At 65.3% G+C, this 115,343-nt stretch carries 96 protein-coding genes, 6 tRNA genes and 2 rRNA genes (1 of these 104 running past the window's edge); 44 read left to right on the forward strand and 60 right to left on the reverse strand.

Annotated features, from left to right (window positions below):
- The 10 genes from KRX52_RS00005 to KRX52_RS00050 form a co-directional block, all read right to left on the reverse strand.
- Nucleotides 1–211 (reverse strand): 23S ribosomal RNA (locus tag KRX52_RS00005); the annotation flags it as partial.
- Nucleotides 212–468: 257 nt separating this feature from the next.
- Nucleotides 469–544: transfer RNA gene (locus KRX52_RS00010), tRNA-Ala, on the reverse strand.
- A 32-nt stretch (nt 545–576) separates the two neighbouring features.
- A tRNA-Ile gene (locus KRX52_RS00015) sits at nt 577–653 on the reverse strand.
- A 66-nt stretch (nt 654–719) separates the two neighbouring features.
- Nucleotides 720–2,256, reverse strand: a 16S ribosomal RNA gene (locus KRX52_RS00020).
- A 355-nt stretch (nt 2,257–2,611) separates the two neighbouring features.
- Entirely contained in the window at nt 2,612–4,003 is a 1,392-nt protein-coding gene (gene cysG, locus KRX52_RS00025) for a siroheme synthase CysG (protein WP_217679018.1), read from the reverse strand.
- Nucleotides 4,004–4,111: 108 nt separating this feature from the next.
- Nucleotides 4,112–5,392, reverse strand: a complete 1,281-nt coding sequence (serS, locus tag KRX52_RS00030) for a serine--tRNA ligase (RefSeq protein ID WP_217679020.1) — start codon at nt 5,390–5,392, stop codon at nt 4,112–4,114.
- A 16-nt stretch (nt 5,393–5,408) separates the two neighbouring features.
- On the reverse strand, nt 5,409–5,783 hold the full coding sequence (crcB, locus tag KRX52_RS00035; RefSeq protein WP_217679022.1) for a fluoride efflux transporter CrcB: 375 nt from the start codon (nt 5,781–5,783) through the stop codon (nt 5,409–5,411).
- Nucleotides 5,780–7,105, reverse strand: coding sequence for a replication-associated recombination protein A (locus KRX52_RS00040; RefSeq protein WP_217679024.1), 1,326 nt, complete (start codon nt 7,103–7,105; stop codon nt 5,780–5,782). The genes crcB and KRX52_RS00040 overlap by 4 nt, the downstream gene beginning before the upstream one ends.
- A 20-nt stretch (nt 7,106–7,125) precedes the next feature.
- Complete coding sequence (lolA, locus tag KRX52_RS00045) at nt 7,126–7,755, reverse strand: outer membrane lipoprotein periplasmic chaperone LolA (protein WP_217679026.1); 630 nt, start codon at nt 7,753–7,755, stop codon at nt 7,126–7,128.
- Between the two features lie 10 nt (nt 7,756–7,765).
- Nucleotides 7,766–10,411 carry a DNA translocase FtsK gene (locus KRX52_RS00050; protein WP_217679028.1) on the reverse strand — a complete coding sequence of 882 codons (2,646 nt, stop codon included), beginning with the start codon at nt 10,409–10,411 and terminating at the stop codon, nt 7,766–7,768.
- A gap of 212 nt (nt 10,412–10,623) precedes the next feature.
- Between KRX52_RS00050 and trxB the strand changes: the two genes are divergently transcribed.
- The 4 genes from trxB to infA all read left to right on the forward strand — a co-directional run bounded on the left by trxB (nt 10,624) and on the right by infA (nt 13,348).
- Nucleotides 10,624–11,571 carry a thioredoxin-disulfide reductase gene (trxB, locus tag KRX52_RS00055; protein ID WP_217679030.1) on the forward strand — a complete coding sequence of 316 codons (948 nt, stop codon included), beginning with the start codon at nt 10,624–10,626 and terminating at the stop codon, nt 11,569–11,571.
- Between the two features lie 9 nt (nt 11,572–11,580).
- Complete coding sequence (gene aat / locus KRX52_RS00060; RefSeq protein ID WP_217679032.1) at nt 11,581–12,270, forward strand: leucyl/phenylalanyl-tRNA--protein transferase; 690 nt, start codon at nt 11,581–11,583, stop codon at nt 12,268–12,270.
- Between the two features lie 52 nt (nt 12,271–12,322).
- On the forward strand, nt 12,323–13,030 hold the full coding sequence (locus KRX52_RS00065; RefSeq protein ID WP_217679034.1) for an arginyltransferase: 708 nt from the start codon (nt 12,323–12,325) through the stop codon (nt 13,028–13,030).
- Nucleotides 13,031–13,129: 99 nt separating this feature from the next.
- On the forward strand, nt 13,130–13,348 hold the full coding sequence (infA, locus tag KRX52_RS00070; RefSeq protein WP_002553999.1) for a translation initiation factor IF-1: 219 nt from the start codon (nt 13,130–13,132) through the stop codon (nt 13,346–13,348).
- Nucleotides 13,349–13,419: 71 nt separating this feature from the next.
- On the opposite strand, the gene clpA is transcribed toward infA, so the two are convergent.
- Both clpA and clpS read right to left on the reverse strand, forming a co-directional pair.
- Entirely contained in the window at nt 13,420–15,693 is a 2,274-nt protein-coding gene (clpA, locus tag KRX52_RS00075; RefSeq protein WP_217679036.1) for an ATP-dependent Clp protease ATP-binding subunit ClpA, read from the reverse strand.
- 41 nt (nt 15,694–15,734) lie between these two features.
- On the reverse strand, nt 15,735–16,097 hold the full coding sequence (gene clpS / locus KRX52_RS00080) for an ATP-dependent Clp protease adapter ClpS (RefSeq protein WP_217679038.1): 363 nt from the start codon (nt 16,095–16,097) through the stop codon (nt 15,735–15,737).
- A 225-nt stretch (nt 16,098–16,322) separates the two neighbouring features.
- On the opposite strand from clpS, the gene cspD reads away from it, so the two are divergent.
- The 11 genes from cspD to KRX52_RS00135 all read left to right on the forward strand — a co-directional run bounded on the left by cspD (nt 16,323) and on the right by KRX52_RS00135 (nt 28,443).
- Nucleotides 16,323–16,559, forward strand: a complete 237-nt coding sequence (cspD, locus tag KRX52_RS00085) for a cold shock domain-containing protein CspD (protein ID WP_217679040.1) — start codon at nt 16,323–16,325, stop codon at nt 16,557–16,559.
- Between the two features lie 608 nt (nt 16,560–17,167).
- Entirely contained in the window at nt 17,168–19,396 is a 2,229-nt protein-coding gene (locus KRX52_RS00090) for an NADP-dependent isocitrate dehydrogenase (RefSeq protein ID WP_217679042.1), read from the forward strand.
- Between the two features lie 106 nt (nt 19,397–19,502).
- Nucleotides 19,503–19,952, forward strand: a complete 450-nt coding sequence (locus tag KRX52_RS00095; protein WP_217679044.1) for an NUDIX hydrolase — start codon at nt 19,503–19,505, stop codon at nt 19,950–19,952.
- Between the two features lie 66 nt (nt 19,953–20,018).
- Complete coding sequence (mnmA, locus tag KRX52_RS00100) at nt 20,019–21,137, forward strand: tRNA 2-thiouridine(34) synthase MnmA (RefSeq protein WP_217679046.1); 1,119 nt, start codon at nt 20,019–20,021, stop codon at nt 21,135–21,137.
- Entirely contained in the window at nt 21,134–21,754 is a 621-nt protein-coding gene (gene hflD, locus KRX52_RS00105; RefSeq protein WP_217679048.1) for a high frequency lysogenization protein HflD, read from the forward strand. Before mnmA ends, hflD begins: the two co-directional genes overlap by 4 nt.
- A gap of 165 nt (nt 21,755–21,919) precedes the next feature.
- Nucleotides 21,920–23,290, forward strand: a complete 1,371-nt coding sequence (gene purB / locus KRX52_RS00110) for an adenylosuccinate lyase (RefSeq protein ID WP_217679050.1) — start codon at nt 21,920–21,922, stop codon at nt 23,288–23,290.
- Nucleotides 23,291–23,382: 92 nt separating this feature from the next.
- Entirely contained in the window at nt 23,383–24,552 is a 1,170-nt protein-coding gene (locus KRX52_RS00115; RefSeq protein WP_217679052.1) for a ribosomal protein uL16 3-hydroxylase, read from the forward strand.
- Nucleotides 24,545–24,970, forward strand: coding sequence for a GNAT family N-acetyltransferase (locus tag KRX52_RS00120; protein WP_217679054.1), 426 nt, complete (start codon nt 24,545–24,547; stop codon nt 24,968–24,970). Before KRX52_RS00115 ends, KRX52_RS00120 begins: the two co-directional genes overlap by 8 nt.
- 9 nt (nt 24,971–24,979) lie before the next feature.
- Nucleotides 24,980–25,612: a DUF7931 domain-containing protein gene (locus KRX52_RS00125; protein WP_217679056.1), complete on the forward strand. Its 633-nt coding sequence runs from the start codon at nt 24,980–24,982 to the stop codon at nt 25,610–25,612.
- Complete coding sequence (locus KRX52_RS00130; RefSeq protein ID WP_217679058.1) at nt 25,609–26,421, forward strand: secretin N-terminal domain-containing protein; 813 nt, start codon at nt 25,609–25,611, stop codon at nt 26,419–26,421. Before KRX52_RS00125 ends, KRX52_RS00130 begins: the two co-directional genes overlap by 4 nt.
- Nucleotides 26,422–26,847: 426 nt before the next feature.
- On the forward strand, nt 26,848–28,443 hold the full coding sequence (locus tag KRX52_RS00135) for an isocitrate lyase (protein WP_217679059.1): 1,596 nt from the start codon (nt 26,848–26,850) through the stop codon (nt 28,441–28,443).
- Nucleotides 28,444–28,557: 114 nt separating this feature from the next.
- Here KRX52_RS00135 and KRX52_RS00140 read toward each other — a convergent pair whose 3' ends face one another.
- The 7 genes from KRX52_RS00140 to KRX52_RS00170 form a co-directional block, all read right to left on the reverse strand.
- A complete protein-coding gene (locus tag KRX52_RS00140) occupies nt 28,558–29,208 on the reverse strand; it encodes a hypothetical protein (protein WP_217679061.1) in 651 nt (216 codons plus the stop codon).
- Between the two features lie 195 nt (nt 29,209–29,403).
- The gene (nudC, locus tag KRX52_RS00145) at nt 29,404–30,240 is read right to left on the reverse strand and encodes an NAD(+) diphosphatase (RefSeq protein WP_217679063.1); all 837 of its coding nucleotides are present in this window, start codon (nt 30,238–30,240) and stop codon (nt 29,404–29,406) included.
- Nucleotides 30,240–31,928, reverse strand: a complete 1,689-nt coding sequence (locus KRX52_RS00150) for a FimL-related protein (protein WP_217679065.1) — start codon at nt 31,926–31,928, stop codon at nt 30,240–30,242. Before KRX52_RS00150 ends, nudC begins: the two co-directional genes overlap by 1 nt.
- Nucleotides 31,929–32,187: 259 nt before the next feature.
- Entirely contained in the window at nt 32,188–34,449 is a 2,262-nt protein-coding gene (locus KRX52_RS00155; protein WP_217679067.1) for an Orn/Lys/Arg family decarboxylase, read from the reverse strand.
- Between the two features lie 80 nt (nt 34,450–34,529).
- Complete coding sequence (gene dnaQ, locus KRX52_RS00160; protein ID WP_217679069.1) at nt 34,530–35,291, reverse strand: DNA polymerase III subunit epsilon; 762 nt, start codon at nt 35,289–35,291, stop codon at nt 34,530–34,532.
- 50 nt (nt 35,292–35,341) lie between these two features.
- Nucleotides 35,342–35,797 carry a ribonuclease HI gene (gene rnhA / locus KRX52_RS00165; protein WP_217679071.1) on the reverse strand — a complete coding sequence of 152 codons (456 nt, stop codon included), beginning with the start codon at nt 35,795–35,797 and terminating at the stop codon, nt 35,342–35,344.
- A complete protein-coding gene (locus KRX52_RS00170) occupies nt 35,790–36,557 on the reverse strand; it encodes a methyltransferase domain-containing protein (protein ID WP_217679073.1) in 768 nt (255 codons plus the stop codon). Before KRX52_RS00170 ends, rnhA begins: the two co-directional genes overlap by 8 nt.
- 77 nt (nt 36,558–36,634) lie before the next feature.
- On the opposite strand from KRX52_RS00170, the gene gloB reads away from it, so the two are divergent.
- From gloB to fabI, 8 genes are all read left to right on the forward strand, one after another.
- Nucleotides 36,635–37,414, forward strand: coding sequence for a hydroxyacylglutathione hydrolase (gene gloB / locus KRX52_RS00175; protein WP_217679075.1), 780 nt, complete (start codon nt 36,635–36,637; stop codon nt 37,412–37,414).
- A gap of 76 nt (nt 37,415–37,490) precedes the next feature.
- Entirely contained in the window at nt 37,491–39,065 is a 1,575-nt protein-coding gene (locus KRX52_RS00180; RefSeq protein ID WP_217679077.1) for a lytic transglycosylase, read from the forward strand.
- A gap of 103 nt (nt 39,066–39,168) precedes the next feature.
- The gene (locus tag KRX52_RS00185; protein ID WP_217679079.1) at nt 39,169–40,998 is read left to right on the forward strand and encodes an extracellular solute-binding protein; all 1,830 of its coding nucleotides are present in this window, start codon (nt 39,169–39,171) and stop codon (nt 40,996–40,998) included.
- Nucleotides 40,995–42,827: an extracellular solute-binding protein gene (locus tag KRX52_RS00190; RefSeq protein WP_217679081.1), complete on the forward strand. Its 1,833-nt coding sequence runs from the start codon at nt 40,995–40,997 to the stop codon at nt 42,825–42,827. The genes KRX52_RS00185 and KRX52_RS00190 overlap by 4 nt, the downstream gene beginning before the upstream one ends.
- Entirely contained in the window at nt 42,828–43,913 is a 1,086-nt protein-coding gene (locus KRX52_RS00195; protein WP_217679083.1) for a microcin C ABC transporter permease YejB, read from the forward strand.
- A 3-nt stretch (nt 43,914–43,916) separates the two neighbouring features.
- Entirely contained in the window at nt 43,917–44,936 is a 1,020-nt protein-coding gene (locus KRX52_RS00200) for an ABC transporter permease (protein WP_217679085.1), read from the forward strand.
- 4 nt (nt 44,937–44,940) lie between these two features.
- Entirely contained in the window at nt 44,941–46,545 is a 1,605-nt protein-coding gene (locus KRX52_RS00205) for an ABC transporter ATP-binding protein (protein WP_217679087.1), read from the forward strand.
- Between the two features lie 20 nt (nt 46,546–46,565).
- Nucleotides 46,566–47,360, forward strand: coding sequence for an enoyl-ACP reductase FabI (gene fabI, locus KRX52_RS00210; protein WP_217679089.1), 795 nt, complete (start codon nt 46,566–46,568; stop codon nt 47,358–47,360).
- Nucleotides 47,361–47,548: 188 nt separating this feature from the next.
- On the opposite strand, the gene KRX52_RS00215 is transcribed toward fabI, so the two are convergent.
- The 10 genes from KRX52_RS00215 to KRX52_RS00260 all read right to left on the reverse strand — a co-directional run bounded on the left by KRX52_RS00215 (nt 47,549) and on the right by KRX52_RS00260 (nt 56,590).
- Nucleotides 47,549–49,423: a SurA N-terminal domain-containing protein gene (locus KRX52_RS00215; protein WP_217679091.1), complete on the reverse strand. Its 1,875-nt coding sequence runs from the start codon at nt 49,421–49,423 to the stop codon at nt 47,549–47,551.
- A 101-nt stretch (nt 49,424–49,524) separates the two neighbouring features.
- A tRNA-Asp gene (locus KRX52_RS00220) sits at nt 49,525–49,601 on the reverse strand.
- Nucleotides 49,602–49,651: 50 nt separating this feature from the next.
- The gene (gene hupB / locus KRX52_RS00225) at nt 49,652–49,924 is read right to left on the reverse strand and encodes a nucleoid-associated protein HU-beta (protein WP_090215941.1); all 273 of its coding nucleotides are present in this window, start codon (nt 49,922–49,924) and stop codon (nt 49,652–49,654) included.
- Between the two features lie 136 nt (nt 49,925–50,060).
- On the reverse strand, nt 50,061–52,457 hold the full coding sequence (gene lon, locus KRX52_RS00230; protein ID WP_217679093.1) for an endopeptidase La: 2,397 nt from the start codon (nt 52,455–52,457) through the stop codon (nt 50,061–50,063).
- 143 nt (nt 52,458–52,600) lie between these two features.
- A complete protein-coding gene (gene clpX, locus KRX52_RS00235; protein WP_217679095.1) occupies nt 52,601–53,881 on the reverse strand; it encodes an ATP-dependent Clp protease ATP-binding subunit ClpX in 1,281 nt (426 codons plus the stop codon).
- A 111-nt stretch (nt 53,882–53,992) separates the two neighbouring features.
- Complete coding sequence (clpP, locus tag KRX52_RS00240) at nt 53,993–54,631, reverse strand: ATP-dependent Clp endopeptidase proteolytic subunit ClpP (RefSeq protein WP_217679097.1); 639 nt, start codon at nt 54,629–54,631, stop codon at nt 53,993–53,995.
- Between the two features lie 93 nt (nt 54,632–54,724).
- Complete coding sequence (gene tig, locus KRX52_RS00245; protein ID WP_217679099.1) at nt 54,725–56,035, reverse strand: trigger factor; 1,311 nt, start codon at nt 56,033–56,035, stop codon at nt 54,725–54,727.
- A 238-nt stretch (nt 56,036–56,273) separates the two neighbouring features.
- A tRNA-Leu gene (locus KRX52_RS00250) sits at nt 56,274–56,358 on the reverse strand.
- A 48-nt stretch (nt 56,359–56,406) separates the two neighbouring features.
- Nucleotides 56,407–56,482: transfer RNA gene (locus KRX52_RS00255), tRNA-His, on the reverse strand.
- Between the two features lie 31 nt (nt 56,483–56,513).
- A tRNA-Arg gene (locus KRX52_RS00260) sits at nt 56,514–56,590 on the reverse strand.
- Nucleotides 56,591–56,872: 282 nt separating this feature from the next.
- Here KRX52_RS00260 and folD point away from each other — a divergent pair.
- Nucleotides 56,873–57,727 (forward strand): bifunctional methylenetetrahydrofolate dehydrogenase/methenyltetrahydrofolate cyclohydrolase FolD, encoded by an 855-nt coding sequence (gene folD / locus KRX52_RS00265; RefSeq protein WP_217679101.1) that lies wholly within the window; start codon nt 56,873–56,875, stop codon nt 57,725–57,727.
- Between the two features lie 114 nt (nt 57,728–57,841).
- Here the strand turns inward: folD and KRX52_RS00270 are convergent, their stop codons facing one another.
- The 8 genes from KRX52_RS00270 to ppsA form a co-directional block, all read right to left on the reverse strand.
- Nucleotides 57,842–58,822 (reverse strand): OmpA family protein, encoded by a 981-nt coding sequence (locus KRX52_RS00270; protein WP_217679103.1) that lies wholly within the window; start codon nt 58,820–58,822, stop codon nt 57,842–57,844.
- Between the two features lie 105 nt (nt 58,823–58,927).
- Complete coding sequence (gene sigX, locus KRX52_RS00275; RefSeq protein ID WP_217679104.1) at nt 58,928–59,518, reverse strand: RNA polymerase sigma factor SigX; 591 nt, start codon at nt 59,516–59,518, stop codon at nt 58,928–58,930.
- A 99-nt stretch (nt 59,519–59,617) separates the two neighbouring features.
- Nucleotides 59,618–60,442, reverse strand: a complete 825-nt coding sequence (locus KRX52_RS00280) for a mechanosensitive ion channel family protein (protein WP_217679106.1) — start codon at nt 60,440–60,442, stop codon at nt 59,618–59,620.
- Nucleotides 60,443–60,445: 3 nt separating this feature from the next.
- Nucleotides 60,446–60,694 carry a CrfX protein gene (locus tag KRX52_RS00285; RefSeq protein ID WP_217679108.1) on the reverse strand — a complete coding sequence of 83 codons (249 nt, stop codon included), beginning with the start codon at nt 60,692–60,694 and terminating at the stop codon, nt 60,446–60,448.
- Nucleotides 60,695–60,748: 54 nt separating this feature from the next.
- On the reverse strand, nt 60,749–61,747 hold the full coding sequence (cmaX, locus tag KRX52_RS00290; RefSeq protein WP_217679110.1) for a divalent cation transporter CmaX: 999 nt from the start codon (nt 61,745–61,747) through the stop codon (nt 60,749–60,751).
- Nucleotides 61,748–61,827: 80 nt separating this feature from the next.
- Nucleotides 61,828–62,313, reverse strand: coding sequence for a ribonuclease E activity regulator RraA (gene rraA / locus KRX52_RS00295; protein WP_217679112.1), 486 nt, complete (start codon nt 62,311–62,313; stop codon nt 61,828–61,830).
- A 166-nt stretch (nt 62,314–62,479) separates the two neighbouring features.
- Complete coding sequence (locus KRX52_RS00300) at nt 62,480–63,466, reverse strand: alpha/beta fold hydrolase (RefSeq protein ID WP_217679114.1); 987 nt, start codon at nt 63,464–63,466, stop codon at nt 62,480–62,482.
- A 75-nt stretch (nt 63,467–63,541) separates the two neighbouring features.
- A complete protein-coding gene (gene ppsA, locus KRX52_RS00305) occupies nt 63,542–65,908 on the reverse strand; it encodes a phosphoenolpyruvate synthase (RefSeq protein WP_217679116.1) in 2,367 nt (788 codons plus the stop codon).
- 166 nt (nt 65,909–66,074) lie between these two features.
- Between ppsA and ppsR the strand changes: the two genes are divergently transcribed.
- The gene (gene ppsR / locus KRX52_RS00310; protein WP_217679118.1) at nt 66,075–66,893 is read left to right on the forward strand and encodes a posphoenolpyruvate synthetase regulatory kinase/phosphorylase PpsR; all 819 of its coding nucleotides are present in this window, start codon (nt 66,075–66,077) and stop codon (nt 66,891–66,893) included.
- Between the two features lie 79 nt (nt 66,894–66,972).
- On the opposite strand, the gene prpF is transcribed toward ppsR, so the two are convergent.
- The 5 genes from prpF to KRX52_RS00335 all read right to left on the reverse strand — a co-directional run bounded on the left by prpF (nt 66,973) and on the right by KRX52_RS00335 (nt 73,713).
- Nucleotides 66,973–68,151, reverse strand: a complete 1,179-nt coding sequence (gene prpF, locus KRX52_RS00315) for a 2-methylaconitate cis-trans isomerase PrpF (RefSeq protein ID WP_217679120.1) — start codon at nt 68,149–68,151, stop codon at nt 66,973–66,975.
- 113 nt (nt 68,152–68,264) lie between these two features.
- Nucleotides 68,265–70,868 carry a Fe/S-dependent 2-methylisocitrate dehydratase AcnD gene (gene acnD, locus KRX52_RS00320; protein ID WP_217679122.1) on the reverse strand — a complete coding sequence of 868 codons (2,604 nt, stop codon included), beginning with the start codon at nt 70,866–70,868 and terminating at the stop codon, nt 68,265–68,267.
- Between the two features lies 1 nt (nt 70,869).
- On the reverse strand, nt 70,870–72,033 hold the full coding sequence (gene prpC / locus KRX52_RS00325; RefSeq protein ID WP_217679124.1) for a bifunctional 2-methylcitrate synthase/citrate synthase: 1,164 nt from the start codon (nt 72,031–72,033) through the stop codon (nt 70,870–70,872).
- A gap of 79 nt (nt 72,034–72,112) precedes the next feature.
- A complete protein-coding gene (gene prpB / locus KRX52_RS00330; protein ID WP_217679126.1) occupies nt 72,113–72,997 on the reverse strand; it encodes a methylisocitrate lyase in 885 nt (294 codons plus the stop codon).
- Nucleotides 72,994–73,713, reverse strand: coding sequence for a GntR family transcriptional regulator (locus KRX52_RS00335; RefSeq protein ID WP_217679128.1), 720 nt, complete (start codon nt 73,711–73,713; stop codon nt 72,994–72,996). Before KRX52_RS00335 ends, prpB begins: the two co-directional genes overlap by 4 nt.
- Nucleotides 73,714–74,008: 295 nt before the next feature.
- Between KRX52_RS00335 and rloA the strand changes: the two genes are divergently transcribed.
- The 7 genes from rloA to KRX52_RS00370 all read left to right on the forward strand — a co-directional run bounded on the left by rloA (nt 74,009) and on the right by KRX52_RS00370 (nt 84,175).
- A complete protein-coding gene (gene rloA / locus KRX52_RS00340; RefSeq protein ID WP_217679130.1) occupies nt 74,009–74,545 on the forward strand; it encodes a retropepsin-like aspartic peptidase RloA in 537 nt (178 codons plus the stop codon).
- A gap of 5 nt (nt 74,546–74,550) precedes the next feature.
- A complete protein-coding gene (gene rloB, locus KRX52_RS00345; RefSeq protein WP_217679132.1) occupies nt 74,551–76,077 on the forward strand; it encodes an osmotic stress tolerance membrane protein RloB in 1,527 nt (508 codons plus the stop codon).
- A 4-nt stretch (nt 76,078–76,081) separates the two neighbouring features.
- Nucleotides 76,082–77,068, forward strand: coding sequence for an alpha-L-glutamate ligase-like protein (locus tag KRX52_RS00350; protein WP_217679134.1), 987 nt, complete (start codon nt 76,082–76,084; stop codon nt 77,066–77,068).
- 120 nt (nt 77,069–77,188) lie between these two features.
- Complete coding sequence (gene pabB / locus KRX52_RS00355; protein WP_217679136.1) at nt 77,189–78,538, forward strand: aminodeoxychorismate synthase component I; 1,350 nt, start codon at nt 77,189–77,191, stop codon at nt 78,536–78,538.
- Nucleotides 78,539–78,641: 103 nt separating this feature from the next.
- Complete coding sequence (locus KRX52_RS00360) at nt 78,642–82,316, forward strand: ATP-binding protein (RefSeq protein WP_217679138.1); 3,675 nt, start codon at nt 78,642–78,644, stop codon at nt 82,314–82,316.
- A complete protein-coding gene (locus tag KRX52_RS00365) occupies nt 82,317–82,958 on the forward strand; it encodes a hypothetical protein (RefSeq protein ID WP_217679140.1) in 642 nt (213 codons plus the stop codon). It abuts the gene before it with no gap.
- Nucleotides 82,955–84,175 carry a phosphoenolpyruvate carboxylase gene (locus KRX52_RS00370; protein WP_217679142.1) on the forward strand — a complete coding sequence of 407 codons (1,221 nt, stop codon included), beginning with the start codon at nt 82,955–82,957 and terminating at the stop codon, nt 84,173–84,175. Before KRX52_RS00365 ends, KRX52_RS00370 begins: the two co-directional genes overlap by 4 nt.
- Nucleotides 84,176–84,332: 157 nt before the next feature.
- Here the strand turns inward: KRX52_RS00370 and thrH are convergent, their stop codons facing one another.
- The gene (gene thrH, locus KRX52_RS00375) at nt 84,333–84,950 is read right to left on the reverse strand and encodes a bifunctional phosphoserine phosphatase/homoserine phosphotransferase ThrH (RefSeq protein WP_217679143.1); all 618 of its coding nucleotides are present in this window, start codon (nt 84,948–84,950) and stop codon (nt 84,333–84,335) included.
- 224 nt (nt 84,951–85,174) lie between these two features.
- On the opposite strand from thrH, the gene KRX52_RS00380 reads away from it, so the two are divergent.
- Nucleotides 85,175–85,909, forward strand: coding sequence for a phosphoadenylyl-sulfate reductase (locus KRX52_RS00380; RefSeq protein ID WP_217679145.1), 735 nt, complete (start codon nt 85,175–85,177; stop codon nt 85,907–85,909).
- Nucleotides 85,910–85,977: 68 nt separating this feature from the next.
- Here the strand turns inward: KRX52_RS00380 and cysB are convergent, their stop codons facing one another.
- The 3 genes from cysB to KRX52_RS00395 all read right to left on the reverse strand — a co-directional run bounded on the left by cysB (nt 85,978) and on the right by KRX52_RS00395 (nt 88,647).
- Nucleotides 85,978–86,952, reverse strand: coding sequence for an HTH-type transcriptional regulator CysB (gene cysB, locus KRX52_RS00385; RefSeq protein WP_217679147.1), 975 nt, complete (start codon nt 86,950–86,952; stop codon nt 85,978–85,980).
- A gap of 114 nt (nt 86,953–87,066) precedes the next feature.
- Nucleotides 87,067–87,564 (reverse strand): universal stress protein, encoded by a 498-nt coding sequence (locus KRX52_RS00390; RefSeq protein ID WP_217679149.1) that lies wholly within the window; start codon nt 87,562–87,564, stop codon nt 87,067–87,069.
- Nucleotides 87,565–87,693: 129 nt separating this feature from the next.
- Nucleotides 87,694–88,647: a putative 2-dehydropantoate 2-reductase gene (locus tag KRX52_RS00395; RefSeq protein WP_217679151.1), complete on the reverse strand. Its 954-nt coding sequence runs from the start codon at nt 88,645–88,647 to the stop codon at nt 87,694–87,696.
- 272 nt (nt 88,648–88,919) lie between these two features.
- On the opposite strand from KRX52_RS00395, the gene KRX52_RS00400 reads away from it, so the two are divergent.
- Nucleotides 88,920–89,996, forward strand: coding sequence for a 3-deoxy-7-phosphoheptulonate synthase (locus tag KRX52_RS00400; RefSeq protein WP_217679153.1), 1,077 nt, complete (start codon nt 88,920–88,922; stop codon nt 89,994–89,996).
- An 83-nt stretch (nt 89,997–90,079) separates the two neighbouring features.
- On the opposite strand, the gene KRX52_RS00405 is transcribed toward KRX52_RS00400, so the two are convergent.
- The gene (locus KRX52_RS00405; RefSeq protein ID WP_217679155.1) at nt 90,080–90,364 is read right to left on the reverse strand and encodes a GNAT family N-acetyltransferase; all 285 of its coding nucleotides are present in this window, start codon (nt 90,362–90,364) and stop codon (nt 90,080–90,082) included.
- A gap of 272 nt (nt 90,365–90,636) precedes the next feature.
- Between KRX52_RS00405 and KRX52_RS00410 the strand changes: the two genes are divergently transcribed.
- Complete coding sequence (locus tag KRX52_RS00410; protein ID WP_090348647.1) at nt 90,637–90,888, forward strand: Lpp/OprI family alanine-zipper lipoprotein; 252 nt, start codon at nt 90,637–90,639, stop codon at nt 90,886–90,888.
- Nucleotides 90,889–91,048: 160 nt separating this feature from the next.
- On the opposite strand, the gene KRX52_RS00415 is transcribed toward KRX52_RS00410, so the two are convergent.
- The 3 genes from KRX52_RS00415 to KRX52_RS00425 all read right to left on the reverse strand — a co-directional run bounded on the left by KRX52_RS00415 (nt 91,049) and on the right by KRX52_RS00425 (nt 93,018).
- Entirely contained in the window at nt 91,049–92,005 is a 957-nt protein-coding gene (locus KRX52_RS00415) for a L,D-transpeptidase family protein (RefSeq protein WP_437439677.1), read from the reverse strand.
- A 65-nt stretch (nt 92,006–92,070) separates the two neighbouring features.
- Nucleotides 92,071–92,352 carry a hypothetical protein gene (locus KRX52_RS00420; RefSeq protein WP_217679157.1) on the reverse strand — a complete coding sequence of 94 codons (282 nt, stop codon included), beginning with the start codon at nt 92,350–92,352 and terminating at the stop codon, nt 92,071–92,073.
- Between the two features lie 60 nt (nt 92,353–92,412).
- Complete coding sequence (locus KRX52_RS00425; RefSeq protein ID WP_217679159.1) at nt 92,413–93,018, reverse strand: arylesterase; 606 nt, start codon at nt 93,016–93,018, stop codon at nt 92,413–92,415.
- A gap of 10 nt (nt 93,019–93,028) precedes the next feature.
- Here KRX52_RS00425 and KRX52_RS00430 point away from each other — a divergent pair, with 10 nt between their 5' ends.
- From KRX52_RS00430 to greB, 3 genes are read left to right on the forward strand one after another with little or no spacing between them, the layout of a single operon-like run.
- Nucleotides 93,029–93,709 carry an ABC transporter ATP-binding protein gene (locus KRX52_RS00430; RefSeq protein WP_217679161.1) on the forward strand — a complete coding sequence of 227 codons (681 nt, stop codon included), beginning with the start codon at nt 93,029–93,031 and terminating at the stop codon, nt 93,707–93,709.
- On the forward strand, nt 93,709–96,213 hold the full coding sequence (locus KRX52_RS00435) for an ABC transporter permease (RefSeq protein WP_217679163.1): 2,505 nt from the start codon (nt 93,709–93,711) through the stop codon (nt 96,211–96,213). The genes KRX52_RS00430 and KRX52_RS00435 overlap by 1 nt, the downstream gene beginning before the upstream one ends.
- A 35-nt stretch (nt 96,214–96,248) precedes the next feature.
- The gene (gene greB / locus KRX52_RS00440; protein WP_217679165.1) at nt 96,249–96,746 is read left to right on the forward strand and encodes a transcription elongation factor GreB; all 498 of its coding nucleotides are present in this window, start codon (nt 96,249–96,251) and stop codon (nt 96,744–96,746) included.
- A gap of 114 nt (nt 96,747–96,860) precedes the next feature.
- On the opposite strand, the gene KRX52_RS00445 is transcribed toward greB, so the two are convergent.
- Nucleotides 96,861–98,243 (reverse strand): MltF family protein, encoded by a 1,383-nt coding sequence (locus KRX52_RS00445; protein ID WP_437439679.1) that lies wholly within the window; start codon nt 98,241–98,243, stop codon nt 96,861–96,863.
- Nucleotides 98,244–98,363: 120 nt separating this feature from the next.
- Between KRX52_RS00445 and KRX52_RS00450 the strand changes: the two genes are divergently transcribed.
- Nucleotides 98,364–99,170 (forward strand): TatD family hydrolase, encoded by an 807-nt coding sequence (locus KRX52_RS00450; RefSeq protein ID WP_217679169.1) that lies wholly within the window; start codon nt 98,364–98,366, stop codon nt 99,168–99,170.
- Between the two features lie 32 nt (nt 99,171–99,202).
- Here KRX52_RS00450 and KRX52_RS00455 read toward each other — a convergent pair whose 3' ends face one another.
- The 4 genes from KRX52_RS00455 to KRX52_RS00470 all read right to left on the reverse strand — a co-directional run bounded on the left by KRX52_RS00455 (nt 99,203) and on the right by KRX52_RS00470 (nt 103,955).
- Entirely contained in the window at nt 99,203–99,970 is a 768-nt protein-coding gene (locus KRX52_RS00455; protein ID WP_217679170.1) for a CHAD domain-containing protein, read from the reverse strand.
- 120 nt (nt 99,971–100,090) lie between these two features.
- Entirely contained in the window at nt 100,091–102,064 is a 1,974-nt protein-coding gene (locus tag KRX52_RS00460; protein WP_217679171.1) for a transglutaminase TgpA family protein, read from the reverse strand.
- Nucleotides 102,061–103,038 carry a DUF58 domain-containing protein gene (locus tag KRX52_RS00465; protein ID WP_217679172.1) on the reverse strand — a complete coding sequence of 326 codons (978 nt, stop codon included), beginning with the start codon at nt 103,036–103,038 and terminating at the stop codon, nt 102,061–102,063. Before KRX52_RS00465 ends, KRX52_RS00460 begins: the two co-directional genes overlap by 4 nt.
- Entirely contained in the window at nt 103,038–103,955 is a 918-nt protein-coding gene (locus KRX52_RS00470; protein ID WP_217679173.1) for an AAA family ATPase, read from the reverse strand. The genes KRX52_RS00465 and KRX52_RS00470 overlap by 1 nt, the downstream gene beginning before the upstream one ends.
- Nucleotides 103,956–104,329: 374 nt before the next feature.
- On the opposite strand from KRX52_RS00470, the gene KRX52_RS00475 reads away from it, so the two are divergent.
- Nucleotides 104,330–107,017 carry a cation-transporting P-type ATPase gene (locus KRX52_RS00475; RefSeq protein WP_217679174.1) on the forward strand — a complete coding sequence of 896 codons (2,688 nt, stop codon included), beginning with the start codon at nt 104,330–104,332 and terminating at the stop codon, nt 107,015–107,017.
- Between the two features lie 26 nt (nt 107,018–107,043).
- On the opposite strand, the gene KRX52_RS00480 is transcribed toward KRX52_RS00475, so the two are convergent.
- The 4 genes from KRX52_RS00480 to KRX52_RS00495 all read right to left on the reverse strand — a co-directional run bounded on the left by KRX52_RS00480 (nt 107,044) and on the right by KRX52_RS00495 (nt 110,853).
- On the reverse strand, nt 107,044–107,847 hold the full coding sequence (locus KRX52_RS00480; RefSeq protein WP_217679175.1) for a transglutaminase family protein: 804 nt from the start codon (nt 107,845–107,847) through the stop codon (nt 107,044–107,046).
- On the reverse strand, nt 107,844–108,788 hold the full coding sequence (locus KRX52_RS00485) for an alpha-E domain-containing protein (protein ID WP_217679177.1): 945 nt from the start codon (nt 108,786–108,788) through the stop codon (nt 107,844–107,846). Before KRX52_RS00485 ends, KRX52_RS00480 begins: the two co-directional genes overlap by 4 nt.
- A gap of 13 nt (nt 108,789–108,801) precedes the next feature.
- Entirely contained in the window at nt 108,802–110,241 is a 1,440-nt protein-coding gene (locus tag KRX52_RS00490) for a circularly permuted type 2 ATP-grasp protein (protein WP_217679179.1), read from the reverse strand.
- 273 nt (nt 110,242–110,514) lie between these two features.
- Complete coding sequence (locus tag KRX52_RS00495) at nt 110,515–110,853, reverse strand: ribonuclease E inhibitor RraB (protein WP_217679181.1); 339 nt, start codon at nt 110,851–110,853, stop codon at nt 110,515–110,517.
- Between the two features lie 804 nt (nt 110,854–111,657).
- Here KRX52_RS00495 and KRX52_RS00500 point away from each other — a divergent pair.
- The 4 genes from KRX52_RS00500 (at nt 111,658) to KRX52_RS00515 (ending at nt 114,409) form a co-directional block, all read left to right on the forward strand.
- A complete protein-coding gene (locus KRX52_RS00500; protein ID WP_217679183.1) occupies nt 111,658–112,275 on the forward strand; it encodes a DUF922 domain-containing protein in 618 nt (205 codons plus the stop codon).
- A gap of 145 nt (nt 112,276–112,420) precedes the next feature.
- The gene (locus tag KRX52_RS00505) at nt 112,421–112,903 is read left to right on the forward strand and encodes a GNAT family N-acetyltransferase (protein WP_217679486.1); all 483 of its coding nucleotides are present in this window, start codon (nt 112,421–112,423) and stop codon (nt 112,901–112,903) included.
- Between the two features lie 38 nt (nt 112,904–112,941).
- Nucleotides 112,942–114,006 carry an NAD(P)H-dependent flavin oxidoreductase gene (locus tag KRX52_RS00510; RefSeq protein WP_217679185.1) on the forward strand — a complete coding sequence of 355 codons (1,065 nt, stop codon included), beginning with the start codon at nt 112,942–112,944 and terminating at the stop codon, nt 114,004–114,006.
- A gap of 196 nt (nt 114,007–114,202) precedes the next feature.
- On the forward strand, nt 114,203–114,409 hold the full coding sequence (locus tag KRX52_RS00515) for a DUF1059 domain-containing protein (protein WP_217679187.1): 207 nt from the start codon (nt 114,203–114,205) through the stop codon (nt 114,407–114,409).
- A gap of 155 nt (nt 114,410–114,564) precedes the next feature.
- Here the strand turns inward: KRX52_RS00515 and speE are convergent, their stop codons facing one another.
- A protein-coding gene (gene speE, locus KRX52_RS00520) for a polyamine aminopropyltransferase (protein ID WP_217679189.1) crosses the window boundary here: on the reverse strand, nt 114,565–115,343 show its 3' portion. Its footprint extends 82 nt past the window's final position; 779 of the gene's 861 nt are visible here — the last part of the coding sequence; the start codon falls outside the window, past its right edge; its stop codon occupies nt 114,565–114,567.

The following is a 115,343-nucleotide window of genomic DNA, read 5'->3' on the forward strand; positions in this document are numbered from 1 at the left end:
AGGGTACTTAGATGTTTCAGTTCCCCTGGTTCGCCTCTTGCACCTATGTATTCAGTACAAGATACCTACCTTATGGTAGGTGGGTTTCCCCATTCAGAGATCTCCGGATCAAAGTCTGTTTGCCGACTCCCCGAAGCTTTTCGCAGGCTACCACGTCTTTCATCGCCTCTGACTGCCAAGGCATCCACCGTATGCGCTTATTCACTTGACCATATAACCCCAAGCAATCTGGTTATATTCGTGTAAATACGACATTCGCCGAAAACTTGCGCTTGAACTCGCAAATTTACCTTGACTTGATCGATTGCCAGTGAAAACAATCAATCAGTCTACTTCTATCACATACCCAAATTTTTAAAGAACAGTCTGATACAAAGACCAGAAATCAATGTTTCATCCTCGCCACCGCCGGACGGCAGCTGGAGGCAAACACTCATTTCTGAGCTTTCGGCGATTTTCATGGGGGAGTGGTGGAGCCAAGGAGGATCGAACTCCTGACCTCCTGCGTGCAAAGCAGGCGCTCTCCCAGCTGAGCTATGGCCCCATCAATTTGACCGGCCTGCGCACCACGACAATTGGTGGGTCTGGGCAGATTCGAACTGCCGACCTCACCCTTATCAGGGGTGCGCTCTAACCAACTGAGCTACAGACCCAATCGCCTTTCATCAGTGAATCAAGCAATTCGTGTGGGAACTTATGAGGAAGCTGAAGTCTTCGATTAAGGAGGTGATCCAGCCGCAGGTTCCCCTACGGCTACCTTGTTACGACTTCACCCCAGTCATGAATCACTCCGTGGTAACCGTCCCCCCGAAGGTTAGACTAGCTACTTCTGGAGCAACCCACTCCCATGGTGTGACGGGCGGTGTGTACAAGGCCCGGGAACGTATTCACCGTGACATTCTGATTCACGATTACTAGCGATTCCGACTTCACGCAGTCGAGTTGCAGACTGCGATCCGGACTACGATCGGTTTTGTGAGATTAGCTCCGCCTCGCGGCTTGGCAACCCTCTGTACCGACCATTGTAGCACGTGTGTAGCCCTGGCCGTAAGGGCCATGATGACTTGACGTCATCCCCACCTTCCTCCGGTTTGTCACCGGCAGTCTCCTTAGAGTGCCCACCATAACGTGCTGGTAACTAAGGACAAGGGTTGCGCTCGTTACGGGACTTAACCCAACATCTCACGACACGAGCTGACGACAGCCATGCAGCACCTGTGTCTGAGTTCCCGAAGGCACCAATCCATCTCTGGAAAGTTCTCAGCATGTCAAGGCCAGGTAAGGTTCTTCGCGTTGCTTCGAATTAAACCACATGCTCCACCGCTTGTGCGGGCCCCCGTCAATTCATTTGAGTTTTAACCTTGCGGCCGTACTCCCCAGGCGGTCAACTTATCGCGTTAGCTTCGTTACTAAGTTCTCAAGGAACCCAACAACTAGTTGACATCGTTTACGGCGTGGACTACCAGGGTATCTAATCCTGTTTGCTCCCCACGCTTTCGCACCTCAGTGTCAGTATCAGTCCAGGTGGTCGCCTTCGCCACTGGTGTTCCTTCCTATATCTACGCATTTCACCGCTACACAGGAAATTCCACCACCCTCTACCATACTCTAGCTCAGTAGTTTTGGATGCAGTTCCCAGGTTGAGCCCGGGGCTTTCACATCCAACTTGCTGAACCACCTACGCGCGCTTTACGCCCAGTAATTCCGATTAACGCTTGCACCCTTCGTATTACCGCGGCTGCTGGCACGAAGTTAGCCGGTGCTTATTCTGTCGGTAACGTCAAAACACTAACGTATTAGGTTAATGCCCTTCCTCCCAACTTAAAGTGCTTTACAATCCGAAGACCTTCTTCACACACGCGGCATGGCTGGATCAGGCTTTCGCCCATTGTCCAATATTCCCCACTGCTGCCTCCCGTAGGAGTCTGGACCGTGTCTCAGTTCCAGTGTGACTGATCATCCTCTCAGACCAGTTACGGATCGTCGCCTTGGTGAGCCTTTACCCCACCAACTAGCTAATCCGACCTAGGCTCATCTGATAGCGCAAGGCCCGAAGGTCCCCTGCTTTCTCCCGTAGGACGTATGCGGTATTAGCGTTCCTTTCGAAACGTTGTCCCCCACTACCAGGCAGATTCCTAGGCATTACTCACCCGTCCGCCGCTGAATCGGAGTGCAAGCACCCCTCATCCGCTCGACTTGCATGTGTTAGGCCTGCCGCCAGCGTTCAATCTGAGCCATGATCAAACTCTTCAGTTCACATCATTGCGGGTTTTGAGAAAACCCTAAACTTGGCTCAGCAATCGCAAATAAACTCATGAATTCACGAGACTACTTGTGACGCTGATAATCTTGCGACTGTCAGTCTTATCTCACAAGCACCCACACGAATTGCTTGATTCAACTTGTTAAAGAGCGTTTCGACCGAGTCAGTGTTTCGTCTCAACCGAGGCCGCGAATTCTACAGCAGCCTTACAACCTGTCAAGCGTTTCGTGAAAATTTCTTTTCGTTTCAACCACTTGCGCTAGCTTCAACCCGGAGGCTGCTGCAGCGAGGTGGCGAATAATACAGCCTTTAAAAACGCTGTCAACACCTTCTCGAAAACATCGACTTTCATGCTTGGCTTGCACCCTCGAACCAGGCCAGCTTGTCTCGCAACCGGACCACCTCCCCCACTATCACCAGTGTCGGTGCATGTACTTCGTGCTGAGCCACCAACTGCGGCAGATCAGCCAGGGTACCGGTGAACACTCGCTGGCTGGGCGTGGTTCCCTGCTGCACCAGGGCTGCCGGCATATCCGCCGCACAGCCGTGACGGATCAACTGCTCACAGATGAGCGGCAGGCCAACCAGCCCCATGTAGAACACCAGGGTCTGCCCCGGCGCAACAAGATCGCTCCATGGCAGATTGCAGCTATTGTCCTTCAGGTGCCCGGTAACAAAGCGCACCGATTGCGCGTAATCGCGGTGGGTCAAAGGAATGCCTGCATAGGCCGAACAACCGGAGGCAGCGGTAATACCGGGCACCACTTGGAATGGGATCCCTTCCGCAGCCAACTCCTCAATCTCCTCACCACCACGACCGAAGATGAATGGATCCCCGCCCTTCAGGCGCAGCACCCGCTTGCCCTGCTTGGCCAGCACCACCAACTGTTGGTTGATCTGCTCTTGCGGCAGAGCATGCTCGCTGCGGCGCTTGCCGACATAGATGCGCTCGGCATCGCGTCGGCACATGTCGACGATCGCCGGAGCAACCAGGCGGTCATAAAGCACCACGTCAGCCTGCTGCATCAGGCGCAGGGCTCGAAAAGTGAGCAGATCCGGATCGCCCGGACCCGCACCAACCAGATAAACCTCGCCCAGCTCGCGCTCATGACCGCCTGCCAGCTTGTCGGCCAGCAAGCGCTCAGCTTCCGCCTCGCGACCAGCCAACACTTGCTCCGCGACCGGGCCCTGGAAAACCTCTTCCCAGAACACCCGGCGTTGCTGCACATCAGCGAAGCGCTGCTTTACCGCACCACGGAACTTCTGCGCCAACCCAGCCAGGCGACCGTAAGCCGATGGAATCAACGTCTCCAGACGGGCACGCATCAGACGGGTCAACACCGGCGCATCGCCACCACTGGAAACCGCCACCATCAGCGGCGAGCGGTCGACGATGGCTGGGAAAATCACACTGCAAAGTTGCGGTGCATCCACCACATTGACCGGCAGATTGCAGGCATAGGCATCGCGGGACACCTGGGCATTGAGCTGATCATCATCGGTAGCCGCAATCACCAGCACGCAGCCGTACAGATCGGCCTCCTGATAGCCGCGCCGGATCAGCTCGCCGCCGCCCTGCTCCACCAGGCTGCGCAGGCCAGGCTCGATCCTCGGTGCCACCACGCGAAGAGTGGCCCCCGCCTCGGCCAGCAACCTCGCCTTGCGCAAAGCGATCTCACCTCCGCCGACCACCAACACCCGGCGGCCACGCAGATTGTGAAAGAGAGGAAGAAAGTCCATCGCAAGCCTCTTACAGTCGCCACGTTGTTGGTGGCAGGGTGACGGGGCAACCGTCATCGCGCGGATTGGGCTTGCCTGCGACAAGCCCTCGGTGGATTGCCGGCCCGGTCAGCCGATAATCTCGAGCCCACCCATATACGGCTTGAGCACCTCTGGCACACGAATGGAGCCATCAGCCTGCTGATAGTTTTCCAGTACTGCCACCAGAGTACGGCCGACCGCCAGGCCGGAACCGTTCAGTGTATGCACCAGCTCCGGCTTGCCAGTCTCCGGATTGCGCCAGCGCGCCTGCATGCGACGCGCCTGGAAGTCGCCGCAGTTGGAGCAGGAAGAAATCTCGCGGTACTTGTCCTGACTCGGCACCCAGACCTCTAGATCGTAAGTCTTGGTCGCACCGAACCCCATATCGCCCGTGCACAGAGCCAGCTTGCGATACGGCAGCTCGAGCAGCTGTAGCACCTTTTCGGCATGACCGGTCAGTGCCTCGAGGGCCTCGAAGGACTTCGCCGGCTCGACGATCTGTACCATTTCGACCTTGTCGAACTGGTGCTGACGAATCATGCCGCGGGTGTCACGACCAGAAGCCCCGGCTTCGCTGCGGAAACACGGGGTGTGGGCGACGAATTTCAGCGGCAGCTGCTTGGCCTCGAGGATCTCGCCGGAGACGATGTTGGTCAGCGACACTTCCGCTGTGGGAATCAGGTAGAAGTCAGCCTCGCCCTCCCGGCTGATCTTGAATAGATCTTCCTCGAACTTCGGCAGCTGACCAGTCCCCAGCAGCGCCGGCGCCTGAACCAGATAAGGCGTATAGGCCTCCTCGTAACCGTGCTCACCGACATGCAGGTTGAGCATGAACTGCGCCAGGGCGCGATGCAGGCGGGCGATCGGGCCGCGCATCAGCGCGAAACGCGCACCGGAGAGTTTGGCCGCAGTCTCGAAGTCGAGCCAGCCGTGCTGCTCGCCAAGGGCAACGTGGTCCTTGATCTCGAAGTCGAACTCGCGCGGGATTCCCCAGCGACTCACTTCGACGTTCTCCTCCTCACCGCCACCGACCGGCACCGACTCGTGCGGCAAGTTGGGGATGGTCAGCAGCAGTGCATCCAGCTCGGCCTGGATCGACTCCAGCTCCTGCTTGCCCGCTGCCAGCTCGCCGCCCATGCGCTCGACATCGGCCATCAAGGGCGCGATGTCTTCGCCACGCTGCTTGGCCTGGCCGATGCTCTTGGAGCGAGCATTACGCTCAGCCTGCAGCTGCTCGGTACGGGTCTGGGTTTCCTTGCGCCGGCTTTCCAGCGCCTCGAGACGCGCCACATCCAGTTGAAAACCGCGGGTAGCCAGACGCTGCGCCACTTCCTGCGGTTGGCCACGAACCAGTTTGGAGTCGAGCATGGATAATTCTCGTCAATCAGAGTTTGGTTAAAGACAGCCCCGCCCACGTCGCGAGCAAGCCGCCCAGCACGCTGGCAGTCGCATAAATGAGCGCCAGCGGTGCTTGGCCGCTTTCCAGCAGGCGCAGCGTGTCGAGGGAGAAAGATGAAAAGGTGGTCAGGCCACCGAGAAAGCCGACGATCAGCCCGGCGCGCAGCAACAGCGGCACTTCCGGACGGATCAAAAACATCCCGTAGAGATAACCGATCAGCAGGCAGCCGACAAGATTTACCGCCAGGGTGGCGGTGTAGAAATGCTGTGGCCAGTGGGCATTGATCCAGTTGCTGGTGACAAAGCGCAGCACGGTGCCCGCCGCCCCCCCCATGGCAACGGCGACAAACAGGGCGATCATGACTTTCTCCGCCGCCGCGCGCTGCTGCGATCGAGAGCAGCCAGATGCTCAAGCTTTTCGCGGATTTTCAGCTCCAGCCCCCGCGGCACTGGCTGATAGTAGCGCTGTGGCTCCAGCCCCTCGGGGAAGTAATCCTCGCCAGCCGCGTAGGCCTCCGGCTCATCGTGGGCATAGCGGTATTCGTCGCCGTAGCCCAGCGTCTTCATCAGCTTGGTCGGCGCATTGCGCAGGTGCAGCGGCACCTCCAGCGAGCCATGGGCCGCGGCATCGCGCATCGCCGCCTTAAAGCCCATGTACACCGCATTGCTCTTCGGCGCGCAGGCCAGATAAACGATCGCTTGAGCGATCGCCAGCTCGCCCTCCGGACTGCCGAGACGCTCCTGCACCTCCCACGCGGCCAGACACAGGTTGAGCGCCCGCGGGTCGGCATTGCCGATATCCTCGCTGGCCATGCGCACCACGCGGCGCGCGAGGTACAGCGGATCGCAGCCGCCGTCGAGCATGCGTGCGAACCAGTACAGGGCGGCATCCGGATTGGAACCACGCACCGACTTGTGCAGCGCGCTGATCTGGTCGTAGAAGGCCTCGCCACCCTTATCAAAGCGCCGTCGGCTGTCGCCCAGCAGGTTCTCCAGCAGGCTGACACCGATCTCTTCGCCGTCCTCCACCAGGTCGGCGGCATTCTCCAGGAAATTGAGCAGCCGCCGGCCATCACCGTCTGCTGCCGCCAGCAGCAGACTGCAGGCCTCCTCGCTGATGGTCAGACGACGCTTGCCGAGCCCGCGCTCCTCGCTCAGGGCTCGCGCCAGCAACTGGCGCAGCGCCGCCTCGTCGAGGCTCTTCAGCACATAGACGCGCGCCCTTGAGAGCAGCGCATTGTTCAGCTCGAAGGAGGGGTTTTCGGTGGTCGCACCGATGAAGATCAGCGTTCCGTCCTCGACATAGGGCAGGAAGGCATCCTGCTGCGCCTTGTTGAAGCGGTGCACCTCGTCGACGAACAGGATGGTGCGGCGGCCGTACTGCGCCGCCTGCTGCTTGGCCACTTCGACCGCCTGGCGAATCTCCTTGACCCCGGCCAGCACCGCGGAAATGGTCTCGAAATGGGCATCGCCGATCTCGGCCAGCAGACGCGCCAAAGTGGTCTTGCCCACCCCCGGCGGCCCCCAGAAGATCATCGAGTGCAGCGCCCCCTGCTCCAGCGCCTCGCGCAGCGGCTTGCCGTGCCCGAGCACATGCTCCTGGCCGACATAGTCATCCAGCCGGGTCGGACGCATGCGCGCGGCCAGCGGCTGGGCAACGGGTTCGCTACGGAACAGACTCATGGCGACAGGGCTCTACTCCCTCACTCCTGGATGATGTCGGCGCCTTCCGGCACCTTGAAGGTGAACTGGCTATTGTCCAGCGGCTGGTTCAGCTTCACGCCAAGGAACAGGATGTTGGTGCGCTGGCCGATGCTGTCGATCAGCTGCATGTCGTTGATCACCCCGTTACGAAACGACAGCCGCAGGGTATCGAACAGGGTGTCCTTGGCCTTGGGCTTGAGGATGAAGTCGACCACACTGCCGCCTTCCTTGTGGGTGATGGTGAAGTTCTCGCGGATCTTCGACACATCTCCGGACAGCAGCAGCGCCGGGGTATGACTCATGCGCTGATCGAGCGGCTGGATGGTGACCTGCTGCAAGTCCGGATCGTACAGCCAGACCTTCTCGCCATTGGAAACCAGCAACTGCTCCATCGGCGCATCGGTATGCCAGCGCAACAGGCCCGGCCGCTTGAGCGCCATCTCGCCACTGGCCTCCTGCAGCTGGGTGCCGGAGCCATCCAAAGTCAGCTGGGAAAAGCGCCCGCTCAGGGTCTGTGCCTTGCCCAGTAACTCGGTCAGACGCTGCACGGACTGCTCGTCCCCGGCAGCATGGGCAGCCAGCCCGGTCATGGTCAGAGCAGCCAGCAACAGCACACGAATCAGACGCATAGAACCTCGCTCAGTCTCGAACTGGCGTCGGCGCGATCACTTCGCGCGAGCCATTGGTATTCATGGAAGTAACCACGCCGGCCATTTCCATAGCCTCGATCATCCGTGCGGCACGGTTGTAGCCGATCTTCAGTTTGCGCTGCACCGCAGAGATCGATGCCCGGCGGCTTTCGGTGACGAAGCGTACCGCCTCGTCGTACAGCGGGTCTTCCTCGCTGCCTTCACCACTGTCGCCCCCGGTTGAATCGTAGGATCCGCCGCCGCCCTCATCGGCTCCGGCGAGGATGTCCTGGATGTAGTCCGGCGCGCCGCGCTGTTTCCAGGCATCCACGCTGCGGTGCACCTCGTCGTCGGAGACGAAGGCGCCGTGTACGCGAATCGGCAGGCCGCTGCCCGGCGGCAGGTAGAGCATGTCGCCGTGGCCAAGCAGCTGTTCGGCGCCACCCTGGTCGAGGATGGTGCGCGAATCGATCTTGCTCGACACCTGGAAGGCGATGCGCGTGGGGATGTTAGCCTTGATCAGGCCGGTGATCACGTCCACCGACGGGCGCTGGGTGGCGAGGATCAGGTGGATGCCCGCGGCACGCGCCTTCTGCGCGATGCGGGCGATCAGCTCCTCGACCTTCTTGCCGACGATCATGATCATGTCGGCAAATTCGTCGACCACCACCACGATGGTCGGTAGCGCCTTGAGCAGCGGCACTTCGTCGTCCGGACTCTCGCGGCGGAACAGTGGGTCGGTCAGTGGCGCCCCCGCCTCCTCAGCATCCTTGATCTTGCGATTGAAGCCAGCCAGGTTGCGCACGCCCATGGCCGCCATCAGCCGGTAGCGACGGTCCATCTCGGCCACGCTCCAGCGCAGGGCGTTGGCCGCCTCCTTCATGTCCGTCACTACCGGGCAGAGCAGATGCGGAATACCCTCGTAGATCGACAACTCGAGCATCTTCGGGTCGATCATGATCAGCCGCACCTGATCGGGCGTCGACTTGTACAGGATCGACAGCAACATCGCGTTGACGCCAACCGACTTGCCCGAGCCGGTGGTGCCCGCTACCAGCAGGTGCGGCATCTTCGCCAGATCGGCAGTCACCGGACGACCGCCGATATCGTGACCGAGCGCGATGGTCACCGGCGACTGGGCTTCCTCGTACTCAGGGGTCGACAGCACTTCGGAGAAGCGCACGATCTGGCGATTCTCGTTGGGAATCTCGATGCCCACGGTGGTCTTGCCGGGAATCACCTCGACCACCCGCACACTGATCACCGCCAGCGAGCGCGCCAGATCCTTGGCCAGATTGGTAATGCGGCTGACCTTGATACCGGCCGCCGGCTGGATCTCGAAACGGGTGATGACCGGCCCCGGATGGGCGTCGACCACCTGGACCTCGACACCGAACTCCTTGAGTTTGATCTCCAGCAGCCGGGACATGCTTTCCAGAGACTCCGGCGAGAAGCTGGTGGGCTTGACCTGCGGCGGATCGAGCAGGGACAGCGGCGGCAGGGTGCCCGCCACAGCGTCATCAATGTAGTGCACCACCGGCTTGGGCGGCTCGATCGGGCGCCGGACCTCTGCAGGCTTGACCTCGACCACCGTGCGCTGCTCTGCCCAAGGGACTGCAGGCTCGATCTCCGTGCGGACCTCCTCGCGCTCAGGACCTGGCCGTGCCGGCGTCACCGCACTCAATGCGTCCGTCACCGCCTCAGCAATGGCAGCGAGCATCGGTTTGGCCTCGACCGGCTGCGGCGGCATCGGCTCTGGCTCGTCATCAACGACCGAGAGGTCGACCACGGGCTCGATGCGCTCAGCGGCAGCCGCGGGCGGGCGCACCGATACTGACGTGACGCCTGCCAGCACTGCCCTGGCGACGGGAGCGGCCGGCGCACCGCGCGCCACCGCCGCCTTCGCAGCCGGAGCACTGACTGTGGCGCGCGGCTGTCCTGCTACAGGTTCCGCCGCGGGCTCGACCGCCTCGTCAGACTCCCGCAACTTCAGCTTCAGCTGACGATGCGTCTGGCGGCCTGCCCACCAGCGGTGGCCGGCCCCCTGGATCAGCTCGAACAGGTCAAGGGTGATCTTGCCGGTGAGGTCCATGACACGGAACCACGACAGATCGGTGAACACGGTCAGACCGAAGAGGAACAGCGCGATGAACATCAGCGTGCTGCCCTGCACATTCAAGGCATCCTCGGCCCACTCACCGAGGCTCTTGCCAAGAATCCCACCTGCCGGCGCCTGCGGATTCATTTCCAGCGCCTGGAACTGGATGGAGGCCAATGCAGCGGTCGAGATCAGCAGGAAGAACAGGCCGATGATCCGCCAGGAAAACAGCCAGCCATTCCAGCGGAACGGCTCATGGCGCGTACGGAACAGCTCGAGAACCTTGATACCCATCAGCAGCGGCAGCAGGTAGGCCGAATAGCCGAAGCCGAACAGGAAGAAACTGGCCACCCAGGCCCCTACCCGCCCGGCCGCATTCTGCACCTGGCCCGCACTGGTGGAGACATCGATGCCTGGATCCATCGGGGAGTAGCTCAACAGAGCCATCCAGAAATAGATGCACAACGCCCCCAGCGCAATCAGCGCCGCTTCCTTCAGACGGTAGTGCAGCTGCTGGCGCAAGGCATCGGCTTTGGCGGTATTGGCAGAGCTCTTCAAAACGTGTTTTTCCTGCGCTAGTCCGGCGCTCGAAATCGGTAGAGAAAAAATCAGAGACTATTGTAAGACTTTACCCAGAGGATGCCATGAAGGCCGTCAACGCCGGGTTTTGCCGCCCCAGCCAGAGGGGTGTAGCATGCTCCGCATTGACCGCATGGCAGCCCAATTGGAGCATGCATTCTCTTTCGTGACAAAGACTTATGGGGTGTTTTATGAGTGACGGCAAGCATTCGCGGCTGATCATCCTCGGTTCCGGCCCGGCCGGCTACACGGCTGCCGTCTACGCTGCGCGCGCCAACCTCAAGCCGCTGCTGATCACTGGCCTGCAGGCTGGCGGCCAGCTGACCACCACCACCGAGGTCGACAACTGGCCCGGCGACGTCGAAGGACTCACCGGACCGGCGTTGATGGAGCGCATGCGCGAGCATGCCGAACGCTTTGCCACCGAGATAGTCTTTGACCACATCCACACCGCCGAGTTGCAACAGCGCCCGTTCGTGCTCAAGGGCGACAGCGGCACCTTTACCTGCGATGCCCTGATCATCGCCACTGGCGCTTCTGCCCAGTACCTCGGCCTACCCTCCGAAGAAGCCTTCATGGGCAGGGGTGTATCCGCCTGCGCCACCTGCGATGGTTTCTTCTACCGCAACCAAGTGGTCTGCGTGATCGGCGGCGGCAACACCGCGGTCGAGGAAGCTCTGTACCTGTCCAACATCGCCCGGGAAGTCCACCTGATCCACCGCCGCGACAAGCTGCGCGCCGAAAAGATCCTCCAGGACAAGCTGCTGGAAAAGGCCGCGACCGGCAATATCCGCCTGCACTGGAACCAGGCCCTCGACGAAGTGCTCGGCGACGCCAGCGGCGTGACCGGCGTGCGCCTCAAGGACGTGAACAACGGCGCCACTCAGGAGCTGCCGCTGACCGGCGTATTCATCGCCATCGGCCACAAGCCCAACACCGAGCTGTTCACCGGCCAGCTGGCAATGCACGACGGCTACCTGAAAGTGAAGGGCGGCGGCGAAGGCAATGCCACAGCCACCAGCATCGAAGGTGTATTTGCCGCCGGCGACGTGGCCGACCACGTCTACCGCCAAGCCATCACCTCCGCCGGCGCCGGCTGCATGGCGGCACTCGACGCCGAACGCTTCCTCGAGCAGTAATCCCACAGCATGCTCAACTGGCTGGCACGCGACTCCCTGCAGTTCCCCCCACTGGAGCAGGCCCTGCGCGAGCCGGACGGTCTGCTCGCCGCAGGCGGCGATCTCAGCCCCGAGCGTCTGATCAGCGCCTACCGCCACGGCTGCTTTCCCTGGTTCCAGGAAGGGCAGCCCATCCTCTGGTGGTCGCCCAACCCACGCATGGTCCTGTTCCCGGCAGAGCTGCACGTCTCGCACAGCCTGCGCAAGCTGATGCGGCAGGGACGCTTCGAGGTCAGTTTTGATCGCGACTTTCCCGCGGTGATTCACGCCTGCGCCGCACCACGCAGCTATGCTGAAGGCACCTGGATCACTCGAGCGATGCAGGCCGCCTACCTGGAACTGCATCGCCGCGGCATCGCCCACTCGGTAGAAGTCTGGCAGGAAGGCCAGCTGGTCGGCGGCCTCTACGGACTGGCCATGGGACGCCTGTTTTTCGGCGAATCGATGTTCAGCCGCACGGACAACGCCTCGAAGATCGGCTTCGTCACGCTGGTCGAACAGCTCCGCGAATGCGGCTTCGCGCTGATCGACTGCCAGATGCACACCCAGCACCTGTCCAGCTTCGGCGCCCGCGAGATACCCCGTGCCGACTTTGCCGACCACCTCGAGCGCTATCTTGATCAGTCCGGCCCGACACCCTGGGCGAGCACCCCGGGGTGACTTACACTGATAAAGGCAATCTCGTTCGACCTGCACTACCAGGGGTTACGTCATGACCGAACTGGCCCATCTGAAGTTCTATGCGACCCAGCCGCACGACTGCAGTTACCTCTCCGGACAGCAGGCAACCACCCTGTTTCTCGATCCGCGCCACCCGTTCGATGCCGGCATGTATGCCGGCCTGTCGGAACTGGGCTTCCGGCGCAGCGGCGAACATCTGTACCGCCCCCATTGCCAGCATTGCCAGGCCTGCCTTCCGGCACGCATTCCGACCGCCAGCTTTCAGGCCAGCCAGCAGCAGAAACGCATCCTCAAGCGCAATCGGGACCTCAGCGTACACGCCGTTCGTCCGGAATTTCGCGAGGAGTATTACGACCTCTACGCACGTTATATCGAGCAGCGCCATGCAGACGGCGACATGTACCCACCCAGTCGCGAACAGTTCACCACCTTCCTGGTGAGTGACCTGCCGTTCTGCGTGTTCTTCGAGTTTCGCCTGCAGGGACGCCTGCTGGCCGTCGCCGTGACCGACGTCCTACCCAACGGCCTTTCCGCGGTCTATACCTTCTTCGACCCCCTTGAGGAACGGCGCAGCCTCGGTCGCCTGGCGATTCTCTGGCAGGTCGCCGAAGCATCCCGTCGAGCACTGCCAGCCGTCTATCTCGGCTACTGGATCCGCACCTGCCGCAAGATGAGCTACAAGAGCGAGTATCGTCCGCTAGAGCTGTACGTGAACCAGCACTGGGTGACCCTCGACTGAGGCCACTTGGCTGCGACGGGGGTTTTCGGGCACAATGCCCGGCGATTTTGCCCGAGTACATCAATCGGGCCATCCTTAGGTAATTGAGGGCTTTACTGCATGTCGAAAGAAGACAGCTTCGAAATGGAAGGCACTGTCGTCGACACCCTACCCAACACCATGTTCCGCGTGGAGTTGGAAAACGGGCACGTCGTCACCGCGCACATCTCCGGCAAGATGCGCAAGAACTACATCCGTATCCTGACCGGCGACAAGGTCCGCGTGGAACTGACGCCCTACGACCTGAGCAAGGGTCGCATCACCTACCGCGCTCGCTGAGCGACGCAAGGTCATGAAACGACAACGCCCGGCATTGCCGGGCGTTGTCGTTTTTATCGCCTTCCAAACGCTCAAGCCGGCAAGGCCACCGTCTCGTAATCGAACACCAGCTCGCCGTCCTGCACGTCGATGTGCACGGTGCCACCGTGCTCGGCCAGTTCGCCAAACAGGATCTGCTCCGCCAGCGGCCGCTTGATCTTGTCCTGAATCAGCCGCGCCATCGGCCTCGCCCCCATCTGCGCATCGTAGCCGCGCTCCGCCAGCCAGCCACGCGCCGCCTCGCTGACGTCCAGCAGCACCCGCTTATCCTCCAGCTGCGCCTGCAGTTCGGTGAGAAACTTGTCGACCACGCTCTTGATGATCGCGTGGTCAAGCCGGCCGAACTGGATGATGGTATCCAAGCGATTGCGGAATTCCGGGGTGAAGCTTTTCCTGATCACTTCCATGGCGTCACTGGAATGATCCTGCAGGGTGAAGCCGATCGACGCGCGCGCCGCCGTTTCCGCCCCCGCATTGGTGGTCATGATCAGAATCACGCTGCGAAAATCAGCCTTGCGTCCGTTATTGTCGGTCAGCGTGCCATGATCCATGACCTGCAACAGCAGGTTGAACACTTCTGGATGCGCCTTCTCGATTTCGTCCAACAGCAGCACGCAGTGCGGTGTCTTGGTGATTGCCTCGGTCAGCAGGCCACCCTGGTCGAAGCCGACGTACCCCGGCGGCGCGCCGATCAGGCGCGACACGGTGTGCCGCTCCATGTACTCGGACATGTCGAAACGCACCAGCTCCACCCCCAGCGCCTTGGCCAGCTGCCGCGCCACTTCGGTCTTGCCGACGCCCGTCGGGCCGGCAAACAGGAACGAGCCGACCGGCTTGTCCGGCGCCTTGAGGCCGGCCCGCGACAGCTTGATGGCGGTGGACAGCGCGTCGATCGCCACATCCTGGCCGAACACCGTCAGCTTGAGATCGCGCTCCAGATTGCGCAGCAGCTCCTTGTCCGAGGTGGTGACATGCTTGGGCGGAATGCGCGCAATCTTTGCCACCACATCCTCGATCTGCTGCACGTCGACGCAGGCGGCACGCCGGCTCTCCGGCTGCAGCCGCTGGTAGGCGCCAGCCTCATCGATCACGTCGATGGCCTTGTCCGGCATGTGCCGGTCGTTGATATAGCGCGCCGCGAGTTCAGCCGCGGCACGCAGCGCCTCGTCGGTGTAGCTGATCTTGTGGTGCTGCTCGAAGCGGCTCTTCAGCCCCCTGAGGATGCCGACAGTGTCCTCCACCGACGGCTCGAGCACGTCGACCTTCTGGAAGCGCCGAGCCAGGGCCCGATCCTTCTCGAAGATCCCGCGGAACTCCTGAAAGGTAGTCGAGCCGATGCAGCGCATCTCACCGGAAGACAGCAGCGGCTTGAGCAGGTTCGACGCATCCATCACCCCACCGGACGCCGCGCCGGCCCCAATGATGGTGTGAATCTCGTCAATGAACAGGATCGCATGCGGCCGCCGACGCAGCTCGTTGAGCAGCGCCTTGAAGCGCTTCTCGAAGTCGCCGCGATACTTGGTCCCCGCCAGCAAGGCGCCGAGGTCGAGTGAGTAGACCACACTGTTGGCCAGCAGGTCGGGGACCAGGCCATCGACAATGCGCTTGGCCAAACCCTCGGCAATCGCCGTCTTGCCGACACCGGCCTCGCCGACCAACAACGGATTGTTCTTGCGGCGGCGGGCGAGAATCTGCGCAACACGCTCGACCTCAGGCTCGCGACCGACCAGCGGATCGATGCGCCCCTGCCGCGCCTGCTCGTTGAGGTTGCTGGCGTAGGCATCCAGCGGATTGCCGGACACCGGGTTCTCACCACCCTCCTCGTCCTGGGATTCCTGCTCCTGCTGCTCGTGCGTCTCGCTCTCGCCCGGAACCTTGGAAATGCCATGGGCGATGTAGTTGACCACATCGATGCGCGCGACACTCTGCTGTTTGAGCAGGAATACCGCCTGACTCTCCTGCTCGCTGAAGATCGCGACCAGCACATTGGCCCCGGTCACCTCGCGCTTGCCGGAACTCTGCACATGGAATACCGCACGCTGCAACACACGCTGAAAACCCAGGGTCGGCTGGGTTTCGCGCTCATCCTCGTTCAGCGGGATCAGCGGCGTGGTCGAGTCGATGAACTCGCGCAAGTCATGCCGCAGCTTGTCCATGTTGGCGCCACAGGCACGCAGGACGGTAGCGGCGGCACCGTTATCCAGCAGGGCCAGCAAGAGGTGCTCGACGGTCATGAACTCATGACGCTTGGTCCGAGCCTCCTTGAAGGCGAGGTTGAGGGTGACTTCAAGTTCACGATTCAACATAACTTCACCTCATTCCTCAAAAGCCCAAACCATAGGCCGTGTCACTCGTCTTTCTCGATCTCGCACAACAGCGGATGCTGGCACTCGCGAGCGTACTGATTGACCTGCATCGCCTTGGTCTCGGCAACGTCCCGGGTATAGACCCCGCACACTGCCCGGCCTTCGGTATGCACCGCCAGCATAATCCGGGTCGCCGTTTCCCGATTCATCGCGAAGAAGCTCTCCAGCACCTCGACTACGAAGTCCATCGGAGTGTAATCGTCATTGAGCAGGAGGACCTTGTACATCGGCGGCGCCTTGAGCGCCGGCTTGGCCTCCTGGATTGCGACACCCGAGTCCTCTCCTCCAGACGGATCTGGCGAGTCCTGATTGAATGTTAGTCGAATCTGGCTGCTTGCATGCATGCTGGTGTGGTCACCACTGGCTGGTGAATGGAATGACTGTAACCAGTTTGCGCGATTCGGCCGGCGAATGCCGCCTCGCCTTGACTCTCGGCAAAACAGTGTTACAAACAGAAAGGCATACCCATAAAGGGTGAAGGGAATTGAAGCGCGGAGCGCCCCATCCATCCGCGTAATCCATGACGGATGATACTCCAGCGATGGAGTCCTTTGCAGAGGGAAGTCAGCATGCTGAGCGGCAAGGTCAAGTGGTTCAACAACGCCAAGGGCTATGGCTTCATCTTGGCCGAAGGCAAGGATGAAGAACTGTTCGCGCACTACTCGGCCATCCAGAGCGATGGCTACAAGACCCTCAAGGCCGGCCAAGCGGTCAACTTCGAGATTTTGCAAGGCCCCAAGGGCCTGCATGCCGTCAATATTCAGCCGCTGCCGGTGAGCAACGCACCACGCAACAGCGGGCACTGAGCCGAGGCACGCTGCACAACGCCAAACAGGCTGCCCGTGGCGCATGGCGACAAAGAGCCGGTCATCAGGGCAGCCCCTTTTCCCCATCGACATCAAACTGTCTTACATGTGGGAAATTATCGCATCACGGAGCAGCGCGTAGGACGTCAGCCGGACGTCCTCCTAGCGGCCGTTCGAAGCCATCGATATAGATCTTGGTCCAGCAGGCTTCATATGCGGTAGCGCCGCCCCGCAATGCACCTGCTCCGCGCATTCGGGCAACCATCCACCCCTCCAGGACAGGCCTGACGGCCCCACACTCGCTGCAACCCCATGCCTTCACGGGCGCACGGACAGCCGAAAGGGAGAGCGGAGACACCGACCAGCCCTCATGAAAGCAGGCGGCATATCATGATATCCTAGCGCCGCGACTGCGGTGGCACAGGGGACTGAGCCGCACTGGAGTGGGGGTTCTGCGCCTATAGTCCAGTGTGCGTGTTGGTCTACGCCACTTAATAATAGCCGCCCAAGGCCAAAAGCCGATGCGCCCGAAATCGCCTCAAGAAGCATCCTCTTGCGCGCATCAAGACTTTCTGTAACCACAGCAAAACTGAGGGTTAGATTAAAAGATGTCCACTCGCTCAAAGATCATCTACACCTTTACCGACGAAGCACCTGCCCTGGCAACCTACTCCCTGCTTCCGATCATCCAAGCTTTCACCGCCTCCTCGGGCATCGCCGTTGAAACACGGGACATCTCCCTCGCAGGCCGCATCCTCGCAAGCTTTCCCGAATACCTGAACGAAGACCAGAAAATCGGCGATCACCTCGCCGAGCTGGGCAAACTGGCCACCACGCCAGAAGCCAACATCATCAAGCTGCCGAACATCAGCGCCTCGGTGCCGCAGCTCAAGGCCGCCATCAAGGAACTGCAGCAGCAGGGCTACAAGCTGCCGGACTACCCCGAAGCCCCCGCCAACGACACCGAAAAAGACGTCCGCGGCCGCTACGACAAGATCAAGGGCAGCGCCGTGAACCCGGTCCTGCGCGAGGGCAACTCCGACCGTCGCGCCCCGCTCTCCGTCAAGAACTACGCCCGCAAGCACCCCCACAAGATGGGTGCCTGGAGTGCAGACTCCAAGACCCATGTAGCCCACATGAACAGCGGCGACTTCTACGGCACCGAAAAAGGCGCCCTGATCGAGGCCGCCGGCAGCGTCAAGATCGAACTGATCGCCGCAGACGGCAGCAGCAAGGTCCTCAAGGAAAAAACCACCGTTCTGGCCGGTGAAATCATCGACGCTTCGGTCATGAGCCAGAAGGCCCTGCGCAGCTTCGTGGCCGCCGAGATCGAAGATGCCAAGAAGCAAGGCGTCCTGCTGTCGGCCCACCTGAAGGCCACCATGATGAAGGTCTCCGACCCGATCATGTTCGGCTACATCGTCGCCGAGTACTACAAGGACGCCCTCGAGAAGCACGCCGATGTCCTCAAGGAAATCGGCTTCAACCTCAACAACGGCATCGGCGACCTGTACGCGCGCATCAAGACCCTGCCCGCCGACAAGCAGGCCGAGATCGAGGCCGACATCCAGGCTGTCTACGCCCAGCGTCCGCCGCTGGCCATGGTGAACTCCGACAAGGGCATCACCAACCTGCACGTGCCGAGCGACGTCATCGTCGACGCCTCCATGCCGGCCATGATCCGCGACTCCGGCAAGATGTGGGGCGCCGACGGCAAGCTGCACGACACCAAGGCCCTGATCCCCGACCGCTGCTACGCCGGCGTCTACCAGGTCGTCATCGACGACTGCAAGAAGCACGGCGCCTTCGACCCGGTCACCATGGGCAGCGTCCCCAACGTCGGCCTGATGGCCCAGCAAGCCGAAGAGTACGGCTCGCACGACAAGACCTTCCAGATCCCGGCCAACGGCGTGGTCCGCGTGACCGACGACAAGGGTCAGGTCCTGCTCGAGCAGGCCGTCGAGACCGGCGACATCTGGCGCATGTGCCAGGCCAAGGACGCGCCGATCCAGGACTGGGTCAAGCTGGCCGTCAACCGCGCCCGCGCCAGCAATACCCCGGCGGTGTTCTGGCTCGACCCGGCTCGCGCCCACGACGCCCTGGTCATCGAGAAGGTCCAGCAGTACCTGAAGGACCACGACACCAGCGGCCTGGACATCCGCATCATGTCGCCGGAGGAAGCCACCCAGTTCTCCATCGACCGCATCCGCGCCGGCCTGGACACCATCTCGGTGACCGGCAACGTCCTGCGCGACTACCTGACCGACCTGTTCCCGATCATGGAGCTGGGCACCAGCGCCAAGATGCTGTCGATCGTGCCGCTGATGAGCGGCGGCGGCCTGTTCGAAACCGGCGCCGGCGGTTCGGCACCCAAGCACGTCCAGCAGTTCCTGGAAGAAGGCCACCTGCGCTGGGATTCGCTCGGCGAATTCCTCGCCCTCGCCGCCTCCCTCGAGCACGTCGGCACTACCTGCGCCAACGCCAAGGCCAAGGTACTGGCCAAGACCCTGGACCAGGCCAACGGCCAGTTCCTCGACAGCGACAAGTCGCCGTCGCGCAAGGTCGGCCAGCTCGACAACCGCGGCAGCCACTTCTACCTGGCGCTGTACTGGGCCCAGGCCCTGGCCGCGCAAACCGAGGACAAAGAGCTGCAGGCGCAGTTCACCAACCTGGCCAAGGCGCTGGCCGACAACGAAGAAAAGATCGTTGCCGAGCTGAACGCTGCCCAGGGCAAGCCGGTGGACATCGGCGGTTACTACCATGCCGATCCGGAGCTGACCAGCCAGGCCATGCGCCCCAGCGCCACCTTCAATGCGGCCCTGGCCGCACTGGCGTAAGCGCGACGACTGCCTGACTGGCGACGCGAGTCGCCGTTAGCACCACAAGAACCCCGGCCCCGCGCCGGGGTTCTTGTATCCGCAAGACTGAAACCGGAGCCCCCGCATGAAGCGCTTTACCCCCCACGTCACCGTGGCCACCGTGGTCGAAGACCAGGGCCGCTTTCTCCTGGTGGAGGAGCACGCCGAAGGCCGCGCCGTACTGAACCAGCCGGCCGGCCATCTGGAGGCCAACGAGAGCCTGATCCAGGCCGCCCTGCGCGAAACCCTCGAGGAAACCGGCTGGGAGGTCGAATTGACCGGCGTGACCGGCATCTACCTGTACACCGCCCCGGCCAACGGCGTGACCTACCAGCGCGTGTGCTTCGCGGCCCGCCCGCTGCGCCACCGCCCGGAACTGCCGCTCGACACCGGCATCATCGGCCCGCGCTGGCTGACCCGCGAGGAGTTGGAAGCCCGCCGCGAGCAGTGGCGCAGTGCGCTGGTACCCCGCTGCATCGACGACTACCTGGCTGGCGGCAGCTATCCGCTGGAACTGATCCGCACGCCAGCTTGATCGCCGCCACCGGCCGCGCCTGCTAGAATCGCCGCTTTGCCTCTGTAACGGTTTTCCCGGATGACTATGCGTGACCCAGCCCGTACCCGCGTGATCGTCGGCATGTCCGGCGGCGTGGACTCCTCCGTCTCCGCCCTGCTCCTGCAGCAGCAGGGCTATCAGGTCGAAGGCCTGTTCATGAAGAACTGGGAAGAGGACGACGGCACCGAATACTGCACCGCCAAGGAAGACCTGGCCGACGCCCAGGCCGTGTGCGACAAGCTGGGCATCCAGCTGCACACCGCCAACTTCGCCGCCGAGTACTGGGACAACGTGTTCGAGCACTTCCTCGCCGAGTACAAGGCCGGCCGCACACCCAACCCGGACATCCTCTGCAACCGGGAAATCAAGTTCAAGGCGTTCCTCGACTACGCCCTGATGCTCGGCGCCGACCTGATCGCCACCGGCCACTATGTGCGCCGCCGCGACCTCGACGGCCGCAGCGAACTGCTCAAGGGCCTCGATCCGAACAAGGACCAGAGCTACTTCCTGCACGCCGTCGGCGGCGAACAGATCGGCCGGACCCTGTTCCCGGTCGGCGAGCTGGAGAAGCCGGCGGTGCGCGCCATCGCCGAACAGTACGGCCTGGCCACCGCCAAGAAGAAGGACTCCACCGGCATCTGCTTCATCGGCGAGCGGCGCTTCAGCGACTTCCTCAAGCAGTACCTGCCGGCCCAGCCGGGCGACATCGAGACCACCGACGGCCAGGTGATTGGCCGCCACCACGGCCTGATGTACCACACCATCGGCCAGCGCCAGGGCCTCGGCATCGGCGGCATGAAGGATGCCGGCGACGATGCCTGGTACGTGCTGGCCAAGGACATGGCGCGCAACGTGCTGGTGGTTGGCCAGAGCAACGAGCACCCCTGGCTGTTCTCGCGCAGCCTGGAAGCCTCGCAGATCTTCTGGGTCAACCCCGTCGACCTCGACCAGCCGCGCCAGCTCACTGCCAAGGTGCGCTACCGCCAGCAGGACCAGACCTGCACCCTGGAGCGCACCGCCAGCGGCTACCGCGCCACCTTCGACCAGCCGCAGCGCGCCGTGACGCCGGGCCAGTCGGTGGTGTTCTACGACGGCGAAATCTGCCTGGGCGGCGGCGTGATCGAAACCGCCATCCCCTGGGATGCGGAGATCCAGCGCCCATGACCCGCGAACAGGAACGCCTGATCGCCCTGGCCGGCGTGTTCGAAGCCGCCGCCCTGGTCGATCGCCTGGCCAAGACCGGCCAAGCCCAGGAAGGCCCGCTGGCCTGCATGCTCGGCAGCCTGCTGGTGCGCAACCCCAAGGACACTCTCGAGGTCTACGGCGGCGACCACCTCAACCTGCGCGACGGCCTGCGCGCCCTGGCCGGGGCGTTGGAGCGCAACCCGGGCACCCTGCCACGCGAATCGCTGCGCTATGCCCTGTCCCTGCTCAACCTGCAGCGCCAGCTGGACAAGCGCGGCGACATGCTGCAGCTGATCGGCAACCGCCTGCAGCAGATCGACAGCCAGAGCCAGATGTTCGGCATCACCCACGACAACGTGATCTCCGCCTGCGCCGCCCTGTACCAGGACACCCTCAGCACCTTCCGCCAGCGCATCCAGGTGCACGGCGAGATGCAGCACCTGCAGAACAGCCGCAATGCCGAGAAGATCCGCGCCCTGCTGCTCGCCGGCATCCGCAGCGCCATGCTCTGGCACCAGCTCGGCGGTCGCCGCTGGCAACTGCTGTTCAGCCGGCGCAAGCTGCTCGACCAGCTGTATCCGCTGCTGCGCGACTGAACCCGCCGCCCCGCCCCGCCGGCCCAGGCCGGGGTGCGGCAGCCGCCCTGGCCGCCCGCCTGATCCCCTGCAGCTGCGCCACTCAGCCTGAGCACGGTCCGGCCGCCGTCTTTCCGTGTATAATTCCGCCCCTTTCCAGTAGCCCGACTGTCCGAGAACGTCCCCATGCAGCTCTCCTCGCTCACTGCGGTATCCCCCGTTGATGGCCGCTACGGCAGCAAAACCAACGCCCTGCGCCCGATCTTCAGCGAATTCGGCCTGATCCGTTGCCGCGTGCAGGTGGAAGTGCGCTGGCTGCAGCGCCTGGCCGCCCATGCCGGCATCCCGGAAGTGGCGCCGTTCTCGGCCGAAGCCAACGCCCTGCTCAACGAGCTGGCGGAGAACTTCCAGCTCGAGCATGCCCAGCGCATCAAGGACATCGAGCGCACCACCAACCACGACGTCAAGGCCGTGGAATACCTGCTCAAGGAGCAGGCCGCCAAGCTGCCGGAACTGGCCAAGGTCAGCGAGTTCATCCACTTCGCCTGCACCAGCGAGGACATCAACAACCTGTCCCACGCGCTGATGCTGCGCGAAGGCCGCGACGACGTACTGCTGCCGCTGATGCGCCAGGTGGCCGAGTCGATCCGCACCCTCGCCGTGCAGTTCGCCGACGTGCCGATGCTGTCGCGCACCCACGGCCAGCCGGCCTCGCCGACCACCATGGGCAAGGAACTGGCCAACGTGGTCTACCGCCTCGAGCGGCAGATCGCCCAGGTCGCCGCCGTGCCGCTGCTGGGCAAGATCAACGGCGCCGTGGGCAACTACAACGCCCACCTGTCGGCCTACCCGGAAATCGACTGGGAAGCCAATGCCCGCGAATTCATCGAAGGCGACCTGGGCCTGGCGTTCAACCCCTACACCACCCAGATCGAGCCGCACGACTACATCGCCGAGCTGTTCGACGCCATCGCGCGCTTCAACACCATTCTCATCGACTTCGATCGCGACATCTGGGGCTACATCTCCCTCGGCTACTTCAAGCAGAAGACCGTGGCCGGCGAGATCGGCTCCTCGACCATGCCGCACAAGGTCAACCCGATCGACTTCGAGAACTCCGAGGGCAACCTCGGCATCGCCAACGCCCTGCTCCAGCACCTGGCCAGCAAGCTGCCAATCTCCCGCTGGCAGCGCGACCTGACCGACTCCACCGTGCTGCGCAATCTCGGTGTCGGCCTGGCGCACAGCCTGATCGCCTACGAGGCCAGCCTCAAGGGCATCGGCAAGCTGGAGCTGAACGCCCAGCGCCTGGCCGCCGATCTCGACGCCTGCTGGGAAGTGCTGGCCGAGCCGATCCAGACCGTGATGCGCCGCTACGCCGTGGAAAACGCCTACGAGAAGCTCAAGGAGCTGACCCGCGGCAAGGGCATCAGCGCCGAGGCGCTGCGCGAGTTCATCGACGGCCTGGAAATTCCGGAACAGGCCAAGGCCGAGCTACGCACCCTGACCCCCGCCAGCTACATCGGCAACGCGGTGGCCCAGGCCAAACGCATCTGATCCCAGCCTGAACGGCCCTTCGCCCGACCGTCCAGACTGGCAGCCACCAAGCCGGTCTCGAGGTCGGGCGTTTTCATATTGAAGAGTTGGATATGGCACCCGATACCCCGCTGCAACTGTTGGGCGGCCTCACGCCCCGCGAATTCCTCCGCGATTACTGGCAGCAGAAACCGCTGCTGATCCGTCAGGCCATCTCCGGCTACCAGAGCCCGATCAGCCCCGACGAGCTGGCCGGCCTGTCGCTGGAGGAAGAAGTCGAGTCGCGCATCGTCCTCGAGCACGGCGACAGCCCTTGGGAGCTGCGCCGTGGCCCGTTCGCCGAGGACGCCTACCAGCACCTGCCGGAGCGCGACTGGACCTTGCTGGTGCAGGCCGTCGACCAGTTCGTCCCCGACATGCGCGAACTCATGGACCAGTTCCTGTTCCTGCCCAGCTGGCGCATCGACGACCTGATGATCAGCTATGCCGCCCCGGGCGGCGGCGTCGGCCCGCACTTCGACAACTACGACGTGTTCCTGCTGCAAGCCCACGGCCGGCGCCGCTGGAAGCTCGGCCAGATGTGCGACAGCGACAGCCCGTTGCTGGATCACCCTGACCTGCGCATCCTCGCCGGCTTCGAGCAGAGCGACGAATGGGTGCTGGAGCCCGGCGACATGCTCTACCTGCCGCCGCGCCTGGCCCACTACGGCATCGCCGAGGACGAATGCATGACCTTCTCGGTCGGGTTCCGCGCGCCCAGCGCCAGTGAAGTACTCACCCACTTCACCGATTTTCTCGGCCAATTCCTCCCCGACGAGGAACGCTACAGCGACGCCGGCTGCCAGCCCGCCAGCGACCCGAACCAGATCCAGCGCGACGCCCTCGAGCGTCTGCGCAGCCTGATCGATCGCCACATGAACGACGAGAAGCTGCTGCTGACCTGGTTCGGCCAGTTCATGACCGAGCCGCGCTACCCGGAAATGGTGGCCGGCGACGAGATCGACGAGGCCGAGTTCTTCGCCGCCCTCGGCGATGGCGCCGTGCTGGTGCGCAACCCCAGCGCCCGTCTGGCCTGGAGCGAGATTGACGACTACCTGGTGCTGTTCGCCAGCGGCAGCAGCCGGCGCATCGACGTCGCGCTGCGCGAACTGCTCAAGCTGGTGTGCAGCGCCGACGCCCTGCACCTGGAGAACCTCGAGCCTTGGCTGGAGAGCGACGAGGCGCTAACGCTGATCCACGAGCTGGTGAAGCAGGGCAGCCTGGAGTTTGCCGCCGATGAATAAGCTCACCGTACGGGTTGCCGACTGGCACGCCGACAACGCCGACCTGCGCCGCATCCGCGAAGCGGTGTTCATTGTCGAGCAGGGCGTACCGCCGGAGCTGGAATGGGATGCCGACGACGTCGATGCCGTGCACTTCCTGGCCTTCGAGGGTGACTTCGCCGTCGGTGCCAGCCGACTGCTGCCGGACGGCCAGATCGGCCGGGTGTCGGTGCTCAAGGACTGGCGCGGCCTGCACATCGGCGAGCTGCTGATGCAGGCCACCATCGCCGAAGCCGAGCGCCGCGACCTCAAGCAACAGAAGCTGACCGCTCAGGCCCACGCCGTGCGCTTCTACGAGCGACTAGGCTTCCGGGTAGCCAGCGAGGAGTTCCTCGAGGCCGGCATCCCCCACGTCGAAATGGTGCGCGACAGCGCCTGAGAGGCACCCATGAGCAACGCCCCGGAGCAAGACAACGATGACGCCAGCGAACTGCCCGCTGTCGAATTCCACTCTCCGGGGCGTTTTGCCATCCACAACCCGCCATCGGCGACGCGCGAAGACACCGGCCACCTGGAGCCGGCGCCCTTCCTCCTCGGCGCCCATGCGCCGGTGGAAACCTGTACGGCACGCGAGCAACTGCGCAGCCATGCCCTCGCCCTGCTCGGCCAGGCACGCCGCGACCTGTGCCTGTACACGCCGGATCTCGAACCCTGGCTGTACGATCATCCCGCCATCGCCGAAGTCTGCAGCCACTTCCTGCGCAGCCATCCGCGCAACCGCCTGCGCATCCTGCTGCGCGACAGCAGCCTGGCCGTGCGCAACGGCCATCACCTGCTCAGACTCGCCCGCCAGCTGTCGAGCAACTGCCAGATCCGCAAGCTGCACCCCGACTACCCCGCCGAAGACCTCGCCTACCTGCTGGTCGACGACTGCGGCCTGCTGATGCGAGCGGCACCGCTGCTGCCCGCCGGCCAGGCCCACTACCAGGCCGCGGCGCGGGTGCTCCAGCTGCGACACCAATTCGACCAGGCCTGGAATACCAGCCTCGGTGATCCCAACCTGCGGAGCCTGCTGTTATGAACCTGCGACCATGGCTGGCGCTCCTCGGGCTTGCCTGCAGTCTCGCCCTGCAGGCCGCACCGCGCACCGAAATCCTGCCGCTGCAGTACCGCACAGCCGAAGAGCTCCTGCCGCTGGTGCAATCCGTACTTGGCCACGAGGGCCGCGTCAGCGCCTATGGCAACCAGCTGATCGTCAATGCCGAGCCAGCCAAGCTCGCCGAACTGCAGGAACTGCTGCAGCAACTGGATACCCGCCCGCGCCGCCTGCTGATCAGCGTAGACAGCCAGCAGGACAGCAGCAGCAACCGCCAGGGCTACCGGGTCGACGGCAGTATCGATGCCGGCAACGTCGAGATCAGCGGCGGGCGTGGCGAACGGCACGGCCGCGATGAGCTCCGCATCATCAACCGCAGCAGCCGTGGCAGCAGCGGCTCGCTGCAACAGGTCCAAGCCACCGAAGGCTATCCGGCCCTGATCCAGGCCGGCCAGAGCGTGCCGCTGACCCGTATCCAGCGCGATGCCTACGGCTATCCCCGCGAATACACCGAATACCGCGACCTCAACCGGGGCTTCGAGGTAGTGGCCAGCGTGCACGGCGAGATGGTCCAGCTCAGCATCCGCAGCCAGCAGGATCGCCTGGACAGCCGGTCCGGCGTGATCGACACCCAGGACACCGATACCCGCGTCAACGGCCGCCTCGGCGAGTGGATCGAGTTCGGCGGGGTCAGCGAAAGCGCCTCCGGCAACCGCTCCGGCATCCTCTCGCGGGACTCCCGCAACGCCCTGCAGAATCAGACGCTGCGCCTCAAAGTCGAGCTTCTCGACTGATCTAGAACTTTTGTAGTAGCTCCAAAAAAAAACTACAAAACCCATTGACGCCCCGCCGCGCTCCTAGCATCATGACCTCGCTCCCGCTGACCAGAGGCCCGAAACGGCTTCCGGATCGCAGTCCAGACCATCCCTGGAATCGGTTCGTGTCAGTACCACCCACACGGCGGTGCGACAAGGTTGCGACTGGAACGAAGTTGTCCCGAGGGACGGGGAAGCAAAGTTTCAACCGGCATGACGAAGACAACCGAACCGGCTGTTGTAGTCACCCCACCGGTCGTCACTACATCCCCCCTCAACGGCCTCCTGCCGTACCAGTCTCCACCTCGACGCTCTGCGGTGAGCTCTTGCAACACTACCGTCAACACCCCGGTGTTGAATGGGAATGTCGGTGCTCAACGAAACACTCTCTCTGAAGGATTGACCATGTCCGCTTATCAAAACGACATCAAGGCCATTGCCGCCCTGAAAGAACAATTTGGCAGCAGCTGGAGCGCGATCAACCCTGAGTCCGTCGCTCGCATGCGCGCTCAGAACCGCTTCAAGACCGGCCTGGAAATCGCCCAGTACACCGCCGACATCATGCGCAAGGACATGGCCGAGTACGACGCCGACTCGTCCGTCTACACCCAGTCGCTGGGTTGCTGGCATGGCTTCATCGGTCAGCAGAAGCTGATCTCGATCAAGAAGCACCTGAAGACCACCAACAAGCGCTACCTGTACCTGTCCGGCTGGATGGTTGCTGCCCTGCGTTCTGAGTTCGGCCCGCTGCCGGACCAGTCGATGCACGAGAAGACTGCCGTTTCCAACCTGATCGAAGAGCTGTACACCTTCCTGCGTCAGGCCGACTCCCGCGAGCTGGACCTGCTGTTCACCGCCCTGGACGCCGCCCGCGAAGCTGGCGACACCGCCAAGGCCGCTGACATCCAGTCGCAGATCGACAACTACGAAACCCACATCGTCCCGATCATCGCCGACATCGACGCTGGCTTCGGTAACCCGGAAGCCACCTACCTGCTGGCCAAGCGCATGATCGAAGCAGGCGCTTGCTGCATCCAGATCGAAAACCAGGTTTCCGACGAGAAGCAGTGCGGCCACCAAGACGGCAAAGTGACCGTTCCGCACGCTGACTTCCTGGCCAAGGTTGCTGCCGTTCGTTACGCCTTCCTCGAGCTGGGCATCGACAACGGCGTGATCGTTGCTCGTACCGACTCCCTGGGTGCCGGCCTGACCAAGCAGATCGCCGTGACCAAAGAGCCGGGCGACCTGGGCGACCAGTACAACTCCTTCCTGGATTGCGAAGAAATCACCGAAGCCGAACTGGGCAACGGCGACGTCGTGATCAAGCGTGAAGGCAAGCTGCTGCGTCCGAAGCGTCTGCCGAGCAACCTGTTCCAGTTCCGCAAGGGCACTGGCGAAGCTCGCTGCGTCCTGGACAGCATCACCTCGCTGCAGAACGGCGCCGACCTGCTGTGGATCGAAACCGAGAAGCCGCACGTTGGTCAGATCGCTGCGATGATGGACGAAGTTCGCAAGGTGATCCCGAACGCCAAGCTGGTGTACAACAACAGCCCGTCTTTCAACTGGACCCTGAACTTCCGTCAGCAGGTGTTCGACGCCATGGCCGCCGAAGGCAAGGACGTTTCCGCCTACGACCGCGCCAAGCTGATGAGCGTCGAGTACGACGAAACCGAACTGGCTCAGATCGCTGACGAGAAGATCCGTACCTTCCAGCGCGACGGTTCCGCTCATGCCGGCATCTTCCACCACCTGATCACCCTGCCGACCTACCACACCGCCGCGCTGTCCACCGACAACCTGGCCAAGGGCTACTTCGCCGAAGAAGGCATGCTGGCCTACGTGAAGGGTGTTCAGCGTCAGGAACTGCGTCAGGGCATCGCCTGCGTCAAGCACCAGAACATGGCTGGCTCCGACATCGGCGACAACCACAAAGAGTACTTCGCTGGCGAAGCTGCTCTGAAGGCCAGCGGTAAAGACAACACCATGAACCAGTTCTCCTAAGGAACTGGCTCACTCGGCCCCTCGGGGCCGAGACTGCTAAAAAGAAAACCCCCGGTCATTTTGACCGGGGGTTTTCTTTATTGGGGCGAGAAAAACAGCCGTACCGCGCAACTACTACCGGGGCAACAGCGCAGCCCGAGCAGCCTGAGTCTGCGGCTCGACCACCAGGCCAGATGAACCCAAGATGACCGAATAGACCGCACCGTCAGCCATCGGCAGGAAAGTCACGCGCGCCCCGCGGGCATCGAACAGAGACAGGTCATGACGACCTTCGCGCAGCCAGCGCCACAAGTCGATACCGTAAGGGCTGGACGCCAGCGCGATGCGACTCGGCTCGGCAGCGGCCTGCTGCTCCGTGGACAGGTAACGCCCGGCCAGCAGCTCCAGCCGATAACCCGGCTGCAGACCGATCAGGCTCGCCAGCCCTTTCCAGTCGAACACTCGCGCATCCAGCTGCCAGAGATCACCGGACAGGATCACGCTACGCTCGCGCCCACCTTCGCGTACCGTGGCACGATAGCGCTGAGTGCCCTCGGCCTGAAAACTCAGGGTCAGCAACGGCTGCCCCTGCCGCGGCAAAGGCGCATAGCTGTGCAGATCGTAAGCCACCGCGCCGACCAGCAGGGCCAAGGCCAGCAAGGCCAGTCCGCAGGTACCGCGCAACCAGCCGAAAAACCAGCTGCGATTGCGCAAAATGCGTCCGGCTATCGCCAGCACCATCAGTGCCGCCAGGGCGGTCGCCCAGGCCAGTCCGTTGTATTGCATGACAGGAATTCTCCGACGGAAGATGCCGGCATTATGCGGACGCGCCTCCACGGGCGGCCAGCGCGAGCAGCGCACAATCGCTAACAGATCAAGATTTGCTCTGCGCCAGAACGGCTGAAACGCGACGAAAAGCCACGCTCAAGAACGCCAATGGCAAGGATGGAGAGCTGGATGAAGCGGGTAACTGGCCGAGCGCTAGCCTGGCAGCAGCGGCTCGGCCGCGCCTAAACGACGCGCCAGGTACAGTTCGATCAGGTAGCGGGAAATGGTGCCGTGTGGCGGCAACTGCGGCAGATCGTCGACTAGGAACCAGCGCGCATCCTCGATTTCCTCCGGCTGGGGGACGATCTCGCCGCCGGCGTAATCGGCATGGAAGCCCAACATCAGCGAATGGGGAAACGGCCAGTTCTGGCTGGCAATGTAGCGCAGGTTGTCGACCTCCAGCGCCACCTCTTCGCGCACCTCGCGGCGCACGCATTCCTCGATCGATTCCCCCGGCTCGACGAAGCCGGCCAATGTGCTGTAGAAGCCGGCGGCAAAGCGCGACGAACGGGCCAGCAGGAGCTCCTCGCCGCGACTGATCAACACGATGATGCTCGGCGACAGCCGGGGATACAGATGCAGCTCGCAGGCCGAGCAGCACATCGCCCGCTCGCCGGGCAGCGGCTGCAACGGCCCGCCGCAACTGCCGCAGAAACGATGCTGCCGGGCCCAGGTGCCGATCTGCGCGGCGTAGCCCAGCATGCGATAGGTAGAATCGCCCTCGAGCAGGAACTGGCGCAGCCCCTTCCACTGGCCGCCGGGCAGCAGGCCGTCGACAGGCTCCGTCAACTCCAGGACGAACACCGGACGTCCCTGGAAATGGCCGATACCGTGCTCGGCCAGGGCAGCCGGCAAGCGGGCTTTCAGCCACTCACGCGGAAACAGCACGCCATTGCTGTCGCACAGAAAGCGCTGGCGGCAATGCGCCACGGCCCAACCTCCGGCCTGCGCGGGGTCGATGACCGCCGGCTGCCAGAGGTCGCTGCCCATCAGGCGGCGACCTGCATACCCAGTGCGCGGACGCTGTCCGCCGCGAGATCGAGCACATCCTGCTGACCTTCAGGTCGCAGGTTGGCGCCGCCCTCGAGGAAGAACTCCAGACTGGTCAGCGCATCGGCCAGGGTTTCCAGCATCTGCTCGGACGGCATCTGGGTGATTTCGATCATGTGCTTCTGGATGTAGTCGGCACACGCCCCCACCAGCTCGGCGGCGCGCGCCAGACCGAGGAACCACAGGCCACCACGCACCGCCTGCAGACTGGTCGGCACGTTGGCCAAGTTGAGCTTGTCGCCATTGGACTCCAGGTAGGCGGTGATGGCTCGCTTGGCCAGGGCCAAGCCGGCCTGGGCCTCGTCCATGACCACGACATGCGCCTCGAACAGCTGGTGAGTGGCGAACGACTCGCCATCGCCCTGCCCGTTCGCCTGCGCCGCGCTCACCTGGCGCTGGCGCTGATCGCCCTGATCCAGGGTCGCCACCATGCTTTCCACATAGAGCAGGGCATCGGCCAGACGCAGCAGCTCGGCAGCCGCCGGATTGTCGCTGCGCTCGATCCAGGAACCGACCGTCGCCACCTGCGCCTGCAGGGCGTTGGCCGCCGAACTCAGGCCAATCATGCCGAGCGTCTTGGCCAGCTTGCCGATCTGCGCATGCAGCTCGACCTTGCTCTCCACCTGCGCCGCACCACGCTCGATCAGGTCGAGGATATCCTTGACCGCCACCAGCTCCTCGCGGATCGCCAGCGACAGCGAGCGCATGACCTCCTGACCGGGGCCGCTCAGGCGCCTGGACTCCTCGTCCAGCAGGTGGTCGGTAAACGGCAGCGACGCCAGCCCGAACACGCGGCGCATCTCGCTGGCGCGCTCGCCCTGGGTGCCGGCCAGCGCCACCAGATACAACAACTCCTTGAGCAGGCTGCGCGGCGCCTCGAACTGCGGATTGGACAACAGCTGGCGCAGATCGCGGTCGATACGCGCCAGCAGCTGCTTGCGCGTCTTGGTCGGGCGCAGCTGCGCCTCGGCCATGGCCTCCAGCGCCGCAGCACCGATCCAGCACAACCGCGAACGCTCGCGGGCACCCAGCAGATCATCCAGACGGCTCAGCGCGCGCGACATCAGCTTCAGCGCCGCGCCCAGATTCTGCTCGCGCAATACGTTCATCAGGCCCAGCTGGTACATCTGGCGCAGTCGGGTACCGTCGCGGTTGGCCACGCCGGGCTGGATCTCCACATTGCGCCGCGCCGGGCGCGGCTGATCCAGGCGGATGCTGAAGAAATAGCTTTCCGGCAGATTCGGCTGCCCGGTGGACTGGCGCAGCTCGTTGATCATCGGCAGCAGCAATTCGGGGATTTCCTGGCGATGATTGTCCAGCCCCTCGAGGTAGCGGCGCAGTACGAACAGCGCCTTGCCCAGCGCAGACAACTGACCGTCGCGCTCCTGGCCCGCACCAGCCGGGATATCGGTGGCCAGCAGGAGAACCTCCTGCGCCAGGAGTTCTGCACCGACCAGTTCGATCAGTTTGAGAATGCCGCGAATCTGCTGCAGGTACTCGACCGCCTGTTGCAGCAGGCTGACGTTGTGCCGCTCGGCGATGAACTGCTCGAGACTCTGTTCCGCCTGCTCGATGGTGGCGAACAGCTCGCTGCGCACCAGCCCCAGGGACGTGGCTCCACTTACCATGCGCCTTGTGCGCCTCCCACGCGATAGGAATCCATCAGTCTGATAACACCCCAAGCCTGTTCATCACCATGCTGGCAACTTCCTTCCCTGCCCATGCCAGGCATGCCCGTCTCGATCCATCGCGACATAGTTTAGGCTCCTGGCGGTTGTTCGACTGAGTGCAGCTGATGGTGCTGCCCTTCTTTTAATCGCTGCACTATATCAAGCATCCCTTAAAAGTCGAATCGACCATAGTGACCCAAGTCACGGCCACCGCCCCTTAGCTGCGAAGGCAATCCACCGTATGCCCTTTGCCCTGCGCTCCGCCGCGACGCTGCAAGCCATGCACATCGGCAGCAAAGCCGGGAAACTGTCGCTCGAAGCGACCGGTGAATATCAGGTAGTCGATCAGCGGCCGGCAGTCCTCGGTGAACCGCTCGCCTGGCATGATCAGCGGGATGCCCGGAGGATAGGGCACCAGCATCACCGCCGCGATGCGCCCCTCCAGGGCATCCAGCGGCACCGCCTCGACCGCACCGCGCACCAGCTGATCGTAGGCGTCGGCCGGCTTCAGCACCGCCTCCGGCAGACGGGTATACATCCGTCGCAAGGCCAGCGGCACCGCGTTGTCACGGTAGCAGGCGTGCAGTTGCTGGCACAGGTCGCGCAAGCCCATGCCGGCATAGCGCGCAGGCTCGGCCCGGGCAATCGAGGGCAGCGCCTCGCTCAGCGGCGCATTGCCGTCGTAGAGGCGCTTGAACTCCAGCAACTCGGTGAGCAGCGTGCTCCACTTGCCCTTGGTGATGCTCAGGGAGAACAGCACCAGCAGCGAGTACAGCCCGGTCTTCTCCACCACCACCCCACGCTCCCAGAGGAACTTGCCGACTACCGCCGCGGGAATACCCTCCCCGTCCAACCGGCCGTCGGCGAATAGTCCGGGCATGACCAGGGTGACCTTGACCGGATCGAGCAACACGTAATCCTCGGCTACCTCGCCGAATCCGTGCCAGGGCGCCTGCGGCGCCAGCAGCCAGTCACTGGTCTGCACCTGCAGCGCCGCCTCACCCCTCTCCGGCTGCCAGATGTCGAACCACCAGTCCTGTGCCGGCAGGTTGCGCCGCAGGTTGGCCATGGCCCGACGGAAGGCCAGCGCCTCGTCGAAGGTTTCCTGGATCAGCGAGCGCCCGGCGGCACCTTCCATCATCGCCGAGGCCACATCCAGCGAGGCGAGGATGCCGTACTGCGGCGAGGTCGAGGTGTGCATCATGAACGCTTCGTTGAAGCGCGCCACGTCCAGCTGGCGCTGGCCGCCATCCTGCACATGGATCATCGAGGCCTGACTGAAGGCGGCCAGCAACTTGTGGGTGGAGTGCGTGCTGAACACCAGCGGCTCGCGCCCGCCATCCTCGCGCGAGGTGCCCATGGCGTAGCGCCCGGCGTAAAACTCGTGGAAGGCGGCGTAGGCATACCAGGCCTCGTCGAAGTGCAGCACCTCGACGCTGTCGCCCAGAGCCCGCTTGATCAGCTCGGCGTTGTAGCAAAGGCCGTCGTATGTCGAGTTGGTCACCACCGCCAGCTTTACCTTCGCCTCGCACCCCGCCGCCAGCGGGCAGGCGGCGATCTTCGCGGCGATCGACTCGCGACTGAACTCCTCGAGGGGAATCGGCCCGATGATACCCAGTTCGTTGCGCGCCGGATTGAGGTACAGCGGGATGGCGCCGGTGATGATCAGCGCATGCACCACCGACTTGTGGCAGTTGCGATCGACCAGCACCAGGTCGTCGCGACCGACCATCGCCTGCCAGACGATCTTGTTCGCCGTCGAGGTGCCGTTGATCACGAAGAAGGTGTGGTCGGCGCCGAAATTGCGCGCGGCGCGGCGCTCGGCCTCGGCCAGCGGACCGGTGTGATCGAGCAGCGAGCCCAGCTCCGGCACCGACACCGACAGATCGGAACGCAGGGTGTTCTCGCCGAAGAACTGGTGGAAGGCCTGTCCCACCGGACTCTTGCGATGGGCCACGCCGCCACCGTGGCCCGGCGTATGCCAAGAGTAGTTGGACTCGGCGGTGTGCTGAACCAGCGCCCGGAAGAACGGTGGCAGCAAGCCGTCCAGGTAGTTGTGCGCCGCGCGCGCCACCTGGCGAGCGAGAAACGGCACGGTGTCCTCGAACAGGTAAAGGATGCCGCGCAGCTGGTTGAGCTCGGCCATCGCCTCCGGCGGCGCGTTCTCGATGGTGATCTGCTCGCCGAGGGCGAAGATCGGCAGCTGCGGCGCGCGCACCCGCGCCGCACGGATCAGTTCAACCACATCCTGCAGCAGCCGGGGATTGTCGCCCGCGCCTTCGGCGGCGACCAGGATGCAGGCCAGCCCGTGCTGCGAGGAAGCGACGATGCGCCCTTCGCGGGAGCTGGCCGTCGACAGGATGGTAAAGCCGTCCTGCTCCAGTTCATGGATGATGCCGCGCACCCGCTCACCGGCCACGCTGTCGGCCTTGATGTCGCGGTGGACGATGAGTACCGGAAAGCGCAGATCCTTGTACATGCTCCAGCCCCCGAAACAGACAGGTTCCACCTGTCGACACCTTCAGGGTAGTAGCTGCGCCTGCCGGGCGAAACCTGCCGTCAATGCAGGGTCGGCGCTGCGTCCTCGGCGGCCTGCTCCAGCTGTTGCCAGAGCGCCGGCCCGCCGGCGGCCTTGGCTACCGCGGCCAGACGCGCGGCGTGCAGCGCCAGCTCCGCTTCGCTGGCGCGGATCACCCGGGTCAGCGGCCGATCGGCCGGCAGACGGCGAATCTCCGCAACCTGCGGCCCGTTGCCACCTTCGCCTTCGCCATTCTGCCCGGCCAGCGACAGGCTGGTCTGGCCGCCGGTCATCGCCAGGTAGACGTCGGCGAGAATCTCGGCGTCGAGCAGTGCGCCGTGCAACTCGCGCCCCGAGTTGTCGACGCCATAGCGCTTGCACAGGGCATCGAGACTGTTGCGCTGGCCGGGATGACGCTCGCGCGCCATCAGCAGGGTGTCGAGCACGCTGCAATGGTCGAGCACCTCACCCAGCTGCGGCCGGTCCTTCAGGCGGGCGAACTCGTGATTGATGAAGCCGATGTCGAACGCCGCGTTGTGGATGATCAGCTCGGCGCCCTTGATGAACTCGAAGAACTCCTCGACCACGTCGCGAAAGAGCGGCTTGTCGGCGAGGAACTCGTTGCTGATGCCGTGGACCGCCAGCGCCCCCTCGTCGACCTCGCGCTCGGGATTGATGTAGACATGGAAATGCCGCCCGGTCAGCCGCCGGCCGATCACCTCGACGCAACCGATCTCGATGATGCGGTGCCCTTCGCGGGCCTCAAGGCCGGTGGTCTCGGTGTCGAGAACGACGTAGCGCATGGGAGATGACCTGTTCGAAAGTGGATCGGTAGGGAAGGACGCGACAGCGCTCACACGGACTGGCGGGAACCATTGACCTCGCCGACGCCGCGATTGGCCAACTGGTCGGCACGCTCGTTGCCAGGATGGCCATTGTGCCCGCGCACCCAGTGCCAGTGCACCTCGTGACGATTGACCTGCTCGTCCAGCGCCTGCCACAGGTCGGCGTTCTTCACCGGCTGGCGCGCGGCAGTCTTCCAGCCGCGCTTCTTCCAGTTCGGCAGCCACTCCTTGATGCCCTTCATGACATATTCGGAGTCGGTGGTCAGCTGCACCCGGCAATGCCGGTTGAGGGTTTCCAGGGCACGGATGGCCGCGGTCAGCTCCATGCGGTTGTTGGTGGTGGGCGACTCGCCCCCCCACAGCTCGCGTTCGACGCCTTTGTAGATGAGCAAGGCCCCCCAGCCACCGGGGCCGGGATTGCCCTTGCAGGCGCCATCGGTATAGATCTCGACGCTGTCAGTCATGACTCTTCTTGCCTGGATGACGGCCGACCTTGGCCACGGGAACCGGACGCAGCAGCGCGACGGCGGCACGGCGGGGCTGCGGCAGCGGGCGCAGGCCGGCGACCAGCTTGCGCGCCGCCAGCAGGTAGAAGCCGCCGCCGGGTAGCTGCAGGCGCTCGGCCCACGGTGCGAGGGCACCCAGCCGCGCCTGCCAGCGCTGCGAGGAAAGCGGCGGACAATAGCATCCGAACCGGCGTTTCTCCAGCGCAAAGCCGAGCAGGTGCAACCAGTCCGCCAGCCGGGCCGGCGAGATACAACGCGCCTGCGCCAGGGCATCGCTGGCCAGCAGATGCCGCGCCCCCCACAGGCTCCAGGGATGAATTCCGACGATCAGCAGATGCCCGCCCGGGCGCACGCAACGCGCCGCCTCGCGCAGCAACTGGTGCGGCGAGGCGGAGAAATCCAGGGCATTCTGCAGCACGACCAGATCCGCGGCATGCTCGAGTACCGGCCAGGCCCACTCCTCGCAGACGATCTCGACCCCCGGCAGCGGTGGACCGAGGCGGACGTAGTGGGTGATCTGGCGTTGCGCCGGCAAATCACCGCCAGGGAAACCGTAGTGCAGCAGAAAGCTGCCGAAATGGCTGCCCAGCTGCTGCTCCAGCAGGGTCTGCTGACTGTCCAGCAGCAGGCGGCCAAGCGGTCCGGCGAACCAGTTGTGGGCTTCGCGCTGCAGGGCCAGCCAGTCGCTGGCGGCGTTGCCGCACGACTGCTCGTTCATGACTCCTCCCGTCTGGCGCCAGATGCGCCTGCCGACCTAAGATGCCGGATCGACTCAGCATAATGGCACGCCCACCGATGATACAGATCACCGCCCTGCCCGCCTTCAGCGACAACTATATCTGGCTGTTACAGGATGCCGCACAGCGGCGCTGTGCCGTGGTCGACCCCGGCGACAGCGCGCCGGTACTGGCCTGGCTGGCGAGCCATGCGGACTGGCAATTGACCGACATCCTGGTCACCCATCACCACCACGACCATACCGGCGGCATCCTCGCGCTCAAGGAGCACACCGGCGCGCGGGTACTCGGCCCGGCACTGGAGGCGATTCCCGGCCGCGATGTCGCCCTTGAGGACAACCAGCACTTCCGCCTCCTCGACCGCGACTGGCAGGTGCTGCACGTGCCCGGACACACCGCCGGGCACATCGCCCTGTTCGGTGGCGACGACGAGCAGCCGCTGCTGTTCTGCGGCGACACGCTGTTCTCCGCAGGCTGCGGCCGCCTGTTCGAAGGCACCGCCACGCAAATGCACGCATCCCTGCAACGTCTGGCCGCTCTGCCGGCACAGACCCGCGTGTACTGCACCCACGAGTACACCTTGAGCAACTTGCGCTTCGCCCTGGCGGTGGAACCCGACAATCCGGCCCTGCACCAACGCGCCGCCGAAGCCGCCAGCCTGCGCGAGCAGGGCCTGCCCACCCTGCCCTCGACACTGGCCATCGAGCGGGCGACCAACCCCTTCCTGCGGGTCGACGAAGCCGCCGTGCGCCAGCAAGGCGAACAGCGGGCCGGGCATCCCCTGGACTCCCCCAGTGCCGTTTTTGCCGAGCTGCGCGGCTGGAAGGATAATTTTTAGTAACTGGTGAAAACTTGACCACTTCCGGGGCGGTTTCTAGAATCCCCCGACTTTTTACCCGGAAAATCGCCAGCCGATGTCACCGCCAACGCCCCCGAGCTCCGCTCAAACCGCCGCTTTCCGGGCCCTCCAGTTGTTGCTGGTGGGCTTGCTGGTGGTCCTGGCCGGCTGCCAGAGCCGCGGCGGTGCCGAGCCCGCGAGCAGCGTCAGTGCCGGCCGGCAGATCGAGTGGAGCAAGACGCCAGCCCCCCAGGAAGAGCAGCACGGCGACATCTGGGAGCGCATCCGCGCAGGCTACAAGCTGCAGGACCAGATCGGCACCAACCCGCGCGTCGAGCGCCAGCGCTTCGGCTTCGCCAGCCACCCGGCGTCGATCCAGCGCACCGCCGAGCGCAGCAGCCCCTACATCCACTACATCGTCGAGCGTCTGGAAGAGAACGACATGCCGCTGGAGCTGGCGCTGCTGCCGATGATCGAGAGCTCCTACAACCCCATGGCCTACTCGCCGGCCCACGCCGCCGGCCTCTGGCAATTCATCCCCTCCACCGGCCGCCACTACAACCTGCGCCAGACCAACTGGTACGACGGCCGCCGCGACATCACGGCCTCGACCAACGCCGCGATCAGCTACCTCAAGCGCCTGCACGACATGTTCAACGGCGACTGGCTGCTCGCCCTGGCCGCCTACAATGCCGGCGAAGGCACGGTCAGCCGCGCCATCGAGCGCAATCAGCAGCGCAACCTGCCGACCGACTACTGGAACCTGCCGCTGCCGCGGGAAACCCAGGACTACGTGCCCAAGCTGCTGGCCGTGTCACAGATCATCCAGACCCCGACCAGCTACGGGGTGGCGCTCGCTCCCATCGCCAACGCGCCCTACTTCGAGCAGGTTGCCATCCGCCACCAGCTCGACCTGACGCGGGTCGCCGCCATGGCGGATGTCGACAAGGACGAGCTGCTCCAGCTCAATCCGGCCTTCAAGCAGGGCATCACCCTCGATGGTCCACGCCACTTGCTGGTGCCGGTGGCCAAGGCCGACGGACTGAGCGAAAGCCTCGCCCGCCTGCAGCCAGACAGCCTGATGCAGTGGCAGCGCTATCAGGTGCGCCGCGGCGACAGCCTGGACAGCATCGCCAAGCGCCATGGCGTCGCCACCAGCACCCTGCGCGACCTCAACCAGCTGCCCGACAGGCGGGTACGCACTGGGCAGGCGCTGCTGATTCCGCAGGTGCCCGGCACCCCCATGCAGGAAGAGCGCAGCGAGCCGGCGGTAGCCGCCAGCAGCGAGACGGCCAAACCGGCACTGCGCCGCTACCGGGTGCGCAAGGGCGATACGCTGTGGAGCGTGGCCAAGCAGCACAACGTCGCGGTGGCCGATCTGCAGCGCTGGAGCAAGCTCAAGGGCAAATCCATCCACGCTGGACAGGTGCTGACCCTGCGCGAAGACAGCCCCCGCCCAGCTGCGACCGTCAAGACCGGGGGCGACTCGCGCCAGTCGGTGACCTACTACAAGGTGCGCCATGGCGACTCGCTGTCCGACATCGCCGAGCGCTTCGCGGTCGGCACCCATCACCTGAAACAGTGGAACCCCTCCCTCGGCCACACCCCCAAGCCCGGGCAGACCCTGACCCTCTACCTCGGGCGGCGCTGAGCCAGCGGCCGGTCCTCCCTGGCCCACTCTTTTTCCAGCCGATACAAGCTGTTACTGTAGCTTTCTCAACCTACAAGATTGCCACGGACCGGACCCTCGCCTGATGAGTCGTCTCCTCGCCCTGCTGCTCGGTCTGGCGGCCTGTCTGCCGGCCAGTGCTGCCGTCACTGAACGGCACGGCTACGCCCAGTTCGGCTCGCTCAAGTACCCGGCCAACTTCAGCCATTTCGACTGGGTCAATCCGGACGCACCCAAGGGCGGCACGGTACGTCTGATGGCCTCCGGCACCTTCGACACCCTCAATCCGTACACCCTCAAGGGCACCAGCCCGGCAAGCACCGGCAACTTCCTGCAGTACGGCGTCTCCGAGCTGAATGCCCCGCTGATGGCTGGCACTGGCGCCTATGATCCGTCGGGTGACGAGCCAACCTCCAGCTACGGCCTGATCGCCTCCTCGGTGGAATACAGCAAGGACCGCAGCTGGGTGGTGTTCAACCTGCGCCCCGAGGCACGCTTCCACGACGACAAGCCGATCACCGCCTACGACGTGGCCTTCTCCTACCGCCTGCTCAGCCGCGACGGCCATCCGCAATACCGCACCGCCCTCCAGGAAGTCCAGCGGGTCGACATCCTCAACCGCCACCGGGTGCGCTTCGTGTTCAAGCGCAGCGGCAATCCGCTGCTGATTCTGCGCCTCGGCGAGCTGCCGGTGCTGCCGCAGCACTACTGGAGCAAGCGCGACTTCAAGGCCACCAGCTACGAGCCGCCGCTGGGCAGCGGCCCCTACCGCATCGCCCAGGTGGTACCTGGCCGGCGCGTGGTGTTCGAGCGGGTGAAGGACTGGTGGGGCAAGGACCTGCCGGTCAACCGCGGCAAGTACAACTTCGACCGTGTCGAGGTGGAGTTCTACCGCGACAACCATGTCGCCTTCGAGGCCTTCAAGGCCGGCGAATTCGACTTCTACATCGAGAACCAGGCGAAGAACTGGGCCAACGGCTACGACATCCCCGCGGTGGCGCGCGGCGATATCGTCAAGGCGGAGATCCCCCACCAGATCCCGACGCAGACCCAGGCGCTGTTCATGAACACCCGCCGCGCCCATTTCGCCGACGCCCGGGTACGCGAGGCCATGGGCCTGCTGTTCGATTTCGAGTGGAGCAACCGCACGCTGTTCAACAACGCCTACAGCCGGGCGACCAGCTACTACCCCAACAGCGAGTTCTCCGCCCGCGGCATCCCGCAGGGCGAGGAATGGCTGCTGCTCTCACCGTTCCGCGAGCGGCTGCCGACCGAACTGTTCAGCGCCGCGCCGCAGATCCCACAGACTGACGGCAGCGGCCTGCCGCGCGAGACGCTGCGTCGCGCCCTCGACCTGCTGACCCAGGCCGGCTGGAAATCCTCCGGCGGTCGCCTGCTCGACAGTCGCGGCCAGCCGCTGCGCTTCGAGATCCTGCTGGTCAACCCGAGCCTGGAGCGCATCCTCCAGCCGTACCGCGACAACCTCGCGCGCATCGGCGTCGAGGCCAGCCTGCGCACCGTCGATCGCGCCCAGTACAAGCAGCGCATCGACGGCTTCGACTACGACATGGTGCTGATGACCCTGCCGCAGACGCTGAGCCCCGGCCTCGAGCAGTGGCAATACTTCCACTCCAGCCAGGTCCAGGTGCGCGGCAGCAAGAACTACGCCGGGATCAACCACCCGGTGGTCGACGCGCTGCTCGACAAGCTGCTCGCCGCGCAGACCCGCGACCAGCAGGTCGCTGCTGCCCGCGCGCTCGATCGAGTGCTGCTGTCCCAGCACTACAGCATTCCCAACTGGTACAGCGACCACCACCGGCTCGCCTGGCGCAACCGTTTCGACCACGTCAGCACGCCGCCCTACACCCTCGGCCTGCGCGCCTGGTGGCTCAAAACCCCGGAGGCTTCCCGATGACCCTCTTCCAGCGCTGCACCCGCCTGCTCGCCGGCGGTGTCCTGCTGCTCGGCGTGGCGGTTAATGCCGCGGCGGCCGCTCGCCATGCCCTGACCCTGTACGACGAGCCGCCGAAGTACCCGGCCAACTTCCAGCATTTCGCCTACGTCAACCCCGACGCGCCCAAGGGTGGGACCCTACGCCAAGCAGGGGACGGCGGCTTCGACAGCCTCAACCCGTTCATCAACAAGGGCGTCGCCGCCGACGAGATCGGCCTAGTCTACGATACCCTGACCCGGCGTAGCCTGGACGAACCCTTCACCGAGTACGGCCTGCTCGCCGAGAAAATCGAAAAAGCCGCGGACAATGGCTGGGTGCGCTTTACCCTGCGCCCCCAGGCACGCTTCCACGACGGCAAGCCGGTGACTGCCGCCGACGTGGTGTTCACCTTCGAGACCCTGATGAAGGACGGTGCGCCGCAGTACCGCGCCTACTACGCCGACGTGGAGAAGGCGGTGGCCGAGGGCGAACGCACGGTGCGCTTCGTATTCCGCCACAAGGGCAATCGCGAGTTGCCGCTGATCGTCGGTCAGCTGCCGGTATTCCCCAAGCACGCCTGGGCAGGCCGCGAGTTCAACCGTACCAGCCTGGAGCCGCCGCTGGGCAGCGGTCCCTACCGAATCGCCGAGGTCCAGGCCGGGCGCAGCATCCGCTACGAGCGGGTCAAAGACTGGTGGGCCAAGGACCTGCCGGTCAACCGCGGCCAGTACAACTTCGACAGCCTGACGGTCGACTACTACCGCGACAACATCGTGGCCCTCGAAGCCCTCAAGGCCGGGCAGTTCGACTTCTGGGTGGAAAAAAGCGCGAAGAACTGGGCCACCGCCTATGACAGCCCGGCCATTCATGACGGCCGACTGATCAAGGAGGAGATCGTCAACCACAATCCCACCGGCATGCAGGCCTTCGTCTTCAACCTGCGCCGCCCGCAGTTCCAGGATGCCCGCGTGCGCGAGGCGCTGGGCCTGCTGTTCGACTTCGAATGGACCAACCGCCAGCTGTTCCACAGCTCCTACGTACGCACCCGCAGCTACTTCGAGAACTCCGAACTGGCCGCCAGCGGGCTGCCCTCGCCCGCCGAGCTGAAGCTGCTCGAGCCGTGGCGCAACCGGCTGCCGCCGCAGGTGTTCAGCGCGGAATACCAGCCGCCGCACAGCGACGGCAGCGGCGTGCTCCGCGACCAGCGCCGCCGCGCCTTCCAGTTGCTGCAGGAGGCCGGCTGGCGCCTCGAGAAGGACCGCATGGTCGACACAAGCGGCAAGCCGGTGACCATCGAGGCCATGCTCGCCCAGATCGATTTCGAGCGCGTGCTGTTGCCGTACAAGCGCAATCTGGCCAGCCTCGGCATCGAACTGCAGATCCGCCGAGTCGACGTCTCGCAGTACACGAACCGCCTGCGCTCGCGCGATTTCGACCTGATCGTCAACAACTTCGCTCAGTCCAGCTCGCCGGGCAACGAGCAGCGCGAATACTGGCACTCCAGCAGCGCTGACGACCCGGGCAGCCGCAACTTCATCGGCCTCAAGGACCCGGCCATCGATGCCCTGGTCGAGGGCCTGATCAACGCCGACAGCCGGCAGAGCCTGATCGACCACACCCGTGCCCTTGATCGCGTGCTGCAATGGGGGTTCTACGTGATCCCCAACTGGCATATCAAGACCTGGCGGGTGGCGCACTGGAACCGCTTCGAGCGACCGGCTGTCGCCCCCCTGTACGACATCGGCCTGTACACCTGGTGGGCCAAGCCGGGCGAGCCGAGCGCGCCAGTCGCCGCCGGGGAGTCACGCTGAATGCTGGCCTACATCTTCCGCCGCCTGCTGCTGATCGTGCCGACCCTGTTCGGCATCCTCTTGATCAACTTCATCATCATCCAGGCCGCCCCCGGCGGTCCGGTGGAGCAGATGATCGCCAAGCTGGAGGGCTTCGACGCCGCCGCCGGCGGCGCCACCGGGCGCATTGCCGGCGGCGGTGCCGAGGTCGCCGCGGCCGGCAACACCTATCGCGGCGCCCAGGGCCTGGACCCGGAACTGGTCAAGGAGATCGAGCGCATGTACGGCTTCGACAAGCCGGCCAGCGAGCGCTTCTGGATCATGATCAAGAACTACCTGCACTTCGACTTCGGGCAGAGCTTCTTCCGCGACGCCACGGTCACCGAGCTGATCATCGAGAAGATGCCGGTGTCCATCTCGCTGGGGCTGTGGAGCACGCTGATCATGTACCTGGTGTCGATCCCGCTGGGCATCGCCAAGGCCATGCGCCACGGCAGCGCCTTCGACGTGTGGACCAGTACCGCGATCATCGTCGGCTACGCCATTCCCGCATTCCTGTTCGCCATCCTGCTGATCGTGGTGTTCGCCGGCGGCAGCTACTTCGACTGGTTCCCGCTGCGCGGCCTGACCTCGAACAACTTCGACGAACTCAGCCTGTGGGGCAAGCTCACCGACTACTTCTGGCACCTGGCCCTGCCGGTGACCGCGCTGGTGATCGGCAACTTCGCCACCCTGACCCTGCTGACCAAGAACAGCTTCCTCGACGAGATCGGCAAACAGTACGTGACCACCGCCCGCGCCAAGGGCCTGTCGGAAAGACGCGTGCTCTACGGCCACGTGTTCCGCAACGCCATGCTGATCATCATCGCCGGCTTTCCCTCGGCGTTTATTGGCATCTTCTTCACCGGATCCTTGCTGATCGAGGTGATCTTCTCCCTCGACGGCTTGGGGCTGATGAGCTTCGAGTCGGCGATCAACCGCGACTATCCGGTGGTGTTTGGCACCCTGTTCATCTTCACCCTGCTGGGACTGATCGTGAAACTGATCGGCGACCTGACCTACACCCTGGTCGATCCGCGTATCGACTTTGAAAGCCGGGAGAACTGAGCCATGGCCCTCTCCCCCATCAACCAGCGCCGCTTTGCGCTGTTCAAGGCGCACAAGCGCGGCTGGTACAGCCTGTGGCTGTTCCTCGGCCTGTTCGTCCTCAGCCTCGGCGCCGAGCTGATCGCCAACGACAAGCCGCTGCTGGTCAAGCATGACGGCGCCTGGTACCTGCCGGTGTTCAAGCGCTACCCGGAAACTGCCTTCGGCGGCGAGTTCCCGCTGGAGGCCGACTACAAGAGTCCGTACATGCGCGAGCTGATCGAGGCCAAGGGCGGCTGGATGCTCTGGCCGCCGATTCCCTACAGCCACGAGAGCATCAACTTCGAGCTCAAGGTGCCGGCACCCGCGCCGCCCTCGGCGGACAACTGGCTGGGCACCGACGACCAGGGCCGCGACGTGCTGGCACGGGTGATCTACGGCTTTCGCATCTCGGTGCTGTTCGCCCTGACCCTGACCCTGCTCAGCTCGGTCATCGGCGTCGCCGCCGGCGCCCTGCAGGGCTTCTACGGCGGCTGGGTCGACCTGGTCGGCCAGCGCTTCCTGGAGATCTGGTCGGGCCTGCCGGTGCTCTACCTGCTGATCATTCTCGCCAGCTTCGTCGAGCCGAACTTCTGGTGGCTGCTGGGCATCATGTTGCTGTTCTCCTGGATGAGCCTGGTCGACGTGGTGCGCGCCGAGTTCCTGCGCGGGCGCAACCTCGAGTACGTGCGCGCCGCCCGCGCCCTCGGCATGGGCAACGGCGCCATCATGTACCGCCACATCCTGCCCAATGCCATGGTTTCGACCATGACCTTCATGCCGTTCATCCTCACCGGAGCCATCGGCACCCTGACCGCCCTGGACTTCCTCGGTTTCGGCCTGCCGCCCGGCTCGCCGTCGCTGGGCGAGCTGGTCGCCCAGGGCAAGTCCAACCTGCAGGCGCCATGGCTGGGCATCAGCGCCTTCGCCGTGCTGGCGCTGATGCTGACCCTGCTGGTGTTCATCGGCGAGGCCGCGCGCGATGCCTTCGACCCGAGGAAGTGAGGCGATGAACGAATCCCTGATCGAGATCCGCGACCTGCAGGTGGCCTTCAGCCAGGGCGGCGCACCGCAGACCGTGGTGCATGGCGTCAGCTTCGACATCCGCCGCGGCGAGACCCTGGCGCTGGTCGGCGAGAGCGGCTCGGGCAAGTCGGTGACCGCGCATTCCATCCTGCGCCTGCTGCCGCGCAGCAGCAGCCATCCGAGCGGCAGCATCCGCTACGGCGGCGAGGATCTGCTGCAGCTACCGGAACGGCGCCTGCGCGGCATCCGCGGCAACCGCATCGCCATGGTGTTCCAGGAGCCGATGACCTCGCTCAACCCGCTGCACACGGTGGAGAAGCAGATCGCCGAGGTGCTGGCCCTGCACAAGGGCCTGAGCGGTGCCGCGGCGCGGAGCCGGGTGCTGGAGCTGCTGGAACTGGTCGGCATCCCCGAGCCGGCCAAGCGCCTAAAGGCCTACCCGCACGAGCTGTCCGGTGGCCAGCGCCAGCGGGTGATGATCGCCATGGCCCTGGCCAACGAGCCGGAGATCCTCATCGCCGACGAGCCGACCACCGCGCTGGACGTCACCGTGCAGCTGAAGATCCTCGAGCTGCTCAAGGAGCTGCAGGCGCGCCTGGGCATGGCCCTGCTGCTGATCACCCACGACCTCAACCTGGTACGGCGCATCGCCCATCGCGTCTGTGTCATGCAGCGCGGACGCATCGTCGAACAGGCCGAATGCGCACAGCTGTTCCACGCACCGCAGCATCCATACACCCAGGAGCTGCTGAGTGCCGATCCCAGCGGCGGCCCGGCGGACAACCCGCCCGGCAAGCCGCTGCTGGCGGTCGACGACCTGCGCGTGTGGTTCCCGATCCGCAAGGGCCTGCTGCGCCGCACGGTCGACCACGTCAAGGCCGTCGACGGGGTCAACTTCAGCCTGCCACAGGGACAGACCCTCGGCATCGTCGGCGAGAGCGGCTCGGGCAAGTCGACCCTCGGCCTGGCCATCCTGCGCCTGATCGGCAGCCGAGGGGCGATCCGCTTCGCCGGGCAGAACCTCGACGGGCTCGACCAGCAGCAGGTACGTCCGCTGCGCCGGCAGATGCAGGTGGTGTTCCAGGATCCGTTCGGCAGCCTGAGTCCGCGCATGTCGGTGGGCCAGATCATCGGCGAGGGGCTGGAGATCCACGGCATCGGCACCCCGGCCGAGCGCGAACAGGCCATCATCGCGGCATTGGTTGAAGTGGGGCTGGATCCGGCGAGCCGGCACCGCTACCCTCACGAGTTTTCCGGCGGCCAGCGCCAACGCATCGCCATCGCCCGCGCGCTGGTGCTCAAGCCGCAGCTGATCCTGCTCGACGAGCCGACCTCGGCGCTCGACCGTACGGTGCAGCGCCAGGTGGTTGAGCTGCTGCGCAGCCTGCAGCACAAGTACAATCTGACCTACCTGTTCATCAGCCATGACCTGGCGGTGGTCCGGGCCCTGAGCCACCAGTTGATGGTGGTGCGGCACGGCAAGGTGGTCGAACAGGGTGAGGCCCGCGCGATTTTCCACGCGCCGCAGCACCCCTACACCCAGCAGCTGCTCGAGGCCGCCTTCATGGCGCCGGGCACTGCCGATTAACCAGCAAGAGGAAGTACACAATGGGTTTCATGACCGGCAAGCGCGTGCTGATCGTCGGCGTCGCCAGCAAGCTGTCCATCGCCTCCGGCATCGCCGCCGCGATGCACCGCGAAGGTGCGGAACTGGCCTTCACCTACCAGAACGACAAGCTCAAGGGCCGCGTCGAGGAATTCGCCGCCGGCTGGGGCTCCAGCGCCGAGATGTGCTTCCCCTGCGACGTGGCCAACGATGACGACATCGTCCGCGTGTTCGAGGAACTGGGCAAGAAGTGGGACGGCCTGGACTGCATCGTCCACTCGGTCGGCTTCGCCCCGGGCGACCAGCTCAACGGCGACTTCACCGAAGTCACCACCCGCGAAGGATTCAAGATCGCCCACGACATCAGCGCCTACAGCTTCGTCGCCCTGGCCAAGGCCGGCCGCGAGATGATGAAGGGCCGCAACGGCAGCCTGCTGACCCTGTCCTACCTGGGTGCCGAGCGCACCATGCCCAACTACAACGTCATGGGTATGGCCAAGGCCAGCCTGGAAGCCGGCGTGCGTTACCTGGCCGGCAGCCTCGGCCCGGAAGGCACCCGCGTCAACTGCGTCTCCGCCGGCCCGATCCGCACCCTGGCCGCCTCCGGCATCGCCAGCTTCCGCAAGATGCTGGCCGCCAACGAGCGCCAGACCCCGCTGCGCCGCAACGTGACCATCGACGAAGTCGGCAACGCCGCCGCCTTCCTGTGCTCCGACCTGGCCTCGGGCGTCAGCGGCGAGATCATGTACGTCGACGGCGGCTTCAACACCACCGCCATGGGCCAGCTGGACGAGTAAGCTGTCCCCCACCGACCCGCTCCATGCGGGTCGGTTTCCCGCCTTGCGCCGCCAGTCGGCACTCAGTAGTTCCCTTCCCCCTTTCCACCTCTCGCGCAGCGTGGTTGCCTTACGGCAGTCTGCCTAAGTCAGAAAGCACAACGCCCCCTTGCGGAGGCGTTGCGGTAGCGGCTTGCGCGGCGAATCGGTCAGAAGCGCTCGACCTTGGCCTCGGTTTCCAGTTGGCGGCGGAACGCCTGGAAGTCCTGCTGGCCACTGCGCGAGGTGAGGAAGCGACGGTACATCGCCAACTCTTCGTCCGACAGCTGGACCTCGGCATTACTCACGCCATCCAGACGGATCACCAGATAGTCGCCATTGCCCAGCGCCAGACCGGCAAAACCCGGCTTGTCGGCGGCTGCCGGCCTGGGCATGCGGAACAGCGCCTGCAGCACTTGCGGCTGGACGTTTTCCTGGTTGCGTTTGGCCGCTTCGATCACCTGCCAGGATTCGCCCGACTTGGCCTGGATCACTGGGGTCTTGCCGGCACGCAGATCGACCAGCAGCGCTTCGCCACGCTCCTGGGCAGCCTTGCCCGCCAGTTCCTTGCGGATGCGTTGGCGCAGGCTGTCCGCCAGTTGCGCCAGTGGTTGCTGCTCGGACTTGTGGTGCTCCTTGACGCGCAGGACTACTACGGTGTCAGGATCCAGCTCCAGCGCACTGCTGTTGGCCCCTTCGGTCAGCACTTCCGGGCTGAAGGCGGCCTGGACCACCTGACGGTTGGCCGCAATGCCAGCGCCGCCTTCGCGGCCGAACGGTTCCGCCTGCTTGACCGCGAGGCCGAGTTCCTGGGCCGGCTGGGCCAGATCGGCAGACTCGAACGCCGCGTCCTCCAGTTCCTTGGTCTTCTCGACAAAGCGCTGCTCGACCTGCTGGGCCTTGAGGTCGCGCTCGAGCTGTGGCCTGAGGCTTTCCAGGGTCGGTACCTGCGGCGCCTGCACCTGATCGAGTCGAATCAGGTGCCAGCCGAACTCGCTTTTCACCGGGGCAGACAGCTCGCCAACCTTGAGGGCAAACAGCGCGTTCTCGAACGCCGCATCGTAGACGCCCTTGCCGGCGAAGCCGAGGTCGCCGCCATTGGCCGCCGACCCCGGATCGCGGGAGAACTCCTTGGCCAGCTTGGCGAAGTCCTCGCCTTGCTCGATGCGCTTGCGCAGCTCCTCGAGCTTGGCCTTGGCCTGTTCGTCGTTCAGCTTGGCGTCGGTTTCCAGCAGGATGTGCGAGGCCTTGCGCTGCTCACCGAGGTTGGCGACTTCCTTCTCGTACAGCGCCTGGATGTCCTCGTTGGACACCTTCACTTGATCGAAGAAGGCATCCTTCTTCAGCTCGATGTACTCGACCAGCACCTGTTCGGGGGTCATGAACTCGCTAGCGTGCTGCTCGTAGTACGCCTTGAGCTCTTCTTCGGAGACCTGAATCTGCTCCGGACGCGCCTGAATGGCCAGCGTGGCGAAGTCGCGGGTCTGCTGCTCGAGGGCGGCAAAGGCGCGCAGCTCCTGGTCGGTGACGAAGCCGCTGCCGGCCAGACCAGCGCGCAGCTGGCCGATGAGCATTTCCTGCTCCAGCAGCTCGCGGAACTGCAGGCGGCTGTAGCCCATCTGGCGAATGACCTGATCGAAGCGATCGGCGCTGAACTTGCCATCCTGCTGGAACTCGGGGGTCAGCAGGATCAGCTGGTCGAGGGCCTGCTGGGAGAAGCCGAAACCGGCATCCGCGGCGCCCTGCAGCAGCAGCTTGCGCTCGATCAGCGCCTTAAGCGCCCCCTCGCGCAGGCGCTTGTCGTCCAGCATGGCCGGATCGAACTGCCCGCCCAACTGCTGGAGCAACTGGCGGCGCTGCATATCCACGGCACGAGTCAGCTCGTCGGTACTGATGCTTTCGCCATTCACTTCGGCGGCATCCTTGCTGTGGTTCGCCGCATTCATGATCGCATCGAAGCCGGTCAACGCCATGAGCACGACGATCACGCCAACGATGGTCTTGGCGATCCAGCCCTGAGAGTTGTCCCTGATATTTTGCAGCATGCTGCCCCCAAACACGGCCCTCCCCCGGCCGGGCAGGATTCCGGCAGAGGGCGTGGCGAATAAAAGAAAGGCGCATCCTAGGATGCGCCTTCTCGATTTAGTGGCGGAGCGGACGGGACTCGAACCCGCGACCCCCGGCGTGACAGGCCGGTATTCTAACCGACTGAACTACCGCTCCGCAGCCGGACCGACAACGCCGGTCCGGGATGACGCAAGCCAGAAAGACGCTTAGTTGACAGCATCCTTGAGGGCTTTACCGGCCTTGAAGCCCGGAATCTTGGCCGCTTCGATCTCGATCGGCTTGCCGGTCTGCGGATTGCGGCCAGTACGGGCAGCACGCTCTTTCACCGCGAAGGTGCCGAAGCCTACCAGCACGACGGAGTCGCCTTCCTTCAGGGCACCGGTGATAGAGTCGATCACGGCATCCAGCGCGCGGCCGGCAACAGCTTTCGGGATATCAGCAGATGCAGCGATGGCATCGATCAGTTCCGACTTGTTCACTCTAAGTCCCCTTGATTCCTGTTGAGTTCGTATCTAGATCTGGTGGTGCAAATAAAAGTGTCTTTAGAGGCCAGCCGACACATGAAGAGGCGCTTTATATCAAGCGCCTGAAAAGAGTGTCAAGGAAGCCTCACACCTAGTGCGTGCTGATTCGCTTCTGGGCGTCCGCTTCACACTTGTCATCCTGTGCGACCGGCTCGGGAGCCGCGTCAGCCAAGGGTTCTGGCTTGTATTGCAACGCAATCTGCAGGACCTCGTCAATCCACTTCACCGGTTTGATTTGCAGATCCTGTTTGATGTTTTCCGGAATCTCCTTGAGATCACGCACATTTTCCTCGGGAATGATCACGGTGGTAATACCGCCGCGGTGTGCTGCCAGAAGTTTCTCCTTGAGGCCACCAATAGCCAGCACCTGGCCGCGCAGCGTGATCTCCCCGGTCATGGCCACATCGGCACGCACTGGAATCCCGGTGACTGCAGAGACCAGCGCAGTGCACATCCCGATACCCGCGCTGGGGCCGTCCTTGGGCGTGGCGCCTTCCGGCACATGGATGTGAATGTCGCGCTTTTCGTGGAAGTCCGGCGCTATTCCCAGACTCTTTGCCCGGCTGCGCACCACGGTCAAGGCTGCGGTAATCGACTCGCCCATGACGTCGCCGAGCGACCCGGTCTTGATCAGCAGCCCCTTGCCGGGCACCACCACAGCCTCGATGGTCAGCAGTTCACCGCCCACCTGCGTCCACGCCAGACCGGTCACCTGCCCGACCTGATCCTGCAGCTCGGCCTGGCCGTAGCGGAATTTCTTCACGCCCAGGTAATGCTCGAGACTATCGCTGGTCACCATGACCTGGACGCGTTTTTCCTTGGTATTTTCCTTGACCACCTTGCGACACACCTTGGCGATCTGCCGCTCGAGGCTGCGCACACCGGCCTCGCGGGTGTAGACACGGATGATGTCGCGCAGAGCCTCTTCCTCGAAGCTCAGCTCGCCTTTCTTCAGGCCATTGGCCTCGGCTTGCTTGGGCACCAGGTACTTGATGGCGATGCGCACCTTCTCGGCCTCGGTGTAGCCCGGCAGACGGATCACCTCCATGCGATCGAGCAATGGCGCCGGGATGTTCATCGAGTTGGCGGTGCACAGGAACATCACGTTGGAGAGGTCGTAGTCGACTTCCAAGTAGTGATCGTTGAAGTTGTGGTTCTGCTCCGGATCCAGCACCTCGAGGAGTGCCGACGCCGGATCGCCGCGCATGTCGCTGCCCAGCTTGTCGATCTCGTCGAGCAGGAACAGCGGGTTGCGCACGCCGACCTTGGTCATCTTCTGGATCAACCGGCCGGGCATGGAGCCGATGTAGGTACGACGGTGACCGCGAATCTCGGCCTCGTCACGCACACCGCCGAGAGCCATGCGCACGTATTTGCGGTTGGTCGCGCGGGCGATCGACTCGGCCAGCGAGGTCTTGCCCACCCCCGGCGGGCCAACCAGACAGAGCACCGGCCCCTTGAGCTTCTTCACCCGCTTCTGCACGGCGAGGAACTCAAGGATGCGCTCCTTGACCTCTTCCAGACCATAATGGTCGGCATCAAGGATCTCTTCGGCACGCTTGAGATCCAGGCGCACCTTGCTCTCGGCCTGCCACGGCACGTTGGTCAGCCACTCAATATAGGAGCGCACCACGGTGGCCTCGGCCGACATGGGCGACATCTGCTTGAGCTTGTTCAGCTCGGCGTTGGCCTTCTGCAGCGCCTCCTTGGTCATGCCGGCGTTGTCGATACGCTTCTTCAGCTCGTCGACCTCGCTGCCGCCCTCCTCGCCCTCGCCCAGCTCCTTCTGGATGGCCTTCATCTGCTCGTTGAGGTAGTACTCGCGCTGACTGCGCTCCATCTGCTTCTTGACCCGCCCGCGGATGCGCTTCTCGACCTGCAGCAGGTCGATCTCGGCGTCCAGCAGGCCGAGCACATGCTCAATCCGCGCGACCAGATCGGTGATCTCGAGGATCTCCTGCTTTTGCTCGATGCGCAGGGCCATGTGCGCCGCCATGGTGTCCACCAGGCGCGCTGGATCATCGATGCCGTTCAGCGAGGTCAGCACCTCGGCCGGGACCTTCTTGCCCAGCTGCACGTACTGCTCGAACTGGCTCAGCAGGCTGCGACCGAACACTTCCGACTCGCGCTCGGCAAGGCTGCCCTCCTCGACCAGATGCACCTCGGCACGCGCATGGGTGTCGGCATCGATGAACCGCTCGACCGCGCCGCGCTGGCTGCCTTCGACCAGCACCTTGACCGTACCGTCCGGCAGCTTGAGCAGTTGCAGGACACTGGCCACGGTCCCCATCTGGTACAGGGCGTCCGGCGCCGGATCATCGTCTGCCGGATTCTTCTGGGCCAGCAGCAGGATGCGCTTATCCGCGCTCATGGCCGACTCAAGCGCCTCGATCGACTTTTCGCGCCCGACGAAAAGCGGAATGACCATGTGCGGATAGACCACCACATCGCGCAGCGGCAAAAGGGGCAATTCGATGATCGTCTTCATGCTTTCAACTCTGATGAGCCCGCCAGGAGGAGACACACGGGCATTGAACATGGGTTCAAGATGGGGGCCTGGTCGGGAAAAAACAAGCGTTCGCGTAACGCGAAAATGACAAAGGGGCCCGTAGGCCCCTTTTTCTGGACGGCTTACGCCTCAGGCGCAGCCTTGGCCGGTGGCTCGCTGTTCTCGTAGATGAGCAGCGGCTTCGAGGTGCCTTCGATCACACTCTCGTCGATCACCACCTTGCTGACGTCCTTGGCCGAGGGAATCTCGTACATGGTGTCGAGCAGGATCCCCTCGAGGATCGAGCGCAGACCACGGGCACCGGTCTTGCGCTCCAGCGCCTTGCGCGCCACGGCATGCAGGGCATCGCTACGGAACTCGAGGTCGACGCCTTCCATCTCGAACAGGCGAGCATACTGCTTGGTCAGCGCATTCTTCGGCTCGGTGAGAATCTGCATCAGCGCAGTCTCGTCCAGCTCTTCAAGGGTAGCGATGACCGGCAGGCGACCGACGAACTCGGGAATCAGGCCGAACTTGACCAGATCGTCCGGCTCGACCTCGCGCAGCGATTCGCCAACCTTCTTGCCGGCCTCCTTGCTGCGCACCTCGGCATTGAAGCCGATGCCACCCTTGGTCGAACGGTTCTGGATGACCTTTTCCAGACCCGAGAAGGCGCCGCCGCAGATGAACAGGATGTTACGCGTATCGACCTGCAGGAACTCCTGCTGCGGATGCTTGCGCCCACCCTGCGGCGGTACCGAGGCGACCGTGCCCTCGATCAGCTTGAGCAGGGCCTGCTGCACACCCTCACCCGATACATCGCGGGTAATCGAGGGGTTGTCCGACTTGCGCGAGATCTTGTCGATCTCGTCGATGTAGACGATGCCCATCTGGGCCTTCTCGACATCGTAGTCGCACTTCTGCAGCAGCTTCTGAATGATGTTCTCCACGTCCTCGCCGACATAGCCGGCCTCGGTCAGCGTGGTGGCATCGGCAATGGTGAAGGGTACGTTGAGCAGGCGCGCAAGGGTCTCGGCGAGCAGGGTCTTGCCCGAGCCGGTCGGCCCGATCAGCAGGATGTTGCTCTTGCCCAGCTCGACATCCTCCTTCTTCTCGCGCTGGCTGAGGCGCTTGTAGTGGTTGTACACCGCTACCGCCAGCACTTTCTTCGCACGCTCCTGGCCGATCACGTACTGATCGAGGATGGCGCTGATTTCCTTGGGCGCGGGCAATTTGTTGGCGTTACTCTCGGCCTGGGCCTCCTGCACCTCCTCGCGGATGATGTCGTTGCACAGGTCGACGCACTCGTCACAGATGAAGACCGAGGGGCCGGCAATCAACTTGCGCACTTCATGCTGGCTCTTGCCGCAGAAGGAGCAGTAAAGCAGTTTGCCGGAATCCTCGCCGTTGCGGGTGTCAGTCATTCGATCAATCCAATCCGGTAGGCTTGAACACAAGATGGAGGCAATCGCGGGCTTTTTCAAGCCCGCGAAATGGCCGGTTACAGAGCCCGACCGAGATCACGCGGGGAATACTCAGACAGGCAGCTGACGCTTGCTCAGCACCTGGTCGATGAGACGGTAGTTGACCGCTTCCTCGGCACTCATGAAGTTGTCACGGTCGGTATCGCGGGCGATCACGTCGATCGGCTGGCCAGTGTGCCCGGCCAGGATACGATTCAGACGCTCGCGAATGGTCAGAATCTCACGGGCGTGAATCTCGATGTCCGACGCCTGCCCCTGGAAACCGCCCAGCGGTTGATGGATCATCATCCGCGAGTGCGGCAGGGCGTAGCGCTTGCCGGCGGCACCGCCAGCAAGCAGCAGCGCTCCCATGCTGCAGGCCTGGCCGATGCAGATGGTCGACACGTCCGACTTGATGAACTGCATGGTGTCGTAGATCGACATGCCCGCAGTCACCGAGCCACCCGGCGAGTTGATATAGAGATGGATGTCCTTGTCCGGGTTCTCCGCCTCGAGGAACAGCAGCTGAGCCACCACCAGGTTGGCCATGTAGTCCTCGACCTGGCCGACCAGAAAGATCACCCGCTCCTTGAGCAAGCGCGAGTAGATGTCGTAGGCACGCTCGCCGCGCGCCGACTGCTCGATCACCATGGGCACCAGACCGCCGGCGGCCTGCACGTCGAACTGCGACTCAAAAGAATTGCGGAACATTTCCTGGCTCACTCCCTAATCAATAGTGTCCTAGAGACGCATAAGCCAGCACTGAGGCTGGCTTATGGAGGACTCTAACAAGTGCAGAGGGCTTTACTCGGCTTTCGGAGCTTCCGCCGGCTTGACCGCTTCCTCGTAGGAGACCTGCTTGTCGGTGACATTGGCCTTTTGCAGGACAGTATCCACGACTTGTTCTTCCAGAACAACCGAGCGAACCTCGTCCAGCTGCTGCGGATTCTTGTAGTACCAGGCCACGACCTGCTCCGGCTCCTGGTAGGCCGAAGCCATCTCCTCGATCAGCTCGCGCACGCGGGCCTCGTCCGGCTTGATCTCGGACTGCTTGACCACTTCAGCCACCACCAGACCGAGCAGCACGCGACGCTTGGCCTGCTCCTCGAACAATTCGGCCGGCAGTTGCTCGGGCTTGATGTTGCCACCGAACTGCTGCACCGCCTGCACGCGCAGACGGTTCACTTCGTTACCCAGCAGAGCCTTCGGCGCCTCGATCGGATTGGCCGCCAGCAGGCCTTCCATCACCTGGTTCTTGACCTTGGTCTTGATGGCCTGGCGCAGCTCGCGCTCCATGTTCTTGCGCACTTCGGCGCGGAAGCCGTCGATACCGCCATCCTTGACACCGAACAGCGCGAAGAACTCTTCGTTCAGCTCCGGCAGCTTGGCCTCGGCAACCGCATTGACGGTCACGGCGAACTCGGCAGCCTTACCTGCCAGGTCCAGGTTCTGGTAGTCCTCGGGGAAAGTCACGTTCAGCACGCGCTCTTCGCCAGCCTTGGCACCGACCAGGCCGTCTTCAAAGCCCGGAATCATGCGGCCGGAGCCCAGCACCAGCAGGGTGCCCTTGGCGCTGCCGCCAGCGAAGGCTTCGCCGTCGACCTTGCCGACGAAATCGATGTTCAGCTGGTCGCCGTTCTGCGCTTCGCGCTCGACGGCGTCGAAGCGGGTGTTCTGCTTGCGCAGGATCTCGAGCATGTTGTCGACATCGGCATCGGAAACTTCAGCCTGCAGACGCTCAACGGCGATGGACTCGAAGCCAGCCACCTGGAACTCGGGGAATACTTCGAAGGTGGCGACGTACTCGAGCGCCTGGCCCTTTTCGAACACTTTCGGCTCGACGGACGGGGCACCGGCAGGATTCAGCTTCTCCTGCATCACGGCCTCGTAGAAAGTGGCCTGAATCAGGTCACCCAGCGCTTCCTGGCGAGCGGAGTCTTCGTAGCGCTGACGGATGATGCTCATCGGCACCTTGCCAGGACGGAAGCCGGGGATCTTGGCGCGAAGGGCAGTCTGCTTCAGACGCTTATTGACTTCAGTCTCGATGCGCTCGGCGGGAACGCCAACGGTCATGCGGCGCTCAAGAGCGGAGGTGGTTTCAACAGAAACTTGCATGGATAATCCTCGTTGCACAGACGAAGCCGGCCCTGCCGGCCCACAAAATAGGGCATGGATTCTAGTTGGTGCCCCCGAAGAAGTCACCCCGCCCGGCAGCAGAAAAGCAAAATCCGCACTACGCGTGCGAGCAAGCCGCAGCACGCTCTCGCCATGTCGACAATCCAGCGCGCGCAAGAGCAGATATAAGAGCTATAAGGGGGGGGGGCATGGAGGCCGAAGGCCCCGTAGAATCTGATGGTGCGGACGGCGAGACTCGAACTCGCACACCTTGCGGCACTGGAACCTAAATCCAGCGTGTCTACCAATTCCACCACGTCCGCGTAGTACAGAAACAAAAACGCCAGGCTAGGCCTGGCGTTTTCGGAATATGGGGTGGACGATGGGAATCGAACCCACGACACCAGGAGCCACAATCCTGTGCTCTACCAACTGAGCTACGCCCACCATATTGCTTTGCTTGAGCCAAGCGCCTTATTGGCGCGCCCGGCAGGACTCGAACCTGCGACCATCCGCTTAGAAGGCGGATGCTCTATCCAGCTGAGCTACGGGCGCGTTTGTGGCTGCAACCCTCGAGCCGGATTCGGAGAAATTCTTTCGAACTCTCTCGAGTGGCTGACCTTCAAGCTAACTTCTCACCGTCTTTCGTAAGAGGCTTTGCCTGTCAAGCGGGGCACATGTTATCCATGCCCCCGACACCCGTCAAGTTTTTTTATGAAAAATTTCAAACACATAGCTGGGCCCGCGGGTTTTGCTCGCCAGCCGCCTTTGCCCCACCGCCGCCCCGTGCGAGAATGCCCCACCTTTTTAACTGACTCTCACGGTTCTCCAAGCGTCATGACCGCACAACTGATCGACGGTAAAGCCATCGCCGCCCGCCTTCGCCAACAGATTGCCCAGCGCGTGGCCGAGCGCCGCCAGCAAGACCAGCGCATTCCCGGCCTGGCCGTCATCCTGGTCGGCAGCGACCCCGCCTCCGAGGTTTACGTCGCCCACAAGCGCAAGGACTGCCAGGAAGTGGGCTTCATTTCCCGCGCCTACGACCTTGATGCGACGACCTCCCAGGAAGAGCTGCTGAGCCTGATCGACAGCCTCAACCAGGATCCCGCGGTCGACGGCATCCTGGTCCAGCTGCCGCTGCCGCGTCACCTGGACGCTTCGCAGCTGCTCGAGCGCATCAGCCCGGACAAGGATGTGGATGGATTCCATCCGTTCAATATCGGCCGCCTGGCCCAGCGCATGCCGGTCCTGCAACCCTGCACACCGAAAGGCATCATGACCCTGCTCAAGAGCACCGGCGTGGACTTGCACGGCCTGCACGCCGTCGTCGTCGGCGCCTCGAACATCGTTGGCCGCCCGATGGCGCTGGAGCTGCTGCTGGCAGGCTGCACCACCACCGTGACCCACCGTTTCACCCGCGACCTGGCCAGCCACGTGCAACAGGCCGACATCGTGGTCGTGGCCGTCGGCAAGCCGGGCCTGGTCAAGGGCGAATGGATCAAGAAAGGCGCCATCGTCATCGACGTCGGCATCAACCGCCAGGCCGACGGCAAGCTGGTCGGCGACGTCGACTTCGAAGCCGCCGCCGAGCGCGCCAGCTGGATCACCCCGGTACCCGGTGGCGTCGGCCCGATGACCCGCGCCTGCCTCCTGGAAAACACCCTGTACGCCGCAGAAACGCTGCACGACTGAACACAAGTCTGACGGCTTGAGCCACTCAAGACCGTCGGACGGCAGACAGCAAAACGCAGAAAAAGAAAAACCCGGCCAAGGCCGGGTTTTTCTTTAAGCGCAGTTCAGGGCAACTTACTTGGCCTGAGCTTCCACTTCGGCTTCCACGCGACGGTTCACAGCACGACCGGCTTCGGTAGCGTTGTCAGCAACCGGACGGGACTCGCCGTAACCAACCGAGCTCACGCGGTCAGCGCCAACACCGTACTGCTGAACCAGTACGTTGCGCACGGCAGCAGCACGACGCTCGGACAGCTTCTGGTTGTAGGCATCGGTACCTACGGAGTCGGTGTGACCTTCAACGGTGGTGGAGGTCTGCGGGTACTGATTCATGAAATCAGCCAGGCTCTGGATGTCGGCGTAGCTCTCGGACTTCACCTGAGCCTTGTCGAAATCGAACTTCACGTCCAGCTCAACACGCACCACTTCCGGGACCGGCTCGGCAACCGGAGCCGGAGCTTCAGCAACCGGGGCCGGCTCGGCAACCGGGGCCGGCGCGGTGCCGCCACCGAAGTTCAGGCCAACACCTACACCAGCCATCCACTCGGAATCACCCTGATCGATGTTGTACATGCCATCGACGCTAGCCTTGGCGAAGACGTTCTCGGTGAAGTAGTACTTCAGGCCGGTACCGACGTTGGCGAAGGTGCTGTGGTTGCGACCACCGCGATCAGGCTGACCGATGCTCTGGTGAGCTACGCCACCGGAAACATAGGGACGCAGGCCAACACCCGGAGTACCGAAGTGGTAGAGCGCGTCGAGAGAAGTCAGGCTGCCCTTGATGTCCTTTTTGCCGCCACCGGCGACCGGGTCGTCGGAGGTCACGTCGCTGTAGACACCGTGCGACAGGTTGAGGGAAACGTCATCGGTCAGGAAGTAACCGATACCGGCACCGTAGAGCTCGCCCTCGTCTTCGAAGCCGCGCTGGCTGTCGCTCAGATAGTGCTTGCCGAATGCTTCCACTTCAACAGCGCCCTGGCCTTGTGCCAGCACAGTGAAGGAAGAGGCCGCGACGAGCGAACCAATGACAACGCCCAAGGTGTTTTTCAGTTTCATCCGTTAAATCCCCAGCAAGGTAATTTTTTAGCTGCTTGCATTCGACTCACAGCCAGACAAAAAGTTTAACACGGCGCAGGGCCCACCGAAAAACTTCTACGCGAATCACTCCACATTTGTATCCGCGAATTTCTCGCGCAGACGGTCAAGTGCGCGCTTGTAGCGCATCTTGGTGGCACTTAGCCCCATATGCATTATGTCGGCAATCTCCTGAAACTCCAATTCAGCGACAAAGCGCAGCACCAGAATCTCCCGATCGATCGGATTGACATGCACCAGCCAGCGATCCAGCCCGCCACGCTCCTCAACCTTGGGCGCCTTCTCCTCGGAAGCCTCCTCGAGAGGATCGAGACTCAGCGCATCCATGAGCCGGCGTTTGCGCCGCTCCTTGCGGTACTGGGTAATGCACTCGTTGTAGGTGATGCTGTATAGCCAGGTTTTGAACTTCGACTTGCCCTCGAAGCCCTTCAACCCGTAGAGCACCTTGAGCATGACTTCCTGGCAGACATCGTCCGCATCCCGATCGTTGCCCAGGTAGCGCGCGCAAACATTGAACAAGGTCCGCTGATAGCGGCGCATCAGCTCCTCGTAGGCCCGCGTGACATGGAACAACTCCCCATGCGCACGCTGCACCAACTCCTCATCAGTGAGTTCGTGCGGATCGTAGCGCTGGGACAAAGAGTGGGACTTGTTCAAACGGGGCAGACCGGCTGCGGATCGGGAAAGGCGCCTGTGCAGGCGCAGACGCCGGAATGACCGCTGAATTTAGCAGAAAAGGGCAGCGAATGTCCCGTCTCAGCGGCTGCTGACCCGCCGAGACAGGAGCAGACGGTTGCACAGGGTGACCAGCTCACCCGAGTCGGTCAGCAGGATGGTCTTGACTGTACCAATCTCCTCGATCACCCCCTCGACCTCGCCGACCCGGATCTGCTGGCCGACTTCATACAGCTCGCGCAGGTAGATACCGGCAATGATCTGCCCGACCACCTCGCGACTACCCAGCCCCAGCGCCAGGGCCAGGGCCAGGCCGACCGAAGCCAGCACGATGGCGATCACGATATTGAGCAGGTCGGTCTTGATTTCCAGCTGACCGATGGCCACCGAAATACTGATGACGATCACCAGAGCCTGGGCGATCCGGCCGAGACTGTTGCCATACTCGAGCCCCACCCCGTCGGCCGCACCACGCACCAGACGACCGGAGAGCTGCGCCAGCAACACCCCCGCCAGCAGCACCAGTGCGGCACCGAACACCTTGGGCAGATACAGCGCAAACAGATCGAGCGTCGCCGACACGCGCTGCAGGCCGAGCGATTCGGCAGCCGAGACCAGAAACACCAGCAGCACGAACCAGTAAATGATCTTGCCGACCAGCGTGGACACGGGCGCGTGGACACCGCCACGCTCGAGCAGCTTGGTCAGCCCGGCCCCCGCCATCAGCCGGTCCAGGCCCAACTTGGCCAGCAGCTTGGAGAACAGCGCATCGAGCAGCTTGGCGACGATGAAGCCGAGCAGCGCAACCACCAGTGCACCAAGCAGATTGGGGATGAAACCGGCCAGTTTGCTCCACAGGGTGTTCATGGCACTCAGCAGGCTTTGGGTCCAGATATCGAATTCCATGCTTCACTCAGCCTTATGCGCCTGGCGCGCAGCGGGATTTAGCCGACGGGTAGCCGGCACCTTGCGCGCCGCACCGCGATCGAGACCGATCATCAGGGCTTCGAACCAGTGGCCGAGCAGATTGAACAGATCGCCGGCACCGACTTGGCGGTTGGCGGCCTTTAGAACGCGATCCAGTCGGGCACTGTCGGCCGATTCGGCCGGAGCGCCCCTGAGCAGATCGCGCAGGGATTCCTCGAAGGGATCGTGCATGCTCACCCCCGGTGTGTGTCTGCTGGAGACGCCGGCCAGACACGCCGAGTCACGTCAGAGCCAGCGCATCCGCCGGTACAACCACCACTGAAATGCGGCAATGCCGCCGATCGCCGCACAGACCGCGACAAAGCCATAGGGATGGCTGGCGCCGGGGATCCCGCCGACGTTGATGCCGAGCAGGCCGGTAACAAAGGTGATGGGCATGAAAAAACCGGTGACGATGCCGAGAAGATACATGGTCCGGTTCATCCGCTCGGTCACCCGGCGATGCTCGGCCTCCTGTAGCAGACTGACCCGCTCGCGCGCCAGCTCCAGTTCTTCGAGATTACGGGTGAGGCGATTGTGCAGCTCGTTCCAATACGCGGTGTCGTCGGCGACGAACCAGGGCAAGGGCGCGCGCACCAGCTGGGCGTAGATTTCCCGCTGCGGCGCCAGATACCGGCGCAAGCCGGCCGCCCGCCGGCGCAGCGCCAGCAGCAGATGGCGATCGGGCGTCTTCCGCTCATTCTGCTCGAGCGCCTCCTCCAGTTCGTCAAGCTGCTCGGCGACGGTCGAGACCAGGGTATCCACCCCATCGGTCAGGGCATGAGCGAGAAACAGCATGACTTGCGAGGCGGTCTTCGGCCCCTCGTTGTGCTCGAAAGCTTCACACAGCGCCCCCGCCGCCCTGACTGGACGCATGCGCAGGGAAATGACCTGACGGGCATCGGCGTAGACGCGCAGAGACACCATGTCCTCTGGCGCCGCCCCGGGATTCAGATTGACCCCGCGCAGGAACAACAGCAGACGCTCCCTGCCTAGCGGCACCAGCCGCGGCCGGGTCGCCTCCTCCAGCAACAGGTCACAGGCAAAGTCGTTGAGGCCGCTGGCCTCGCGCAGCCAGTGGCGCGCCGGTGCTGCGCTGCGGTCCCAGTGCAGCCAGAGACTCTCCTGCGGGCGCAGGTCGAGCACCGCCAATTCGTTGCGCTGGATCCGCCGCGCACCACCCTCGCCGTTCAGCACAAAGCCGTAGACCAGACCGCGCTCGTCGTCACCTTCGTAAGAATGCATCCCTTCTCCAGTGCCACTGCCCCGCCGCGAATGTGCTCGCAGGCCGGGCCAGACGCCCGACCTGCAGGAGCCTCACCCGCTTATTCGGGCATCTTCAGCTCTTCGCGGGACACGATCACGCCGTTGTTGTCGGCGTAGATGTACTCGCCCGGCGTGAAGGTCACGCCGCCGAAAGTGACCGGCACGTTCAGGTCACCGATTCCGCGCTTCTCGGTCTTCATCGGATGGGAGGCCAGCGCCTGCACGCCCAGGTCGGTCTGCGCGAGCACATCGACGTCGCGGACACAGCCGTACACCACGATGCCTTCCCAGCCGTTCTTCGCCGCCTTTTCGGCCAGCATATCGCCGAGCAGGGCGCGGCGCAGCGAACCGCCGCCGTCGACCACCAGCACCTTGCCCTTGCCATTCAGGTCGACCTGCTCCTTGACCAGCGAGTTATCCTCGTAGCACTTGATGGTGACGATCTGGCCACCGAAGGAATCACGACCACCGAAGTTGCTGAACATCGGATCGACAACTTCGACATAGGGGTAGGCATCGCACAGATCGGGGGTCACGTATTGCATGTCAGGTTCCTTGCGGTTAGAGATCGACGCCGATACGGTCGCCGTCGTGGACCGGCGACAACCGCAACAGCGGCGAACAGACAGCATTGATGGCACGACCGCTCGCCAGATCGAGCGACCGGGCCATCCTGCTGACGATCCTAGCCACAACGCCCCGCCAAGGGAACTAGGCAAACGTAGCGGACGCTTCTCCCGGCACCGCCGGCAGGTGCTGATGGCTCAGCCAGTGCAGCAGCAGCGGCCAGACTTCGCGCTGGGCGCCCCTGCTCGTCAGCAGAGCAGCATGCCCGTAATCCTCGGCAAAGCCCTGGGCGCGCCCCAGACAGAGGAACTCGCGCGCCGGCGAAGCGAAACGCTCCAGCAACTGACGGCAGGCCGCTGATGCAGCCGCCTGCTCACCTGCCCCGGCCAATGCCAGTACCGGCACCGTCACGTCCGCCAAGCCCGCCGCCCAATCCTCCTTGCCCTCGCCAAAGCGACCGAACAGACCGAACCAGCGCAGCCCCTCGCGCACCACGCCCGCCGGCTCGTCCTCCGGCCCCTGCCCCAGCCAGCCGGCGGCCACCTGCTCGCGACGGCGCAGCAACAGGCGTGCGCCCCAGTTCAGCGGCGGCAACTTCAGCGACCAGTGCAGACGGCTGATCTGGCAACCACACAGGGTCAGCGAGGCCACCTGGGCCGCGGCGAGATGCCCGCCGCCCAGCGCCGCAGCCAGGGTCAGCCCGCCCAGCGAATGCCCCAGCCAGTGCGCCGGCTTGCCGCACTGCTCGGCAATGAAGGCGGCAATGGCCGGCAGGTCATAGCGGGCGTAGTCGGCCACCCGGTTATGGCGATAGCCCAGGTTGCGCGGGGACAGGCCGTGGCCGCGCATCTCCGCCAGCCATACATCGAAGCCGGCGCGCGCCAGCCAGGCACCCAGGCCGTGGCCATTGGGCGTATGCCAGAAGCGCCGATTGGCGAAGCTGCCATGCAGCAACACCAGCGGTACGCCCCGCGCGTTGACGGCATCGGCTCGCCCAAGGCGAGTCAGCGCCAACTCGACACTGGGATCCGGGCTGTTGTTGGGCTTGAGGAGGTAGACGTCTTCGGTCAGATCGCCGCGCAGCTCGGCACTGGCCAAGGCGACGGGAAAGAGTTTGCTGCTGCTTCGCATGCTGTTCTTTTTCGCTTGCACAAAAAAGGGCGGGATTGCCCCGCCCTCTCTGTTGTTACCTACTACGAATCAGACTCAGGCCTGACCTTCCGCGAGGAAGAACCAGGTGTCGAGCACCGAGTCCGGGTTCAGCGACACGCTGTCGATGCCCTGTTCCATCAGCCACTTGGCCAGGTCCGGATGGTCGGAGGGACCCTGACCGCAGATGCCGATGTACTTGTCGGCCTTGCGGCAGGCCTGGATCGCGCTCGACAGCAGCTTCTTCACCGCCGGATTCCGCTCGTCGAACAGATGGGCGATGATCCCGGAGTCGCGATCCAGCCCAAGGGTCAGCTGGGTCAGGTCGTTGGAGCCGATCGAGAAGCCGTCGAAGAATTCGAGGAACTCCTCGGCCAGCAGCGCGTTGGACGGCAGCTCGCACATCATGATCACACGCAGACCGTTTTCGCCGCGCTTGAGACCGTGGCTGGCCAGCAGGTCCATGACCTGCGAGGCCTCGCCCAGGGTGCGCACGAACGGGATCATGATCTCGACGTTGGTCAGGCCCATTTCGTTGCGGACCTTCTTCATCGCCCGGCACTCGAGCTCGAAGCAGTCGCGGAACGATTCGCTGATGTAGCGCGAAGCGCCACGGAAGCCGAGCATCGGGTTTTCTTCTTCCGGCTCGTACAGCTTGCCGCCGATCAGGTTGGCGTACTCGTTGGACTTGAAGTCCGACATGCGCACGATGACCTTCTTCGGCCAGAAGGCCGCAGCCAGGGTACTGATGCCCTCGACCAGCTTCTCGACGTAGAAGTTGACCGGATCGTCGTAGCCGGCGATGCGCTTCTCGACGCTGTCCTTGAGCTCCGCCGGCAGGCTGGCGAAGTTCAGCAGCGCCTTGGGGTGCACGCCGATCATGCGGTTGATGATGAATTCCAGGCGGGCCAGGCCGACACCCGCGTTGGGCAGCTGGGCGAAGTCGAAGGCGCGGTCTGGGTTGCCGACGTTCATCATGATCTTGAACGGCAGCTCCGGCATGGCGTCCACCGAGTTCTGGCGCACGTCGAAGCCCAGCGCGCCTTCGTAGATCAGGCCGGTGTCGCCTTCGGCGCAGGACACGGTCACTTCCTGGCCATCCTTGAGCACGCTGGTGGCGTTGCCGCAGCCGACCACCGCCGGGATGCCCAGCTCGCGGGCGATGATCGCCGCGTGACAGGTACGCCCACCGCGGTTGGTGACGATCGCGCTGGCGCGCTTCATGATCGGCTCCCAGTCCGGGTCGGTCATGTCGGAGACCAGCACGTCGCCCGGACGCACCTTGTCCATCTCGGCGATGTCGTGGATCACCACCACCTTGCCGGAGCCGATGCGCTGACCGATGGCACGGCCTTCCACCAGCACCTTGCCCTTTTCCTTGAGCAGGTAGCGCTCCATGACATTGCCGGTGCGGCTCTTCACGGTTTCCGGACGGGCCTGGACGATGTACAGCTGGCCATCGTCGCCATCCTTCGCCCACTCGATGTCCATCGGGCGGCCGTAGTGTTTTTCGATGATCAGCGCCTGCTTGGCCAGCTCGGTGACCTCGGCGTCGCTCAGGGCGAAACGGGCACGGTCGGCGCGGTCGACATCGACCACCTTCACCGAACGCCCGGCCTTGGCCTCGTCACCGTAGACCATCTTGATCGCCTTGCTGCCCAGGTTGCGGCGCAGGATGGCGGGACGACCGGCTTCGAGAGTCGGCTTGTGCACATAGAACTCGTCGGGGTTCACCGCGCCCTGCACCACGGTCTCGCCGAGGCCGTAGGCGCCGGTGATGAACACCACGTCACGGAAGCCCGATTCGGTATCCAGGGTGAACATCACGCCGGCAGTACCGGTTTCCGAGCGCACCATGCGCTGCACGCCGGCAGACAGGGCGACCAGCTTGTGGTCGAAGCCCTGGTGCACGCGGTAGGCGATGGCCCGATCGTTGAACAGGGAGGCGAATACTTCCTTGGCCGCGCGGATCACGTTGTCCACGCCGCGGATGTTGAGGAAGGTTTCCTGCTGGCCGGCGAAGGAGGCGTCCGGCAGGTCCTCGGCGGTGGCGGAGGAGCGCACGGCCACGGCCATGTGCTCGTTGCCCTTGGACATCTCGGCAAAGGCCGTGCGGATGTCGGCATCCAGCTGCGCCGGGAACTCGGCCTCCATCACCCACTGACGGATCTGCGCGCCGGTCTTGGCCAGGGCGTTGACGTCGTCCACGTCCAGCGCGTCGAGCGCGGCATGGATGCGGTCGTTCAGGCCGCTCTGATCGAGGAAGTCACGGTAGGCCTGGGCCGTAGTGGCGAAACCGCCAGGTACGGAAACACCCGCGCCAGCGAGGTTGCTGATCATCTCGCCCAGCGAGGCATTCTTGCCCCCTACGTGCTCGACGTCATGATTGCCGAGCTTATCGAGGGAAACTACGTACTCTGCCAAGGTGACTTCTCCCCTAAGGTGTGTGCAGAAACCGCTTTTCATTCGAACCCATGCTTGTGGCCGGGCTCGGGAAAATAAGTAAAAATGCCGTCAAGACGGCGGAGGGCCAAGTACAGCCACTCCATAATTGTCGGGAATGATTCCCATCTTTTAGACCAGAGCGCCCATGAAACGCACCGCTTTCTTCATTTCCGACGGCACCGGCATCACTGCCGAGACGCTTGGCCAGAGTCTGCTGGCGCAGTTTGAAAACATCAACTTCCACAAACTGACCCGACCGTACATCGATACTGCGGAAAAAGCGCAGGCAATGGTACAACAAATCAATGCAGCTGCCGAGGCTGACGGGGTGCGTCCGATCATCTTCGACACCATCGTCAACAGCGACATTCGCGAGGTGCTCTCGCACTGCAACGGCTTCATGGTGGACATCTTTTCCACCTTCCTGTCGCCGCTGGAGCAGGAGCTGACCGCACGCTCGTCCTACTCGGTGGGCAAGTCGCACTCGATCGCCCACAACCCCAACTACATGGAGCGCATCGACTCCGTGCACTTCGCCCTCGACAACGACGACGGCGCACGCACCCACTACTACGGCAAGGCCGACCTGATCCTGGTCGGCGTGTCGCGCTGCGGCAAGACTCCGACCTGCCTGTACATGGCCCTGCAGTACGGTATCCGCGCCGCCAACTACCCGCTGACCGAAGACGACATGGAACGCCTGCAACTGTCTGCCGTGCTCAAGGAGCACAAGGGCAAGCTGTTCGGCCTCACCATCGACCCCGACCGCCTGGCCGCGATCCGCAACGAGCGCAAGCCCAACAGCCGCTACGCCAGCTACGCCCAGTGCGAGTTCGAGGTGCGCGAGGTGGAAAACCTGTTCCGCCGCGAGAACATCCCCTTCATCAACTCCACGCACTTCTCCGTGGAAGAGATCGCCGCCAAGATCCTGGTGGAAAAAGGCGTCGAGCGACGTCTCAAGTAAGTCGCACGAATACTCCCCGCAGAAAGCAAAGGCCCGAAAACTTTCGGGCCTTTGCATTTGGCACAGACGTCAGCACCGCTTAGAAAGCATCGCCCGGCACGCGAACGAAGCCTTCCATCAGCACACGCGCACTGCGGCTCATCACCGCCTTGGTGGCCGTCCACTCGCCGTCGACGATCTCGGCCGCCGCACCGACGCGCAGGGTGCCGGACGGATGACCGAAGGTAACCGCATCGCGCTGGCCACCACCGGCCGCCAGGTTGACCAGGGTGCCCGGTACCGCGGCAGCCGTGGCGATGGCCACCGAGGCGGTGCCCATCATCGCGTGGTGCAGCTTGCCCATCGACAGCGCGCGCACGCAGACGTCGATGTCGCCGGCCGCCACGGCCTTGCCGCTGGACGCCACGTAGTCGGTGGCCGGCGCGACGAAGGCGATCTTCGGCGTGTGCTGGCGGGCCGCCGCTTCGGCGATGTCGGCGATCAGGCCCATCTTCAGCGCACCGTAGGCGCGCATGGTCTCGAAACGGGCCAGCGCCTCGGCGTCGCTGTTGATGTCCTTCTGCAGCTCGGTACCGGTATAGCCGATATCGGCGGCATTGACGAAGATGGTCGGAATGCCGGAGTTGATCATGGTGGCCTTGAAGGTGCCGACGCCCGGCACTTCCAGCTCGTCCACCAGATTGCCGGTGGGGAACATCGAGCCTTCGCCGTCGGCCGGATCCATGAACTCGATGACCACCTCGGCGGCCGGGAAGGTCACCCCGTCCAGCTCGAAGTCACCGGTTTCCTGCACTTCACCGTTGGTGATCGGCACATGGGCGATGATGGTCTTGCCGATGTTCTTCTGCCAGATACGCACGGTGCAGATGCCGTTGTGCGGGATGCGCGCGGCATCGACCAGACCACCGGAGATGGCGAAGGCACCGACCGCCGCGGTCAGGTTGCCGCAGTTGCCCGACCAGTCGACGAACGCCTTGTTGATCGCTACCTGACCGAACAGGTAGTCGACATCGTGATCCGGCTGCTCGCTCTTGGCGACGATCACGGTCTTGGAGGTGCTGGAGGTGGCGCCGCCCATGCCGTCGATCTGCTGGCCGTACGGGTCGGGGCTGCCGATCACGCGCAGCAGCAGCGCATCGCGCGCCGCGCCGGGCACCTGGCAGCGCTCGGGCAGGTCCTGCAGGCGGAAGAACACACCCTTGCTGGTGCCGCCACGGATGTAGGTGGCGGGAACCTTGATCTGGGGTACAGAAGCCATGGGAATCTTGTCCTCATGAAACCGTGCTGCCGGACGGCAGCACGGGAAAGAAAATGCGCGGGACTGCCCGCCGCGCCCTGCCCTATGGCACAGAGCGGCGGACAGACACCGGATCAGGCCTGGCCGAGGAAGTCCTTGGCGAAGCGCTGCAGCACACCACCGGCCGCGTAGACCGAGACCTCTTCGGCGGTGTCGAGACGGCAGGTGACCGGCACTTCGACGCTTTCGCCGTTCTTGCGCTGGATGACCAGGGTCAGGTCGCAGCGCGGCGAGATGTCGCCCTTGACGTCGAAGGTTTCGGTGCCGTCGATGTTCAGGGTCAGGCGGTTGACGCCGGCCTTGAACTCCAGCGGCAGCACGCCCATGCCGACCAGGTTGGTGCGGTGGATGCGCTCGAAGCCTTCGGCGACGATGGCCTCGACGCCGGCCAGACGCACGCCCTTGGCGGCCCAGTCACGCGAGGAGCCCTGACCGTAGTCGGCACCGGCGATGATGATCAGCGGCTGCTTGCGCTCCATGTAGGTTTCGATGGCTTCCCACATGCGCACGACCTTGCCTTCCGGCTCGATGCGCGCCAGCGAACCCTTCTTGACCTTGCCGTCGACCACGGCCATTTCGTTGACCAGCTGCGGGTTGGCGAAGGTGGCACGCTGGGCGGTCAGGTGGTCGCCGCGGTGGGTGGCGTAGGAGTTGAAGTCCTCCTCCGGCAGGCCCATCTTGGCCAGGTACTCGCCAGCGGCGCTGTCGAGCAGGATGGCGTTGGACGGCGACAGGTGGTCGGTGGTGATGTTGTCCGGTAGCACGGCCAGCGGACGCATGCCCTTGAGGGTCCGCTCACCGGCCAGCGCGCCTTCCCAGTACGGCGGACGGCGGATGTAGGTGGACATCGGACGCCAGTCGTACAGCGGGCTCTTGGCCTCTTCCACGGTGCCCAGATCGAACATCGGGATGTAGACCTGCTTGAACTGCTCCGGCTTCACCGAGGCAGCGACGATGGCGTCGATTTCCTCGTCGCTCGGCCACAGGTCCTTCAGGGTGATCGGGTTGCCGTTCTTGTCGGTGCCCAGCGCGTCCTTCTCGATGTCGAAGCGCACGGTGCCGGCGATGGCGTAGGCGACCACCAGCGGCGGCGAGGCGAGGAAGGCCTGCTTGGCGTACGGGTGGATACGGCCGTCGAAGTTGCGGTTACCGGACAGTACGGCCGTGGCGTACAGGTCGCGGTCGATGATTTCCTGCTGGATCTGCGGATCCAGGGCGCCGGACATGCCGTTGCAGGTGGTGCAGGCATAGCCGACGATGCCGAAGCCGAGCTTTTCCAGTTCAGGCAGCAGGCCGGCATCTTCCAGGTACAGCTTGGCGACCTTGGAGCCTGGGGCGAAGGAGGTCTTCACCCACGGCTTGCGCACCAGGCCCAGCTCGTTGGCCTTCTTGGCCAGCAGACCGGCGGCGACCACGTTGCGCGGGTTGGAGGTGTTGGTGCAGCTGGTGATGGCGGCGATGATCACCGCGCCGTCCGGCAGCAGGCCTTCGGCTTCTTCGGCACGGGCGGCCGCCAGCTTGCCTTCGTCGGCAATCCCGCGCTCGTGCAGGGCCGAGGTCGGCAGGCGACGGTGCGGGTTGGACGGGCCAGCCATGTTGCGCACCACGGTGGACAGATCGAACTCGAGCACGCGCTCGTAGTCGGCGCCGACCAGCGCATCGGCCCACAGGCCGGTGGTCTTGGCGTAGTTCTCGACCAGGGCCACCTGCTCGGGCTCGCGACCGGTCAGCTTGAGGTAGTCGATGGTCTGCTGGTCGATGTAGAACATCGCCGCGGTGGCGCCGTATTCCGGGCACATGTTGGAGATGGTCGCGCGGTCGCCGATCGACAGGCTGGCGGCACCTTCACCGAAGAACTCGACGTAGGCACCGACCACGCGCTCCTTGCGCAGGAACTCGGTCAGCGCCAGCACGATGTCGGTGCAGGTGATGCCGGGTTGGTGCTTGCCGCTCAGCTTGACGCCGACGATGTCGGGCAGGCGCATCATCGAGGCGCGGCCGAGCATCACGGTTTCCGCTTCCAGACCACCGACGCCGATGGCGATCACACCGAGAGCGTCGACGTGCGGGGTGTGGCTGTCGGTGCCGACGCAGGTATCCGGGAAGGCGACGCCTTCGCGGGCCTGGATCACCGGCGACATCTTCTCCAGGTTGATCTGGTGCATGATGCCGTTGCCGGCCGGGATCACGTCGACGTTCTTGAACGCGGTCTTGGTCCACTCGATGAAGTGGAAGCGGTCCTCGTTGCGACGGTCTTCGATGGCGCGGTTCTTGGCGAAGGCATCCGGGTCGAAGCCCGGGGCTTCCACGGCCAGCGAGTGGTCGACGATCAGCTGGGTCGGCACCACCGGGTTGACCTTGGCCGGGTCACCGCCCTGCTCGGCAATCGCATCGCGCAGGCCGGCCAGGTCGACCAGCGCGGTCTGGCCGAGGATGTCGTGGCAGACCACGCGGGCCGGGTACCACGGGAAGTCCAGGTCACGCTTGCGCTCGATCAGCTGCTTGAGCGAGTCGGTCAGGATGGCCGGATCGCAGCGGCGCACCAGCTGCTCGGCCAGCACGCGGGAGGTGTACGGCAGCTTGGCGTAGGCGCCCGGGGCGATGGCATCCACCGCCTCGCGCACGTCGAAGTAGTCCAGCTGAGTGCCGGCCAGGGGTTTGCGGTATTGGGTGTTCATCTTATTTGCGGTCCTTGAGCGGCACGAACTTCAGGTCCTCGGGACCGACGTAGTTGGCGCTCGGGCGAATGATCTTGCCGTCGATACGCTGCTCGATGACATGGGACGACCAGCCGGAGGTGCGCGCGATCACGAACAGCGGAGTGAACATGGCGGTGGGCACGCCCATCATGTGGTAGCTGACGGCGCTGAACCAATCCAGGTTGGGGAACATCTTCTTGATTTCCCACATCACGCTTTCGAGGCGCTCGGCGATGTCGAACATCTTGGTGCTGCCCTGCTCGGCGCTGAGCTCGCGAGCGACTTCCTTGATCACCTTGTTGCGCGGGTCGGCGACGGTGTAGACCGGGTGACCGAAGCCGATGACGACCTCCTTCCTCTCGACGCGGGCACGGATGTCGGCCTCGGCCTCGTCCGGATTGTCGTAGCGCTTCTGGATCTCGAAGGCCACTTCATTGGCGCCGCCATGCTTGGGCCCGCGCAGTGCACCGATGGCGCCGGTGATGCAGGAGAACATGTCGGAGCCGGTGCCGGCGATCACCCGCGAGGTGAAGGTGGAGGCGTTGAATTCGTGCTCGGCGTACAGGTTCAGCGAGGTGTGCATGGCGCGCACCCAGGAGTCGCGCGGCTTCACGCCGTGCAGCAGGTGCAGGAAGTGGCCGCCGATGGAATCGTCGTCGGTTTCCACCTCGATGCGCTTGCCGTTGTGGCTGAAGTGGTACCAGTACAGCAGCATGGAACCCAGCGATGCCATCAGCTTGTCGGCGATGTCACGAGCGCCCGGGTGGTTGTGATCGTCCTTCTCCGGCGACAGGCAGCCGAGCACCGAGGTACCGGTGCGCATCACGTCCATCGGGTGGGCGGAGGGCGGCAGCTGCTCGAGGGCGGCTTTCACGCCAGCCGGCAGGCCGCGCAGGGACTTCAGCTTGGTCTTGTAGCTGGCCAGTTCGGCGACGTTGGGCAGCTTGCCATGCACCAGCAGGTGGGCGATCTCCTCGAACTCGCAGGTGGAGGCGACGTCGAGGATGTCATAGCCGCGGTAGTGCAGATCGTTGCCGCTGCGACCCACGGTGCACAGGGCGGTATTGCCGGCAGTGGTGCCGCTCAGGGCGACGGATTTCTTCGGCTTGAAGCCAACGGTGGTGGTTTCTACGGTAGCGGTCATCGCTGGTATCTCCTAATCCGGTTGGATATTGCTCTTGTTTTCTTCCCCTGGCCGGCCGGCAGGCCGGCCAGGGTGCCGGTCACTTCTTGGCGGCGAACAGCGCGTCGAGCTTCTGCTCGAAGGCGTGGTAGCCGATGCGATCGTACAGCTCGACGCGGGTCTGCATCAGCTCGATCACGTCCTTCTGGTGGCCGTTTTGGCGGATCGAGGTGTAGACGGCCTCAGCGGCCTTGTTGGCGGCGCGGAAGGCGGACAGCGGATACAGCTGGATGGCCACGCCGACCGAGGCCAGCTCGTCGCGCGAGAACAGCGGGGTGGCGCCGAACTCGGTGATGTTGGCGAGGATCGGCACGTTCAGTGCGTCGACGAAGCGCTTGTAGGTCGGCAGGTCGTAGGCGGCCTCGGCGAAGATGGCGTCGGCGCCAGCCTCGACGTAGCGCTGGCAACGCTCGATGGCGGCGTCCACGCCCTCGGCCTGGATGGCGTCGGTACGCGCGATCAGGAAGAAGTTCGGATCGGTCTTGGCATCGGCAGCGGCCTTGACGCGGTCGGCCATCTCCTCGGTGGAAACGATTTCCTTGCCCGGACGGTGGCCGCAACGCTTGGCGCCGACCTGGTCCTCGATGTGCGCGGCGGCGGCGCCGGCCTTGATCAGACTCTTGACGGTGCGCTCGATGTTGAAGGCGCTCGGACCGAAGCCGGTGTCGATGTCCACCAGCAGCGGCAGGTCGCAGACGTCAGTGATACGGCGCACGTCGGTGAGCACGTCATCCAGGGTGTTGATGCCCAGGTCCGGCAGGCCCAGCGAGCCGGCGGCCACGCCGCCACCGGACAGGTAGATCGCCTTGAAGCCTGCGCGTTTGGCCAGCAGCGCGTGGTTGGCGTTGATCGCGCCGATCACTTGCAGCGGATGCTCGTTGGCGATGGCTTCGCGGAACAGCTGACCGGGAGTCTTGTTACTCATGACTTACCTCGTTGCGTGACGTGCTTGTGGGTAGCGCCCTGGTAGTGACGCGCAATGTTTTTCTTCGATGCGGCGATATGACGGCGCATCAGCAACTCGGCCAGTTCGCCGTCACGGGCGGCGATGGCATCGAGAATGCGGTGGTGCTCGGTAAAGGCCTGCTGCGGACGGTTCGGCGTGGCGGAGAACTGGATGCGATACATGCGCACCAGCTGATACAGCTCGTTGCACAGCAGGTTGCTCAGGGTGCGGTTGCCGCTGCCCTGGATGATCCGGTAATGGAAGTCGAAATCGCCTTCCTGCTGGTAGTAGCCGCGCCCGGCCCGGAAGGCCTCGTCGCTCTGGTGGGTTTCCAGCACATGGCGCAGGTCGTCGATCTCTGCTTGACTCATGCGCTCGGCGGCCAGGCGACAGGCCATGCCCTCCAGCGACTCGCGGATCTCGTACAGTTCGACCAGTTCGGCCTGGGTCAGCGACACCACCCGCGCCCCGACATGTGGCACCCGCACCAGCAGGCGCTGCCCTTCCAGGCGGCGGATGGCCTCGCGCAGCGGACCACGACTGATGCCATAGGCACGCGCCAGCTCGGGTTCGGATATCTTGCTACCGGGAGCGATATCGCCACGCACGATGGCCGACTGGATACGCTGGAACACATGATCCGAGAGCGTACCAACCTCTTCGTCCACAATCTGGGGTTCTGCAGCAGCCATCATATTGTCGACACATTGATTGATCGGATGACCAAAAACTACGACCAGCCTCCGCAAATGTCAAACCCCCTTAGACGATTGTCGACAATCGGCCGGAAAGCGCCAACCCTGCCACACCCCATGCACGCCCCTGCATATAAGCCGCACCCGGCGCCCGCAAGCGCGCCCCCGACTGTCGCCGGACCACTGGTCGCATGCTAGAATCCGAGCCGCCCAGCGGTTGCCGAGCCCGCGATAACGCTCCGTGCGCTATCCCCCCGCTTGCTGCGCCCCCATCACGCCTTAACGAACGGGACCCATGAGACTCAAGCCACTCGTCCTGCTACTCAGCCTGCTGTTGCCCTGCGGCCTTGGCTTCGCGGCGGAAAAAACCGTTTACGGCCTGCACGAATATGCTCGCCTGCAGGAACTCGGCACGGTTCTGGCTGCCAAACTCGACACCGGCGCCAAGACCGCCTCGCTCAGCGCCCACAACATCAAGCGCTTCAAGCGCAATGGCGAGCCTTGGGTGCGTTTCACCCCCGGCAGCGATGACAACGACAACACGGTGATCGAGAAACCGCTGGCGCGCATCAGCAAGATCAAGCGCCGGGCCGGCGACTTCGATCCCGACGAAGGCAAGACCTACACCGCAAGACCCGTAATCGAACTGGATGTCTGCATGGGCACTGCGCTACGCACCATCGAAGTCAACCTCACCGACCGCAGCTCCTTCGAATACCCGCTCCTGATCGGCTCCGACGCCCTCAAGCGATTCGGGGCCCTGGTCGACCCCAGCCTCAAGTACGCCGCCGGCCAACCCGGCTGCCCCAACGTTGCACCCTCCGACGAGTAAAGTTGATGCGCTCTCTGACACTGCACCTCAAAGTCCTCATCGCCATACTGGTGAGCCTGGGCGTGGCGATCACTGCCTACCAGATTTTCGTCCTCGGCATCCCGGTCACCGAGGCGGAAACGGATAACGTCTGGAACATCGATGCCAAGATCGAGTTCCAGGCCAATCCGCGCAACCCCATCAAGGTGCAGATGTTCGTGCCGCCGCTGGGCCAGGACTTCGTCAGCCTCAACGAGAGCTTCATCTCCAACAACTACGGCGTCAGTGTCAACAATGTCGACGGCAACCGCCGGGTGACCTGGTCGGCCCGCCGCGCCAACGGCCCGCAGACCCTCTACTACCGCATGGCGCTGACCCAGCGCTTCACGGCGGAAAAGCCCAAGGAAGAAGGCCCGATCTACCGTGAAGGCCTGCCGCTGGCCGGCCCCGAGCAGATCGCTGCCGAAGCCCTGCTGGCCCCCATCCGCCAGCACTCGGCTGACGTGGAAACCTTCATCAGCGAGACCATCAAGCGGGTCAACAACCTCAACGACGACAACGTCAAGCTGCTGCTGGCCGGCGACACCTCGGTCGAGAAGCGCGCACGCGTGATCGACCTGCTGCTGTCCATCGGCCACGTGCCGCTGGAGCAGGTCCACACCATCCGCCTGATCGAGAACCAGCCGCAGACGCCCGAACTCTGGCTGCGCAGCTTCAACGGCGCGAACTGGCTGTACTTCAACCCGGACAACGGCCAGCAAGGCCTGCCGCGCGACCGCCTGATTTGGTGGCTGGGCGACGCCCCGCTGCTCAGCGTCGACGGCGGCAAGCAGGCCCAGGTCAACTTCACCCTCAACACCAGCGAGCTGAACGCCATCCGCCTGGCCAAGCAGTCCGACGCCTCGGTCGATTCCGGCTTCCTCGAATACTCGCTGTACGGCCTGCCGCTGCAGACCCAGCAGACCTACCAGATCATGATCATGATCCCGATCGGCGTACTGGTGATCCTCATCCTGCGCAACCTCGGCGGCCTGCAGACTCTCGGCACCTTCACCCCGGTGCTGATCGCCCTCGCCTTCCGCGAGACCCAGCTGGGCTTCGGCATCGCGCTGTTCACCATCATCACCGCGCTGGGCCTGTCGCTGCGCTCCTACCTCGAACACCTCAAGCTGCAGATGCTGCCGCGCCTGTCGGTGGTACTGACCTTCGTGGTGGTGCTGATCGCGGTGATCAGCCTGTTCAGCCACAAGCTCGGCCTCGAGCGCGGCCTGTCGGTGGCGCTGTTCCCGATGGTGATCCTGACCATGACCATCGAGCGCCTGTCGATCACCTGGGAAGAGCGCGGCGGCAGCCATGCCTTCAAGGTCGCCGTCGGCACCCTGATCGCCGCCACCCTGGCCTACCTGCTGATGACCATTCCGGAACTGACCTACTTCATCTTCACCTTCCCGGCGGTGCTGCTGATCCTGGTGGGCTTCATGCTGGCGATGGGTCGCTACCGCGGCTACCGCCTGACCGAGCTGTTCCGCTTCAAAGCCTTCCTCAAGGACTGATGCCATGTTCGGTCTGATCAAGAGATGGAAGGCCCTGAGTGCCAAGGGCATCATGGGCATCAACCGGCGCAACGCGGACTACGTGCTGAAGTACAACAAGCGCAGCCTGTACCCGGTGGTGGACGACAAGATCCTCACCAAGGAACGCGCCATCAAGGCCGGCATCCACGTGCCGGAGATGTACGGGATCATCTCCACCGAGAAGGAGATCGAGAACCTCGACAAGATCATCGGCGAGCACAACGACTTCGTGATCAAGCCGGCGCAGGGCGCCGGCGGCGACGGCATCCTGGTGATCGCCGACCGCTTCGAGGGGCGCTTCAAGACCGTCTCCGGCAAGATCGTCAGCCGTGACGAGATCGAGCAGCAGCTGTCCAGCATCCTCTCCGGCCTCTATTCGCTGGGCGGTGGCCGCGACCGTGCGCTGATCGAATACCGGGTGACCCCGGACCCGATCTTCAAGAGCATCAGCTACGAGGGCGTGCCGGACATCCGCATCATCGTGCTGATGGGCTACCCGGTGATGGCCATGCTGCGCCTGCCGACCCGCCAGTCGGGCGGCAAGGCCAACCTGCACCAGGGCGCCATCGGTGTCGGTGTCGACCTGGCCACCGGCCTCACCCTGCGCGGCACCTGGTTGAACAACAAGATCACCAAGCACCCGGACACCACCAACGCGGTGGACGGCGTGCAGCTGCCGAACTGGGACGGCTTCATGAAGCTGGCCGCCGGTTGCTACGAACTGTGCGGACTGGGCTACATCGGCGTCGACATGGTGCTGGACGTGGAAAAGGGCCCGCTGATCCTCGAGCTCAACGCCCGCCCGGGCCTGAACATCCAGATCGCCAACGACTGCGGCCTGACCCACCGAGCCCATGCGGTGGAAACCCGTCTGGAAGAGCTGAAGGCCAAGGGCATCCAGGAAACTCCGGAGCAGCGCGTGCGCTTCTCCCAGGAGCTGTTCGGCCACATCAAGCCGGTCGAGCTGTGACCACCCGAGCGGGCGCCGGCCGGCGCCCGCTTTCCCCTCCCCGACCAGCCGCACCAGTCGCTCTAGGCCCAAACTTTGCAGCGCACTAGAATCCCCGCTAGCACTCGTTCGAGCCAAGCCATGCCCATCTGCCGCGTTCACCCCCTGCCCTACCATGCCGACCCGCGCGTGCGCTTCGCCCGTGTGCGCGCAGCGCCCGGCGCCTGCCTGCTGGACGGCGGTCAACCGGCAGCCGAACGGGGCCGCTACGACCTGTTCAGTGCCTGGCCCGAACGGCACCTGCAAGCGCAGGCCGGCGAGGACGGCCGCCAGTATCTCGCCCGCTGTCGCGCCGCGCTGGCCGAGCTGGGCCGCGCCGAAGCACCGGACGACTGCGAACTGCCGTTCACCGGCGGCCTGCTTGGCTACCTCGGCTACGACTTCGGCCGCCGCCTGGAGCGCCTGCCGCAGCACGCCGCCGCCGACCTGGCGCTGCCGGATGCCGACTTCGGCGTCTACGCCTGGGCGCTGGTCAGCGACCACCAGCGCCAGACCTCGCAGCTGGTGTTCCACCCGAGCCTGGCGGAGCAGCGCCGGCAGGAGCTGATCGAGCTGTTCACCGGCGCGAATCCTGCTGCCGCGCCCGGGCCATTCCGCCTGCAACACCCTTTCCGTCCCGACCTCAGCGCCGCGCAGTATCGCCAGGCGATCGAGAAGATCCAGGCCTACATCCGTGCCGGCGACTGCTACCAGGTCAACTTCGCCCAGCGCTTCCAGGCGCCCTGGCAGGGCGATCCGTGGCGCGCCTACCTGGCCCTGCGCGACGCCTGTCCGACGCCCTTCGCCGGCTACCTGCGGCTCGACCAGGGCGCCCTGCTCAGCCTGTCGCCCGAGCGCTTCATCCGCGTCAGCCGGGGGCAGGTCGAAACCCGGCCGATCAAGGGCACCCGGCCGCGCGGCCAGAATAGCGAGCAGGACCGGGCGCTGGCCGAGGAGCTGCTGGACAGCCGCAAGGACCGCGCGGAAAACCTGATGATCGTCGACCTGTTGCGCAACGACCTCGGCCGCAGCTGCCGCACCGGCTCGGTGCGCGTGCCAGAGCTGTTCGCCCTGGAGAGCTACCCCAACGTGCACCATCTGGTCAGCGCGGTGACCGGCGAGCTGGCGCCTGGCCTGGACACCTTCGACCTGCTGGCCGGCAGCTTCCCCGGCGGCTCGATCACCGGCGCACCGAAGATCCGCGCCATGCAGATCATCGACGAACTGGAGCCGACCCGCCGCTCGATCTACTGCGGCTCGCTGCTGTACATCGACAGCCGCGGCGAGATGGACAGCTCCATCTGCATCCGCACCCTGCTGATGCAGGACGGCCAGGCCAGTTGCTGGGGCGGCGGCGGCATCGTCATGGACTCCGAGTGGCAGGCGGAATACCAGGAATCCCTCACCAAGGTGAAAGTGCTGCTGGAAACCCTGGAGACCAGCCTCGACTGACGCCCGCGCGCTGCCCGGAAAGGTGAAATCCGCGTCGGAAGCCTCGCGCCGCCTTGCGTAAACTTCGCGCCTGCCTCGTCTCCCTGTACTCCAGAGGACCCCAATGCCCAGCCTGAACCGCATCATCCTGATCAACACCCACCTGGCGGGTGTAGTGGAACTGGTCGTCGATGACCACACCAACATCTGCGGCACCAACGCCTCCGGCAAGACCACCCTGCAGCGTCTGGTGCCGGTGTTCTACGGCGAATACCCGAGCCGCGTGGTACCGGCCACCCGCGACAGCTTCGAGCGCTGGTACCTGCCCAGCGAACAGAGCTTCATCGTCTACGAGTACCGGCGCATGGACGGTGCGCTGTGCCAGGCGGTGCTGGCCGCCGCCAGCGACGGCAAGGGCGTCGCCTACCGCCTGGTGCACAAGGCCTTCGAACTGGACGACTACATCAAGAGCCGCCAGGGCGATGCGATCACCTGCCTGAACATGGCCGAACTGGGCCGCCAGCTGAAACAGGCCGGCGTGCCGGTCAGCCCCCTGCTCAATACCCGCCAGTTCCGAGCCATCATCCAGAACGACCGCAGCCTGCTCGCCGCCGACGGCCAGCGCGCCGAGCTGCGCAGCTGGGCGCGGCAGTTCTCGCTGTGCGACGCCGAGCACTCGCTGCGCCATATCGAGAAGCTGGCGCGGGCCGTGCACTCGCGCGAGGGCAAGATGGAGACCGTCAAGTCGATGGTCGCCGCGATCCTCGAGGAGGACGGCGTCAGCCCACCCGCCACCCATCTCAACCTGCAGCGCGTCGAGGACTGGATCCGCGACAGCCGTCTGATCCAGGGCTTCAACGCCATCCGCCCGGAATTCGACAAGCTGGAGCGCGAATACCAGGACCTGCTCGCCTGCGAGGCACGCCTGGGCGGCCTGCTGCTGGGCTACCGCGCCGACGAGCCGCGGCTGTACCAGCGCCAGGAGGAAACCGCCGCAGTCATCGAGCAGACCGGCTTGCGCCTCGGCCAGCTGGAGGAGCGCTGGAAGGAACAGCGCGACACGCTCAACCAGGACCTGTCGGCGGCCAGGGGCGACATCGGCCGCATCGGCGACGAACTGGACCAGATCGAAAACCAGTACCAGGCCTTCCTCGACGCCGACATCGAGCAGGCCAAGGCCGATCTTGAGCAGCTCGGCGCCTGGGGCGACGACCTGGGCAACCTGCAGGCCCGCCACCGCCTGTTGACCGAGCAGCATCAGGACGTGGAGCGTGCCTACCTGGAGCGCCAGCAGGCGATCAAGGACCAGCGCGAAGCGGCGCTGGAACAGCTGCGTGCCCAGGAAGATGCGTTGCGCGAGGAGCGCGACACCCAGAAGGCGCAGCAGGACGACGGGCTGGGCGCCCTCGAGAAGGCCTTCGCCGCCCGCCGCCAGCAGGGTCAGGAGGACTTCACCCAGCGCGAATATGCTCTGAAACTGGAGCGGGGGCGCCTGGAGCAGCAGATCGCCAGCGTCGGCTACAGCGAGGCGGAAAATCTCGCCCTGGCGATTCTCGACCGCCGCCTCGAAGAGGCCGACGAGAAGGGCGAGGCGGCCGAGGCCAGGGTCCGCCAGCTGGAAGGCCAGGAGCGCCAGCTGCGCGGCCGCCGCGACGAGGCCAACACGGCGTTCGCGCTGGCCGCCCGGCGGGCGGCCGAGCGCCAGGAGCAGCTGGAGGATCTCGAGCGCGCGCTCTACCCGGGCCAGCACACGCTGCTGGAGTTCCTGCGCCGCGAGCAGCCCGGCTGGGAAGCGCGGCTCGGCAAGGTGATCCACCCGGCGCTGCTGCAACGCAGCGATCTCAAGCCGGCTGTGGTCGATGCCGATCCGGACAGCCTGTTCGGTCTGCACCTGGACCTGACTAGCCTCGACATCCCCGAGCATGCGGCCAGCGAGCCGGAGCTGCGCCAGCGCCTTCAGCTGGCCAAGGACGCCCTGCAGGACGCCCGCAACCAGCAGCAGGAGGCGGAGAGCGGGCTGGTCGAAGCCAGCGCAGCCCTCGACGAACTGCAGCGTCAGCTGGTGGTGGCGCGCAGCGAGGCACAGAACCGCCGCGACGACCGCCAGCGCCTCAAGGAGGAGCGTCGCAGCCAGAAGGACAAGCTGGATGCTGCCGTCGCCGAGCGCCGCTCCCAGGCGCGCAAGCAGCTGGTCGAGCTCGACAACGCCCTCAAGCAGCTCGCCAGCGCGCGCGACGGCTGGCTGAGCGAGCTGAAGACGCAACACAGCGAGGAGCGCCTGGAGACCTCCGCCCACTGGCAGCAGGTGATCGGCAGTCTCGACAGCCAGATCCGCCAGCTGCGCACCGCCGCCGACGAGCGCCGGGCCAATGCCCAGGCCGAACTGGCCCAGTGCGAGCACTGGTACCAGGCCGAGCTGAAGTCCCGCGGTGTGGACGAAACCGTCATCGTCGAACTGAAACGGCAGATCAAGGGCCTCATCGACAAGATCGCCCGCAGTGAACAGCGCCGCGCCGAGGTACTGCGCTACGACGACTGGTATCGCCACAGCTGGCTGCAGCGCAAGCCCAAGCTGCAGGCCCAACTGGGCGAAAGTCGTACCCGCGCCGCCACCCTGGAGCAGCAGTTGAAGACCGCCTCGGCCGAGTACAAGGCCGAACGCAGCCAGCTGGAAGCAACCCGCCAGCAGGCCCTGCAGCAGAAAGGCACCCTCGACGACGCCCTGGCCCGCCTGAAGACCCTGCTGCGCCGCTTCGGCGAGATGAAACTGCCGCGCGACGGCGAGATCGCCGAGGGCGAACTGGACGAGCGCCTGCGCCTGGGCGAGGAGCTGCTGCACGGCCGCGAGCAGATGCTGGCCGCCATCAAGGCCCACGTGGAGCACTTCGACAGCCTGATCGTCGGCCAGTCCGGCTCCAGCCTGGCGGAAACCTGGGAGCGCAGCCGCGAGGAATGCACCCTGGCCAACGAGCGCGGCATCCCCAGCCTCGACTATCGCCGCCTGGTGCCACACCTGGCGCAGCTGCTCAACGTGATGGTGCCGCAGAAACTCACCGGCCTGCGCGAACAGGGCAAGATCTTCGGCCTCGACCTGCACGGCTACTACGAGGTGCTGGCCGACATCGACCGGCGCATCGCCACGCAGAGCGCACGGATCACCCGCGAGGTCAGCGAGGAACTGTTCCTCGATGGTGTTTCCGAGTCGGCGGTGCGCATCCGCTCGCGGATCAGCGAGCTGGAGTTCTGGCCGGAGCTGAAAGCCTTCATCAAGGCGTTCCGCGCCTGGCGGGAAGCCGGCTTCAGCGAGCTGCCCGGCGAGGAGTACACCACCAGCATGCGCCGCGCGCTGGACATCATCGGCCGCTCGGCGCTCAACGGCGGCATCGCTGCCCTGCTGGAAATCGAGCTGCGCCTGCGCGAGGGCAACAGCGACCTGGTGATCCGCACCGACCGCCAGCTCAACGAATCCTCCAGCCACGGCATGGCCTACCTGATCCTCTGCAAGTTCCTGCTGGCCTTCACCCGCCTGCTGCGCGGCAACGCGCCGGTCACCATCCACTGGCCGATCGACGAGCTGGGCACCCTGCACCACAACAACGTGAAGAAGATCTTCGACGCCTGCAGCAGCAACAACATCCGCATCCTCGGCGCCTTCCCCAACCCGGATTCCGAGGTGCTGTCGCTGTTCGCCAACCGCTACATCGTCAACAAGCAGACCCGCCAGCTGCAGGTGGTCAAGCCGCAGCTGGACGTCATCGCCGAAAAACTCAAAGGGCTGAAAACCGGGGAGGTCGCCTAAATGCTCTCGACGAAGGGACAGGTCATCGAGCGTCTGCTCAAGGGCGACTTCATCTGCCGCACCACCGACGAGGACGGCTGGCGCTTCCTGAAGACCCCCGCCAACCGCGAGCAGGTCGACGACTACCTGGCCACGCTCAACCGCATGGTGGCCACGGTCGGCAGCGGCACCGACAGCGACGTGTTCTTCTGCGCCTACCACCAGCTCGGCGAGGACGAGCGCAAGGTCGTCGGCCAGCAGTTCCGCGATGCCTGCAATGCCCTGACGCCGCTGGTGGAATGGCTGGTGCTGGTCCAGGAAGCCGGCGCCCAGGACGCGCCGCTCACCGAAGGTTCGGCGCTGCGCCTCAACGAGCTGCAGAGCATTGTCGAGGACACCCCGGCGTTCCGCGAGCAGCTGGCGCGGGTCAGCCACTACCGGCTGTTCGGCTCCACCAGCGTCACGGTCGACGGCCAGATCAAGCAGGTGTTCAAGCGCCTGTGCGAGCTGGGCTATCTGGTGCGCCCCAACCCGGACAAGCAGATCTACCTCGGCACCGGCAAGCTGGACTACCTGTACGAGGTGATCCGCTTCATCGACGAGACCGAGAGCCTGGATCTGGAAGAGCGGGCGGAAAGCGCCAGCCAGGGCAGCCTGCTATGAGCAGCAACCTGCATCAGGCCGGAGTGCGCTTCCTGCGCCAGCTCGGCCGGCATGCCGAGCCGATCATGGACGCCTACCTGGCAGGCTCCTTGCGCGACCAGGCGCTGGAGCCGGCGGTGCAGGAGCGCCTGGTCAAGGACGGCATCCTCTACCGCCCCGAGCCCGGCGCCGACCTGCACCTGCGCCGGGTGGTGCGCGCGCTGCTGGAAGAGGCCCTGCGCGACGACCGCAACCGGCAGATCGACGCCAACACCGGCAGCGCGCTGGCCACCTTCAAGACCCTCGCCGCCCACTACAAGGAAGCCCGCCACCAGGGCGACTACGCCGCGGCCGACGCCTACCTGGCGGACCTCAAGGAGCACGTCTACGCCTTCGGCGAAACCCTCAGCCACGGCATTCGCGTGCTGTGGAGCCGGATCAACAACGAGTTCGGCTACGTCGGCACCCTCACCGCCAAGATCCGCGAGAACGAACTGGCCCAGGCGCAGGTCAGCGAACTGCTCGCCGGGCTGGAAATGATCAGCTTCGAGGAGCTGGCCGACACCGCCGGCGATCTACGCGAACTGCGTCGCCTGCTGGTCACCAGCCTGCAGCGCACGGTCAGCGCCTGCTCCCAGGAGCTGAGCATCGTCCAGGGGCGCCTGCTGGAGCTGCTCGGTCGCTTCCGGCAGATCCGCGGCCGTACCCGCCTGCTCAAGGGCTGGCTGCTGCACATGGAGCAGCAAGCGGACTACCAGGTGGGTAACCATGCCGCCCACCAGAACGTGCCGCAACTGTTCAACCAGGCCGCGGCGATACTCGCGCCGGCCGCCGTGGACATCCACAACCCGCAGCACGAAGGCGATCTGTTCGCGCTGCTGGCCCAGATCCGCGCCCTGCAGCCGGCGGACCGCTTCGCTCCCGCGCAGACCGAGGCCGGCGAGTTCGTGCTCGGCGAGGTGGAAGCCTTCGAGATCGAACACAACCCGATCCGCGAGGCGGTATCGGCCTACTTCTGCCAGGTGATCGACAGCGGCCAGCCAATCTCGGCGCTGGCCTGGCGGGCGCAGCACGAGCTGCCCTGGGATGCGGAAAGCTGGCTGTACCAGGTGATCGGCGGCTACGAGGGGCTGCCGGAGGAGCAGAAGCGCCACTTCGAGCTGGATCCCATCGGCGAAGCGCATCCGTTGTACTCCGGCAACTTCATCGTGCGCGACGTGCGGTTATGGCTGGCTTGAGTGCGCGCCACAGGGATGGCAGCGCGTGCAGCAGCATATGCTGGCCCAGGGCGTGCGACTGAGGATGGTGCCGCGCCACCCCCGGTGATTTCTCACTCCCATAAACACCGAGGCCCGCACAATGGCGGGCCTCGGTCTTGCTACGGCAGCGCTACCTTTACAGGCTGAGGTCGCGCACCGACGCCTTGAGGAACTCCTGCTTGAGGTCCTCGTAGGTGTGCACCGCCGGGAACTGCGGGAACTCGCGGATCACGTTTTCCGGCGCGTGGAACAGGATGCCGGAGTGGGCCTCGCCGAGCATGGTGGTGTCGTTGTACGAGTCGCCGGCGGCGATCACCCGGTAGTACAGGCTCTTCAGCGCAATCACCGACTGACGCTTGGGGTCCTTCTGGCGCAGCTGGTAGTCCACTACGCGGTCGGTCTCGTCGGTGATCAGCTTGTGGCACAGCAGGGTCGGGAAGCCGAGCTGGCGCATCAGCGGCTGGGAGAACTCGTAGAAGGTGTCGGAGAGGATCACCACCTGGAAGCGCTCGCGCAGCCAGTCGACGAACTCCACCGCGCCGTCCAGCGGCTTGAGGGTGGCGATCACTTCCTGGATGTCGCGCAGCTTCAGGCCGTGCTCGTCGAGGATGCGCAGACGCTGCTTCATCAGCACGTCGTAGTCAGGAATGTCGCGGGTGGTCGCCTTGAGCGCGTCGATTCCGGTTTTCTCGGCAAAGGCGATCCAGATTTCCGGGACCAGCACACCCTCGAGATCAAGACAGGCGATTTCCACAGGGCACTCCTCGATTTAACAGGCAGAAATTGAGGCGGCACTCTAGCGAGTTGACCGCCCAGGCGCAACGCGGCGCTCGTCGGGCAGCGGAAAATCCAGCGGATAGCGCCTGCTGCATATACCTGGCAGTTAGCACTACAGCTAGATTTGGTTATTTCAGCGTATAAACGCCTTGCTGTTACCATCTGAGCCACGCATCAGCCACGAATCTACCGGACACCCCGATGAGCCAGACCTTCGATGTCGCCACCCTGGCGGCCACCTACGCCGACAAATCCCCGCAGGAAGTGCTCAAGCTCGCCTTCGAGCATTTCGGCGACGAGCTGTGGATCTCCTTCAGCGGCGCCGAGGACGTGGTGCTGGTGGACATGGCCTGGAAGCTGAACAAGAACGTCAAGGTGTTCAGCCTCGACACCGGCCGCCTGCACGCGCAGACCTACCGCTTCATCGAGCAGGTACGCGAACACTACGGCATCCAGATCGAGGTGCTCTCCCCGGACGCGCGCCTGCTCGAGCCGCTGGTGCGCGAGAAGGGCCTGTTCAGCTTCTACAAGGACGGCCATGGCGAGTGCTGCGGCATCCGCAAGATCGAGCCGCTCAAGCGCAAGCTGGCCACCGTGAAGGCCTGGGCCACCGGCCAGCGCCGCGACCAGAGCCCCGGCACCCGCAGCCAGGTGGCCGTGCTCGAGCTGGACGGTGCCTTCTCCACCGCCGACAAACCGCTGTACAAGTTCAACCCGCTGGCCAACATGAGCAGCGAGGAAGTGTGGGGCTACATCCGCATGCTGGAGGTCCCCTACAACCCGCTGCACGAGCAGGGCTTCATCAGCATCGGCTGCGAGCCCTGCACCCGCCCGGTGCTGCCCAACCAGCACGAGCGCGAGGGACGCTGGTGGTGGGAGGAAGCTACCCACAAGGAATGCGGCCTGCACGCCGGCAACCTGATCGCCAAGAACTGACGGCGAGCCCCTGAAAGCGAAAAGCCCGACTCAGCGAGTCGGGCTTTTTCATTCCAGGCTGGAAAACCTCAGTGGACGGGCAGCACAATATCGGCAAACAGCTCTTCCAGCTCGGCCTTGTTGCGGCACTGCACCGCCTCGGTGACCCGCTCGCGAGTCAGGTGCGGCGCGAAGCGCTCGATGAAGTCGAGCATGAAGCCGCGCAGGAAGGTGCCGCGGCGGAAGCCGATCTTGGTCACGCTGGACTCGAACAGCTCGCTGGCATCCAACACCACCAGATCCTTGTCCTGCTCCGGATCGACCGCCATCCCGGCGACGATGCCGACGCCCAGGCCCAGGCGGACGTAGGTCTTGATCACGTCAGCATCGGCCGCCGTGAACACCACCTTGGGCTCCAGGCCGCGATGGCTGAACGCCTCGTCCAGCTTGGAGCGCCCGGTGAAACCGAACACGTAGGTGACGATCGGCTGCTCGGCCAGCGCCTCGAGGGTCAGCTTGGGCAGGCGGGTCAGCGGGTGCCCCTGCGGCACGATCACGCAGCGGTTCCAGCGATAGCAGGGCATCATCACCAGATCGCCGAACTGCTCCAGCGCCTCGGTGGCGATGGCGAAATCCACGGTGCCGTCGGCCGCCATTTCGGCGATTTGCGCCGGCGAGCCCTGGTGCATGTGCAGGGCCACCTCGGGATACTGCTTGATGAAGGCGCTGATCACTTCCGGCAGGGCATAGCGCGCCTGGGTGTGGGTGGTGGCGATCGACAGGGTGCCCTTCTTCTCGTTGGAGAACTCCTGGGCAATCTGCTTGATGCTCTCCACCTTGCGCAGGATCTCGCCGGCTGTGGTGATGATCCGTTCCCCGGCCGGGGTAACGCGGGTCAGGTGCTTGCCGCTGCGGGCGAACACCTCGACGCCCAGCTCATCCTCGAGCAGGCGGATCTGCTTGCTGATCCCTGGCTGCGAGGTGTAGAGGCTCTGCGCCGTGGCCGAAACGTTCAGGTCATGATGCGCCACTTCCCAGATGTAACGCAGTTGCTGAAGCTTCATGAGTGATCCTCAAAGCAGAAATTGGCCGGACGGCTGCCGGTAGCGGCCGCCTCTTATAACCACAATAGACTATATTTTTTCATATTAGACGAAAAATGTTGTTTTGTGCGTGCGTCAATGCTCGGCGGGCTCTTCCGGCAGGATGGGCACCAGATAGACAGGCACGCGCCCCTGCTGCAGCAGCCGCAGGCAGGTACGCCCCAGTGCCGAACAGGCGGGCATGCTCTGGCTGTGCGAGCCGATCACGATGAGGTCGACCGCCAGATCCTGTGCCTCCTGCAGGATCACCTGCGGCGGGTCGCCGAGCTGCACCCGCACCGCACGGATCGGCACGCTTTCCCCGTCGCTTTCCCGCAATTCGTCGCAGAAGCCTTCGAACACCCGCTGCTCGATGCCCGCCATCACGCTGTCCACCCCGCGCAGGCGCAGATCGTTGTAGCTGGCGGCATCCAGATAGGTCTGCAGTACCGATTCGGCGAACAGGCCGAGCGGCTCGACCACATGCAGGACATAGAGATCGGCGCGATGGGTACGCGCCAGCAACAGGGCGTGCTGCAGCACGTAGGGGGCAAACAGTCCGAGGTCGGTGGCGTAGAGGATGGAACGGATCATCACGCCTCCGCTGGCGAGGTTTTTGCAATTCCTCCTCAGCGTAGCAGGCGTTTATTCGCGCACCCGCTGGCCACGCCGTGCGGTACATGGCTACCGGGAACAGTGGCCCACCTGATATCGGATGCCGTCCTATTGCTGCGCCGTAGCCTGCAGGAAAGCCAGTGCCTGATAGAGCATGCGCACCCGCGGCATGTCGACACCCGCCGCCGCTGCGGCAGCCAGTGGCGCGGCATACAGCGCCGGCAGCTCGGCCTCCCGACGCTGCGCGAAGTCGTGGTACATGCTCGGCAGGTAGTCGGGCATGCGGTCGGTGTAGGCCAGCAGCTTCTGCGCATAGTTGTCCGGCAGGCTGTAGCCGCAGGCCAAGGCGGCATCCACCACCTCCTGCATCAGCGCCTGCAGCAGCGCGCGACTGTCCGGGTTGGCCATCAGCGGCCGGGTGGAGCTGTGCAGCAGCACCGACAGGCCGTTGTACGGCACGTTCCACACCAGTTTCTGCCAGCGGGCCTGGATCAGATCGGCGATCACGCTGGACTCGATGCCCGCCTCGCGCAGCCAGGTCACGCCCTGCTCGAGCAGCGCCTGGCGCTCCTCTGCAGTCGCCGGGCCGCTGTGATAGCCGAGATTGCACACGCCCTGGGACTGATGCACCACCAGCCCCGGCGCCTCGCGATGGGCGCAGATGAAGCACAAGCCGCCGAGCAGGTGCAGCGACGCCGGCAGCAGTGGACGCAGCGCGTCCTCCACCCCCAGGCCGTTCTGCAGCAGCACCACCTTCGCCCCCGGCGCCGCCACCTGCGCGATGAGGGGCGCCAGCTCGCGGTTGCTGGTGGTCTTGGCGCCAACCAGCAGCCAATCGCAGGGTGGCATCGCGGCCGCCTCGCGCCAGGCATTGACCTGCGGCAGATGCAACTCGCCGAGCTGAGCATGACGCACGCGCAGACCGTCGCGGGCGACCGCCGCGTATTCGCTGCGCAGCAGGAAATGCACCTCGAAACCGGCACGCGCCAGCATCAGGCCGTAGTAACCACCGATGGCACCGGTACCGATGATGCCGATGCGCGGACGAGCGGATTCGCTCATGGCAATGCTCCTCAACAAGGGGATCGCGCACTATCCATGGCCGGCGCCAGCGCAGGCAAGACGCCCGCAGAGAAAATCACCGCTGATCGCACACTGATGTGGCGCCACGAAGCTGCCGAACGGCTGCTTCAAGCCCGGAAAAACTGCAAGTCTTTATTGTGAAGCGGCGGCCGAAAGCGTTAAGGTTCTGGCATCCCGTTGCCCCTATTTGCTGCGCTCCGCCACGGGCCTGGCTGGCGGACGGCATCCGTGACCTGACGAGTAGTAACACGATGGCTGATTTACCGATCGACGACCTTAACATCGCCTCCAACGAGGCGCTGATCACCCCCGACCAGCTCAAGCAAGAACTCCCCCTCACCGATACCGCCCGCCACACCGTGAGCCATGGCCGCCAGGTGGTCCGCGACATTCTCGACGGCAAGGATCACCGCCTGTTCGTGGTGGTCGGCCCCTGCTCGATCCACGACATCAAGGCCGCGCACGAATATGCCGAGCGTCTCAAGGGGCTGGCTGCCGAGGTCTCCGACACCCTGTACCTGATCATGCGCGTGTACTTCGAGAAGCCGCGCACCACCGTCGGCTGGAAGGGCCTGATCAACGACCCGTACCTCGACGACTCGTTCAAGATCCAGGACGGCCTGCACATCGGCCGCAAACTGCTCTGCGACCTGGCCGAGATGGGCCTGCCGACCGCCACCGAAGCCCTCGACCCGATCTCCCCGCAGTACCTGCAGGACCTGATCAGCTGGTCGGCCATCGGCGCGCGCACCACCGAATCGCAGACCCACCGCGAAATGGCCTCCGGCCTGTCCTCGGCAGTCGGCTTCAAGAACGGCACCGACGGCGGCCTGACCGTGGCGATCAACGCCCTGCAGTCTGTTTCCAGCCCGCACCGCTTCCTCGGCCTCAACCAGCAAGGCCAGGTATCGATCGTCACCACCAAGGGTAACCGCTACGGCCACGTGGTCCTGCGCGGCGGCAGTGGCAAGCCGAACTACGATTCGGTCAGCGTCGCCCTGTGCGAGCAGGAACTGACCAAGGCCGGCATTCGCCCGAACATCATGGTCGACTGCAGCCACGCCAACTCCAACAAGGACCCGGCCCTGCAGCCGCTGGTGATGGAAAACGTCGCCAACCAGATCCTCGAGGGCAACAACTCGATCATCGGCCTGATGGTGGAAAGCAACCTGGGCTGGGGCAACCAGTCGATTCCGAAGAATCTCTGCGAACTCAAGTACGGCGTGTCCGTCACCGATGCCTGCATCGACTGGGACAGCACGGAAAAGACCCTGCGCAGCATGCATGCCAAGCTCAAGGACGTTCTGCCCAAGCGCCAGCGCGGCTGATCGGGCGACAGCCACCCAACAGCCGGGCGCGTGACCTTATGCCAGTCAGTCATACTGACTGGCATTTTCTTTGCCCCCGCCCCTCACCCCTGGCGCTCGCCCTTGCGCTGGCGGCGCTCCAGGTAGCGCTCCACGTAGGAGCAGGATGGAATGACCGTATAGCCACGGCCTTCGGCGAACTGCAGCGCCTGCTCAGTCAGCGCTGCCGCCACCCCGTGCCCGCGCAGAGCATCGGGGACGAAGGTACGGTAGATATCGATGGTCTGCTTGCCCAGATCCATATAGGACAAGTAGGCACGGTGACCATCCACCGTCACCTCGAATTGCTTGCCTGCCAGATCATGCTGAATGGACAGTGGCTCGCTCATCACAACTCTCTCCTTACGCTGCACATCGGTCGCAGGCTGCCTCGCGCAGTTGGACAACCGGACCCCGGGCAAGTGCCATGGGCCAATCGGGACAGCTGGCACATGATTATTTTTTAAACAATATCAATGTACTAAATGCGGACAAAGACAAAAATTTCGGCTTGCCTTGCCTTCGAAACGTTTACTTACTAGAACTAATGCGTACTATATAACCCAGCAGATTTCCCCGTGAGGGAAATTGCATCACGGAAATCCACCCAAAGGGGAACACTATGAACAACGTTCTGAAAATTTCCGCTCTGACCCTGGCCGCCATCCTGGCTACCGGTTGCAGCAGCATGTCCAAAGAAACCGAAGCTCGTCTGACCGCTACCGAAGACGCCGCTGCCCGCGCTCAAGCTCGTGCCGACGAAGCCTACCGCAAGGCTGACGAAGCTCTGGCCGCCGCTCAGAAGGCTCAGCAGACCGCTGACGAAGCCAACGAGCGCGCTCTGCGCATGCTGGAAAAAGCCAGCCGCAAGTAATAGGTCTTCCGACCTGCTATTTGCAGAAGCCGACCCGCGAGGGTCGGCTTTTTTATTGCCCGCCGAAACGACCAGCAGTATGTACTCCACTGCAATAATCTGGCGGCAATAAAAAGCCCGCGGCAGCAAAACTGCAGCGGGCTTTTCCGGCCAGCGACGGCTAGTGCGCTGCCGCGCTGGCTACCTGCTCTCGCGGGGCAGCGATCTCCACCGGCAAGCCATCCTCGGCGGCCACCACTTCGCGCACCACTTCCCAGTCCAGGCGCGCATCATCCTTGAGATCATCACGCTTGAGCAGCGCATTGATCACTTCGGTGTGCTTGTCGACCACCGACGGTTCGCCATGATCGTCCAGCGGCGTGTGCGCCTCCAGATACACCTTGCCGCCAGCTACGCCGAACTTGTACGGCTGGTTGATGATGCGCAGCGGTGTTCCCACCGGCGCCATCTTGGCCAGCTCCAGGACGTTGTGGTTGAGCATGCGGAAGCAGCCGTGGCTGACGCGCATGCCGATGCCGAACTTCTTGTTCGAGCCATGGATCAGGTAGCCGGGTGTGCCCAGAGTGAACTTGAACGGCCCCAGCGGGTTGTCCGGCCCGGCCGGCACCACCGCTGGCAGCGGATCACCCTCGGCGGCGTGCTCCTTGCGGATCGAGGCAGGCGGCGTCCAGCTCGGATTCGGCGTCTTCGCGATGATGGAGGTATTGGTGATCGGCGAACCCCAGCCCTCGCGGCCAATGCCCAGCGGGTAGGTATGCACCACGTTCTGCCCCTTGGGGAAGTAGTACATGCGGTATTCGGCCAGGTTGATCACGATGCCTTCACGGGGCCCCGGCGGCAGGATGAAACGGGTCGGCAGGATGATTTCGGTACCCACACCCGGCAGCCAGGGATCGACCCCCGGGTTGGCGGCGACCATCTCCAGATAGCCCAGATCGTTGGCCGTACCGATATCGGCGAAGGTATCTTCGTACTTGGCCTTGATCACCTGCAGCTGGCCAACGACATCCTCGCCAGGCGGCGGCAGAGGCAGCTCCAGCGCGCTGGCAGGTGCGGCCAGCAGCAGTGCGGCCAGGCTGGCCAGCATGGGGCGAACGGCAACAACACGCGAGAACATCGGTAATACCTGAGTAAATTGAACGATCAAATATTGTACACCGGCACCAGTGACAGGCGCGAGAATCAGCGCACTGGCCAATCCCGCGGCAGGCCGTGGCGCTCGGCGCGCAGGCGCTGCAGACAGGCCGAGCACAACCGGCGGTCCTTGAGCGTGCCCCTGTCCAGCACCTCCCAGAGCGGATGCGCCGGCAACAGGCTGCCGCACAGGGTATGGTCGCCCGGGTCGCCCAGCTCCAGCTGCCGCGCGACCAGGTGCATGCGCACTTCCTGACAGGCGAACAGGTCCAGTTGCTCGTCGGGAACGAGCAAGCGGTAGGCATACAGGGACCAGGATTGGCGCGACATCGAGGGCTCCGGGGCGGCGCGGCGCGCAACCTTAGCCGAAAGCCTCCGACGGGAAAAGGGTCAGAGCAGCGGTTGCAGCGTCGGCCAGAGATTTTCCAGCAGAATCGGCTGGGCGGCAGCCGTCGGATGGATGCCGTCGCCCTGCACCATGCCGTCGACGCCACCCACCCCCTTGAGGAAGAACGGCACCAGCGGCACCTGCTTGCGTTCGGCCAGCTCGACATACACCTGCTCGAAGGCACGGGTGTAGCGTGGGCCGTAGTTGGGCGGCAGCTTCATGCCCAGCAGCAGCACCTCTGCCCCGGCGGCGCGGCTCTGCGCAATCATCGCGGCAAGATTCTGTTGCAATTGCAGCGGCGGCTGGCCACGCAGCCCATCGTTGCCGCCCAGTTCGATCAGCACCAACTGCGGAGCATGCGCCTCGAGCAGCGCCGGCAGGCGGGAGAGCCCGCCGGCACTGGTGTCGCCGCTCACCGAAGCGTTCACCACCCGCCAGTCGGGCGCCTCGCGCTGCAGGCGCGAGGCCAGCAGACTGACCCAGCCGTCGCGGGTTTCCAGGCCGAAAGCCGCGCTGATACTATCGCCGACGACCAGCAAGGTTCCCGCCGCCGCATTCTGGGCCAGCAACAGCAGTCCCAGACAGCCGCGCAACAACCATGTACGCATCGGATTCTCCATGAGCGCCAGCATTCTCAATGCGCGAAACCTTAGCAAAGTGGTCGACAGCGCGGAAGGCGCGTTGACCATCCTCGACGATCTCAGCCTGGAGCTGAAGCGCGGCGACAGCCTGGCCATCGTCGGCCGCTCCGGATCGGGCAAATCCACCCTGCTCGGCCTGCTCGCCGGCCTCGACCAGCCCAGCAGCGGCGAAGTGCAGCTGGCCGGCCACGCCCTCTCCCGCCTCGACGAGGACCAGCGCGCCCGCGTGCGCGCCGAGCACGTCGGCTTCGTGTTCCAGTCGTTCCAGCTGATCGACAGCCTCACCGCGCTGGAGAACGTCATGTTGCCGCTGGAGCTGGAAGGCCGCGCCGATGCCCGGCAGAGCGCACGCAGCCTGCTCGAGCGGGTCGGCCTTGGCCAGCGCTTGAGCCACTACCCGCGCCAGCTCTCCGGCGGCGAACAGCAGCGCGTGGCGATCGCCCGCGCCTTTGTCGGCCAGCCGGACATCCTGTTCGCCGACGAACCCACCGGCAACCTCGACAGCCAGACCGGCGAGCGCATCAGCGACCTGCTGTTCCAGCTCAACCACGAACACGGCACCACCCTGGTGCTGGTCACCCACGACGCCCGCCTGGCCGCACGCTGCCAGGGCCAGCTGCGCCTGGAAGGTGGGCGCCGCGTAGAGACGCTGGACTGATGCGCGCGCTGACCCTGGCGCGCCTGCTGCGCCTGAGCCTGCGCCAGTTGCTCCGCGAGGCCCGCGCGGGCGAACTGCGCGTACTGTTCTTCGCCCTGCTGATCGCCGTGGCGGCGAGCAGCGCCATCGGCTACTTCAGCGCGCGGTTGAACGGCGCCATGCTGCTGCGCGCCGGCGAATTCCTCGCCGCCGACCTGGTGCTGCGCGGTACTGCCCCGGCCACGCAGGAACAGATCGCCGCCGGCCTCGGCCACGGCCTGGCGCATGCCCGCGTGGTCGAATTCTCCAGCGTGATCGCCACCGATCTGGGCGTGCAGCTGGCCAGCGTCAAGGCGGTGGACGATGCCTATCCCCTGCGTGGCCAACTGAAGAGCACGGCCCAGCCGCTCGCCGCCGAGGTCCTCGGCGGCCGCCCGGCGCCCGGCGAAGTCTGGGCCGAGCAGCGCCTGCTGGTGGCGCTGGACCTGAAGATCGGTGACGACATCGAAATCGGCCGCCAGCCGCTGCGCCTGAGCAGGGTGCTGACCTACGAGCCGGATCGCGCCGGCGACTTCTACAGCCTCACCCCGCGAGTGCTGATGAACCTGGCCGACCTCGACGCCACCGGAGTGGTGCAGCCCGGCAGCCGGGTCAACTACCGCGAGCTGTGGCGCGGCGAATCCGCCGCGCTGGCCGACTATCGACGCAGCCTCGAAGCCAGCCTGGCCGCCCACCAGCGCCTGCAGGACGCCCGCGACGGCAACCGCCAGGTCGGCAGCGCCCTCGACCGTGGCGGGCGCTACCTGAGTCTGGCCAGCCTGGCGGCCGTGCTACTCGCCGGGGTCGCCGTCGGCCTGTCCGCGGCGCGTTTCGCCAGCCGACGTTTCGATCTCGGCGCCATGCTGCGCTGCTTCGGCCTGTCGCGGCGCGAGGCCCTGCTACTGTTCGGCCTGCAACTGCTGCTGCTCGGCCTGCTGGCCAGCCTGGCGGGCGCCCTGCTCGGCTGGCTGGCGCAGTTCGGCCTGTTCCATCTGCTCGCCGACCTGCTGCCGGCCGAGATCCCCGCCGGCGGCCTGCAACCAGCGCTGGTCGGCATGGCCACCGGCCTGGTGGCACTGGCCGGCTTCGCCCTGCCGCCCCTGGCGGCTCTGGGCCGGGTGCCGCCGCTGCGCGTGTTGCGCCGCGACCTGCTGCCGCCCTCGCTGGCCAGCTGGGTCGCCTATGCCTGCGCCCTGCTGGCGCTGGGCCTGATCATGTGGTGGCTGAGCCTGGACCTGCTGCTGACCCTCGCCCTGCTCGGCGGCGGCCTGCTCGCCGCTCTGCTGTTCGGCGGCCTGTGGCTGCTGGCGCTGCGCGGCCTGCGCCGCCTGCTGGCCAACGCCGGGCTGATCTGGCGCCTCGGCCTTGGCCAGCTGCTGCGCCATCCGCTGGCCGCCGCCGGGCAGACCCTGGCCTTCGGCCTGATCCTGCTGGCCATGGCCCTGGTCCTGCTGCTGCGCGGCGAGCTGCTGGACAACTGGCGCCAGCAGCTGCCGGAACAGGCGCCCAACCAGTTCGCGCTGAACATCCTGCCGGCCGAGCGCGACACCTTCGCCGCTCGCATCGCTGCCCTGTCACCGCAACCGGCCACCCTCTACCCGGTGGTACCCGGCCGTCTGGTCAGCATCAACGGCGCGCCGGTGCGCCAGCAGGTCATCAAGGAGTCGCGCGGCGAGCGCGCCGTGCAGCGTGACCTCAGCCTGACCTGGTCGGCCGCGCTGCCGCGGGACAACCACCTACTCGCCGGCCAGTGGTGGGATGCCCTGCCGGACGACTACGGCCCAGCGGTATCGGTCGAGGCGAAACTCGCGGAAAGCCTCGGCGTCAAAACCGGCGACCGCCTCGGCTTCAGCATCGCCGGCCAGGACGTGGTTGCGCGGGTCAGCAGCCTGCGCAGCGTCAACTGGGACAACTTCCAACCGAACTTTTTCATGATCTTCGCACCGCAGACCCTCGCCAGCCTGCCGACCACCTACCTGACCAGCTTCTACCTGCCGCCGGGCCAGGAGCGGGCGCTGGTCGAGCTGGCACGCGCCTTCCCGACGGTCACCCTGCTGCAGGTCGATGCCATCCTCGCCCAGTTGCGCGACATCCTCGCCCAGGTCAGCCTGGCCGTCGAATACGTGCTGCTGTTCGTCCTCGCCGCCGGCCTGGTGGTGCTGTTCGCCGGCTTGCAGGCCACCCTGGACGAGCGCATCCGCCAGGGCGCCCTGCTGCGCGCCCTCGGTGCCGAGCGACGCCTGCTGCTGCGCGCGCGGCGCCGCGAATTCGCCGTGCTCGGCGCCGGCAGCGGCCTGCTCGCCGCCCTCGGTTGCGAACTGGTCAGCGCCCTGCTCTACCGCCTGGTGTTCGACCTGCCCTGGCAGCCGCACCCGTCGCTGCTCCTGCTGCCGCCGATCGGCGCCCTGCTGGTCGGCACGGCCGGCCTGCTCGGCACGCGCCGGGCGTTGAACGCCAGCCCACTCGCCGTGCTGCGCGAAGGCTGAGCCCCCTTGCCCCCCTTCTGCAGGATGAATGACCGATGAGCCGTTACCGCCCGCCACGTACCGCCGGCACCCCGCTGATCACTCCCGAGGGCGAGGCGCGCATGCGCGCCGAACTGCACGAACTGTGGAACGTGCGCCGGCCGCAAGTCACCCAGGCGGTCAGCGAGGCCGCTGCCCAGGGGGATCGCTCGGAAAACGCCGAATACACCTACGGCAAGAAGATGCTGCGCGAAATCGACAGCCGCGTGCGCTTCCTGCGCAAGCGCCTGGAGAACCTCAAGGTGGTCGGCGAGCGCCCCAGCGATCCGGGCAAGGTCTACTTCGGCGCCTGGGTCACCCTCGAGGACGAGGAAGGCGCAACCGCGCGCTACCGCATCGTCGGTCCCGACGAGTTCGATCTGAAGCAGAACCTCATCAGCATCGACTCGCCACTGGCCCGCGCCCTGGTGGGCAAGGCGCTGGACGCGGAAGTTCAGGTGCACACGCCGACCGGCGAGCGCACCTGGTATGTGGTCGAGATCGACTATCCGTGACTCAGCGGCGGCTCAGCATCTCGTCCAACGACGGCTTGCCGGGCGTAACGCAGGCCGCTCGACACCATCTAGTGGCGCAAATGTCTGGCTCAAGCGATCGCAACAGCACAGCGCTCAAGGCTCCAGACGATAACGCTCGCGACTAAAGGCCAGGTGGTACTTGTTGACGCTGCTGACGTAGCTGACCACCCCCATGCCCTGGCGCTCGGCGGCCACCCGCTCGACCTGGAAGAACCAGCGGTTGGGATCGAGTCCGCGCCGCCGCGCCTCGGCGCGCAGGCCCTGCACCCGCTGCGGTCCCAGGTTGTAGGCGGCGAGGACGAAGGCCATGCGCTCGCGCTCGCTGAACTGGCTGCTGGCGAAGTAGCGCTTGCGCAGCATCGCCAGATACCTGGCCCCGGCCTGCACGTTGCCTTCCAGGGCGCGGGCATTGGCCACGCCGACGCTGCGCGCCGCCGCCGGAGTGATCTGCAGCAGCCCGCTGGCGCCACCGGCACCGCGGGCATTGGGGTTGAGGGTCGACTCCTTGAACGCCAGCGCGGCCAGCAGCAGCCAGTCCAGCGACTGCGCCCGGGCATGGCGCATCAGCGTCGGCGCCACCCGCGCCAGGCGCTGGCGCTCCGGGCGGCCGAGCGGATTGTGCACCTTGTACAGGCGCCGGTAGACGCGCAGAAACACCGCATCCTCGTCGTCCGGCCGGCGATAGTCGTGCAGGAAACGGTCGACGCTGGCGCGCAGGTTCGGCGCGCCACGATGCACGTACCAGCTCATGTCCCCCTTGCGCGCCAGCACCAGCTGGCGATCGATGCGCAGCTTGGGCAGCACCTTGGCCCACCGCTCGGCAATCGGCAGCTCGACCGCGGCCATCGGCAGGATGCCGGCATGCACCAGCTCCAGGACGTCCTCCACCGCCAGGGTCGGGTCCTGCCAGTCGGCGACGATCGGCGTCTTCAGCCCGCCATTGACGCGCTGCAGGGCGGTGCGCGCCGCACTGCCCGCCGGCAGCGCCAGGCTGTGGCCGGCCAACTGCTCGAGACGCTGGTAGCGGCGATTGCCCTGGCGCGACACCACCACCAGCGGCACATCCCGGCGAATCGGCGCACTGGCGCGCACCGCCAGGCCACGGCGCACCGGCAGCAACTCCCCGGGCGCGACCAGATCGCCCTCGCCACGCAGCAGCGCCGGCAACAGCTGCTCCTTGGGCAGCGGGATCAGCTTCAGACGCACCTCGCCACCGTCGCGGGCGTTGCGGTTGAGGTACTGCTCGAAGGCGCGCAGGCGGCGATACTCGACGCCAATGGGCTCGCCGCGCACCTCGCCGGAGCTGTTGCGGCTCTGGTTGACCAGCACGCGCAGCTGTCCGCTGGCGCGCACGGCAGCCAGATCGCGGGTGCTCTCGCTCGGGGCCCAGGCCTCCGGCGCTGCGGCCAGGCGCGCGCTGGCACTCTGCGGCAAGCTCGCCAGCAGGCCCAGCAGCAGCGGCAACAACGGCAGCAGCGCAGCCACGCCGGTGGCGAAACGACTGCATGCGTCGGCAAGTTTGCGGTTAAATAAGCTCTTTTTCGTCAATATCGAATTCCCTTCCAGGGCATTCGGCCAAAATACGGGTGCAGCACCATGCAACTGATCGACATCGGCGTCAATCTGACCCATGGCTCATTTGCCAAGGAGCGCGAGGCTTTTCTGCAACGCGCTCACGACGCCGGCGTGTGTCAGCTGGTACTCACCGGCACTTCGCCGGAGGACAGCGAGGCGGCGCTGGAGCTGTGCCGGCAGTTCGACCCCGTAGGCCGCCGTCTGTTCGCCACCGCCGGTCTGCATCCGCATGAAGCCAGCGCGTGGAACGCCGACAGCGCCCGCCAGCTGCGCGCCCTGCTGGCTGAGCCCCAGGTGCGCGCCGTGGGCGAATGCGGCCTGGACTTCAACCGCGACTTCTCGCCCAGGCCGCTGCAGGAGCGGGCGCTGGAGGAGCAGCTGGCGCTGGCCTGCGAACTGGGCCGCCCGGTGTTTCTCCACGAGCGCGAGGCCAGCGAGCGGCTGCTGGCGATCCTGCGCGAATTCCGCGACCGCCTGCCCGCCGCCGTGGTGCACTGTTTCACCGGCGAAAAGCGCGCGCTGTACGGCTATCTCGATCTGGACCTGCATATCGGCATCACCGGCTGGATCTGCGACGAGCGCCGCGGCAGCCACCTGCACGAACTGGTGGGCGAGATTCCCGCCGGCCGCCTGATGCTGGAAAGCGACGCGCCCTACCTGCTGCCGCGCACCCTGCGGCCGCGCCCCAAGCACGGCCACAACGAGCCGGCCTTTCTGGTCGAGGTGCTCAATGAAGTCGCCCGTCATCGCGGCGAGACGCCGGAGTGCCTGGCCGCGCACAGCACCGCCTGCGCGCGGGCGTTCTTCGGCCTGCCGACACCAGAGTAGGAGCGCACGGCCGGATGGACGGCGCGGGCGGCTCAGCCGGCGTGGCCCGCCAGGGTCTGCTGCAGACGCAGCAGCACCGCGTCGGCCTCGATCTCCGCGGCGGCCATTTCGCGCTGCCAGCGCTCCAGGCAGGGCTTGAGGTCCGCCTCGGACTCGGCGCGCAGGCACCATTGCAGGCGATCGTGCCAGTCGCCCAGCGCCGACTGTGCCGCCTTCAGCAACTCGGGCTGCTCCAGCGTCAGTTGCTGCGGCCAGACCTCGGCAGCGTAGCGCACGCGCTTGACCAGCAAGCGCAGGCGATGGCGATCATGCGCCGGGTCGCCCAGCGCCTGCTGCAGGCGCTGCTGCTGACGCTGCAGGCGGCGGTGCACCTTGTTGCGCTCGCCCTTGAGCAGCCCCTCGCGCTCCGCCTCGCGCAGCAGTCCGGGCCACAGGGTCAGGCAGAACTGCAGACGCGCCAGCGCCGGCTCCGCGAGCAAGGCCGGGTAGCCCACGGCCAGCATCTGCCGGCGCCGGGCGCCGGCCGCGCCCAGACCGCAGCGCGCCAGCTCGTCGGCCAGCACCTCCAGATCGCGCAGCGGGCTGCTCAGGCGGCCGACTTCGGCGGTGACCGCCTCCAGGGTCTCGACCCCCGGCAGGCCGCGCAGCGGCCGCAGCAGGCTGCGCAAGCGGCGCACGACGATCCGCAGGTCATGCAGCGCTTCGCTGTCGGTTCCCGCCGCCAGGCGGGCCCGGGTGGCCAGCAGCGCCACTTCAAGAACGATGAACCGCTCGATCAGCCGGTCAGCCAGTGCAGCCATGAAAGCTCCTCGCGGTGGAATGGGCCGGGCTCAACAGGGCGAGCATAGCAGGCGACTGCCGCAGCCATCCTGAGCCAGGGCAGCTGTCCGTGTGCCGGGGCGCCAGAGGATGACTGGCCACTAGCGCCGCGCCAGCCGGCGGCGCAAGCGTTGCAGCGCGCGCCGCAAGGCGCCCGCATCGGCTGCCGTGCCGGCATAGCGCTGCTCCTCGAAGCGCAGGGCGAAGGCGCGGATCTCCCCCGCCTGGCCCGGCAAGGCGGCCGCCGCCCGTTCGGCAAACGCCCGCGGCCCCTCGCCCGCCTCGCGGCGCAGGCCGTGGCGGCCCAGCAATCGCTCGAAGCGCCGGTACAGACGCCGTTGCGGGTCGTGCTCACGCTGCCAGGGCTTGAGCAGCAGCACCGCCAGGATGCCAAGCAACACCCCGCCGCTGCCAATCAGCACCAGCGCCACGCGGGTCGTGTCCAGCGTGCCGAACCAGCCCTGCAGCAGGTTCAGCTGCGCCTCGCCCTGGTAGCCCAGCACCTTGCGCTGCCAGGTGTAGTTGAGGCGGTCCCACGACAAGCGCAGGGCGTTGACCCACTCGACGTGCCGGTAGCGCAATGCCGACAGCGGCGCACCAGCCTGGAACTCCTCGCCCGCCGGCAGGGCCTGCTCGAGGCCCTGCTCGATGCGCTCGGGCGCGACCTGGAAGGTCGGATCGACGCTGACCCAGCCGCGCCCCGCCTGCCAGTACTCGACCCAGGCATGGGCGTCGAACTGGTGCACCAGCACGTAGTTGCCCTGCGGATTGAACTCGCCACCCTGATAGCCGGCCACCACCCGCGCGGGAATCCCGGCGGCGCGCAGCACGAAGGTCATCGCCCCGGCATAGTGGGCGCAGAAGCCGCGGCGGCTATCGAACAGGAAGTGGTCCACGGTGTCGGCGCCGGCCAGCGGCGGCTTGAGGGTGTAGAAGTAGCGCTCGCGGGCGAAGTGCGCCAACAGGGCATTCACCAGCGCCTGCTGATCCCCGCCATGCCGGGCGCGCAATTGCGCCGCCCAGCGCCGCGCCCGCGGGTTGCCGTCGACCGGCAGCTGCAGGGCGACGCCCAGGCGCGGACTGGCCTCGGGCTCGCGGCGCGCCTGCGGCCAGGAGGTGACGCGGTACAACAGGCTCTGCGCCACCGGTCGCTGGCGCTGCAGGCGGAAATCGCCCATCTGCCGGGTCTGCTCCAGCTCGGTGCGCGCGGTATCGAGGGCGAACAGCCAGGGCTGGCCACTCGGCTGCATGACGATGCTGTAGGACAGCGGCGGCCCCTCGGCCTGCCAGGCGGGCTCGGCGCGCGGCGGCTCGGCCAGCTGCGACCAGCGCCGGCCATCGAACTGCTCGAAGGTCAGCGCCCGCCAGTACAGCTGGCTGTGCGCCGGCACCGCGCCCTCGAAGCTGGCGCGAAAGGCCAGTTCGGAGGACTGGCTGAGTTCGGCGATATCCCCCGGCGTCATGCTTTCGGCCAGGCCCCGGCTGCCCCCCTCGCCGGGCAGCGGCACCGACCACAGCGGCCCCAGGCGCGGAAACAGCACGAACAGCACCAGCATCAGCGGCACCGCCTGCAGCAGCAGGCTGGCGGCCAGGCGCAGGGTCGGCCAGGGCTTCTCGCTCAGGCTGCCCTGCTGCAGACCGATCAGCGCCGCCAGCAGGGCAGTCACCGGCAGCAGGCTGTACAGCGCCGCCGGCAGGCCGTCCTCGAACAGGTAGCTGGTGAGCACCACGAAGAAGCCGAGGAACACCAGCACCAGCGCATCGCGGCGGGTCTTCAGCTCCACCAGCTTGAGCAGGAAGGTGGCGATCAGCAGCGCCACCCCGGCATCCAGGCCAACCAGCGAGCCGCGCGAGGCGTACACCCCGACCGCCGCCGCCAGCAGCATGCAGCCCTTGGTCAGACCGCCCGGATAGCTGGTGCGCATGCGGAACACCTGGATCCGCCAGGTGGCGCAGACCAGCCACAGGCCGATGACCCACGCCGGCAGATGGCCGAGGTGCGGCAAGATCACCAGTGCCTGCGCCACCAGCAGCCAGACCAGGCTGATCCGCGGAATCGCCGGCGAGGCCTTCATGGCCGCACTCCCGCCGGACTGGCCGGCTCGCCGAACAGCGCCAGCGCACGCAGGCAGGCCTCGCGCTGCATGGCGCCGCTGGCCGGCGGGCGCAGCACGCCGGGCAGGCGCAGGGCGAACGGCTGGTTGCGCCCGGCGAGCTGCAGCACCCAGTGGCAGAGCAGCGACAGCCGCGCTTCGCGGTCGCCGCCGAGGCTGTCGAAGTCCAGCCACAGATCGTGGCCGTGCAGCTCGGCGAAGTCCTTGACCAGCAGGCCCTGGCCGCGCGACCAGGCCTTCCAGTGCAGGCGCCGCCGCGAGTCGCCGCTCTGGTGGGCGCGCAGGCCCTGGAAGTCATCCACCCCGCTGCGCTGCGCCGCCACGCCCGGCTCCTCGTCCTCGCCGATGCCCGGCGCCGGCGGCAGCGCGCCGGCCAGCGGCCGCGGATAGACCAGCACGGCCAGATCCAGATCGACCCAGCTCCAGGCCACCAGCAGGCCGAGGGGAAAACGGCTCTCGACGCGCAGGCGCGGCGCGCGCAGCCAGCCGCGGCGCTTGGCCGCCAGGAACAATTCCAGCTCGGCGCTGCCGTCGGCGGCGACATCCACCCGTTCGAGCGGCGCCGGCGGCCAGCCGAGGGCGATGTCGTGGCGGGCGCGGCCGTTGCCCTGCAGCCGTAGGCGAAACCCGGCCTGCTCGCCGGCGAACACCGGGGACGCCTCGCCGGCGGTCAGCTGCAGGCCGGCCAGGTTGCGGTAGGTGTGCAGGATGGCGACCAGGCCCACCGACAGCAGCAGGAAGGTCAGGCCGTAGGCCAGGCTGTTCTGGTAGTTGATCGCCGCCAGCAGCATCAGCAGCAGCGCCACGCCGAACAGCAGGCCCTGCGGGGTCGGCAGGATGAAGATGCGCCGCTGGTTGAGCAGCACCTGGCGGGCCGGCGGGATGCGCTTCTCCAGCCAGCGGCTCCAGCGCGCGGCGAACAGGCGGGCCGCCATCAGAACGGCGTCACTTCGCGCAGCAGCCACTGCACCAGCATGCCGCCGCCATGCCCGGCCGGGTCGGCGGCATCGCGCAGGCGATGGCCGGCCACCGACGGCAGCACCGCCTGCACGTCCTCGGGAATCACGTAGTCGCGCCCGGCGAGCATGGCCCAGGCGCGCGCCGCGGCCAGCAGCGCCAGGCTGCCGCGCGGCGACAGGCCGAGGGCGAAGGCCGGCTGGCTGCGGGTAGCCTCGACCAGGCGCAGCACGTAGTCGATCACCGCCTCGCTGGCATGGATGCCCGGCACCTCGGCCTGGATGCGCGCCAGCGCGGCATGGTCGAGGATCGGTTCGAGGCGCGGCAGTAGGTCGCGGCGCGCCTCGCCCTGCAGCAGGGCCTTCTCGGCGTTGCGTGCCGGATAGCCCAGCGATACGCGCATGAGGAAGCGGTCGAGCTGCGACTCCGGCAGTGCGAAGGTGCCGCCCTGGCTGGACGGGTTCTGCGTGGCAATCACGAAGAACGGCTGCGGCAGCGGCCGGGTGGCGCCCTCAATGGTCACCTGGCCCTCCTCCATCGCCTCGAGCAGCGCGCTCTGGCTCTTCGGCGTGGCGCGGTTGATCTCGTCGGCCAGCACCAGCTCGGCGAAGATCGGCCCGGGATGGAAGGTGAACTGTCCGGTATCGCGGTTGAACACCGAGGTGCCGAGGATGTCGCCGGGCAGCAGGTCGGAGGTGAACTGGATGCGCTGGTAACTGAGGCCGAGCACCTTGGCCAGGGCGTGGCTGAGGGTGGTCTTGCCCATCCCCGGCAGGTCTTCCAGCAGCAGGTGGCCGCGCGCCAGCAGACAGGCCAGGGCCAGGCGCACCTGCCTGTCCTTGCCGAGCAGCACCTGATTGACGGCGGCCAGGCAGTTTTCCAGTTGGGTGCGCATGCGCGTACTCCCTTCGCGTAAAAGCGCAATCGTACTGGCCCAGTGGCGCCGGGCAAAGCAGAGCGCCGTCGAATTGCTGCCTCCTTGGCGCTCCTGACGGCAGGTCGGCGTCCGCCAGCGGCTGGCGGGGCGCGATCGGCTCGCCAACCCACGTCTTTATTGCCGGATGTTGCCACTGCGCAGCCCTCGCCAGGCGCGGGCTGCACCACCCCGCCGCGGCGCCATCGGTGCCCTGCCGCACCCGGCGCCACCGCGCGACGCATGGACCGGCCACCCGCTCCGGGTTAAGGTCCGGCCCGACACCCCGCTCAGCGACGGCGAGGGCCCTCTGGGCGACTCGCCGTCCCGAACATCGCGCAACCAGGAGGAGCCGCATGTCAGCTGCACAGCCACAGGAATGGCACGCCCGCGACGGGCAACGCTGTCTGCAACAGCTGCACAGCCGCAGCAGCGGACTGAGCGGCGCCGAAGCGGCCCAGCGCCTGGCCGAGCACGGCGCCAACTGCCTGCCGGAAGTCGCCGGCCCCGGCTGGCTGCAGCGCCTGCTGCTGCAGTTCCACAACCTGCTGATCTATGTGCTGCTCGGCGCGGCACTGCTGGTGGGGCTGCTCGGCCAGTGGCTGGACTGCGCGGTGATCCTCGGCGTGGTGGCGATCAACGCGCTGGTCGGCTTCATCCAGGAGGGCAAGGCCGAACAGGCCATGCGCTCGATCCGCAAGCTGCTGACCCTCGACAGCCGGGTGCGCCGCGATGGCCTGGTCGGCTCGCTGCCGGCCGAGCAACTGGTGCCCGGCGACATCGTCCTGCTTGAGGCCGGCGACCGCGTGCCGGCCGACCTGCGCCTGCTCGAGTGTCGCGATCTGCGCATCGACGAGGCCATGCTCACCGGCGAATCGCTGCCCGCCGACAAGCACTGCGCCGCCGTCGACCGCACCGCCAGCCTCGGCGACCGCCGCGGCATGGCCTACTCCGGCACCCTGGTGAGTGCCGGCAACGGCACCGGCGTGGTGGTGGCTACCGGCCAGCACACCGAGCTGGGCCACATCAGCGGCCTGCTGGGCCGGGTGGAAAGCCTGCAGACGCCGCTGCTGGCCGACATGCAGCGCTTCGCCCGGCAGCTCACCGTGGCCATCCTCCTGCTCGCCGTGCTGACCTTCCTGATTGGCGTGTTCTGGCGCGACTACTCGCCCAGCGAGATGCTGATGGCCGCGGTCGGCCTGGCGGTGGCGGCGATTCCCGAAGGCCTGCCGGCGGTGCTGACCATCGTCCTCGCCCTCGGCGTGCAGCGCATGGCGCGCCATCGCGCGATCATCCGCCGCCTGCCGGCGGTGGAAAGCCTCGGAGCGGTCACGGTGATCTGCTCGGACAAGACCGGCACCCTGACCCGCAACGAGATGACCGTGCAGCAGGTGTTCACCACGGCGCACTGCTACCAGGTCGGCGGCGTCGGTTACGAGCCCAGCGGCAGCCTGAGCCGCGCTGGCTGCCTGCTGGCAGCGCCGCCGGCCGATGACCTGCTCGAACTGGCTCGCGCCGGCCTGCTCGCCAACAGCGCCAGCCTGCAACAAGGCGCCGAGGGCTGGCGGATCAGCGGCGACCCCACCGAGGCGGCGCTGCTCACCCTGGCCGGCAAGCTGGGCCTGGACAGCAGCCATGAGCTGGGCCGCCTGCCGCGGGTCGACAGCATTCCGTTCAGTCCGGAGCTGCGCTGCACCGCCAGCCTGCATCACGACCACGCCGGCCATGGCCTTATCTATCTGTTCGGTGCGCCGGAACGGCTGCTCGAGCTGTGCAATCGCCAGTTGCGCGACGGCAACGCCGAGCGGCTCGACCCGCGCTACTGGCATGCCCGCCTGCACGAGGGCGCGGCCGACGGCCTGCGCATGATCGGCCTGGCCATGCGCCCGCTCGGCGCGCCGCAGGCCCAGCTCGATTACGCCGATCTGGAAGGCGACTTCATCCTGCTCGGTCTGGTCGGCATGCTCGATCCGCCGCGCGAGGAAGCCATTGCCGCCATCGCCGAGTGCCGCAGTGCCGGCATCGCGGTGAAGATGATCACCGGCGACCATGCCGCCACCGCCGCGGTGATCGCCGGGCGCCTCGGCCTGGACGGCGGCCAGCCGCTGACCGGTGCCGAGCTGGACCAGCTGGACGATACCGCGCTGGATGCGCGCCTGGCCGACACCGCGGTGTTCGCCCGCACCAACCCCGCGCACAAGCTGCGCCTGGTCGAGCGCCTGCAGGCCCGCGGCGAGCGCGTGGCGATGACCGGCGACGGGGTCAACGATGCCCCGGCGCTCAAGCGCGCCGACATCGGCATCGCCATGGGCATCAAGGGCACCGAGGCGGCCAAGGAGGCCGCGCAGATGGTGCTGGCCGACGACAACTTCGCCACCCTCACTCATGCGGTGGAGGAAGGCCGCACGGTCTACGACAACCTGCGCAAGTCGATCCTGTTCATCCTGCCGACCAGCTGCGGCGAGGCGCTGGTGCTGATCTGCGCCATCGCCCTCGGCCTGACCCTGCCGATCACCCCACTGCAGATCCTCTGGGTCAACATGATCACTGCCGTCACCCTGTCGCTGGCGCTGGCCTTCGAGCCGGGCGAGCGCGACCTGATGCAGCAGCCGCCGCGCGATCCGGCCGAGCCGCTGCTGTCCGGACAGCTGCTGTGGCGCCTGCTGTTCGTCGGCCTGCTGCTGACCGGCGCCAGCCTCGGCCTGTTCCTCTACGCCCAGCAGCTCGGCCTGCCGCTGGAGGTCGCCCGCACCCTGGCGGTCAACGCCCTGGTGGCCGGCGAGATCGGCTACCTGTTCTGCGCGCGCCGCCTGCTGGGTGCGGCCAGCTTCGCCCTGCGCGACAACCCGATGGTCTGGGCGATGGTGCTGCTGGTGGTGCCGCTGCAGCTGGCGTTCAGCCACTGGCCGCCGCTGCAGGCGCTGTTCGGCACCGCCGCGCTGGACGCCCGCGGCTGGACGCTGGTGGTGGCCTGCGCCGTAGCGGTCATCCTGCTGGTGGAAATGGAGAAATGGCTGCTGCGCCGGCGGCATGCCCGGCGCTGACACCGGCCCCGGGCCGGCGGCAGATGCTACTGCTGCTGGCCGGGCCGCTGCTGCAGCAGCGGCGCTTCCTGCACCTGCGCGTGCATCTGCTCCTGGCCGCCGCGGCGCATCCCGCGCACCGGGCAGGCGTCGAGGTAGTCGAGGCCGACCGCCAGCTTGAGGTGGCGCGAGGGTCGGGTCAGGCGGTTGGTCACGTCGAAGCTGTACCAGGCTCCGTCGATCCACGCCTCGGCCCAAGCGTGGCTGGCCAGCGTGCTGCTGCCGGCGCGGCACAGGTAGCCGGACACGTAGCGCGCCGGCACGCCCAGGCTGCGGGCACAGGCCAGAAACACGTGGGTGTGGTCCTGGCAGACGCCGAGGCCGAGGGCGAAGGCTTCCGCCGCGGTGGTCTCGACCTGGGTGATGCCCGGCGTGAAGGGCATGCGCTGGTGCAGTTGCTCCATCAGCCCGACCAATGCCGCGCGATCGCGCTGCTCGCCACAGCAGGCGCGGGCGAACTCGCGCAGCGCCGCGTCGGCCGCGGTCAGCGCGGTGCCGCGCAGGTACGGCAGCGGCGAGCCCGACGCGCACTCGCTTTCGCAGTTCTCGTCGATCTCCACATGACCGTGCGCACCGATGACGACGGCCTGGTGCGGCTCGTCGAGCGTCAGCACGTGGAGGATGTTGCCGTGACTGTCGCGCAAGGCATGCGCCGCCTGCGGCAGCTCCAGCTGCCAGTCCAGCACGCGCTGGCGCGCGCTGTCCTGCGGGGTCAGGCGCAGGTACTGGATGCTCGCGCGCACGCGGTCGGCGTAGCGATAGGTGGTGTCGTGATGGATGGCAAGTTTCATACAGCCTCCAGATAAGCGCTATGGATGGCATTGCCCAGCTGGCGCACCAGCAGGATGTAGTCGTGGATCCAGGCCTTGAGCCCCTCGTCGAGCACTTCCTCGATGCCGGTGAAGCGCAGCCGCGCATCCAGTTCGGCGGCCATGCGCTGGGCGGCGCGGCCGTTGGTGCCGGGGATCTCGGCGAGGATCTGGCTCAGCGCGGCGATGCACGAGCGCAGCGAACGCGGCACGTCGCCACGCAGCAACAGCAGCTCGGCGACCTGGGCAACCTTCGGCGAACCGCGATACAGCGCGGCATGCGCCTCGTAGGCCGTCAGCGCGCGCAGCAGCGCGCTCCACTGGAAATAGGCGCGCGCCGAGGCGTCGCTGGGCAGTTCGTCGCCCATCAGCTGGTGACGGGCATCGAGCAGGCGCAGGGTGTTGTCAGCACGCTCGATGAAGGTGCCGAGGCGGATGAAGTGGTAGGCATTGGCACGCATGATGGTGCCTTCGGTGGCTCCGCGGAACAGGTGCGAGCGCTCCTTGACCCACTCGCAGAAACCGCTGGCATTGAAGTCTGCCGGCGCCTGGGCGGCGATGCTGCGCATCTCCAGCCAGGTGGCGTTGATGTTCTCCCACATGTCGGCGGTGATCCGCCCGCGCACCGCATGGGCGTTGACCCGCGCCGCGCGCAGGCAGCTGTACAGACTCGCCGGATTGTCCGCATCGAGGGCAAAGAAGTGCAGGATGCGCTCGGCGTCCAGCTCGCCGTGGCGCTCCAGGTAGGCATCCAGGGTGCCGGTGATCAGCAGCGGCATGGCCAGCTCTTCCAGGCCATCGCCGCGTCCGCCCTGCGGCATCAGCGACAGCGAATGGCTGACATCCAGCATCCGCGCCATGTTTTCCGCGCGCTCCAGGTAGCGCGACATCCAGTACAGATCGGCAGCAGTACGACTCAGCATGACGGCTTCTCGCTCAGGCTTCGCGGGGTTCGGTGGCGACGGTCGAGTCCTCGACCACCCAGGTGTCCTTGGTGCCGCCGCCCTGCGACGAGTTCACCACCAGCGAGCCCTCGCGCAGGGCCACGCGGGTCAGGCCGCCGGGTACCAGGCGCACCTGCTGGCCGGACAGCACGAACGGGCGCAGGTCGATGTGGCGCGGGGCGATGCCGCTGTCGACGAAGGTCGGGCAGGTCGACAGGCTGAGGGTCGGCTGGGCGATGTAGGCCGCCGGATTGGCCTTGAGGCGGGCGCGGAAGGTTTCGATCTCGGCCTGGCTGGCGGCCGGGCCGACCAGCATGCCGTAGCCGCCGGAGCCCTGGGTTTCCTTGACCACCAGCTGCTCGAGGTTGGCCAGCACGTGGGACAGCTCGGCCGGCTTGCGGCACTGCCAGGTCGGCACATTGGCGAGGATCGGCTCCTCGTCCAGGTAGAAGCGGATCATTTCCGGCACGTAGGGATAGATCGACTTGTCGTCGGCCACCCCGGTGCCGATGGCGTTGGCCAGCACCACGTTGCCACTGCGGTAGGCGGCCAGCAGGCCGGGCACGCCGAGCATGGAGTCGGGATTGAAGGCCAGCGGATCGAGGAAGGCGTCGTCGATGCGCCGGTAGATCACGTCCACCGGCTTCGGCCCGGCGGTGGTGCGCATGAACACGCGCTCGTCGCGCACGAACAGATCGGCACCCTCCACCAGCTCGACGCCCATCTCGCGGGCGAGGAAGGCGTGCTCGAAGTAGGCGCTGTTGTAGCGACCGGGGGTCAGCACCACCACGCTGGGCTGGTCCACCAGGCTGGAACTCTTCAGGGTATCCAGCAGCAGGTTCGGATAGTGGTTGACCGGGGCGATGCGCTGGCCGGCAAACAGCTCGGGGAACAGGCGCATCATCATCTTGCGGTTTTCCAGCATGTAGGAAACCCCGCTGGGGGTGCGCAGGTTGTCTTCCAGCACGTAGTAGGTGCCGTCGCCATCGCGCACCAGGTCGACGCCGGCGATGTGCGCATAGAGGTTGTGCGGCAGATCGAGGCCCTGCATGGCCAGCTGGTAGCCCTCGTTGGCCAGTACCTGCTCGGCCGGGATGATGCCGGCCTTGATGATGCGCTGGTCGTGATAGAGGTCGGTGAGGAACATGTTCAGCGCGCGCACGCGCTGGATGCAGCCCTGCTCGACCTGCTGCCACTCGCGCGCCGGAATGCTGCGCGGGATGGTGTCGAAGGGAATCAGCCGCTCGGTGCCCTGCTCGTCGCCGTACAGGGTGAAGGTGATCCCCGCGCGGTGGAACAGCAGATCGGCCTCGCGCCGGCGCTGCTCCAGCTGCTCGGCCGGCGTTGCCGCCAGCCAGCGGGCAAAGGCTTGATAATGAGCCCGGCAATCGCCCTGGGCGTTGTACATTTCATCGTAAGTGCTGCGAACCATGCTCGCGGGCTCCCTGTCTGTGCCTCTTGCCAGACACTTTGCAAGGCCCGCGCCACTTTTGTAGCGCCTTGTAAATCAAGGTATTGCGGCGATCCGCAGCATTTTCCGCGCCAAGACAGTGCACCAGTCCCGCACCTTGCTGCGCGGCACGCCTCAAAACAAGGCAGCCGGGCACTGCCATGCCGCTATCCGCCGGCCATCGCGCACGCCGGCTGCACAAAAAAGAAGCCCACCGGGTGAGCGGTGGGCTTGTTTGCCAGCAACAACAGCGGATCAGGGGCGCGCTTCGCCTACTTCCTGGGTCACCCCCCAGCCGTCCAGCACCCCGCCCAACGGACCGACCAGGACCTCCAGGTCGTGCTCGAAGTCGTCGATTCCGGCGTGGGTGGCGTACATCACCTTGCTGACTTGCAGATGCCAGGCACCGTCGCGCTGACTGACCTCGGCTTTCAAGGACTCGCCGCGAAAACTCCTGGCCGCCTGCCGTGCCCGTTCTTCGTCCGGGAAAATGGCATAGAACTCGATGGGATGAATCCGGGCAAAATCGAAACCGCCCTCTTTCATCCGGCGCAAAACGGTGGTGCTGATATCGTTTGGAGAAATCGTCGCCATTGCACGCACTCCTCTTCTCTCAGCCATCATTCGAATTTTGACCAGCACGCTCAGACTAGCCCCAAACACTTGGCGCTGTATAGCGCTGCCGCCGTCCGCTCCGCCGCGAAAGCCGTCCCCCCGATCAACTCGCGGCTCACTGCGAGAACTCCCCCGCGCGAATGGGATGACGACGTGCGTTTTATATATCGGCAGAGCCGCAAAACCATCCTCCGCGCCACGACGAACTTATGCAAAACAGGGCAACCCGACAAACGGTCAATATGGAAAACCGACAGCACGCCAAATAACCGCCAAACAATAGCGTCAAAAACCAATAAACCTGCCAAGTATTCACTGCCGCAGGATTTCCCGACAACTCGTAGTCAACGCGAGCCACTTGGGCTGCCAGGTTATTCCGCCACCAGCCGCTGCCCTGATGGCCAGCGGCAGCAGACCGGCAGTTCGGCGACAGCAATGCCGCGCCGCGAACATCGGACCCCACCGGCAGGCAGCGCCGCAGTAGACGCGGCGACGACGGGCCAGGCGAGCCGTGGCCCGCAGTCGAACAAACCATTGCCGCCAGATTTTCGACGAAAGATGGCAAGTCAATAATTCCAAATTAACCCGCCATTTCAAATCGCCACGCGTCATACACCCGCCAGAAATAAACATCAACTCGACTGCTAGCTTCAAGTTTGCAAGCACAAGAAGCCACCGGCCAGACAATGCACTGCGCGCTCCGGTGATGTTTCTTGCAGAAGGAATCTTGCTACCGACAACAGGGACTTCGGCAACTTCTGCAACGGCACGAGACATGACTCCATGCGAAACCTGCATTGCACTTCTGCAAAGCGGGCGGGAGTTGCGCACCTGCAGCGTGCAACTTCCTTCCTGGCCCTTGCTCTGCTGGCATCCGCGGCCTGCGCCGAGGTCAGCGAATCGCTCGCCTACACCGACTACCTGATCCAGGGTGACCACCGCGGATCGCTGGCGAGACTCCTCGACGACACTTCACCGATCAACCACGACGGGGAGACCTACCACGCCTTCACCACCTGGCGGGTCAGCTGGCGCTACAGCTGGATCACCGAAGCCAGCGGCTCCTGCCGGATCGCCCGGGTTGCCACGGCCGTGCACAGCACCATCAAGCTGCCCCGGCTCCAAGGCGGCAGCCCCAGCCTGCGCGAACGCTTCGAGCGCTATCTGAGCGCGCTGTATGCGCACGAACTGGGCCACCACCAGATCGGCCACAAGGCGGCCCAGGAGGTCGACCGGCAGTTGCAGGGCATGCCGCCGATGGCCGATTGCCAGCGCCTGAGCACGGCGGCCAACAAGCTCGCCCTGCGGACCGTCAACCAGTTCAAGGACGAGGAACGCACCTACGACGAAATCACGGTACATGGCCGCCTGCAGGGCGCGCGCCTGGACGACGACTACTGAGCCACCTGGCCGGCCGCCGATGGGCAGGTGGTCGGAGGGCGGCCACTGGCCCGCGCCGATCTGGAATAATGGTGCCCTGCCGGTTCGGCCCTCATTCCCTCGAGCGATCCCTTCGAACGTCCCCATGAGCTATCACCTGCGCCTGCTGGGCGAGCACGACATTGCGGCCGTGCTCGCCATCCAGGAAGAGTCCTACGCCAGCGAGCTGCTGGAAAGCACCGCCATCATCCGCCAGCGCCTGCTGGCCTTCCCTGACCTGGCCTGGGTGGCCGAGGATGCTCACGGCGTGTGCGCCTACCTGTTCGGCTACCGCTCGCACGCCGGCAAGGTGACGCCGCTGGACGGCGCCTTCGCCGAGCCGGCGGACGCCGACTGCCTGTACCTACACGACCTGGCCGTGGCCCGGCGTGCCGGCGGACGCGGCATCGGCCTGGCACTGGTGCAGCGCCTGCTCGACCAGGGCCGCACCGGCCGCCTGCGCTACTCCGCGCTGGTGTCGGTGCAGGGCTCGCAGGCGTTCTGGAGCCGCCTGGGCTACGCCGCCGAGGCGGCGCTGGACAGCGCCCAGCAGCGCAACCTGGCCTCCTACGGCGTGCCGGCGGTGTACATGGTCAAGCCGCTGCATTGAGGGCAGACTGGGGGCTCGTTTCGCTGCTGGAAGCCCCCATGTCCCTGATCGATAACGCCTTCACCACCCTCCTCGGCCTGCGCCATCCCCTGATCCAGGCGCCCATGGCCGGCGGGGCGACCACCCCCGAGCTGGTCGCCGCGGTCAGCAATGCCGGCGCGCTGGGCTCCTTCGCCGCCGCCACCCTGTCGCCGGCGGCGATGCGCGAGGGCGTGGCGCGGGTGCGCGCCCTCACCGACCGGCCGTTCAACGTCAACCTGTTCATCCTCGACGATCCCGCGCCCAGCGACGAGGAAGTCGCCCGTGCCCAGGCCCGCCTCGATCCCTTGCGCGCCGAGCTGGGCCTGCCGCCCGGCAGCCGTCCGGCGCGCTTCTGCGAGGACAACCGCGCGCAGATCGAAACCCTGCTGGAGCTGGCGCCGCCGGTGGTCAGCTTCACCTTCGGCATCCTCGATGCGGCCACGCTGGCGCGCTTCCGCCAGGCCGGCTGCCTGGTGATGGGCACCGCGACCACGGTGGCGGAAGCGCAGGCCTGGGAGGCGGTCGGCGCCGATCTGGTGTGCGCCCAGGGCTGCGAGGCCGGCGGCCATCGCGGGACCTTCCTCGGCGATCCGCAGCAGGCGTGCATCGGCCTGATGGCCCTGCTGCCGCAGGTAGCCGCGGCGGTGAACATTCCGGTGGTGGCGGCCGGCGGCATCATGGACGGCCGCGGCATCGCCGCCAGCCTGCTGCTCGGCGCCCAGGCCGCGCAACTGGGTACCGCCTTCCTGTGCTGTCCGGAGTCGGGCATCTCCGCGCTGTGGAAGGAGCAGATCCTCGCCGCGCGCGATGACAGCACGCGGCTGACCCGCGCCTTCTCCGGACGCTACGCGCGCGGCATCGCCAACGACTTCATGCGCCACCTGGCCGCCGCGGAAGACCAGGTGCCGGCCTATCCGGTACAGAACGCGCTGACCGGCGACATCCGCCAGGCCGCCGCCCGCCAGGGGCGCAGCGAGTACCTTTCGCTGTGGGCCGGCCAGGGCGCTGCCATGGCCCGGACGCTGCCGGCGGCCGAACTGGTGCAGGTGCTGATGACGGAACTGGCGAGCTGCCGCGCCTGAGCGCCGGAGTCCACGGACCGTTCGGCGGAAGGTTCCACCGCGCGCTGGCAACCCGCCGCAGCGGTCTATACTGAAAAAAGAGTGCGCCATCTCTTGGTTAACAAAGCTTGGAGAAGGCGACTCCGCGGCCCTGCCCCCTGCCGTAGCGGGATGGGAGGCAGGCCAGTTGGGCCCTAGCGATCTGGAGGGCGCCATCATGTCCAGGTACTACATCGATTGCCGAGACCATCCGGGTGACGTGAAGTGCACAGTGGCACTGGCCGCCGATACCAGGGAAGAACTGCTGGAAGCTGTCGTCGAGCACGGGCGCACCGTGCATGGTTACGAAGACACCCCGGAGTTCCGCAACCAGGTCATGCAAGGGATGAAGGAAGGTACGCCACCGATCGACAAGGTGGCGTGACCATCAACCCACCGGGAAGCCCTCCGTCATCAGGACCTGAACCCTCGGCAAGACGAGGCAGGGTCAAGGCATAGCCCGCAGACGACGGCGGCATTCCCGGCCGCAAAAGAGAAGGGGCCCGATGGGGCCTCTTCTCTGTTTCCACATCCAGAAACTCAGTCGTTGCTCGGCTTGTGGATCGCCTGCAGCACGTACTGCGGCAGGGCAAAGGCGCCCTGGTGGATTTCCGGGTTGTAGTAGCGGGTGACGATGCCGCTGCCGGCGAAGCGCTGGCGCAGGGTTTCCAGCGGCAGCTTGCGGTAGTCGGCGTTGGTGCTGCCCCAGGCGAAGGTCATGGCGCCACCGATGTAGGTCGGTACCGCGGCCTGGTAGAAATGCCAGTCGGCGAACAGGCCGTGCATGCGCTTGGCGGTGGTCTGCACTTCGGACAGCTGCATGAACGGGGTGCCGTTCTGGGTGACCAGGATGCCGCCGTCGTTCAGGCAGCGGCGGCAGGCCTCGTAGAAGTTCTCCGAGAACAGCACCTCGCCCGGACCGATCGGGTCGGTGGAGTCGGAGATGATGACGTCGAACTTCTCCTCGGTGGTGGCGACGAAACGCATGCCGTCGTCGATCACCAGGTTCAGGCGCGGATCGTCGAAGGCGCCGCAGGAGTGGTTGGGCAGGTACTGCTTGCACATGTCGACCACGGTGCCGTCGATCTCGACCATGGTGATGTGCTCGACGCTGCGGTGCTTGGCCACTTCGCGCAGCATGCCGCCGTCGCCGCCGCCGATGATCAGCACGCGCTTGGCCAGGCCGTGGGCGAGGATCGGCACGTGGGTGAGCATCTCGTGATAGATGAACTCGTCGGCCTCGGTGGTCTGGATCACGCCGTCCAGCGCCATCACGCGGCCCATGCGGGCGTTCTGGAAAATCACCAGATGCTGATGCT

This window comes from Geopseudomonas aromaticivorans, from assembly GCF_019097855.1.
Taxonomy (GTDB): Bacteria; Pseudomonadota; Gammaproteobacteria; order Pseudomonadales; family Pseudomonadaceae; genus Geopseudomonas; species Geopseudomonas aromaticivorans.

Bases quoted from the DNA above. Each gene is read 5' to 3' on its own strand.
- cspD (WP_217679040.1), top strand. From the start codon at position 16,323: ATGCTGAGCGGCAAGGTCAAGTGGTTCAACAACGCCAAGGGCTATGGC.
- KRX52_RS00470 (WP_217679173.1), bottom strand. From the start codon at position 103,955: ATGCGCACCCAACTGGAAAACTGCCTGGCCGCCGTCAATCAGGTGCTG.
- KRX52_RS00510 (WP_217679185.1), top strand. From the start codon at position 112,942: ATGTCCCTGATCGATAACGCCTTCACCACCCTCCTCGGCCTGCGCCAT.
- KRX52_RS00435 (WP_217679163.1), top strand. From the start codon at position 93,709: ATGCGCGCGCTGACCCTGGCGCGCCTGCTGCGCCTGAGCCTGCGCCAG.
- rnhA (WP_217679071.1), bottom strand. From the start codon at position 35,797: ATGACTGACAGCGTCGAGATCTATACCGATGGCGCCTGCAAGGGCAAT.
- KRX52_RS00115 (WP_217679052.1), top strand. From the start codon at position 23,383: ATGGCACCCGATACCCCGCTGCAACTGTTGGGCGGCCTCACGCCCCGC.
- KRX52_RS00450 (WP_217679169.1), top strand. From the start codon at position 98,364: ATGCAACTGATCGACATCGGCGTCAATCTGACCCATGGCTCATTTGCC.
- lon (WP_217679093.1), bottom strand. From the start codon at position 52,457: ATGAAGACGATCATCGAATTGCCCCTTTTGCCGCTGCGCGATGTGGTG.
- tig (WP_217679099.1), bottom strand. From the start codon at position 56,035: ATGCAAGTTTCTGTTGAAACCACCTCCGCTCTTGAGCGCCGCATGACC.
- KRX52_RS00475 (WP_217679174.1), top strand. From the start codon at position 104,330: ATGTCAGCTGCACAGCCACAGGAATGGCACGCCCGCGACGGGCAACGC.
- KRX52_RS00500 (WP_217679183.1), top strand. From the start codon at position 111,658: ATGCGAAACCTGCATTGCACTTCTGCAAAGCGGGCGGGAGTTGCGCAC.
- trxB (WP_217679030.1), top strand. From the start codon at position 10,624: ATGAGTGACGGCAAGCATTCGCGGCTGATCATCCTCGGTTCCGGCCCG.
- KRX52_RS00415 (WP_437439677.1), bottom strand. From the start codon at position 92,005: ATGTTCTCGCGTGTTGTTGCCGTTCGCCCCATGCTGGCCAGCCTGGCC.
- KRX52_RS00190 (WP_217679081.1), top strand. From the start codon at position 40,995: ATGACCCTCTTCCAGCGCTGCACCCGCCTGCTCGCCGGCGGTGTCCTG.
- KRX52_RS00300 (WP_217679114.1), bottom strand. From the start codon at position 63,466: ATGCGAAGCAGCAGCAAACTCTTTCCCGTCGCCTTGGCCAGTGCCGAG.
- rraA (WP_217679112.1), bottom strand. From the start codon at position 62,313: ATGCAATACGTGACCCCCGATCTGTGCGATGCCTACCCCTATGTCGAA.
- crcB (WP_217679022.1), bottom strand. From the start codon at position 5,783: ATGATCGCCCTGTTTGTCGCCGTTGCCATGGGGGGGGCGGCGGGCACC.
- KRX52_RS00270 (WP_217679103.1), bottom strand. From the start codon at position 58,822: ATGAAACTGAAAAACACCTTGGGCGTTGTCATTGGTTCGCTCGTCGCG.
- KRX52_RS00495 (WP_217679181.1), bottom strand. From the start codon at position 110,853: ATGGCGACGATTTCTCCAAACGATATCAGCACCACCGTTTTGCGCCGG.
- KRX52_RS00380 (WP_217679145.1), top strand. From the start codon at position 85,175: ATGAGCCAGACCTTCGATGTCGCCACCCTGGCGGCCACCTACGCCGAC.
- KRX52_RS00195 (WP_217679083.1), top strand. From the start codon at position 42,828: ATGCTGGCCTACATCTTCCGCCGCCTGCTGCTGATCGTGCCGACCCTG.
- infA (WP_002553999.1), top strand. From the start codon at position 13,130: ATGTCGAAAGAAGACAGCTTCGAAATGGAAGGCACTGTCGTCGACACC.
- clpX (WP_217679095.1), bottom strand. From the start codon at position 53,881: ATGACTGACACCCGCAACGGCGAGGATTCCGGCAAACTGCTTTACTGC.
- KRX52_RS00400 (WP_217679153.1), top strand. From the start codon at position 88,920: ATGGCTGATTTACCGATCGACGACCTTAACATCGCCTCCAACGAGGCG.
- prpC (WP_217679124.1), bottom strand. From the start codon at position 72,033: ATGACCGCTACCGTAGAAACCACCACCGTTGGCTTCAAGCCGAAGAAA.
- rloA (WP_217679130.1), top strand. From the start codon at position 74,009: ATGAGACTCAAGCCACTCGTCCTGCTACTCAGCCTGCTGTTGCCCTGC.
- lolA (WP_217679026.1), bottom strand. From the start codon at position 7,755: ATGCGTCTGATTCGTGTGCTGTTGCTGGCTGCTCTGACCATGACCGGG.
- KRX52_RS00170 (WP_217679073.1), bottom strand. From the start codon at position 36,557: ATGAACGAGCAGTCGTGCGGCAACGCCGCCAGCGACTGGCTGGCCCTG.
- KRX52_RS00465 (WP_217679172.1), bottom strand. From the start codon at position 103,038: ATGGCGGCCCGCCTGTTCGCCGCGCGCTGGAGCCGCTGGCTGGAGAAG.
- KRX52_RS00410 (WP_090348647.1), top strand. From the start codon at position 90,637: ATGAACAACGTTCTGAAAATTTCCGCTCTGACCCTGGCCGCCATCCTG.
- KRX52_RS00280 (WP_217679106.1), bottom strand. From the start codon at position 60,442: ATGGAATTCGATATCTGGACCCAAAGCCTGCTGAGTGCCATGAACACC.
- KRX52_RS00485 (WP_217679177.1), bottom strand. From the start codon at position 108,788: ATGCTGAGTCGTACTGCTGCCGATCTGTACTGGATGTCGCGCTACCTG.
- clpP (WP_217679097.1), bottom strand. From the start codon at position 54,631: ATGTTCCGCAATTCTTTTGAGTCGCAGTTCGACGTGCAGGCCGCCGGC.
- cysB (WP_217679147.1), bottom strand. From the start codon at position 86,952: ATGAAGCTTCAGCAACTGCGTTACATCTGGGAAGTGGCGCATCATGAC.
- pabB (WP_217679136.1), top strand. From the start codon at position 77,189: ATGCCCATCTGCCGCGTTCACCCCCTGCCCTACCATGCCGACCCGCGC.
- KRX52_RS00350 (WP_217679134.1), top strand. From the start codon at position 76,082: ATGTTCGGTCTGATCAAGAGATGGAAGGCCCTGAGTGCCAAGGGCATC.
- KRX52_RS00130 (WP_217679058.1), top strand. From the start codon at position 25,609: ATGAACCTGCGACCATGGCTGGCGCTCCTCGGGCTTGCCTGCAGTCTC.
- KRX52_RS00390 (WP_217679149.1), bottom strand. From the start codon at position 87,564: ATGATCCGTTCCATCCTCTACGCCACCGACCTCGGACTGTTTGCCCCC.
- prpB (WP_217679126.1), bottom strand. From the start codon at position 72,997: ATGAGTAACAAGACTCCCGGTCAGCTGTTCCGCGAAGCCATCGCCAAC.
- KRX52_RS00430 (WP_217679161.1), top strand. From the start codon at position 93,029: ATGAGCGCCAGCATTCTCAATGCGCGAAACCTTAGCAAAGTGGTCGAC.
- hflD (WP_217679048.1), top strand. From the start codon at position 21,134: ATGACCCGCGAACAGGAACGCCTGATCGCCCTGGCCGGCGTGTTCGAA.
- KRX52_RS00215 (WP_217679091.1), bottom strand. From the start codon at position 49,423: ATGCTGCAAAATATCAGGGACAACTCTCAGGGCTGGATCGCCAAGACC.
- folD (WP_217679101.1), top strand. From the start codon at position 56,873: ATGACCGCACAACTGATCGACGGTAAAGCCATCGCCGCCCGCCTTCGC.
- KRX52_RS00200 (WP_217679085.1), top strand. From the start codon at position 43,917: ATGGCCCTCTCCCCCATCAACCAGCGCCGCTTTGCGCTGTTCAAGGCG.
- cysG (WP_217679018.1), bottom strand. From the start codon at position 4,003: ATGGACTTTCTTCCTCTCTTTCACAATCTGCGTGGCCGCCGGGTGTTG.
- KRX52_RS00205 (WP_217679087.1), top strand. From the start codon at position 44,941: ATGAACGAATCCCTGATCGAGATCCGCGACCTGCAGGTGGCCTTCAGC.
- KRX52_RS00480 (WP_217679175.1), bottom strand. From the start codon at position 107,847: ATGAAACTTGCCATCCATCACGACACCACCTATCGCTACGCCGACCGC.
- rloB (WP_217679132.1), top strand. From the start codon at position 74,551: ATGCGCTCTCTGACACTGCACCTCAAAGTCCTCATCGCCATACTGGTG.
- KRX52_RS00490 (WP_217679179.1), bottom strand. From the start codon at position 110,241: ATGGTTCGCAGCACTTACGATGAAATGTACAACGCCCAGGGCGATTGC.
- serS (WP_217679020.1), bottom strand. From the start codon at position 5,392: ATGCTCGACTCCAAACTGGTTCGTGGCCAACCGCAGGAAGTGGCGCAG.
- purB (WP_217679050.1), top strand. From the start codon at position 21,920: ATGCAGCTCTCCTCGCTCACTGCGGTATCCCCCGTTGATGGCCGCTAC.
- KRX52_RS00040 (WP_217679024.1), bottom strand. From the start codon at position 7,105: ATGAGTCTGTTCCGTAGCGAACCCGTTGCCCAGCCGCTGGCCGCGCGC.
- KRX52_RS00120 (WP_217679054.1), top strand. From the start codon at position 24,545: ATGAATAAGCTCACCGTACGGGTTGCCGACTGGCACGCCGACAACGCC.
- KRX52_RS00360 (WP_217679138.1), top strand. From the start codon at position 78,642: ATGCCCAGCCTGAACCGCATCATCCTGATCAACACCCACCTGGCGGGT.
- KRX52_RS00370 (WP_217679142.1), top strand. From the start codon at position 82,955: ATGAGCAGCAACCTGCATCAGGCCGGAGTGCGCTTCCTGCGCCAGCTC.
- greB (WP_217679165.1), top strand. From the start codon at position 96,249: ATGAGCCGTTACCGCCCGCCACGTACCGCCGGCACCCCGCTGATCACT.
- KRX52_RS00515 (WP_217679187.1), top strand. From the start codon at position 114,203: ATGTCCAGGTACTACATCGATTGCCGAGACCATCCGGGTGACGTGAAG.
- KRX52_RS00125 (WP_217679056.1), top strand. From the start codon at position 24,980: ATGAGCAACGCCCCGGAGCAAGACAACGATGACGCCAGCGAACTGCCC.
- KRX52_RS00135 (WP_217679059.1), top strand. From the start codon at position 26,848: ATGTCCGCTTATCAAAACGACATCAAGGCCATTGCCGCCCTGAAAGAA.
- dnaQ (WP_217679069.1), bottom strand. From the start codon at position 35,291: ATGCGCTACGTCGTTCTCGACACCGAGACCACCGGCCTTGAGGCCCGC.
- prpF (WP_217679120.1), bottom strand. From the start codon at position 68,151: ATGGCTTCTGTACCCCAGATCAAGGTTCCCGCCACCTACATCCGTGGC.
- KRX52_RS00425 (WP_217679159.1), bottom strand. From the start codon at position 93,018: ATGCGTACATGGTTGTTGCGCGGCTGTCTGGGACTGCTGTTGCTGGCC.
- KRX52_RS00365 (WP_217679140.1), top strand. From the start codon at position 82,317: ATGCTCTCGACGAAGGGACAGGTCATCGAGCGTCTGCTCAAGGGCGAC.
- acnD (WP_217679122.1), bottom strand. From the start codon at position 70,868: ATGAACACCCAATACCGCAAACCCCTGGCCGGCACTCAGCTGGACTAC.
- KRX52_RS00335 (WP_217679128.1), bottom strand. From the start codon at position 73,713: ATGATGGCTGCTGCAGAACCCCAGATTGTGGACGAAGAGGTTGGTACG.
- KRX52_RS00095 (WP_217679044.1), top strand. From the start codon at position 19,503: ATGAAGCGCTTTACCCCCCACGTCACCGTGGCCACCGTGGTCGAAGAC.
- KRX52_RS00420 (WP_217679157.1), bottom strand. From the start codon at position 92,352: ATGTCGCGCCAATCCTGGTCCCTGTATGCCTACCGCTTGCTCGTTCCC.
- KRX52_RS00140 (WP_217679061.1), bottom strand. From the start codon at position 29,208: ATGCAATACAACGGACTGGCCTGGGCGACCGCCCTGGCGGCACTGATG.
- KRX52_RS00460 (WP_217679171.1), bottom strand. From the start codon at position 102,064: ATGAAGGCCTCGCCGGCGATTCCGCGGATCAGCCTGGTCTGGCTGCTG.
- clpS (WP_217679038.1), bottom strand. From the start codon at position 16,097: ATGCATGCAAGCAGCCAGATTCGACTAACATTCAATCAGGACTCGCCA.
- KRX52_RS00405 (WP_217679155.1), bottom strand. From the start codon at position 90,364: ATGAGCGAGCCACTGTCCATTCAGCATGATCTGGCAGGCAAGCAATTC.
- KRX52_RS00395 (WP_217679151.1), bottom strand. From the start codon at position 88,647: ATGAGCGAATCCGCTCGTCCGCGCATCGGCATCATCGGTACCGGTGCC.
- KRX52_RS00180 (WP_217679077.1), top strand. From the start codon at position 37,491: ATGTCACCGCCAACGCCCCCGAGCTCCGCTCAAACCGCCGCTTTCCGG.
- cmaX (WP_217679110.1), bottom strand. From the start codon at position 61,747: ATGCATTCTTACGAAGGTGACGACGAGCGCGGTCTGGTCTACGGCTTT.
- gloB (WP_217679075.1), top strand. From the start codon at position 36,635: ATGATACAGATCACCGCCCTGCCCGCCTTCAGCGACAACTATATCTGG.
- clpA (WP_217679036.1), bottom strand. From the start codon at position 15,693: ATGTTGAATCGTGAACTTGAAGTCACCCTCAACCTCGCCTTCAAGGAG.
- KRX52_RS00185 (WP_217679079.1), top strand. From the start codon at position 39,169: ATGAGTCGTCTCCTCGCCCTGCTGCTCGGTCTGGCGGCCTGTCTGCCG.
- mnmA (WP_217679046.1), top strand. From the start codon at position 20,019: ATGCGTGACCCAGCCCGTACCCGCGTGATCGTCGGCATGTCCGGCGGC.
- KRX52_RS00090 (WP_217679042.1), top strand. From the start codon at position 17,168: ATGTCCACTCGCTCAAAGATCATCTACACCTTTACCGACGAAGCACCT.
- KRX52_RS00155 (WP_217679067.1), bottom strand. From the start codon at position 34,449: ATGTACAAGGATCTGCGCTTTCCGGTACTCATCGTCCACCGCGACATC.
- aat (WP_217679032.1), top strand. From the start codon at position 11,581: ATGCTCAACTGGCTGGCACGCGACTCCCTGCAGTTCCCCCCACTGGAG.
- fabI (WP_217679089.1), top strand. From the start codon at position 46,566: ATGGGTTTCATGACCGGCAAGCGCGTGCTGATCGTCGGCGTCGCCAGC.
- KRX52_RS00285 (WP_217679108.1), bottom strand. From the start codon at position 60,694: ATGCACGATCCCTTCGAGGAATCCCTGCGCGATCTGCTCAGGGGCGCT.
- nudC (WP_217679063.1), bottom strand. From the start codon at position 30,240: ATGGGCAGCGACCTCTGGCAGCCGGCGGTCATCGACCCCGCGCAGGCC.
- KRX52_RS00065 (WP_217679034.1), top strand. From the start codon at position 12,323: ATGACCGAACTGGCCCATCTGAAGTTCTATGCGACCCAGCCGCACGAC.
- KRX52_RS00455 (WP_217679170.1), bottom strand. From the start codon at position 99,970: ATGGCTGCACTGGCTGACCGGCTGATCGAGCGGTTCATCGTTCTTGAA.
- KRX52_RS00150 (WP_217679065.1), bottom strand. From the start codon at position 31,928: ATGGTAAGTGGAGCCACGTCCCTGGGGCTGGTGCGCAGCGAGCTGTTC.
- ppsR (WP_217679118.1), top strand. From the start codon at position 66,075: ATGAAACGCACCGCTTTCTTCATTTCCGACGGCACCGGCATCACTGCC.